This window comes from Meinhardsimonia xiamenensis (assembly GCF_900102905.1).
Classification (GTDB): domain Bacteria; phylum Pseudomonadota; class Alphaproteobacteria; order Rhodobacterales; family Rhodobacteraceae; genus Meinhardsimonia; species Meinhardsimonia xiamenensis.
In genome coordinates, this window is the sequence record NZ_FNFV01000005.1 from 223,259 (window position 1) to 318,118 (window position 94,860).

Below are 94,860 nucleotides of genomic sequence, written 5' to 3' on the forward strand. Positions count from 1 at the left end.
TGATGTCGGGCGCATGGCCGCCGCCCGCGCCCTCGGTGTGAAAGGCGTGGATGGTGCGCCCCTTGAAGGCGGCGATGGTGTGCTCCACGAAGCCCGACTCGTTGAGCGTGTCGGTGTGGATCATCACCTGCACGTCCATCTCGTCGGCCACCGAGAGGCAACAGTCGATGGCCGCCGGCGTCGTGCCCCAGTCCTCGTGCAGCTTCAGGCAGCAGGCGCCGGACCTGACCTGCTCGACCAGCGCTCCCGGCAGGCTGGCATTGCCCTTGCCCGCAAAGCCGAAATTCATCGGCAGCCCGTCCACGGCCTGCAGCATCCGCCCGATGTGCCATGGGCCGGGCGTGCAGGTGGTGGCCAGCGTGCCATGCGCCGGGCCGGTGCCGCCGCCGAGCATGGTGGTCAGCCCCGAATGCAGCGCGTCTTCCACCTGCTGCGGGCAGATGAAGTGGATATGGCTGTCAAATCCGCCGGCGGTGAGTATCCGTCCCTCCCCGGCGATGATCTCGGTGCCCGGACCAATGATGATGTCGACACCGGGCTGCGTGTCGGGGTTGCCCGCCTTGCCGATCCGCGCGATGCGCCCGTCGCGAATGGCGACATCGGCCTTGTAGATGCCGGTGTAGTCGACGATCAGCGCATTGGTGATGACGGTGTCGGCCGCCCCGTCGGCGCGGGTCGCCTGCGACTGGCCCATGCCGTCACGGATGACCTTGCCACCGCCAAACTTCACTTCCTCACCGTAGACCGTCAGGTCGCGCTCCACCTCGATGAAAAGGTCGGTATCGGCAAGGCGCACGCGGTCGCCGGTGGTGGGGCCGTACATGTCGCCATAGGCCGCGCGCGAGATTCGCGTCGCCATCACAGCTCCCCCATCACCTGAGCGTTGAAGCCGAATACGCGCCGCCCGCCGGCAAGCGGGATCAGCCGCACCCTGCGCCGCTGGCCGGGCTCGAACCGCACTGCGGTGCCGGCAGGAATGTCGAGCCGCATCCCGCGCGCCAGAGCCCGGTCGAAATCGAGCGCCGGGTTGGTCTCGGCGAAATGGTAGTGCGAGCCCACCTGGATCGGCCGGTCGCCGGTGTTGGCGACCTCCAGCGTGATCGCCTCACGCCCCGCATTCAGCTCTATCTCCCCCTCGAGGGGGAGCACTTCGCCCGGAATCATGCCTCAGTCCTCATCATCCTGGTTCAAATACCCCCGCCGGAGGCGGCTCAACGGATCGGCCGGTGCACCGTCACGAGCTTGGTGCCGTCGGGAAAGGTCGCCTCGACCTGCACCTCGTCGATCATCTCCGGCACGCCCTCCATGCAGTCCTCGCGCCGGATCACATGCGCCGCGGCCTCCATCAGCTCGGCCACCCGCCGCCCGTCGCGCGCGCCCTCGACGACGAAGTCGGTGATCAGCGCCACAGCCTCGGGGTGGTTGAGCTTGACCCCCCGTGCCTTGCGCGCCCGTGCCACCATCGCCGCGAGGCTGACCATCAGCTTGTCTCTTTCCCTCGGTGTGAGTTTCATCCTGTCTCCTCAGATCTGCCAGACCGGCGGAAGCTGCGCGCCGAGGACGCCGACGAGCCGGGCGGCAAGCGCCTTCAGGGGGCCAAGGTCCGGCGCGAGCATGCGCACCACGAGCCGACCCTCCCAGCCTGACGCCGCCGCGCGCAGATCCTCTCGCGCCAGCACCCGCCGGACCTGCGGCAGGCGCGCCTCGATCCCCGGTGCAAGACAGCTCATCACGCCGAGCGCGCGGGCCCCGTCGAGCAGCGCTGGCGCGCGCGCCAGCGACGTCACGTCGCCCTCGAGCCGCAGCGCCTCGGCCTGAACCAGCCGCCCGCCCCGGCGGATGCGCCAGTGGTCTGCGAGATGGGCGGCCGTGACCGTCTCACCCATGGCGCGGCGGCCCAGAACCAGCATCTCGAGGCCGAGGAAACGCGCATCCTCCGCCATGTCGACCTCGAGCCGGCGGCGAAGCGCGCCGCGCTCGAAAAGGATCGTCTCCTGCGGCAGCCACCACAGCGTGCAGCCGCGCCCGATGGTCAGCCTGTTCTCCACCGTCGCCGCCCCGCCGATCGAGCGGTAGATGCGTTCGGCCGCCTGTGTGCTCAGCGAAAGCCGCGCGCCCTCGCTCAGGACCGCCTCGACCGAAAAGCGGTCCCCGCTGGTAAGACCGCCGGCGGTGTTGAGGACCACCGCAAGCGGCGGGCCGCCGCGCGTCCTGGGCATCATCAGCCGCCCGCAGCCGGACTGGGCGAGCTGCCCCAGCCGCGCGCCAGCAAGGCTGACGGCCACCCGTCCCCGGGCGCGCTGAAGCCCGGTGCCGCCGTCAGACGGTGAGCAGGCGTCGAACATCGGCCTCAACCATTTCCTCCCGCCGCCCCGACACGACCACCTCGCCGCGGTCCAGCACCACGAAGCTGTCCGCAAGGTCACGGGCGAATTCGAAATACTGCTCGACCAGCACGATCGCCATCTGGCCCTGATCGCGCAGCCATGAGATGGCGCGGCCGATGTCCTTGATGATCGAGGGCTGGATGCCCTCGGTGGGCTCGTCCAGCACCAGAAGTCGCGGGCGGGTGACCATGGCCCGGGCGATGGCAAGCTGCTGCTGCTGCCCGCCGGACAGGTCGCCGCCGCGCCGGCCCAGCATCTCGGCCAGCACCGGGAAAAGCTCGAAGATCGCCTCGGGGAGCCGGCGCTCGCCGCGCGGCAGGCAGGCAAAGCCCGTCTCGAGATTTTCCCGCACAGTAAGCAGGGGAAAGATCTCGCGCCCCTGCGGCACGCTGCCAAAGCCCAGCCGCGCGCGCCGGTGGGCGGGCAGGGCGGTGACGTCCTGCCCGTTCCAGAGGATGGCGCCGCGGGCGATGCGCTGGCGGCCCGTGATGGCGCGGATGAGCGATGTCTTGCCCACCCCGTTGCGCCCCATCACCGCCGTCACCTGGCCCGCCTGGGCCGTCAGCGACACCGACCTGAGCGCGCGGCTGGCGCCGTAGAAGAGGTCGATGTTCTTCACCTCAAGCATCATTCAGCGCCCCAGATAAACTTCGATGACCTCGGGATTGGCGGAGACATGCTCGAGCGAGCCCTCGGCGAGCACCCGCCCCTGGTGCAGCACCGTCACCTTGCAGCCGAGCGCGCGGACGAACTCCATGTCGTGCTCGACGACGACGACGGCGTGCCTGCCGGCGATCTCGCGCAGAAGCTCGGCGGTGCGCATCGTCTCGGCGTCGGTCATGCCGGCAGCAGGCTCGTCGACGAGCAGAAGCTCGGGATCCTGCGCCAGCAGCATGCCGATCTCGAGCCACTGCTTCTGCCCATGCGACAAGCTGCCGGCAGGCGCATCGCGCGCCTCCTCGAGCCGCACCAGCGCCAGAAGCCGCGCGATCTCGCGCGCCTCGGTCTCCCCGCGCCGGCCGAAAAGCCTTGCCGCCACGCCCCGCGGTCCCTTCAGCGCCAGTTCGAGGTTCTCGGCCACGGTGAGGCTCTCGATCACCGAGGGTTTCTGAAACTTCCGCCCGATGCCGAGCCGCGCCGTCTCCACCTCGTCGGCGCGGGTGAGATCCACGCTTTCCTTCCAGAACACCTCGCCCTCGTCGGGGCGGGTCTTGCCGGTGATGATGTCCATCATCGTGGTCTTGCCGGCACCATTTGGCCCGATCACGGCGCGCAGTTCGCCCGGAAAGACGACCAGCGAGAGATTGTCGATGGCACGGAAGCCGTCGAAGCTCTTGCCGACGCCGGAGAGATAGAGGAGCGAGCCGCTCATGCCCGCACCTCCTCGCGCGCGCCGGTGCGTGCGGGACGCAGTTGCGCAAGCCCGTCCTCGAGCGCGCCGAGCACGCCGCGCGGCAGCCACAGCGTGACCAGCACAAAGAGCCCGCCCAGCGCGAACAGCCACAGTTCGGGCAGCCAGCCGGTCAGCAGCGTCTTGGCCAGCGCGACCAGCATCGCGCCGAGCGCGGCGCCCACCAGCGTCCCGCGTCCGCCGAGCGCGACCCAGATCACGATCTCGATCGAATTGGCGGGAGAGAACTCGCCGGGGTTGATGATGCCGACCTGCGGCACATAGAGCGCGCCGGCCACGCCCGCCATCACCGCCGAGACGGTGAAGACGAAAAGCTTGTAGTGCTCGACGCGGTAGCCGAGGAAACGCGCGCGCTCCTCGGCGTCGCGGATGGCGACGAGCACCCGGCCAAGCCGTGATGCGGTGATCCAGCGCGCGACCAGAAGCCCCGCCGCCAGCGCCACCGCCGAGGCCACGAAGAGGCCCGTCCGGGTCGAGGCGGCGGTCAGGTCAAGGCCGAGGATGTCCTTGAAGTCGGTCAGCCCGTTGTTGCCGCCAAAGCCCATCTCGTTGCGAAAGAAGGCGAGCATCAGCGCATAGGTCATCGCCTGGGTGATGATCGACAGGTAGACCCCGCTCACGCGGCTGCGGAAGGCGAACCAGCCGAAGACGAAGGCCAGAAGCCCCGGCACCGCCATCACCATCAGGGCCGCAAACCAGAACCGGTCGAAGCCGAGCCAGAACCAGGGCAGCTCCTGCCAGTTCAGGAACACCATGAAATCGGGCAGCACCGGGTCGCCATAGACGCCGCGCGGGCCGATCTGGCGCATCAGATACATCCCCATCGCATAGCCGCCGAGCGCGAAGAAGGCGCCGTGGCCGAGGCTGAGGATGCCGCAAAAGCCCCAGCCGAGATCCAGCGCGACGGCAAGCAGCGCGTAGCACAGGTACTTGCCGACCAGCGAGACGAGATAGGCCGGCACCAGCTCCCCCGCGGCGGCCGAGCTGGCCACGGGCAGGGCGACGGTCAGGACGAACAGGGCGGCGAGGAAGACGCCCATGCGGCGGTCGACGAGGCGGGCCATGCTCATGCCTCCACCGCGCGCCCGCGCAGGGCGAAAAGGCCCCGGGGTCGTTTCTGGATGAAGAGGATGATGAAGACGAGCACCAGGATCTTGCCCAGCACCGCGCCCGTCCAGGGCTCGAGAAACTTGTTCACGATGCCAAGCCCGAAGGCCCCGGCGAAGGCGCCCCACAGGTTCCCCGCGCCGCCAAAGACGACGACCATGAAGCTGTCGACGATGTAGCTCTGGCCGAGATTGGGGCTGACGTTGTCGATCTGGCTCAGCGCCACGCCGGCGAGCCCGGCGATGCCCGCGCCAAGCCCGAAGGTGAGCGCGTCGATGCGGCCGGTATCGATGCCCATTTCGGCCGCCATCGGGCGGTTCTGCGTCACCGCGCGCATCTGCAGCCCGAAGAAGCTGCGCCGCAGCACGAGCAGCAGGGCGGCAAAGACGCAGAGCGCGAAGATGAGGATCCACAGCCGGCTCCAGGTCACCGTCATCTGCCCGATCTCGAGGGACCCGGACATCCACGAGGGGTTGCCGACCTCGCGGTTGTTCGGCCCGAAGATCGTCCGCACCGCCTGCTGCAGAATGAGGCTCACGCCCCATGTGGCCAGAAGCGTCTCGAGCGGGCGGCCATAGAGGTGGCGCACGATCCCGCGCTCTATGGCGATGCCCACGCCCCCGGCGACCAGCACGGCGAGCGGTGCGGCGATCAGAAGCGACCAGTCAAAGAGCCAGGGTGCCGCGCCCCGGATCGCCTCCTGCACGGCGAAGGTGGTGTAGGCGCCGAGCATCACCAGCTCGCCATGGGCCATGTTGATCACCCCCATCACCCCGAAGGTGATGGCAAGCCCGATCGCGGCGAGCATCAGCACCGAGCCCAGCGACAGCCCGTACCAGACATTCTGCGCCACGCCCCACATCTGCCGGACGCGCTCGATCTCGGCGAGCGCGGCCGTGACCTCGTTGCCGATCGCGGGGTCGGAGGCGTGGGGCGCAAGCGCCGCCTGTGCCGCGGCATCGCCGCGCGCGCGCAGGATGGCGACAGCGGCGCGCTTCTCCTCTACGGGGGCGTCGGTGTTCAAAATCGCCACCGCGCGGGCCTCGGCCAACGCGGTGGCGACCTCCCTGTCGGACTCGGCCGACAGCGCGGCGTCCAGGGCTTCGATGTTGGCCGGATCGCCGCTCGCGAACACCGACTGCGCGGCCATCAGCCGCGTCTCGCGATCGGGACTCATCAGCGACAGTGCCCCGATCGCGCTGCGCAGCATGCCGCGCAGCCGGTTGTTGACCTTGATCTTCTCCGTGGATCGGCCCGCCACTGCGCCGAGCGCCTCGCCGGTAAGGGCATCGAAGGCCACTGTTCCCGCGTCGGTCTTTTCGATGATCACCACGCGGCCGTCGGCCTTGCGGACATGGAGACTGCCTTCAAGCAGGGCGCCCAGCACCTCGGCGGCGCGCGGGTCGCCGGTTCGGGCGATGGCCTCGATCACCTCGGCACGGTCCGAATAGCTGCCCTCGGGCAGACGCGCCACAAGCTCTTCGAAACCGGCGGCGCGGCCTGCGGAGGGCAGCATCAGCGCAGGCAGCATCAGCACAAGGGCCGTCAACAAGGCCGCAGGAAACGGGCGAAGGGGCAGGGCGAGCACGATTTTCATCTTTCCCGTTGAGCGTTCACCTCAGGAGCAGGAGGGGCGGTGCGGCGGGGCATGGGCGGCGGGAAGGGGGCGGGGACTGGCCCCCCGCCTCTCGCCCGGCCGCCGCGCCCGGCGTCAGGCACCGCCGCCGCAGCGCCCAAGCTCGACGTTGAAGTTTCCGCACGACATCGGGGCGCGCCAGTCCGCGATCAGCTTGGCGCTGTCGGGCAGGTAGTCCGACCACGCATCGCCAACGACGAGGCCGGGCGTCTCCCACACCACGTCGAACTGCCCGTCCTCCTGGATCTCGCCCACCAGCACCGGCTTGGTGATGTGGTGGTTGGGCATCATCGTGGAGCAGCCGCCGGTCAGGTTCGGAACCGACACGCCGATGATCGCGTCGATCACCGCATCCGGGTCGGTGGTGCCGGCCTTCTCCACCGCCTTCACCCACATGTTGAAGCCGATGTAATGGGCCTCCATCGGGTCGTTGGTCACGCGGCTCTCGTCACCGATGAAGGCGTGCCACTTGGCGATGAAGTCGGCGTTCTCGGGGGTGTCCACCGACATGAAGTAGTTCCACGCCGCGAGATGGCCGACGAGCGGGCTGGTGTCGAGCCCGGCAAGCTCCTCCTCCCCGACCGAGAAGGCGACAACGGGAATATCCTCGGCCGAGATGCCCTGATTGGCGAGCTCCTTGTAGAAGGGCACGTTGGCATCGCCATTGATGGTGGAGACCACCGCCGTCTTCTTGCCCGCCGAGCCGAAGGCCTTGATGTCGGAGACGATCGTCTGCCAGTCGGAGTGGCCGAAGGGAGTGTAGTTGATCATGATGTCCTCGGCCGCCACGCCCTTGGACTTCAGATAGGCCTCGAGGATCTTGTTGGTGGTGCGCGGATAGACGTAATCGGTGCCGGCCAGCACCCAGCGCTCGACGCTGCCGCCGTCCTCGCTCATGAGATAATCGACCGCCGGAATGGCCTGCTGGTTGGGCGCGGCGCCGGTGTAGAAGACGTTGCGCTCGCTTTCCTCGCCCTCGTACTGTACCGGGTAGAACAGCAGGTTGTTGAGCTCCTTGAAAACCGGCAGCACCGACTTGCGGCTGACCGACGTCCAGCAGCCGAAGACCGCGGCCACCTGATCCTTCTCGATCAGCTCGCGCGCCTTTTCGGCAAACAGCGGCCAGTCGGAGGCAGGGTCCACCACCACCGGCTGCAACTCGCGCCCCAGAAGCCCGCCGTTGCGGTTCTGCTCCTCGATGAGCATGAGCATGACGTCCTTCAGCGTCGTCTCCGAAATCGCCATCGTCCCCGACAGCGAGTGCAGCACGCCAACCTTGATCGGCCCAGCGCCCTGGGCGCGGACCAGCGCCGGGGCGGCAAGCATCGCCGAGGCGGCGGCCCCGGTTTTCAGAAAGCTTCGACGGTCCATCCTGTTCATCTTCCTCCGCATCGCGGTTCTTTACGCGGAGAACGGCTCCCGCTGCGCCGCGCGCCATTGTCCGGCGCGAGCGGCTGTGGCAGCCTTGCCCCCGCAACTTCGGTTGCACCCGTGCGGCGGCGAGAGTCTTGCACAGCGATCGCCGTCGCACACCCGGCCGGGGGTGGTGCCGTCAGCAAGCGGCGAAACCCGACCCGGTGGTTCGACGGTTCCCGCCACGCCTTGCGGGGTCAACATGGCCGAGGGCGTCATGCCGCGCTGCGGCAAGAGCTGCCTTGATTTTGGGCGGATGTCGCGAGCCCTGACCGGAAATTGCGCAGGGCGCGCATCAGGCGGGTGTTCCGCTGCGGTCAGGCAAGCGCTCAGGCAAACCGGCGCGGACGGCGCGGCGACAGCCTCGGCGGGAAATTGCGGAGTGGCGGCCGGTCAGTGCCGGCATGAAGGCGGCGAAAGCGGCGCCCGCGGCGGGCCGACCGCCACGGGGGTGCGGCCGGCCCCCCTGACGGGAGACCGGCCGGGGCCGATCAGGCGCGGCCCTTGTAGATGTCGATGAGCTTGGCCAGCATCTCGAGCGCCTCCTCGCGCGGGCGCTGGAAGGAGTTGCGGCCGATGATCGAGCCGTTGCCGCCGCCGTCGCGGATGGCGCGGGCGTCGTCATAGACCGAGTCCGCCCCCTTCTTCGCGCCGCCGGAGAAGACGATGAGCCGCCGGCCGTTCATCGCCGAGCGCACCGCCTCGCGCACCCGTGCGGCCTGGGTGGAGATGTCGATGCCGCCCTCCTCGAAGGCCTTCTTCGCCTCCGGCTGCTCGAGATGCTCGGTCGAAAGCTTCACCTTGATGATGTGCGCGCCCAGAAGCGCGGCGATATGGGCGGCGTAGCAGGTCACGTCCACCGCCGTCTCGCCTTCCTTGGAGATGCCCTCGCCGCGGGGGTAGGACCAGATCACCGTCGCCAGCCCCTTCGATGCCGCCTCGCGCCGCATCTCCGCGACCTCCTCGAACATCTCGAGCGCCTTGTCGGAGCCGGGGTAGATCGTGAAGCCGATCGCCGCGCAGCCGAGCCTGAGCGCGTCATCGACGCTGGCGGTGATGGCCTGATCCTTGCCCGCCGTCGGCGACATCAGCGAATTGGCGGAGTTGACCTTGAGGATGGTCGGGATCTGCCCGGCGAAGGTGTCGGCCCCCGCCTCGAGCGGCCCGAGCGGCGCGGCATAGGCGTTGAGGCCCGCATCGATGGCGAGCTGGTAGTGGTAATGCGGGTCATAGGCCGGCGGGTTGGGCGCGAAGCTGCGCGCGGGCCCGTGCTCGAAACCCTGATCCACCGGCAGGATGATCATCTTGCCGGTGCCGCCGAGCTTGCCGTGCATGAGGATCTGGCACAGCTTGGCCTTCACTCCCGGCGTTTCGCCCTCGTAGTTGGCAAGGATCTTCTGCACCGTCCGCGTCGCTCTCATCGGCTCTTCCTTTCGGTTGTGGTTGTCCGTTTCGGCATGCCGGGCGCGAGGTGAATCGCGCCGCCCGCCTCTCCTCTAGGACGGGCGGGCGCGAAGGCCAATGCCGTTCGCGCTAACGATGCGAGGAAGCGCGCGCGGACGAGACAGAGGCCTCTCAGCATTCGAGCGCGGCCACGCCGGGCAGCACCTTGCCTTCCATCCATTCCAGAAAGGCGCCGCCGGCGGTGGAGACATAGGTGAAATCCGCGGCCACGCCCGCCTTGTTGAGCGCGGCCACCGTATCACCGCCACCGGCCACCGACACGAGGCGCCCCGCGCGGGTGAGCTCGGCGGCCTTGCGCGCGGCGGCGTTGGTTGCGGCGTCGAAGGGCTCGATCTCGAAGGCGCCGAGCGGGCCGTTCCAGATCAGCGTCTTCGCGCGCTCGAAGGTCTCGGAGATGCGCGCCACCGTCTCGGGGCCGGCGTCGAGGATCATCATGTCGGGCGGGCAGGCGTCGGCCGGCACCACCTTGTGCGGGGCGTTGGCGGCAAACTCGGTGGCAACGACAACATCGACCGGCAGGATGACTTCGCACCCCGCCTCGGCGGCCTTTTGCAGGATTTGCCGTGCGGTGTCGGCCATGTCGTGTTCGCAGAGGGACTTGCCCACATCCAGGCCCTGCGCGGCAAGGAAGGTGTTGGCCATGCCCCCGCCGATGACGAGGTGGTCAACCTTGCCCACCAGGTTGCCCAGAAGGTCGAGCTTGGTGGAGACCTTCGCACCACCCACCACCGCGACAACGGGCCGCTCGGGGTTGCCAAGCGCGCGTTCGAGCGCCTCAAGCTCGGCCTGCATCAGCCGCCCCGCACAGGCGGGCAGCTTGTGCGCAAGCCCTTCGGTCGAGGCATGGGCGCGGTGCGAGGCCGAGAAGGCGTCATTGCAGTAGACATCGCCGAGCCGGGCGAGCGCATCGACGAAGGCGGGGTCGTTCGCTTCCTCGCCGGGGTGGAAGCGGGTGTTTTCGAGGAGGAGCACTTCTCCTTCCTTCAGATCGGCCACGGCGCGCTCGGCCACCTCGCCCACACAGTCCTCGGCGAAACGCACCGGCACGCCGAGCGCGGCCTCGAGCGCGGGCACCACGACCTTCAGCGACAACTCCGGCACGCGCTTGCCCTTGGGCCGGCCAAAATGCGCCAGAAGGATCGGCTTTCCGCCCTTGGCGAGGATGTCGCGGATGGTGGGCACGATGCGCTCGATGCGGGTGGCGTCGGTCACGCGGCCGTTCTCGACCGGCACGTTGATGTCGACGCGCACCAGGACGCGCTTGCCTGCAAGATCCATGTCGTCGAGGGTTTTCCAGCCCATGGCACCTTCTCCTTGATCCGTCGACGCGCCTTATGCCGCATGGCACCGCGAATGTAGAGCCCCCGCCTGGCGGCCGGGCCGGGCGGGGGAAGGCGGAACCGCGGCTCAGGCTCAGGAAGTGAAGTCGTAGGCGCGCTCGCCGGTCTCGGCGAGATCGAGGCCGTTCGTCTCCGTCTCCACATCGACGCGGAAGCCGGCGAGAAGGGCGGAGAGCTTCACCAGAGCCGCGGTGGCGATCACGGTGAAGACGCCGACCAACGCGAGCCCGCCGAGCTGGGCGGTCCAGGTTCCGGCGCCGAAGGCCGCGATCATGATGGTGCCGAACATGCCCCCCACGCCATGCACGGCAAAGACATCCAGCGTGTCGTCAATGCCGAGGCGCAGGCGGATGAGGTTCACCGCCTCCTGGCAGAGCACGCCCGCGACCGCGCCGATGACCAGCGCCTCGATGGGGCCGACGAAACCCGAGGCCGGCGTGATCGAGGCAAGCCCCGCGATGGTGCCGGTGACAAGGCCCACCAGCGAGGCGCGGCCGTGCTTGACGCGCTCCCACAGCGCCCAGGTGAGCGAGGCCGTGGCCGCCGAGATGTGTGTGACCGTGATCGCCATCGCGGCACCGCCATCGGCGGCGAGCTGCGAGCCGCCGTTGAAGCCGAACCAGCCGACCCAGAGCATTGCCGCGCCGATCATGACGAGCCCGGGATTGTGCGGCGGCGTGGTGCGGTTGCGCCGCGGGCCGAGCATCAGGGCAATCACCAGCGCGGCGAGGCCCGCCGTCTCGTGCACCACGATGCCGCCGGCGAAGTCGCGCACCCCGGTCTCGCCGAAGATGCCGCCGTCGGCCAGAAGGCCGCCGCCCCAGATCCAGTGGACCACGGGCGCATAAACCAGAAGCATCCAGAGGCCCGAAAACACCAGCACCCACGACAGACGGATGCGCTCGACATAGGCGCCGACGATCAGCGCGGGGGTGATGATGGCAAAGGTCATCTGGAAGGCGAAGAACAGGATCTCGGGCAGCGTGCCCGAGAGGCTGTCGGCCGTGACCCCGGCCAGGAACGCCTTGCCGAGCCCGCCCCAGAGGGCCGAGCCATCGGGCCCGAAGGCGATGGAATAGCCCACCGCCAGCCACAGCACGCTCATCAGGCAGGCAATCGCATAGGTGTGCATGAAGACGCTGAGCACGTTGCGCGCGCGGACGAGCCCGCCATAGAAAAGGGCCAGGCCCGGCAGCGTCATGAACAGGACCAGCGCCGTCGCGACGATGATCCAGGCGGTATCGGCTCCCACCATGTTTTCTTCCTTCCCAAGGGATGCGTTGTGGTGAGGAGGCTTGAACCGCCTTCACCGCGCCGCGAAAAGCGGCAGCATGCGCGAGGACTGCCCTTTTCCTGCGCATTTTCGAAACCGCCTGCTGGATGGGCGCTGTCGGGGCATGTCTGCCCGAAAATTGGGCACCGTCAGGAAAGCGCCGCGAGCAGGAGCGCAAGCGCGTGGTCGCGTGCCGCGGCGCGCACGCTGGCGCGACCCAGCGCGCCGAATTCGACGGTCTGGGTCACGGGCGCCGCCTCGCGCCACATCAGGCCGAAACAGACGCGACCCTCGGGCTTGTGTTCCGAGCCCCCCGGCCCGGCGATTCCGGTGATCGAGACCGCAAGCGCCGCGCGCGAGCGCGTCAGCGCCCCCGCCACCATCTCGGCGGCGACTTCTTCGGACACGGCGCCGTGGGCGGCAAGCGTGTCGGCCCGCACGCCCAGAAGCTCGATCTTTGCGTCGTTCGAGTAGGTGACGAAGCCGCGCTCGAAGACATCGGAGGATCCGGGAAGTTCGGTGAGCGCCACCGCCACCATGCCGCCGGTGCAGCTTTCGGCCGTGGCGATCATCGCGCTTCTGGCGCGGGCGAGTTCGAGGATGGCCGCGATCCGTGGAGCGTTCATGCGCCGAGAAGCCCGTGCGCGACGAAGGCCGCCGCCGCCACGACGAGGGCGGCGAAGAGTCCCGCGAGCACATCGTCGAGCATCACCCCGAGCGCGTCGCCCCTGCGATCGGCGCGGGCGACGAGCCAGGGCTTCCAGATGTCGAACAGGCGGAACATCACGAAACCGCCGATCCAGCCCGGCCAGGGGAAGAGCCAGGGATCCATTCCCGCGTGCCAGAGCCCCGCCGAGAGCGGCCACAGCGTGATCCACATGCCCACGACCTCGTCGATGACGATTTCCTGCGGATCCTTGTCGAAATGCCCGCGCATCTGGCGCACCGTTGCCCAGAGCCCGGCGGTGAACGCGATCAGCGTTGCCGCCGCGAGCGCGGGAAACCCGCCGAGCGCGTGAATCACCCAGGCCACGGGGATCGCCGCGGCCGAGCCCCAGGTTCCGGGCGCAAGCGGCATGAGACCGACGCCGAGGAATGTGGCGATGAGCCGGCTCATGGCGCCACCACCGTCGCGGTGGCGAGGGCCGCGATACCCTCGCCGCGCCCGGCGAAGCCGAGCCGTTCGGTGGTGGTGGCCTTCACCGAGACGCGGCTCTCGTCCACGCCGGCGATGGCCGCGATTCGCGCCCGCATCGCCGCGACATGCGGCCCGATGCGGGGCAGCTCGCAGATGATCGTCACGTCAAGGGCGGTCACGGCATAGCCCCGCTCGGTTGCCAGCTCCACCGCGCGTGCGAGGAAGAGGCTGCTGTCCGCTCCCTTCCACCGCGGGTCGCTGGGCGGAAAGTGGCTGCCGATGTCGCCAAGCGCCAGCGCGCCCAGAACCGCGTCGGTAAGCGCGTGAAGTGCCACATCGGCGTCGGAATGGCCGATCAGTCCCCGGTCGTGCGGCACGCTGACGCCGCACAGCCGAACGTGATCGCCGGGGCCGAATCGGTGCACGTCAAAGCCGTTTCCGGTGCGAACGTCCATTTCCGCTCCCATCAATGCCTCGGCCCGGGCGAAGTCCTCGGGCCGCGTGATCTTCAGGTTTCGCTCATCGCCCGGCACCGCCGCAACCGCAAGCCCCGCCGCGCGCGCCACCGCCACATCGTCGGCCATCCCGGCAGCCTCGGTAGGCGAGAGGGCGCGATGGGCAGCGAGGATGGCATCGAAGTGAAAGCCCTGCGGTGTCTGCGCGCGCCAAACCCCGCGGCGGTCCACCGTGCCGGTCACGAAGCCCTCCTCCACGCGCCAGAGCGCATCGGTCACCGGCAAGCCGGGGGCGGCGGCGCGGTGCTCGGCGAGGGCGGCCAGAACGGCGAGGATCACCTCCTGCGTCACCAGGGGGCGCGCGGCGTCGTGGATGAGCACGTGCCGGGGCGGATCGCCGGCCAGCGCCTCGAGCCCCGCGCGCACGCTCTCCGCCCGGCTTGAGCCGCCCGCAACGGCGGTGACATCGGGCCAGGCGCGGGCGCGGTCGAGCTCGCTTGGGTGCAGGACCGCGACGATGCGGCCGATCTCGGGAAGCGCGCGGAAGGCGTCGAGCGTCCAGTCGATCACCGGCCGTCCGGCAAGCTCCTGCCATTGCTTGGGCAGGGGGCCGCCCGCGCGGGTGCCGCGGCCGGCGGCGACGATGATGGCGGCGGCGGTCATGGGTGTGGCCGCGAGGCGCAGGAGACAAGGGCAGCGCCCGGCCCGGCGGGGTGGGCGCGGAGCGCCCGCCCCGTGGGGGGGCGGGTCGGGCGCTGCCCGGCCTGACGGCCGGGCGCAAGGTCAGTGGCTTCCCGTGGCGCCATCGCCAGACCTCAGCCGAAATCGCCGCCCGCGCCCTCCTGCCAGGGCTTGACGAGATTGCCGAAGCGGGTGAAGCGGCCCTCGAAACTCAGCTCCACCGTGCCGATCGGCCCGTGGCGCTGCTTGCCGATGATCACCTCGGCGCGGCCGTGCAGCTTTTCCATCCGCTCCTGCCAGGCGGCCATCTTCTCGAGCTCGTGGTCGGCCGGCTTCTCGCGCTCGGCGTAGTATTCCTCGCGGAAGACGAACATCACCACATCGGCATCCTGCTCGATCGAGCCCGATTCGCGCAGGTCGGAAAGCTGCGGGCGCTTGTCCTCGCGCGCCTCGACCTGCCGCGAAAGCTGCGAGAGCGCGACCACGGGAATGTCGAGCTCCTTGGCGATGGCCTTCAGCCCCTGGGTGATCTCCGAGACCTCGTTGACGCGGCTGTCGCGTGCCGTCGAGGGGCGGACGAGCTGCAGGTAGTCCACGAAGAGCACGTCAAGCCCGTGCGTTCGCTTGAGCCTGCGCGCCCGCGCCGCCAACTGCGAGATCGGCAGTGCCGGGGTGTCGTCGATGAAGAGCGGGCAGGCCTCGAGCTCCTTCGCGGCATCGACGAAGCGGCGGAACTCCTCCTCGGTCATGTCGCCCCGGCGGATCTGCTCGGAAGGGATCTCGGCCACCTCCGAGAGGATGCGCGCAGCGAGCTGCTCGGCCGACATCTCGAGCGAGAAGAAACCGACAACGCCGCCGTTCACCGCGCCTTCGGTGCCGTCGGGCAGCTTGCCGCGGCGGTAGGCGCGGGCGATGTTGAAGGCGATGTTGGTGGCAAGCGAGGTCTTGCCCATCGAGGGGCGCCCGGCGAGGATCAGCAGGTCGGAGCGGTGCAGCCCGCCGAGCTTGCGGTCGAGATCGACAAGCCCGGTGGAGAGCCCCGCAAGCCCCCCGTCGCGCTGATAGGCGGCGGCGGCGACCTCCACCGCGTCGGTCACCGCGCGCAGGAAGGACTGAAAGCCGGTCTCCGCCCGCCCCTGCTCGCCAAGCCGGTAGAGCGCCTGCTCGGCCTCGACGATCTGCTCCTTGGGGTCCGAGGAGACATCGACGCGCGCGGCCTTCTCGGCGATGTCATGGCCGAGCCGGATCAGCTCGCGGCGGATGGCAAGATCGTGGATGAGCTGCGCATAGTCGCGCGCCGCGAAGGTGGAAATCGCCGCGCCCGCGAGCCGCGCCAGATAGGCCGGCCCGCCGAGCTCCTTCAGCCCTTCATCTTCCTCGAGAAAGGGTTTGAGCGTGACCGGCGAGGCAAGCGCGTTCTTCTGGATGCGCGCGGCCGCGACCTCGAAGATGCGCGCATGCACCGGGTCGAAGAAATGCTCGGCCGAGACGATCGAGGCGATCCGGTCATAGACGTCGTTGTTGGTCAGGATCGCGCCCAGAAGCTGCTGCTCGGCCTCGATATTGTGCGGCAGCGGATCGGTCTCGGCCTCCTGTGCGGCAGCCGGAACGCCGGGTGAAAGTGGTGCGATCTCGTTCATGTCCTGCCCGTATGCTTGGGAAGAGGCTCATAACATGCCCCCCCGCGGGGCCTGCAAATGGTATGTTTCTGTGGACGGATTGTGGGCGATCTCCCTGCCAGTCTTCACCGCATGTTGCGGCAGGGGCAGGGCGCGCGTCAACATCTTGGAGAAATCCGCAGGCGCTGCGGCGGGCATGCGCCGATGGGCGCCAGGCCGCGCCCGCGCCGGCGCGCGGCCTTGGACGAATCGGGCGCCCGGCCCTCAGCCGCTCTTCATGCGCGCCTCCTGCCACGCGCGCGGGTCGGCGAGAAAGGCAGCGACTTCCTCCAGCGTGGCCGGATCGAAGGCCGCGCGCGCCCGCGCCTCGGCCAGCACGTCATGCCAGGTGCACAAGGCATGCAGGCTGATGCCGTGGGCGGCCAGCGTCACCTCGGTCTCGGGGAAGATCCCGTAGTAGAAGATCACCGCCGTGTGGGCGCATTCCGCGCCCGTCTCGCGGATCGCCTCGACAAAGCCGATCTTCGAGCCGCCGTCGGTGGTGAGATCCTCCACCAGCAGCACCCGGTCGCCTTCGCCCATCACCCCCTCGATGCGGGCGTTGCGCCCGTAGCCCTTGGGCTTCTTGCGCACGTAGGTCATCGGCAGCGCCAGCCGCTCGGCGACCATGGCGGCGAAGGGAATGCCCGCCGTCTCGCCGCCGGCGACGTTGGTGAAGGCCTCGAAGCCGGCCTCGCGCATCACGGTCGCGGCAAGAAAATCCATCAGCGTTGCTCGGATGCGCGGGTAGGAGATGAGCTTGCGGCAGTCGATGTAGGTGGGGCTGGGCTTGCCCGAGGCCAGCGTGAAGGGTTCGGCGGCGTTGAAGTGCACCGCGCCGATTTCCAGAAGCATGCCCGCTGTCAGCCGGGCGATCTCTTCCTTGGCGGGAAAGCTCGAGGGGATCATTCGCGAACTCCTTGAAAGGCGCCTCAGGCTTCCACCCGCCAGTGCAGCGGAAAGCCCGGGTCGAAGACGGTGACGGGGCCTGCGCCCGTCTCGATGCGCGCAGGGTAGGGCACCGGCGCGCCCTTCGTAAGCGTGATGCGCGCCTCGTTCGGGGGCAGGCGGTAGAAGGCGGGGCCATTGAGCGAGGTGAAGGCCTCGAGCCGGTCGAGCGCGCCGGCCGCCTCGAACACCTCGGCCACGACCGAAAGCGCATTGGGCGCGGTGAAGCAGCCCGCGCAGCCGCAGGGCGCGAGCTTGGCCTGATCGGGGTGGGGGGCGCTGTCGGTGCCCAGAAAGAAGGGGGATTCGCCCGACGTCGCCGCCTCGACGAGCGCGAGCCGGTGCGTCTCGCGCTTGGCCACGGGCAGGCAGTAGTAGTGCGGGCGGATGCCGCCGGCGAGGATGTGGTTGCGGTTGATCACGAGGTGATGGGCGGTGATGGTGGCGGCAATGTCGGCCCCGCCCGCGCGCACATAGGCCACGCCCTCGGCGGTGGTGACATGCTCGAGCACCACGCGCAGGCCGGGCGTCGCGCGGCGGATCGGCTCAAGGACGCGCTCGATGAACACCGCCTCGCGGTCGAAGATGTCCACCTCCGCGTCGGTAACCTCGCCGTGCACGCACAGCGGCAGGCCGATTTCGGCCATGCGCTCGAGCACGCCCCGCACCCGGTCGAAGTCGCGCACGCCCGAGGCGGAGTTGGTGGTGGCACCCGCCGGGTAGAGCTTGACCGCGGTGACAAGCCCCGAGGCGGCGGCGCGTGCGACATCCTCCGGGTCGGTCTCCTCGGTCAGATAGAGCGTCATCAGCGGCGTGAAGCCGCTGCCCGGGGGCAGGGCGGCGAGAATGCGCGCGCGGTAGGCTTCGGCGTCGGCGGCGGTGACGACGGGCGGCACGAGATTGGGCATGATGATGGCGCGGGCGAAATGGCGCGCGCTCTCGGGCGCCACGGCGGCCATCATGGCGCCATCGCGCAGATGCAGGTGCCAGTCGTCGGGGCGGCGGATGGTCAGGCGGTCGATGGTCTCGGTCATGGCCCGTGCCCTAGACGAAAGCGCCGCCCGATGGAACCTCCCGCACGCATTCATGGGCGCAAGCCCGCAAACGCTCGACAGCTCCGGCGACGTGGCGCTAGCATGCGCGCCACGAGGGCGGAAAAGACCCTCGGCCATTCAACGACAGGGAGATTGATCGGATGTGCGACATGTGCGTGATGAATGCGGTCAAGGAGCGGATGCTGAGCCGGCGCGACTTCTTCCGCGCAGGCGCTGCGGCAACGGCGGCGGCGGCCGTCTCCACGGTGGCCTCGGCACCGGCGGCAATGGCGGGGGGGCACGGCGCGGTGGTGGACCTCACCCATGTCTATGACCCCGCGTTTCCGACCTATTTCGGCCAGCCCGGCATCGCCATGGAGCAGAAGTTCAACTTCGCCGAGCACGGCTTCAACCTCTTCGAGATGACGCTCAACGAGCACACCGGTACCCATATCGACGCCCCGCTGCACTTTTCGGCCGACGGCGCCAGCGTTGACGAGATCGCGGTGGAAAACCTCGTGGTGCCGCTGTGCGTGATCCACATCCACGAGCGCGCGGCCGGGAATCCCGACGCGCAGGTCACCCCCGATGACATCAAGGCCTGGATCGCGCGCAACGGCCCGATCCCCGAGCGCGCCTGCGTGGCGATGCACTCGGGCTGGGAGGCGCGCGCCGGCGGCGCCGGCTTCCGCAATGCCGACGACAAGGGGGTGATGCATTTCCCGGGCTTCCACATCGAGGCCACGCAGATGCTTCTGGAGGAAACCTCCGCCTCCGCGATCGGGGTGGACACGCTCTCGCTCGACTACGGCCCGAGCCAGGATTTCGTCACCCATTATGCCTGGCTCCCGGCCGGGCGCTACGGCATCGAGAACCTCAAGAACCTCGGCCGCGTGCCCGAGGCGGGGGCGACGCTGGTCGTCGGCGCGCCCACCCATCGCGGCGGCTCCGGGGGGCCCGCGCGCATCCTCGCGCTGGTGTGAGCCGGATGGCGACGGTTCACCTTCTGAGCGACGAGGAGGCCAGCGCCGAGGCGCTGGCCGTCTTCGCCGACATCCGGGCAACGCGCGGCACCGAACACGTCAACAACTTCTGGCGTGCGCTCGCCCATGACCCCGCGCTGTTGCGCGCGACATGGGAGCGGCTGAAGGCGGTGATGCGGCCGGGCGCGCTCGACCCGCTCACCAAGGAGATGGTCTATCTCGCCGTCTCCGTCGCCAACGGCTGCGAATACTGCATCCACTCCCACACCGCCGCCGCCCGCGCCAAGGGCATGAGCGAGACCCAGCTCGGCGAGCTATTGGCGGTGATCGCGATGGCCAGCCAGACCAATGCGCTGGCAACGGCGCTGCAGGTGCCGGTGGACGAGGCGTTCGCGGCTGAGAAGAGCGGCTGAGGGTGCCGGCTCAGGCGCGCGCCTCCTCGCGTGGTTTTGCATCCTGCTCGAAGCTAAGCGAGACACCCTCGGCTTCGAGCTCCTTGACCAGCGCGTCGCGGCGGGCGCGAAAGCGGGGCAGATCGAGCCGCTCGGCGGCATTGTGGCAGACGATGGCGGCAAGCCGCTTGCGGTCGCGGCTCACGAGCCGCTCCACAAGGCGCACCAGATAGGCGCGGTTCTGCCGCCGCTTGCGCAGCACCCGCGCGATTTCGAGCCGATCCAGCCGGCCTTCGTCATAGAGCGCGAAGAGGCGCGTGAGGCTGTCGGTCGTCTCGAGAAGCTGGGCGGGGTTCTCGCCGAAATGCCACAGCCGGTGGCGGCGGATGTGGCGGCGGTTGAACTGGGCGGCGTGGGCGGCATCCTCGTCGATGCTCGGGTCGAAGAAGATGTGCGCCTCGGCCGCGGCATCGAGCATGTCGGGCGCGTAGCCGTAGCGGGAGGTGAAATCGAGCCGGCGCCACTCCTCGAAGCGGTGGTCGAAGGCGGCGAATTCGGGGTTGAGGCTGGCCTGCGGGGCGAAGGCCATCACCGTGGCGCCCGGCGCGGCCACCGAATAGGCGCAGGCGGCATGGGCCGCGAGCCCGGCGCCAAAGAACAGCACCCGGTCGAAGGCGTCGAAGAACTCGTCGTCGATCAGCTGGTCGAAGAAATCCCACACCGCCTCGGAGCGGAACCATGTCTGCCCGAGCGCGAGCAGCGTCAGATAGGACCAGCCGAAGCTGTCACCGAGCCGGAAGCCAAGGGGCATCGGCTCGCTCTCGCCGTCGCCCACCACCGCCTCCACCTGTTCGAAGGTGACAACGAGCGTCCGGGTGCAGCAGCGCGCGTGCAGGGCCGAGTGTCGCGCGTCGAGGCGGCGGAAGAAATGCCTCTCCGCCTCGATTGCTGCGAGCCGGTCGAAAAGCGCCTCCTCCGCCGGCGATGAACCGCCCGACGGGCCGTGGCCGCTTCCGCCTCGCGCCTCGTGCATGTTTCACCCCCTTGCATGCGCGCGGGCAGCGCAGCCCGCAGCGTTCCGGCCGGGCGCTGCGCCGCACTCCATTCTGCCAGCATGATGAGGGCGATCATCCCCTGATTGCCATGCCTCTGGCAAGCTGAAGCCCGTCCGAAGGAGGGTTGTTCACGCTGTTTTTCCTGACGGTAAACAATCATCACCCCCGGAGCACCAGGCTGCGGCAGGCCGGGAATGGGCGGTTCCGCATGCGCGCGCGATCGACTAGACTGAGCAGGACACGGGCAAACGAGGCGCCACGCCGTCATGCGGGCGTGGCGGGAGCGGTGCGTTGGAAATTCTGAAACGGCGGCTTACCCCGCGCGAGACCCCGGCCGGCCGGCTGGTTGACCTGCTGCGACCCGAAGCGGGCGCGCCGCGGCTTCTGGCCGTCTTCGCCACGGGGGCCGACCCGGCCCTTCTGACCGGCGGCGGAGCGTTCCGCCCCGAGGTGATCCGGCAGATCGGCGGCGGGCTGGTTGTGGAGGGCAGCGGGCAGGAGGTGGCGGGCGCGATCGCGCCGCCGGTTGCCGGCTGGGCCGGGGAGGTCGCCATCACCGAGGCCGAGCCGACGCTGTTCGCGGGGCTCAACGTGATGGTCGCGATGGTCAACGGCCAGCACCCGGAGACGGTGCGCGCATGGCTTGCCTATCACGCCCGCGAGCATGCGCTGCAAGGGGCGCTCCTTGTCGACCGTGCACCGCCCGAGGCGCCGTCGGGCCTGACGGAGGCGCTTGGTGCCGCCGACATTCCCGGGCTGGAGCGGGTGGTGATCGTCGAGCCCGGCTTTCCCATCGGTGTGGCAGGGGAGGGCGCGGAAGCGCACCGCTTCAACGCCCCCGACGCGCCGGGGCGCGACCGGATGGAGCCACCCGCCCCCGACCCGTGGCGGGCGCGCCTTGGCGAGGTTGTGCTCTACGAATACTTGCGATGGCGCTTTCTGAGCCAGGCGAGGGCGGTGGCCAATCTCGATGTCACCGATCTTCTGGCACCTGTCGAGGGCGAGGGCGTCTTCGATCGCGCCGTGGCGGCCGGGGATGGCGTTGTCGCGCTCATCGGCACCCGGATCTTTCCCTGGAGCCTGCGCAAGGGGCGGGAAGCGGGGTTTGGCGACCATATCTGCCGGCGCTTCGATGGCGGCGAGGGCAATCCGCGCTGGTGCGTCGCACCCGCGCGGCTTCCGGCGGGGGCGGTGCTGCGGCTCGTGCGCGTGGGCGGCGCACGGCCCGATGCTGGGCAGCCCGTGCGCTACTATCGCGCCATGGCGCTCAGGCATCCGGGCGAGGCGGTGGCCGCGATCGTGCCCAAGACGAGCCTTGTGGAAGACCCCGAGCTCCTGCGGCTTGCCACCGACCATTTCGGAGCCAAGCCCCTGCGCCCGCCCGTGGAAAAGCCGCGCCGCGCCGGCCGCAAGGGGCGCCGCACCACTGTCACCGGCATCGTCACCACGATGAAGAACGAGGGCCCCTTCATCCTCGAGTGGCTGGCCTACCACCGCTCGATCGGGGTGGAGAAGTTCCTCGTCTACACCAACGACTGCACCGACGGCACCGACACGCTGCTCGAGCTTCTGCAGGCGAAGGGGCTCGTGGAGCACCGCGAGAACCCCTTTCGAGAAACCGGGCTCAAGCCCCAGCACGCAGCGTTGCAGGCCGCCGAGTCCGAGGAGATGGTCAAGGCGCTCGACTGGGTGGTGTGCATGGATGTCGACGAGTTCATCAACATCCATGTGGGCGAGGGGCGGCTTGATGACCTCTACGCCGCCGTTCCCGAGGCCAATCTCATCTCCATGACCTGGCGGCTCTTCGGTAATTCCGACATCCACGAATTCCGCGACGGCTTCATCACCGAGGCCTTCACCCGCTGCGCCCCGCACTACTGCCGCAAGCCGCATCAGGCCTGGGGCTTCAAGACGCTCTACCGCAACATCGGGCTGTTCAAGAAGCTGGGCGTGCACCGCCCCAAGGGGCTCAAGCCGCAGCTGGTGGACGAAATCTTCTGGGTCAACGGCTCGGGCAGGCGTATGCCCCCCTCGACCTATCGCAACGCCTGGCGCTCGACGCCGGGCACCTACGGCTACGATCTCGTGACCCTCAACCACTACGCGGTGCGCTCGGCCGAAAGCTTCCTCGTCAAGCGCGACCGGGGCCGCGTGAACCATGTCGACCGCGACCAGGGAACCGCCTACTGGTTTCGCATGAACAACAACGCCGAGGAGGACCGCTCGATCCACCGCCATCTGCCGCGCGCCCGCGCCGAGTTCGACCGGCTGATGGCCGACCCCGAGATCGCCGTGCAGCACGCCGCCTGCGTGGCCGCCCATCGCGCGCGCATCGACGAGCTCAAGGCGCGCCCCGATTACGCCGCCCTCTATGCCGAGCTTACCAGCCCGCGCTTCGAGAAGCTTTCGCGCCTGCACGGCCATTTCGGCTCGGGCGTCTTTCTTGCCGGCCCCGATGCCGTGCCCGACGAGGTGGTGGCGCGTGACCCGGACGGCGATTGGTTCTTCACCGTCGACAAAGCCGAGCAGGTTCACTGATTTGCAAGTTTCTCGCCACATTCTCGGCCCATGGGCATGCGAGAAAGGGGAGGACTGGACATGAAACGAAGCGGGTGAGGCGCCGTGGCCAAACTGCCAAAGATTGCGACACTCTGGATCGGCGGGCGGCTGAGCTGGCTCGAGCAGCTGTGCCTCGTCTCCTTCGCCCATGCCGGCCATGAGGTGACGCTTTACAGCTACGCGCCGATCGAGAATGTGCCCGAGGGGGTGAGGAATCTCCCTGCCGACGAGATCTTCCCGGCCGAGCCGATGTATCGCCACCGCCGCACCGGCAGCCCCGCCATTCATGCCGACCTGTTCCGGCTGCACATGCTCAGGAAGACGGACAATGTCTGGGTCGACGCCGACATGTTCTGCTGGCGGCCCTTCGACTATGACGACCCGCACATCTTCGGCTGGGAAAAGCCGGGACTTGTCTGCAACGCGGTGCTGGGTCTGCCGCGGGACTCCGAGGCGCTTGCGGCGATGCTCGACTTCTTCACCGACGAATACGCGATCGCGCCCTGGCTCAAACCCTGGCAACAGGAGGAATTGCGCGCCGAGGCCGCCGCCGGGCGGCCGGTCCACATCACCGAGCAGAACTGGGGTTTCACCGGCCCCGCGGCGGTGACATGGTTTCTCGAGCAGTCGGGCGAGATCGCCCATGCCCAGCCGCAGAGCGCGTTTTACGCGATCCCGTTCAAGGAGCGGAACCACCTCATTCTCAGCCGTCACCGCCCCGAGGAGCGTTTCGACGCGCATACGCGCGGCATCCATTTCTGGGCGCGGCGCATGAAGCCGCGGCTCGAGGAAAAGGAGGGCGGCGTGCCGCGGCGGGGCTCGCTGATGCACCGGCTGATCCGTGAACACGGCATCCGTCCCGAAGAGGCGCCCATTCCCCCGCGCGTCAAGCCGCGTCACGGCCGCGCCGACGATCCGGGTTTCCGCGAAATGATCGGGCGCGCGGCGCTGGAAGGCGAGATGAGCATCGACGCGATCTCCCGCCGCTATCTCGTGGACAAGGCCTTCATCAAGGCGTGCCGCGCGGAGGTTGCGGCCGGGGAAGACACCGCTGCGGAGGGTTGAGACGATGAGCGGCGAGCCCCTTTCCCATGCCCCCGAGGCACCTATATCCGAAGGCGAACCGGGCAGGGACACCGCGCGCGTCATGCGAATCGCCTATCACGTCGGCCTCCACTGCACCGACGAGGATCAGCTGATCCGCTCGCTGGAGCAGAACACGCGCTGGATGCGCCGCCGGCGCGGCGTGGTGCTGGCGCGCGGTAATGGCTACCGCCGCGCCATTCGCGACGCCATCATCGAACTCAAGGGCGCCGAAGCGCCGCCCGAAGTGGAAGCGATGCTGCTGGACGAGGCGCTGGGCGAGCATGAGGGCGACCGGCTGCTGCTGTCCTTCGACAATTTCCTGTGCGGGCCGGCCAAGATCCTTGGCGAGGGCCGCCTCTACCCGGAGGGACACGAGCGAGTCGCCTGGCTGCGCCGGCTGTTCCCGAGTGCGGAATGCGAATTCTATTTTGCCATCCGGGATCTCGCGAGCTTCCTGCCCGCCGCCTGGAAGCTGCAGAAACCCCCCGTGAGCTTTGCCGAGTTTCTTGGCGGCGCCGATCCGCTGGCCCTGCGCTGGTCGGAGATGATCGCGCGCATCCGCGAGGCCAACCCCGACGTGCCGCTGACCGTCTGGTGCAACGAGGACACGCCGCTGATCTGGCCGACCGTGCTGCGCGAATATGCCGATGTCTCGCCGCTTGACCACATGAAGGGCGAGTTCGACGTGATCGAGAAGATCATGCGCCCCGAAGGCTTTGCCAAGATGTGCGACTATCTCGAGAAGCACCCGCCGGTGAGCGAGGTGCAGCGCCGCCGCATCATGGCCGCCTTCCTCGACAAGTTCGCCATCGACGAGGAGCTCGAGGAGGAAATCGACATCCCCGGCTGGACGCCCGAACTCGTCGAAACCCTCTCCGAGCTCTACGAGGAGGACGTCTACGCCATCGAGCGCATCCCCGGCGTCACCCTTATCGGCCCCTGAGCCTGAGTTGGCTCCCTGAGCCGCGCCCGCGCGAGCCTCAGAAGAAGGCCTGCAACCCGGTCTGCGCCCGTCCCAGGATCAGCGCATGCACGTCATGCGTGCCCTCATAGGTGTTCACCGTCTCGAGGTTGCACATGTGGCGCATCACCTGGAACGCCTCCGAGATGCCGTTGCCCCCGTGCATGTCGCGCGCCATGCGCGCGATCTCCAGCGCCTTGCCACAGTTGTTGCGCTTGATGAGCGAGATCATCTCGGGCGCGGCCCGCCCCTCGTCCATCAGCCGCCCCACCCGCAGCGCCGCCTGCAGCCCCAGCGCGATCTCGGTCTGCATGTCGGCAAGCTTGCGCTGGTAGAGCTGCGTCTGCGCGAGCGGCTTGCCGAACTGCCTGCGGTCAAGCCCGTACTGCCGCGCCGCCTGCCAGCAGAACTCCGCCGCCCCCATCACCCCCCAGGCAATGCCGTAGCGCGCCCGGTTGAGGCAGCCGAAAGGCCCCTTGAGTCCCTCCACACCCGGCAGCAGCGCCTCCTCGCCGACCTCGACGCCCTCCATGACGATCTCGCCCGTGACCGAGGAGCGCAACGAAAGCTTGCCCTCGATCTTCGGCGCCGAAAGCCCCCTGAGCCCCTTCTCCAGCACGAAGCCGCGGATCTTGCCGCCATGCGCCTCGGACTTCGCCCAGACCACGAAGACATCGGCAATGGGCGCGTTCGAGATCCACATCTTGGTGCCGGTGAGCCGATAGCCGCCGTCAATCTTCTCCGCCCTGGTCTTCATCGAGCCCGGATCCGAGCCCGCGTCAGGCTCGGTGAGCCCGAAACAGCCGATCCACTCGCCGCGCGCAAGCTTGGGCAGGTAGCGCGCCCGCTGCTCGTCCGAGCCATAGGCCCAGATCGGATACATCACCAGGCTCGACTGCACGCTCATCATCGACCGGTAGCCCGAATCGACCCGCTCGATCTCCCGCGCCACCAGCCCATAGGTCACATAGCCCGCCCCGAGCCCGCCGAACTCTTCCGGGATCGTTGTGCCGAGAATCCCCGCCTCGCCCATCTCGGCGAAGATCTCCGGCTCCACCCGCTCCTCGCGCCACGCGGCGATGATCCGCGGGGCCAGCCTGTCTTGCGCGAAGGCACGCGCGGCGTCGCGCAGCATGCGCTCATCCTCGCTCAGCTGATCCTCGAGGCGAAAGGGATCCTCCCAGTCGAAGCGCGCAAGCTCGGGCGCATCCTTCGGCGACAGCCGGGCGGTGACATTCATGGCGGGACTCCTCGACAGAAGCGTTGCACACATTCCCCCTTAGCCGGGTGCGCGCAATCGTGGCAAGTGCAACAATCCAATTCATCATCCTGGCCCAAATACCCCCCGCCGGAGGCACGCCGCGCAAGCGGCGTCCGGGGCGCGCGCCTCCGCGCGCCCCGCTTGCCCTTGCCTCTTCGCTCGCCTAAGCGGCGGCAATGCGCGCACGCTTCCGCCCCTTCGCCCGGCACTTCGGGCCCATCCTCGCCCTTGGTCTGCCGCTCATCGGCAGCCATGTGGCGCAGTTTGCCATCAACCTCACCGATACGGTGATGCTTGGTTGGTATGACGTGCAGGCGCTGGCCGCGCAGGTTCTCGCCGGCTCGGCCTTCTTCGTCATCTTCATCGTGGGCGCGGGCTTTGCCTGGGCGGTGATGCCGCTGGTGGCCACGGCCGAGGCCTCTGGCGACGCGCAGGCGGTGCGGCGCACCACGCGCATGGGGCTTTGGCTCTCCGCCCTCTACGGAATCCTCGCCCTGCCGCTCTTCGCCTTCTCCGCGCCGATCTTCCGGGCGCTCGGGCAGGAGCCGGAGATCGCCGAGGCCGCCGCGCTCTATCTGTGGATCGCCGGGCCGGGCATCCTGCCCGCGCTGGGGGTGATGGTGCTCAAGAGCTATCTCTCGGCACTCGAGCGCGCGCGCATCGTGCTTCTGGCCACGCTTGCCGCGGTGGCGGCCAATGCGCTCGGCAACTGGATTCTCATCTTCGGCCGGCTCGGTCTGCCCGAACTCGGGCTTGCCGGCGCGGCGTGGTCCTCGGTCATCACCCAGCTGGTCGCCATGGGCTTCCTCGTCGTCTATGCCGCGCGGGTGATGCCCGAGCATGCGCTCTTCCGCCGGCTCTGGCGCATCGACACCGAAGCCTTCGCCACCGTCTTCCGCCTTGGCTGGCCGATCGGGCTGACCAACCTCGCCGAAACCGGACTCTTCTCGGCCTCGGCGCTGATGATGGGCTGGCTCGGTGCCCTTCCGCTGGCCGCCCATGGCATTGCGCTCAACATCACCGCCACCGTCTTCATGGTGCACGTGGGGCTGTCGAACGTGGCCACGATCCGCGCCGGTCAGGCGATGGGGCGGGGCGATCATGCCGGGCTCAGGGAAGGCGCGCTGGCGGTGATCGCCGTCTCCGCCCTCGTCGCGGCGGCGACGGTGGTGATGTTTCTGACCGTCCCCGAGCAGCTCGTCGGGCTGTTCGTGGCGCCGGGCGACCCGGATCGGCCGGCGATCCTCGCCATCGGGGCCACGCTCCTCGCCGCCGCGGCGCTCTTCCAGTTCGCCGATGCCGCGCAGGTGGTGGCGCTGGGGCTCTTGCGCGGCGTGCAGGACACGCGGGTGCCGATGCTCTGGGCCACCTTCAGCTACTGGGGGGTGGGGGTGCCGGCAAGCTACCTGCTCGCCTTTCACACGGCCCTCGGGGGTGTGGGTATCTGGCTTGGGCTGGCGCTCGGGCTCGGCCTGGCCGGCGCGGGGATGATGGCGCGCTTCTGGCTGGGGCTGGCCCGCCGCGGCTCATGAGCCCTTCTTCATGAGCCGGTCGCCCTTCTTGCGCACCAGCACGCTCCTGAGGTCGTGCATGGCGAGGAGAAGCGCATCGGTCACCGCCTCGAGCTCCTCGTCGCTGGCCTGCGCGTTGGCCCAGTGCGTGACGTGGTTGAGGTGATCGATCGTGCGGAAGATGTCGTCGATGGCGCGGCGGGCCAGCACCGCGCGCCGCTCCTCCATCCACGTCCTGATCGCGGCCATCTCCTCCTCGCTCAGCTCATGCTCGCCGTGCGGGCGGATCTGGCCGTTGCGGATGTTGACCGCGGCGATCGGGATGAGTTCGATGCGCCGCTGGCGGTTGGCGGTGGAGACGCGAAACACCGCCGCGCCGTTCTCGCGGGTGCGGAAGTAGAACTCGGGCAGATCGGCGGTCATGGGGAGGGCTACCTCAGGCCGGCGCAGAAATCGGCGATGCGCGCACAGGCCTCGGCCAGAAGCGCGCTCGAGGTGGCATAGCTGATGCGGAAGAAGGGCGAGAGCCCGAAGGCCGCACCATGCACCACGGCAACGCCCGTCTCCTCCAGAAGCGCGCGGGCGAAGGTCTCGTCGTCGGTGATCTCGGTGCCGCCGCGGCTGCGCTTCCCGATGAGCCCGGCGATGGAGGGAAAGACATAGAAGGCGCCCTCGGGGCGGGGGCAGTCGATGCCCTCGATCCTGCCGAGCTCGGCCAGCACGAGATCGCGGCGGTTGCGGAACGCCTTGTTGCGCGTGGCGATGAAGTCCTGCGGGCCATTGAGCGCCTCCACCGCCGCCCATTGCGCGATCGAGCAGGGGTTGGTGGTGGACTGCGACTGCAGCTTGCGCATGGCGTCGACAAGCGGCTTCGGCGCGCCGCAATAGCCGATCCGCCAGCCGGTCATCGCATAGGCCTTGGAGACGCCGTTCAGCGTCAGCGTGCGCTCCTTCAGCGCCGGCGCCACCTCTGCGGGCGTGGCGAACTCGAAGCCGTCGTAGCGGATGTGCTCGTAGATGTCGTCCGACAGCACCCAGACATGGGTGTGACGCTCGAGCACCTCGGCGAGGGCGGCGATCTGCGCGCGGCTGTATCCGGCGCCGGTCGGATTCGAGGGGGAGTTGAAGATCAGCCATTTCGTGGCCGGGGTGATCGCCGCCTCGAGCGCCTCCGGGCGCAGGCGGAAGCCGTCCTCAAGCCGGGTCTCGACGATCACCGGCGTGGCGCCAGCGAGCCGCACGATGTCGGGGTAGCTCACCCAGTAGGGAGCGGGGATGATCACCTCGTCGCCGGCCTCGAGCGTGGCCATCAGCGCGTTGTAGATCACCTGCTTGCCGCCGGTGGCAACGCTGATCTCCTCGGGCGCATAGTCGAGCCCGTTGTCGCGGCGGAACTTCGCCGCGACCGCCGCCTTGAGCTCGGGGATGCCGTCAACGGGCGTGTAGCGGGTGTGGCCCGCGTCGATCGCCGCCTTGGCCGCCTCTCGGATGTGCGCGGGCGTGTCGAAGTCCGGCTCGCCCGCCGCGAGCCCGATCACGTCGCGCCCCTGCGCCTTGAGATCGCGGGCAAGCTGGGTGATTGCCACCGTGGGCGAGGGGCGGATGCGCTCCAGTGTCGCGGAAAGAAAGGCCATTGTCGCCCCCGGTTGGAACATCGGCAGCCCTTCTTCTAGGATGGCCCCCGAATGCGATCAAGGCGAAGGAGCAGGGGCGACATGATGGGTGACAACGAGAGCGGCCACGGCGACTGGTATTCGAACGACATCGCCACCTTCGGCGACCGTCTGGCGGCGGCACGGGAGGCGGCGGGCCTGACCCAGGCGGAGCTTGCGCGCCGCCTCGGCGTGAAGCTCAAGACCCTCCAGCGCTGGGAGAACGACCTTGCCGAGCCGCGCGCCAACAAGCTCCAGATGCTGGCCGGGCTGCTCAATGTCTCGATCATCTGGCTGCTGACGGGCGAGGGGGAGGGCGTCACGCCGCCGGGCGACGACAGCGCGGCGATGCCGGAGGATCTGCCCGATCTTCTTGCCGAGATCCGCTCGCTCAGGGCCGAACTCTCGCGCACGGCAGAGCGGCTCGGGAGGGCGGAGAAACGGCTGCGGGCGGCATTGCAGGTGCGCAACTGAGATGGGCGAGGCTGGCATTGGGGAGACGAGGAAGGTGCAGGCCATGACGGAGGGCGCAGAGACGCGCGAGATCCGCCTCAAGCGGTTGAGGTTGCGTTCCTGGCGGCGCGGCACCAAGGAGATGGATCTGATCCTCGGCCATTTCGCGGATCGGGCGCTCGAGGCGATGAGCACGGACGAGCTTGATCTCTACGAGGCGCTGCTTGACGAGGCCGATCAGGATCTCGCCGGCTGGGCGATGGGCCGCGAAGCGCCGCCGGCGCGCTTTGCCGGGCTGATGGCGCAAATCATGGCTCATTCCGGCCCGCGCCGCTGAGCAGAGCGGCGTTTAACGCTATCTTTGACATTTCCGCCCAGAGTTCCCGTCAAGGACGGGTTTCAGGCGGAGTGATCGATGAGCGCCCTGAGGCAGATCGGCGAGAAGACCGACAGCGGCTTTCTGAGCCATTACCTGGAATCGCTGGCGCTGGTGGAGCGTCTGCACCGGCTGCTTCTCGACGTGATCAAGGACGAGTTCGAACGGCTCGGCATTCTCGAGATCAACGCGGTGCAGGCGCTGCTTCTGTTCAACATCGGCGAGAACGAGGTGACGGCGGGCGAGCTGAGAACGCGCGGCTACTACCAGGGCTCGAATGTTTCCTACAACCTCAAGAAGCTGGTGGAGCTCGGCTTCATGCACCACAAGCGCTGCGAGATCGACCGCCGCTCGGTGCGCGTGCGCCTGACGGAGAAGGGCCATGCTATGCGCGAGGTGGTGGCCGCGCTTTTCCGCCGGCATGCCGGCCGGCTCACCGATACCGCGCTGCTCGAGGAGCCGGGGATCGAGCGGGTGAACAGTGCCCTTCGGCGCCTCGAACGCTTCTGGAGCGAACAGATCCGATACATCTATTGAGGCAGGCGCCGTCTGCCGGGGCGGGCGCGGGCTACCGAGGCGGCAGCGGGCGCGGCGGCCTGTCAGGCCTGTCTTCGGTCGGGGCGGGCGGCGGCTGGGGCTGCGGCACTCGTGACCGAGCGCCCGCCGCGGGGCGGCGGTGCGGATCAGCGAGGCCGGTGTCGTTGAGCGCGGCGGCGCGTAAGGCGGGCGGCATTCCGCCGCCGAGCGCCGGTGCGCGAAGTTCGCGCTCGAGCTTGCGGCGCATGGCCCGCTCGTAGTCGGCGTATCCGGCCGCCTCCTCGACGAAGGCGCCGGGGCCGTGGATCAGCTCGGCACGGTAGTAGGCGGCGATGTCCTCGGGACCGCCGGCGATGGCCAGGCCGTTGACCGTGACGCCCTCGAAGGGGAAGTGCCTGTAGGCCAGCGCCGGCGGAAAGCCCTCGTTGTTGCGCCCGTCGCCGGAGACATCGAGGGTGCGGAAGAGGCAGTCGGGCGCCTCGCGCAGAAATCCCGCGCCGAAACCCAGCGCATAGCCGAGCGCGGTGGGAAAGCGGCTGTGGGCGCGCCGGCTGGCCGCGATGGTGGCGGCGGCGGCGCGGAGCGCGGCCGGGCTGTCGATGGGCGTCCAGGGCAGGATCACCGTCTGCTGGTAGCGGCCCGACCACTCGTAGGCGCCGAGCGCCACGCTCTCTCCCGGCACCGAAAAGAAGGCCGCCTGCACCCGTGGAGCCAGGAGCGCGCGGGCAAGCCCGCCACGCTGCAGCGCATCCTCCTCGGCATCGACCGAGGAGGAGACATCGAGCGCCAGCGCCAGCGCCAGCCGGCAGGCGGCATGCGCAGGCGCGCCCGGCGCCAGCATCAAGGCCGCGGCCAGCGTCAGCGCCGCCCGCCTCACGCAACCGCTCCCGCTCACCAATGCCCGACGTTGGGCATCGACACCCAGGGCTCGGCCGGCTCGAGCGCCTCGCCCATCTGCAGAAGCTCGATGGAGATGTTGTCGGGCGAGCGCACGAAGGCCATCCGCCCGTCGCGCGGGGGACGGTTGATGGTCACGCCGTTGTCCATGAGGTGCTGGCACATCTCGTAGATGTTCTCCACCGCATAGGCCAGATGCCCGAAGTTGCGGCAGTCGGCGGGCAGGCCCGGGTCGCCGTCCCAGTTGTAGGTGAGCTCTATGGGGCATTCCTCCTGGCCCTCGGGCGCCATGAACACCAGGGTATAGCGGCCCTGCTCGTTGTCGATGCGGCGGATCTCCTTCAGCCCGAGAAGCTCGTAGAAGGCCTTGGACTTTTCCAGGTCGAGCACCCGGACCATGGTGTGCAGATAGCGGATCTTCATCCCGCACTCTCCTCTTGGCAATGCAACCGGGCGCCAAGACTATGGGAGGCGGACGCGATGTGCGAGTCCCCGTGCGGGCCCGGGCGCCGCGCCGGCCCGGCGCTGGCAGCTTGCGGGCGCGGGCCGGGGCGCTACTGTGGCGCGGCGATCCGAGTCGCGAGATACGGGAAGGAGGACGAAGATGGCCCTGACGCCTGAGCAGGAGGCGGAGATCGAGGCGCTGCGCGCCAGCCCGCGCCCCACCCTGCGCGCCGTCTCCGAGGGCATGGAGGCGCACATGTATCGCGCCCATCCGGTGCTCGATCATGGCTTTGTCCGGGTGATCGACTACATGGGCGACGACGCCGCCATCTGCCAGGCCGCGCGGGTGAGCTATGGCAAGGGGACCAAGAGCGTCTCGAACGACGAGGGGCTGATCCGCTACCTGATGCGCCACTGGCACTCGACCCCCTTCGAGATGTGCGAGGTGAAGTTTCACGTCAAGCTGCCGATCTTCGTCGCCCGGCAGTGGATCCGCCACCGCACCGCGAATGTGAACGAGTATTCGGCCCGCTACTCGATCCTCGACCGCGAGTTCTACATCCCCCGCCCCGAGCATCTGGCCGCGCAGTCCACCGCCAATGCCCAGGGCCGCGGCGAGGTGCTGGAAGGCGAGGAGGCCGAGCGCGTGCTCGAGATCCTCAAGTCGGATGCCGCCCGCGCCTATGAGCACTACGAGGAGATGCTGAGCCAGGAGGGCGGCAGGAAGGGGCTTGCGCGGGAGCTTGCCCGCATGAACCTGCCGGCAAACATCTACACCCAGTGGTACTGGAAGATCGACCTGCACAATCTCCTCCATTTCCTGCGGCTGCGGGCCGACTCCCATGCCCAGTACGAAATCCGCGCCTATGCGGAGGTGATCTGCGGCATCGTCAGGGACTGGGTGCCGCTCGCGTGGGCCGCCTTCGAGGATTACCGCCTTGGCGGTGCCACGCTGTCGGCGCGGGCACTCGACTGCCTGCGGCGCATGCTCGCAGGCGAGACCGTCACCGAAGAGTCCTCGGGCATGTCGAAGGGGGAGTGGCGGGAGTTTCGCGCGCTCTTCCCCGGGCAGGGCTGAGCCGCGGCGCGGGTCACCGGCGGCAGTCGGCGGCAGTCGGCGGCGGGCGGCGGCAGGCGGCGAGGGGCGGCGCCCGCCCGCTCGCCTTCATGCGTTTTTGTTGAAATGCGCGGTCATCCGTGCTTTCGTCCGGTCTGCAAGAACAACAAAACACGACAGACTGGGAGGAAACCGTGACACTCAGGATCGGATTGATGTCATTCACCGCGGCTGCGGCACTTGCGCTTGCCGGCGCGGCCGCGGCCGAGGAATGTGGCACCATCACGCTGGGAGCGGCAATTTCGCTGACCGGCAAATACGCCACCAACGGCTATCACACGCAGAACGGCTATGAGTTCGCGATCAGGAAGATCGCCGAGGCCGGGGGCGTGAAGGTCGGCGACAAGTGCTACAACTTCAAGGTCATCTACTACGATGACGAGTCCAAGGGCGACCGCGGCGCGACGCTCGCGGAGCGGCTCATCAACCAGGACGGCGTGCAATACATGCTTGGCCCCTACAGCTCGGGCCTGACCGCCGCCATCGCGCCGGTGACCGAGAAGTACAAGATCCCCATGGTCGAGGCCGAGGGCGCGAGCCGCTCGCTCTTCAACAAGGGCTACCGCTATCTCTTCGCGGTGCTCTCCACCTCGGAGCAGTATCTCGCCTCCGCGGTCGATCTCGCCGCGCTGATGGCCGAGAAGTCGGGCAAGAGCCCATCTGACGTCAAGGTTGCCGTCGCCGTCGAGAACGACCCGTTCTCGCTCGACGTGCGGGCAGGCGTGATCGAGGATGCCGAGGGTTACGGCATGCAGATCGTGGTCGACGAGAAGCTGCCGCGCGATCTGTCGGACATGACGGCGATCCTGACCAAGGTGAAGCTCGTCAGGCCCGATCTTCTGGTCGTCTCGGGCCACTCCAAGGGCGCGGCGACAGCGGTGCGCCAGATCGCCGAGCAGGGCGTGTCGGTGCCGATGATCGCCATGACCCACTGCGAGGCGGCCGATATCGTTGGCAACTTCGGCGAGGCCGCGGAGGGCATCCTGTGCTCCACGCAGTGGGCCGAGACCCTGAAATACGAGGACCCGATCTTCGGTTCGGCGGCGAACTACAACGAGGAATTCAAGGCCGCCTTCCCCGAATATGCCGACCGCGCCGTGCCCTATCAGGCGGCGCAGGCCTCGGCCGCGGTGCTCGTCTACAAGGACGCCTTCGAACGGGCCGGCACCGTGGACGATCGCGAGGCGGTCCGCGATGCCATCGCCGCGACCGACATGATGACCTTCTACGGGCCGATCAAGTTTGACGAGACCGGCAAGAACATCGCCAAGCCGATGGTGCTGCGCCAGATCCAGAACGGCCAGTACAACGTGGTCGCACCGCCCGAATTTGCCAGCCATGAGCTGATCTGGCCGCGGCCGTGAGGCACCGCGGCTGAGAGTGCGCGCCGGGCGTTCGAAAGGCGCCCGGCGTTCCTTTCCGCACGGCCGGACGGGGCGCATGCCGCCGCCCGGGACCCGCGGTGCACAGGCGGCTGGAGCAGGGGAGGGCCGTTCCGCATGGACAACATCTGGTTCAACATCGGGCTGCTGCTGGAATACCCGATCGTCAATCTCAAGATCATCATCGACGGGGTGATGATCGGCGCGCTCTTTGCGCTCGCGGCCTACGGGCTGGCGCTTGTGTGGGGGGTGATGAACGTCAAGAACCTCGCCCAGGGCGACTTCGTCATCGCCGGCGGCTACGTGAGCTGGACGCTGGCACAGATGGGCGTCTATCCGCTTCTGGGCGTGCCGCTCGCCTTCGTCATCATGTGGGGGCTTGGCTGGGTGATCTACAAGACGGTGATCACGCGCGTGATCGAGCGCGACCTCTTCACCTCGCTTCTGGCCACCTTCGGGCTGGCCATCATGATGGCGCAGATCATGAACCTGATCTTCGGCTCCGACACCCAGTCGGTGGACATGCACTGGCCCACCTGGCGGCTGGGCGAGCTCGGCATCATCGAGCTTCCCGCGGCCAAGGTGGTGGGCGTGGTCATGGCCGCGATCCTTGCCATCGGCGTGGTGCTGTTCATGAAGAAGAGCCGCATGGGCCAGGCGATCCGCGCCACCGCGCAGGACAGCCGCGCGGCGCGGGTGCTCGGCATCGACACCGAAAAGGTCTATGCGTTCACCTTCGCGCTCAATGCCGCGATCTGTGGGGCGGCCGGGGCCATCATCGTGATGATCTGGGTGATCCAGCCCTTCTACGGCATCACCTATTCGGTGCGCGCCTTCGTCATCGTCACCGCCGCGGGGCTAGGCAACCTGCCGGGCGTGATCGCCGCGGGCCTCGGCATCGGCGCGGCCGAGCAGTATGGCGCGCACATCTTCGGCATCGGCTATCAGCAGGCGATCGCGGTGGTGCTGCTGCTCGTGGTGCTCTTCTACCGGCTGATGCGGCAGCGGCGGCTGCGGCAGGTTCTGCAATAGGGAGGAGGGGCCAATGTCGATGCGGAAACTTGCGCTCTATGGCGCCCTTCTTCTCCTCACGGTGGCGGCGCCGTTCCTGTTTCCGGCCTATCAGACCCAGCTTGCCACGCTGTGGCTGATGATCATCGTGGCGCTCACCTGGGACATGACCGGCGGGCAGATGGGCTACAACTCGCTCGGCAACATCTTCTTCTACGGCACGGGGATGTATGTGGGAGCCGTCATCACCATAACGCTCTACTTCCCGCTCGCCGAGTACACCGATGCGAGCCGGTCGGAGACCTTCACCTTCACCCCGGAGATGTATTTCACCGGGATGGTGCTGGGCACGCTCGGGGCGGGGCTCTTCTGTGCGCTCTCGGCCTATGCGATCGGGCCGCTCTTCTTCGGGCTGCGCGGGCCCTACTTCGCCATCGGCACGCTGGGGCTCGCCATCGCCGCGGGCGAGATCGTCTCCAACATCGACATCCTGGGCGGCGGGCAGGGCATCTCGATGCCGGTCTATGGGGGCGACTTCGAGGTGTTCAAGAAGATCATCTATTACGTCTTCGCCGCCATGGGCGTGGTGCTGATCGTGTTTCTGAGCTGGTTCTACCAGACCCGCTTCGGCAAGGCGATCAACGCCATCCGCGACGACGAGGAAAAGGCCGAGGCGATGGGCATCCACACCCTGCGCTACAAGCTCGTCACCTGGGCGATCAGCGCCTTCTTCGTGGGCATGGCGGGCTCCATCTCCGCCTTTCAGCTCATCCATTTCGAACCCCTGGAGACCGCCTATCAGACCATCAACCTCGGCATCTTCATGGTCGTCTGCGTGCTTCTGGGCGGCAAGGGCACGCTCTGGGGGCCGGTGATTGGGGCGATCCTGTTCCATGTCTTCAAGGAGGTGACCTGGAACTATCTGCTCGGCTGGCAATGGGTGGCGCTCGGTGCGCTCATCGTCGTGATCGTGGTGTTCTTCCAGGACGGGCTCATGGGCTGGCTCAGGCACCGCAAGCCGGAGTGGTTCGGCATCCGCGTGGAGAGCCGTGAAGCGAGGGCGTCGGCATGAGTGCGATCATCGAGGTTTCCCATGTCTCCAAGAGCTTCGGCGGCGTGAAGGCCAACGAGGACATCTCGCTGACGGTGGAGAAGGGCTCGATCACCGGGCTCATCGGCCCCAATGGCTCGGGCAAGACGACGCTGTTCAACTCCATCGTCGGCTATCACCCGATCGACTCGGGCTCGATCAGGTTCGAGGGCCGCGAGATCAGCAAGCTTCTGGTGCCCGAGATCGCCCGGCTCGGGCTTCTGCGCACCTTCCAGCAGACGCGCATCTACGGCAAGATGAACTGCGTGGAGAACATGCTGATCTCCATCCCGCACCGGAAGATGACGCTTCTCGAGGCGTTCCGGCGCAACACGCCCGAGGAAAGGGAGCGCGCCGAGCATCTCTTGCATTTCGTCGGGCTCTACGAGAAGCGCTGGCTGCAGGCGGGCTCGCTCAGCTTCGGCCAGCAGAAGCTTCTGGAGTTCGCCATGGCGCTGATGAACGAGCCCACCGTGCTTCTGCTCGACGAGCCGACGGCGGGCATCAACCCGACGCTCATCAACGGGCTCATCGACCGGCTCAAGCATGCCAACCGCGAGTTCGGCATCACCCTCTTCATCATCGAGCACAACATGCGCGTCATCATGAACATGGCCGACAGGATCTACTGTCTGGCCCATGGCAGGCTTCTGGCCGAGGGCACGCCCGAGGAGATCCAGAACGACCAGCGCGTGATCGACGCCTATCTGGGAGCGCACTGATGGCGGAAGAACGCAAACGCTCCACCGGCTATCACCTCGGCTCGGTCGAGACGGTGATCTCGGTTGACGAGGTGGTCGAACAGGCCCGCGCCATCGCGCAGGCCGTGGACCAGGCCGATCTTCTGGCGCTGGCCCACAACGACCCCTTCGTGCTGGTCGAGGATCTGCGCGCGGGCTACGGGCAGATGGAGATCCTGCACGGCATCAACCTTGCCGTGGCCCGCGGCCAGTCGCTGTGTCTGATCGGCCCGAATGGGGCGGGCAAGTCCACCGTGCTGCATGCCATCTTCGGCTTCAACAACATCTATTCGGGGCGCATCCTCGTGGGCGCGGGCGAGAAAAAGCGCGACATCACCCGCCTCTCGCCCCAGTCGAAGCTGAGGGAGGCCGGCATCGCCTACATCCTGCAGGACAAGTCCGTCTTCCCCGGCATGACGGTGGAGGAGAACCTGTGGATGGGGGGCTATCTGAAGGACAGCCCGCGCGAGGCCAAGGAGGCTGCCGAGCGCATCTTCGAGAAGTATCCCCGCCTTGCGGCGCGGCGCAAGCACCCTGCGCGGGTGCTCTCGGGCGGCGAGCGGCGGCTTCTGGAGATCTCGCGCGCCTTGGTGATGGACCCCGAGATCCTGCTCGTCGACGAGCCCTCCATCGGGCTCGAGCCGCGCTTCATCGACATGGTCTTCGACATCCTTGACGAGCTGCAGCACAAGGACGGCAAGACCATCATCATGGTGGAGCAGAACGCCAAGAAGGGGCTCGAATTCGCCGACATCGGCTATGTGATGGTCTCGGGCGAGCTGGCGATCGCCGGAAAGGGCAGCGAGCTTCTGGAGAACCCCGATGTCGGCCGGCTGTTCCTCGGCGGCTGAGGCGGGAGGGCGCGCGTCATGCCCGCACCGCTGAACCCGCTCAAGGAGCGGCTTGCCGCCGGGGAGACGACCTTCGGCTGCTGGCTGGCGCTCTCGAGCCTTGCCGCGGCGGAGATTGCCGCGGGCGCCGGTTTCGACTGGTGCGTGATCGACGCCGAACACGGGCCGAACGGGCTTGCCGAGGTGCTCGCGCATCTGCGGGCGATGCATGGGCGGCCGGCCGAGCCGGTGGTGCGCGTGCCGGCGGGGGAGGAGTGGCTCCTCAAGCAGGTGCTCGATGCGGGCGCGCGCTCGCTCGTCGTGCCCATGGTCCATGATGCCGCCGAGGCCGCCGCGATCGCCCGCGCCGTGCGCTACCCGCCCGAGGGGACGCGCGGCATCGGCGCGCCCATCGTCCGTGCCTCGGGCTATGACGCGATCCCCGATTATCTCGCCACCGCCAATGGGTGCATCCTCCTCGTCGTCCAGATCGAAAGCCGCGAGGCGGTCGCCAATGTCGATGCCATCGCCGCCACCCCCGGCGTGGATGCGCTCTTCGTCGGCCCGGCGGATCTGGCCGCCGACATGGGCCATCCCGGCAACCCGGCCGCGGCCGAGGTGCAGGGCGCGATCGACCACGTGATCGCCCGCGCCGCCGCCCACGGCAAGGCCTCGGGCATGCTGGCCTTCGATCTCGAGGCGGCGGCACGCCATGCGCGCATGGGGGTGGGGATGGTCGCCGTCACCTCCGATGTCACCGCGCTCGCCCAGTCCCTGCGCGCCACCGCGCGCGCCGCGCGCGAGCGCTTCGCGAAATAGCCCGGCGGCCGTCCCGGTTCTGTCATCGCGCGCGGAAAGCGCGCCGCGCGGGCGAATGCGCTTGCCTTTCCTGATATTTCGAATATTCGGGAAATATGGAAAAAGAGATCGCGACTCGGCTTGCCACCCTTGGCCACCCGCAGCGGCTGGCGATCTTCCGCCTTCTGGTGCGCCGCCATCCGGGGCGCGTGCCGGCCGGCGAGATCGCCCGCGCCCTCGGCCTGCCGGCAAGTACGCTGTCCTCGCATCTTGCCGCGCTTCTCGCCACCGGGCTCGCGGCGCGCGAGCGGCAGGGAACCTCGCTGCTCTACGGGGTGGCGATGGAGGCGGTGCGCGAGACGCTCGATTTTCTCTTTCTCGATTGCTGCCGCGGCCGGCCCGAGGCCTGCGCGCCGCTCCTTCTTCCGCAACTCATCGGGGAGGCAAGAGCCATGACCGACCGCAAGTTCAACGTCCTTTTCCTCTGCACCGGCAATTCGGCGCGCTCGATCATGGCCGAGGCGATATTGCGCGCCGAGGCGGGCGACCGTTTCAACGCCTTCTCGGCAGGAACCCGCCCCGCGGGCGCGGTGCACCCCCTGGCGCTCGATCTGTTGCAGAGCCTCGGCCATGACACCGGGTCACTCCGCTCGAAGGATCTCGACGAGTTCACCGGCGAGCGCGCGCCGCAGCTCGATTTCGTCTTCACCGTCTGCGACCGGGCGGCGAACGAGGAGTGCCCCATCTTCCCCGGCGTGCCGGTCACGGCGCATTGGGGCGTGCCCGACCCCGCAGCGGTTGAGGGTGACGAAATCACCCGCCGCGCAGCCTTTCGCGACGCCTATGCGCGGCTGCAGAACCGCATCCGCCTCTTCGCCGCGCTGCCGCTCGAATCGCTCGACCGGCTTGCACGCCAGCGCGAGGCCGACGCCATCGCGCGCGCCTGTGACAAAGAAGAGCGGCATGGCGAGCCGACAACGTCACGCGCCTGAGACAGGACAGGGAACGGAACCATGGGCATCTTCGAGCGGTATCTGACCGTCTGGGTCTTTCTCGCCATCGTCGCAGGCGTGGTGCTGGGCAACCTCGCGCCGGGGATTTTCGAGGCCATCGCCGCGGCGGAGGTGGCGCAGGTCAATCTCGTGGTGGCGGTGCTGATCTGGGCGATGGTCTATCCGATGATGGTCGGCATCGACCCGGCGAGCCTGCATCAGGTGGCGCGCGCGCCGAAGGGGCTTTTCATCACCCTCACCGTCAACTGGCTCATCAAGCCCTTCACCATGGCCGCGCTCGGGGTGCTGTTCTTCGAGCATGTCTTCGCGCCCTGGATCGCGCCGCGGGACGCCCAGCAATACATCGCCGGGCTGATCCTGCTCGGTGCGGCGCCCTGCACGGCGATGGTGTTCGTGTGGTCGCACCTGACGCGGGGTGATGCGAACTACACGCTGGTGCAGGTGACGGTGAACGATCTTGTCATGGTGGTGGCCTTCGCCCCCATCGTCGCCTTCCTGATGGGGGTGACCGACATCGAGGTGCCGTGGGAGACGCTGATCCTTTCGGTCATCCTGTTCATCGTGCTGCCGCTCGCCGCGGGGCTCTACACGCGCTACCGGCTCGGCAATGTCGCCGCCATCGATCATTTCCAGGCGCAGGTAAAGCCATTCTCGGTGCTCGGCCTCATCGTCACCGTGCTCATTCTCTTCGGCCTGCAGGGGCCGCGCATTGCCGCCGAGCCCTTCGTGATCGCGCTCGTCGCGGTGCCGATCCTGATCCAGTCCTACGGCATCTTCGCGCTGGGCTACGCCGCGGCCTGGGCGCTGCGCGTGCCGCACCGCATCGCGGCACCCTGCGCGCTCATCGGCACGTCGAACTTCTTCGAGCTTGCGGTGGCGGTGGCGATCAGCCTCTTCGGCCTCAACTCCGGCGCGGCGCTCGCCACGGTCGTCGGCGTGCTTGTCGAGGTGCCGGTGATGCTCTCGCTCGTGGGGCTTGCCAACCGCACCCGCGAGCGGTTCGAGGCCCGCGCGGGCGGGTCGCGATCGGCGCCGGCGCGGGGCTGAGGCGCCCGCCTCTGGCACCCCGCCGCGGCCCGTGGCATGAGATGCGCGAGGCATTTCAGAGGAACGTGATGAGCGCGACCGACAACAACGAATACACCCCGCCCAGGGTCTGGACATGGGAAGAGCCCTCCGGCGGCCAGTTCGCCTCCATCAACCGGCCCGTGGCGGGGCCGACGCATGAGGCCGAACTCCCCGTGGGCCAGCATCCCATCCAGCTCTATTCCCTCGCCACGCCGAACGGCATCAAGGTCTCGATCATGCTCGAGGAGTTGCTGGCGCTCGGGCATGAAGATGCCGAATACGATGCCTGGCCGATCGACATCGGCAAGGGCGAGCAATTCTCCACGGGTTTTGTCGCCATCAACCCCAATTCCAAGATCCCCGCCATGGTGGACCGCTCGGAGACACCGCCGCTGCGCGTCTTCGAGTCGGGCTCGATTCTGCTGTATCTCGCCGAGAAGTTCGGCGCGTTCATTCCTTCAAGCCGGGCGGGGCGCACGGAGACGCTCAACTGGCTGTTCTGGCAGATGGGTGCCGCGCCCTATCTCGGCGGCGGCTTCGGGCATTTCTACCGCTACGCGCCGAAGAAGTGGAAATATCCCATCGACCGCTATGCGATGGAAACCAAGCGCCAGCTCGACGTGCTGAACCGCGAACTGGCGCACCGCCCCTACATCGCGGGTGACGACTACACCGTCGCCGACATCGCCATCTGGAGCTGGTATGGCCAGCTTGCGCTCGGGCGCCTCTATGACGCGGCCGAGTTTCTTGCCGTGCACGAATACGAGCATCTCCAGCGCTGGGCGAAGGAAATCGACGCGCGCCCGGCGGTGAAGCGCGGCCGTCTGGTCTGCCGCACCTGGGGCGAGCCGCACGAGATGGTGCCCGAGCGCCACTCGGCGGCCGACATCGACCAGGTGATGGCGAAGGCGCCCGCGAAGGGCGGCTGAGCGCGGGCGGCGCAAGGCGCGGGGATGCCTTGCCCGCCGGGCAAGGCTGTTTCCCGTTTCTCCGCCCGTTTCTGCGGTTGACATTGCCCCGCGCGCCCATAACTGAGCGGCGCATGTCCGACACATCCCAGCGCATCACCGTAGGCGGCGCCCCCGAGGGTTTCGACGCGCGGCTCATCGCCCGCGAGGCGGAGCGCGCGGGCGGCGCCGTGCTGTTCATCGCCCGCGACGACAAGCGCCTTGCCGCCACCGCTGCCGCGCTTGCCTTCTTCGCGCCCGAGCTGCCGGTGCTGCGCTTTCCCGGCTGGGACTGCCTGCCCTACGACCGCGTCTCGCCCAACCCCGAGATCTCGGCCGCGCGCATGGCCACGCTCGCCGCGCTCGCCCGCGGGATCGAGGGCCGCTTCGTGGTGCTGACCACGCTCAACGCCGCCACCCAGCGCCTGCCCGCGCGTGCCACCGTGGCCGGGGCGAGCTTTTCCGCCGAGGTCGGGCGGCGCATCGACGAGGCGGCCTTGCGCGCGTTTCTCGTGCGCATGGGCTTCTCGCAGGCCCCCACCGTGACCGAGCCCGGCGACTACGCCATCCGCGGCGGCATCATCGACATCTTCCCGCCGGGGCAGGAATTTCCCGTCCGGCTCGATCTCTTCGGCGATGTGCTCGATGCCGCCCGCCGCTTCGACCCGGCAACCCAGCGCTCCACCGAGAAGCTCGACCGGGTGGAGCTTGCGCCGGCCTCGGAGGTGATCCTCGACGAGGCCGCGATCACCCGCTTCCGTCAGAACTACCGCGTGCATTTCGGCGCGGGCGGGGCGGAGGATCCGCTCTACGAGGCGGTGAGCGCGGGGCGCAAGACCGCCGGCATGGAGCACTGGCTGCCCTTCTTCCACGACCGGCTGGAGACGCTCTTCGACTATCTGCCCGGCGCCACCATCGCGCTTGACGCGCAGCTGGATGCCGCACGCGCGGCGCGCTGGGAGACGGTGGAGGATCTCTACGGCGCGCGGATGCATGCGCTCGAGCAGGGTAAGGGCAGGGTAGGGGGCGCCAGCGTCTACAAGCCCTGTCCGCCGGGCGAGCTCTACCTCGACGAGGCGGCCTGGGAGGCGGCGACGGCGGGCCGGCGCATTCTGGCCTTCCACCCCCTCCCGCAGGCCTCCGGGCCCGGGGTGATCGACGCGGGCGGGCGCATCGGGCGCAATTTCGCGCCCGAGCGCCAACAGGAGAATGTGAGCCTCTTCGGCGCGCTCGCCGATCACATCCGCACCCGTCAGGCCGAGGGGCCCGTCGTGCTCGCCACCTATTCGGAAGGGGCGGCCGAGCGGCTCGGGGGGCTTCTCGAGGATCAGGGCCTCGCGCCCCCGCGCCTCATCACCCACGCGCGCGAGATCGCCCCCGGCGCACCCGGCGGGCTCTACACCACGGTCTGGCCGCTCGAGGCGGGTTTTACCGGCGATGGCCTCACCGTCATCGCCGAACAGGACATTCTGGGCGACCGGCTGATCCGCCCGCCGCGCAAGCGCCGCCGGGCCGAGAACTACCTGACCGAGGCGCAGAGCCTCTCGCCGGGCGATCTCGTCGTGCATGTCGATCACGGGGTGGGGCGTTACCTCGGGCTCGAGGTGGTCACGGCGATGGGCGCGGCGCATGAATGCCTCGCGCTCGAATATGCCGGCGGCGACCGGCTCTACCTGCCCGTGGAGAACATCGAGCTCCTGTCGCGCTACGGGCACGAGGAGGGGCTTCTCGACCGCTTGGGCGGCGGCGCCTGGCAGGCGCGCAAGGCGCGGATGAAGGAGCGCATCCGCGAGATCGCAGACAGGCTCATCCGCGTTGCCGCCGAGCGCATGCTGCGCCGCGCCCCGGTGATGGAGCCGCCGCATCCGATGTGGGAGGCCTTCTGCGCCCGCTTTCCCTATGAAGAGACCGAGGATCAGGAGCGCGCCATCAGGGACGTGCTCGAGGATCTCGCCGCCGGCCGGCCGATGGACCGGCTGATCTGCGGCGACGTGGGCTTCGGCAAGACGGAGGTGGCCATGCGCGCGGCCTTCGTCGCCGCCATGTCCGGCCATCAGGTGGCGGTGATCGCGCCCACGACGCTGCTCGCCCGGCAGCACCTGCAGAGCTTCCGCGAACGCTTCCGCGGCTTTCCTGTGGAGGTGCGGGGGCTCTCGCGCTTCACCACCCCCCGCGACGCCGCCGCCACGAAGGCCGGGCTTGCCGATGGAACGGTTGACATCGTCATCGGCACGCACGCGCTTCTGGCCAAGGGCATCCGCTTTGCCAATCTCGGGCTTCTGATCGTCGACGAGGAGCAGCGCTTTGGCGTGGCGCACAAGGAGCGGCTCAAGCAGATGCGCTCGGAAGTGCATGTGCTCACGCTGACTGCCACGCCCATTCCGCGAACGCTGCAGATGTCGCTTTCAGGCGTGCGCGACCTCTCGCTCATCGGCACGCCGCCCGTCGATCGGCTGTCGATCCGCACCTATGTCTCGGAGTTCGACCCGGTCACCATCCGCGAGGCGCTGTTGCGCGAGCACTACCGCGGCGGGCAGTCCTACTATGTGGTCCCGCGCATCTCCGACATCGCCGAGATCGAGGAATTCCTGCGCGAGCAGGTGCCCGAGGTCAGCTTCGTCACCGCCCACGGCCAGCTTCCCGCGCGCGAGCTCGACGAGCGCATGAGCGCCTTCTACGACGGCAAGTATGACGTGCTGCTTGCCACCACCATCGTCGAGTCGGGCCTCGACATCCCCACCGCCAACACCATGATCGTGCACCGAGCCGACATGTTCGGCCTCGCCCAGCTCTACCAGATCCGCGGCCGGGTGGGCCGCTCGAAGACCCGCGCCTATGCCTATCTGACGACAAAGCCCCGCGCGCCGCTGACGCCAGCGGCGGAGAAGCGGCTGAAGGTTCTGGGCGCGCTCGACGCGCTCGGCGCGGGCTTCACCCTCGCCTCCCAGGATCTCGACATGCGCGGCGCCGGCAACCTCGTGGGCGAGGAGCAGTCGGGCCAGATCCGCGAGGTGGGCTTCGAGCTCTACCAGTCGATGCTCGAGGAGGCGATCGCGAAGATCCGCGCCGGCGAGCTCGAGGGCCTCACCGACGACGACGGTCAGTGGGCGCCGCAGATCAACCTTGGCGTGCCGGTGCTGATCCCCGAGGATTACGTGCCCGACCTCGACGTGCGGCTGGGGCTCTACCGCCGCCTCTCGACGTTGCACTCGAAGGTCGAGCTCGAGGGCTTCGCCGCCGAGCTCATCGACCGTTTCGGCAAGCTGCCGCGCGAGGTGAACACGCTTCTGGCGGTGGTGCGCATCAAGGAGGCCTGCAAGCGCGCCCATATCGCCAAGCTCGATGCCGGCCCGCGCGGCGCCACCATCCAGTTCCACAACGACAAGTACCCCAACCCCGCGGGGCTGGTGGAATTCGTCCAGGCCCAGAAAGGGCTCGCCAAGGTGCGCGACAACAAGATCGTCATCCGCCGCGACTGGAAGAGCGAGAAGGACCGCCTGCGCGGCGCCTTCGCCATCGCCCGCGATCTGGCCGAGAAGGCGACGCCGGCGAAGAAGCCCGCCGCCGCGCGCGCCTGACCTCGAAATCCCGGGCGCGCCCCGAGGCCCCATCACCCTGGTGCAAATACCCAGTGTCCTGCCGCCCCCTCCGGGCGCTGCGCGCGGGTTTCAGTCGCCGATCGCCCGCACCAGCATGAGCGCGCCCAGCGCACAGGCCGCCACGCCCAGCATCAAGGGCACCGGCGTGCCGTCGAAGGTGAGCCCGAGCGGCACGGCGATGGCCACGGAACCCACCGTTGCGAGCGCGCCCACGATCGAGGCCGCCATGCCCGCGATGTGGCCCAGAGGCTCCATTGCCAGCGCGTTGAGATTGCCAAGCGTGAGGCCTGCCGAGAAGAAGATCGCGGTGTTCCAGAAGAGATAGACGGCAAAGCCCAAGTCGCCCGAAAGCCCGGCCCAGAGCGCAAGCGCGGCGGCAAGCGAGATGGCGGACAGCACCGCAAGCGTCACCGCCGCCACGCGCCGCATCCCCAGCCGCTCCACGATCTGGGCGTTGAGAAAGCTGCCCGTCCCGGCAATGAGCGCGATGCCGGCAAACCACCACGGAAAGCTCGCGGCCCGCCCGAAGGTGATGTCGAAGACCTGCTGGTTCGACGCAAGATTGGTGAACAGCATGGCGAATGCCAGCGTCTGCGCAAGGATCGCCAGCACCACGCGCCGGCGCCGGATGACCTCGGCGATCCCTTCGACGAGGACCGCGGCCCGGAACGGCCGGCGCGCCTCGGGGGGAAGTGTCTCGGGCTGGCGCAGGGCAAGCCAGAGCGTTGAGACGAGCGAGAAGGCAACAAACGCCGCGAAGATGCCGCGCCAGCCCGCCAGCGCGATGATGCCTGCCCCCATCAGCGGCGCCACGGCGGGGACCAGCGTGAAGACCATCATCGCAAATGACATCACCCGCGCCATGCGCCGCCCCGCGTGGAGATCGCGCACGATGGCCAGCGTCACCACCCGCGGCGCCGCCGCCCCGAGCCCCTGCACCACGCGCGCGGCCAGAAGCGATTCGAGCGAGCCGGCCACACCGGCCCAGAGCGCGGCAAGGCAGTAGAGCGCCGCGCCCGCCACGATCACCGGCTTGCGGCCGAAGGCATCCGAGAGAGGCCCGGTGAAAAGCGTGCCCAGCCCCATGCCGAAGATGAAGGCGGTGACGACGAGCTGGGCGCGGTTCGGCGCCTCCGGTGTCAGCGCGGCCGCGATCTCGGGAAAGGCGGGCAGCATCGCGTCGATGGAAAAGGCCACCGTGGCAAAGAGCATGGCCACGAGCGCGATGAATTCCACCGTCCCCGGCCCGTGTGCCGCCGCCTGCGCGCGCGGCGCGGGTTCGGCGCTCATGCGCCCTCCCGCCCGGTGATCTCGTCAATCACCTTCAGCCACAGCTCGGGCGGCTGCGCGCCCGGCACCGCATGCCGCCCACCGACGACGAAGGTCGGCACCGCCCGCACCCCATGCTCGCGCGCCCAGGCGTCGCGGGCGCGGATTTCCTCGACATCCGCATCGCTGGCCAGAAGCCGCAGGATCATCGCCGCATCGAGCCCGGCGCTGTCGGCGACATCGGCCAGAACCTCGTGGTCGGAGATGTCGCGCCCTTCGTTGAAGTATGCCCGGAACAGCCCCGCGACCACCGGCGTCTGCCGCCCCTCGATCCCGGCCCAGTGGATGAGCCGCTGCGCGTCAAGCGTCGAGGGCGTGCGCCGGATCGCGTCGAAATCGATGTCGAGCCCTGCTGCGCGCGCGGCCTCCCTGATGCGTCCGTAAACCTCGGCCGCACCTTCAGGGCCGCCGAACTTGGCCTCGAGGTATTCGCGCCGGTCCATGCCCTCGGGCGGCATGTCGGGGTTCAGCATGAACGGGTGCCAGACCACCTCGAAGGGGTGATCGGGCCGCGCCTCGAGCGCGCGGTCGAGATGGGCCTTGCCGATATAGCACCAGGGGCAGATCGGATCGGAGAAAATGTCAAGCCGCACCATGATTTGCCTCCCAGTCCTCACGCAGTTTCCGCCGCAGGATCTTGCCGTTTGCCCCGCGTGGAAGCTGCGGCACCCGGACCCAGAGGCGCGGGCATTTGTAGCGTGCGAGCCGGGCGGCGGCAAACGCGTCGAGTTCGGCCTCGTCGGGCTCGCCCGCGGTGACGATGAAGGCCGCGATCACGGTGACATCGGGCTTGACTTCGACCTCGGCCGCCGCGACCTCCTCGATCAGGGGATGCTCGGCGAGGGCGCGCTCCACCTCGAGCGGCGAGACGCGCACGCCGCCCGCATTCATCATGTCATCGCCCCGGCCAAGATAGCTGATGGCGGCATCCGCACCCATCGAGACGATGTCGCCGGTGACGAACCACTCGCCCGAAAAGCGCGCCGCAGTTTCCTCCTCGGCGCCGAGATAGCCCAGCATCAACCCCGGATCGCGGCGCGAGACGGCGAGCACGCCGGGCTGGCCGCGGGCAACGGGCCGCCCGTCCTCGCCCAGCACGGCCACGCGCCGGCCGCGCTGGGGGTAGCCGAGTGTGCCCGGAGGAGCGGGGCGCGCGGGCGCGCCGGAGACGAAGGTGGAGCATTCGCTCATTCCGTAGGCCTCGTGAATGGCGGTGCCGGTGGCCTTCTCCCACGCCGCGCGGGTGGCCTCGGGCAGCTTCTCGCCGGCCGAAAGCCCATGCCTGAGCTTCGGGCAGCGCGGCATCTCGAACCTCAGCATCTGCCGGTAAACCCCTGGCGCGGCAGCAAAGATCGTCGCATCAAAGCGGCGGATCAGAAGCGGCAGGCGATCGGGCCTGACGCCGGCGCGCGGGATCAGCGCCGTGGCGCCAACCGTCCATGGGTCGAGAAGTCCGGTGCCGAGCGTATAGGTCCAGTTGAAGGCGCCGGCGTGCAGGAGCCTGTCATCGGGGGTGAGGTCATACCAGTCCCGCCACATCATCCGCCGCGCCCAGATGGCGCGGTGCGCGTGGACGACGGCGCGCGGGCTGCCCGAGGTGCCGGAGGTGTAGATGATGTAGCCGGGCCGGTCGGCCGGCCCCATGGCATAGTCGGCCGGCGCCGCCTCGCGCATCGCCCGCAATTCTGCCTCGCCGATGACGGGGCAGCGGGGATCGGCGGGCAGGCTCACGCCTTCGCCGGCGACGATGAGCCGCGGCGCGATTTCCTCGGCAATGCGGCTGACCTCTGGCACGGTCAGCAGCGCCGAGGTCGGCACCGGCACCAGATCGACGGCCAGCGCGGCGAGAAAGACCACCGGAAAATCAACCGTATTGCCAAGCCGCATGAGCACCCGATCGCCCGGCTCGAGGCCCAGCGCGAGAAGCCCGGTTGCCGTGCCGCGCACCGCCGCCTCGAGCCGAGCGTAACTCCAGCGCTCCGCCCCGGTGGGGTGGATCACCACAAGCGCGTTGCGCTCGGCCCGCTCGGCCGCGCGGCCAAGAACATGGGCGGCAAGGTTGAAGGGTTCGGGGCAGGGCGGCGGCGGGCCCTCGTCGAAGATCGCGTCCATGTCTGCCGATTAAGGCGAAGGGCCGGCGCCCGCAAGCGGCGCACCGGCCCTTCCTGGGGTTTCCCGCCGGCGGTGGACTTGCCTCCGCCGGTCGCGGCTTGCGTGTCTGCCGGCCTCGTGTCAGCCGTCGAAGTTGACCTCTTCCATGATCTTCAGCGCCGTCGCACGCTGGGCGGCCACCTCCTCGAGCGGAATGGTGTCGGGCGTGAAGCTGCCCCAGCTCGCGACCAGTTCCGAAACCGGGGTGCCGGGCCGGACGGGGTATTCATAATTGATCTCGGCGTAGATCTCCTGCGCCTTCTCGGAGACGAGGAATTCCATCAGCCGGATGGCCGCCTCGCGGTTCGGCGCCGCCTCGGTCAGGGCCACGCCCGAGACGTTGACGTGCGTGCCGCCGTTCTCGAATTCGGGAAAGACGATGCGCACCGACTCGGCCCACTGGCGCTGTTCGGGATCTTCCAGCATCTTGCCCATGTAATAGGTGTTGCCGAGCGAGATGTCGCATTCGCCGGCCCAGATCGCCTTGACCTGCGCCCGGTCATTGCCCTGCGGCTTGCGGGCGAGATTGGCCTTCAGGCCGCGCGCCCATTCGCGGGCGTAATCCTCGCCGTGATGCACGATCATCGCCGACAGAAGCGCGAGGTTGTAGTTATGGGTGCCCGGTCGCGTGCAGATGCGGCCGCGCCATTTCTCGCTCGCCAGATCCTCGTAGGTGGTCACTTCGCCGTCGGCGACACGCTCCTTGGAGGCGTAGACGACGCGCGCGCGCACGGTGAGCGCGTACCACGAGCCGTCGGCGGCGCGCAGATGCTCCGGCACCGCTTCGGTCAGCGCGTCGGTCACGACCCGCTGGATCACGCCGGCATCCACGATCTGCTTGAGATTGGCGATGTCGACGGTCATCACCAGATCGGCCGGCGAGCGCTGGCCTTCGGCGCGCAGACGCTCGACGAGGCCGCTGTCGATGTAGGCGACATTCACCTTGATCCCCGTCTCGGCGGTGAAGGCCTCGAGGACAGGCGTGACAAGCTCGGGCTGGCGGGTGGTGTAGATGTTGACCTCGTCGGCAGCAGCCGGAAGGGCGCCTGCCGCAAGCGCGGCCGCGAGGGCGAAGGGGCGAAGCATGGTCATGGTCGAGTTGTCTCCCTTTGGAGTGACGCTGATTCCGCCGCCCCTTAAACCCGAGCAAATCTGTCGGGTCAATACCTGATAAAAACTATCGGACTACGATCCGCCTCCCGACCGGCCACCCTTCTCCGCCTTTTCCGCCGCCTTCGCCGCGTTCCACAACGCGTCGAGCTGCGCGAGGTCGAGTTCCTCAGGCCGCTTGCCCTGCCTGGCAAGTTCGTCTTCCATCATATTGAAACGGCGAATGAATTTTGCGTTTGCACCGCGCAGGGCGGCCTCGGGATCGACGCCAAGGTGGCGGGCGAGATTGGCCATGGCGAAAAGCATGTCGCCAAACTCCTCGGCGATCTCGTCCTGCGCCAGGGTGCTTCGTGCCGCGGCGAGTTCGCGCGCCTCCTCGCAGATCTTCTCGGCCACCTCGCCGGGGTGCGGCCAATCGAAGCCGACCCGCGCGGCGCGCTTCTGCAGCTTCACCGCCCGGGTGAGCGCCGGAAGCCCGGCGGCCACCCCGTCGAGCACGCGTTCGGCGCCACGCTGCGCGCGCTCGGCCGCCTTCATCGCCTCCCAGTCGCGGGCCTGTTCCTCGGCGGTCTTGTCCCGGCTTTCGGTGCCGAAGACATGGGGATGGCGGGCGATCATCTTGGCGCAGGTCGCCTCCACCACGTCCTCGAAGGAAAAGAGGCCGCGCTCTTCGGCCATCTGCGCATGATAGACGACCTGCAGCAACAGATCTCCGAGCTCGGCCTTCAGCTCCTCCCAGTCGCGCCGGGCGATGGCATCGGCAACCTCATGGGCCTCCTCGATGGTGTACGGTGCGATCGAGTCGAAATCCTGCACGATGTCCCAGGGGCAGCCCGTCTGCGGGTCGCGCAGCCGGCGCATGATCTCGCGCAGCCGCCCGATGCCCGATCCCGCGCCGGCTTCTCGCGCCGCCGCTCCGGCGGCCTCGGAGGGAGACGAATTCGCCATTGCCAGCCCCGCCTGTCTCGCTCACCATGCACCCGCTTATCGCCGGGCGCGCGCGGCCTGTCCAGCCAAGGCGCGTCGCGACCGGCGCAGACGCTTGAGGAACGATCTGCAAGGTACTGGAAAAAATGGCACTTGAAGACGCCCGGACCCAGGTCGACACCGCGCTTTCCCGCGATGGCTTCCGTGGCCACTCCTTCGAGAACACCTTCGCCGGGGTCCCGAGTTTCCTGCGCCGGAAGCTGACCAAGGATCTCTCCGGGGTCGACATCGCCGTGACCGGTCTTCCCTTCGATCAGGCGGTGACGAACCGGCCCGGCGCGCGCTTCGGTCCCCGCGCCATCCGCGAGGCCTCCGCCCTCCAGTCGCCCGATCCGCCGTATGGCTGGGCGGTCGATCCGATGTGCGACCTCGACGTTGCCGATTACGGCGACATGGCCTTCGACTACGCGCGCCCGGACACATTTGCCGCCGCGGCCGAGGCGCATGTGGCCGGCATTCTCGAGGCCGGGGCGGCCCCGCTGTGTCTTGGCGGGGATCACTCCGTTTCCCTGCCCGCGATCCGCGCGGTGGCTGCCCGTCACGGGCCCCTCGCCCTCATCCAGTTCGACGCCCATACCGACACCTGGGCCGATGAGGACAGCGCCCGCACCGATCACGGCACGATGTTCTACAAGGCGGTCAGGGAGGGGCTCATCGACCCCGCCCGTTCGGTGCAGATCGGCATCCGCACGGTCACCCCGGACCCGCTCGGCATCAGGATCATCGACGCACCCGAGGTGCACGCGCGCGGGCCCGGATGGGTGGCGCAGGCGGTGCGCGAGACGGTGGGGGCGGGCCCGGCCTACCTCAGCTTCGACATCGATGCGCTCGATCCCGCCTTCGCGCCCGGCACCGGCACGCCGGTGTGGGGCGGGCTGGCGAGCTGGCAGGCGGCGGCCATCCTGCGCGCGCTCGCCGGCCTTGCGGTGGTCGCTGGCGACGTGGTCGAGGTTTCCCCGCCTTTCGACACCTCCGGCGCCACGGCCATTGCCGGGGCGCATGCCGCAACCGAGATCCTCTGCCTCATCGCCACGTGGCGCCTCGGGCGCGATCGCTGACATGAAACTCGCGCTCGTCATCCTGCTCGTCGCCGCCGTGGCGCTGATGGCCTATGTCAGGCTGGCCCCAAGCCCGCCCGGGCGCTGGCACGTTGATCCTCTCACCGCCCCTCTTCCCGGCGCCGGCGGGGTGGCGCTGAGGCCCGGCTCGCCCGACGGCCAGACACCGGTCTGGCCCGTGCCGCCCGCGGCGCTGCTTGCCGCCTTCGCCGCCCATGTCGAGGCCACCACGCCGCGGATCACCCGTCTGGCCGGCAGCCCCGAGGAGGGGCGGATCACCTGGATCGTGCGCTCGCGCGTCTTCGGCTTTCCCGATTACGTGACGGTCTCGGCATTTCCGGCCGATGGCGGCGCGGCGCTGGCCATCCTCTCGCGCCTGCGCTTCGGCCGCTCCGATCTCGGCGTGAACCGCGCCCGCGTGAAGCGCTGGCTCGAGGGGTTCAACCCGCCGCCGACCTGAACCGGCGCGTTTCCATCATCCTGGTGCAAATACCCCGGGGGTCGCCATTGATGGCGCCATCGGTTCAATCCCAATGGTGACGGGGCAGCGCCCCCGTGTGGCCTCAGTCGATGCGCCGCCGCCCGGCGGAGATCTCGGCATGCAAGAGCACCATGGCCCGCAACAGCCGCGAGGCAGGTGCCTCGCCGCGCTCCAGTGCGGCCTGCAAACGCCGTTCAAGCCCGAACATGGCGTCGAGGGCGCGGTCGAGCAGGTGGAACGGTGCCAGCTGCTTGGTCTGAAGCCCCACTTCAAGGCGCGGATGGCGGGCGTAGAACATGGCGCCGTTGCCGCCGCGCTGGAGCTCGCGCCGCACGCGGGCGGCAAAGCTCGTGGCCGCGCCTTGCGGCTTGAAATGCCAGATCGGCGCGCGCCGCTCGAAGCGGCGGCTGAGCCGGCCGGCCTGCCGCAGCCGGGCGTACAGTTCGGGGTCTTCCCAGCCGTAGTGGCGGAAGGCCTCGTCAAAGCCGCCCACCGCCTCGACCCGCGCCCGCGCGATCGAGGCGTTGCCGCCAGGAAACGGGTTGAGATGCAGCGCCCAGGGCGCCGGACGGGGCGGCGCGGTCATGTCGGGCGGTTCGGTGACATCGATGATCGGCCCCGTCACCACCCGGTCATCGCGCCCCTCGTGGTGCCGCAGATGGCGGCGCAGGAAATCGGGAGCGACAAGCGAGTCGTCGTCGACGAAGACAAGGATGCGCCCACGCGCCATGGCAATGGCGCGGTTGCGCGCCGCGCCGGGGCCGCGGTTCTCCTCGAGGGCGGCAAAGCGCAGCCCGGGCGCGGCCAGCCGATCGATCACCGTCTGCGCCGCCGGGTCGGGGCCGTCGGAGACCACGATCACCTCGAAGGCATCGCGCGGGTAGTCCTGGCCCAGAAACAGCGGCACCGACAGCGACAGCACCTCGGCGCGCCCGTGGGTGGGAACGATGAAACTGGCCTCGAGCCCGCGCCCCATCACCCCGTCACCGGCTCATCGCGCGGTGAAGAAGCCGCGTACGGCATCGATCACCTGGGAGATTTCCGCGTCCGTCAGGTAGGGATGCGAGGGCAGGCACAGAAGCGTCTCGCCCCATTCCTCGGTGGCGGGAAGCCCGCCCGGAGCGCGGGGCGCCTCGGCAAAGGCGGGGTGCAGGTGCGTCGGGCGGCGGTAGTAGGCCACCGACGGCACCCCGGCCTCGGCCAGATGGCTCATCAGCGCGTCGCGCCGCGGGGTGCGGATCACGTAATAGGCCCAGCAGGGATCGACACCCTCGGGCACGGCAGGGGTCTGCACGAGCCCGTCAAGGGCCTCGCCATAGGCGTGGGCGATGCGCCGGCGCGCGGCGAGTTCCTCGTCGAAGATGCCGAGCTTCTCGAGCAGGATCGCCGCCTGCAGGGTGTCGAGGCGCGAGTTGGTGCCGACAAGCGCATGCGCGCCGTCCTCGACGCCGTGATTGGCGATGGCGCGGATGCGCGCGGCGAGCGCGCCATCGGCGGTCATGACCGCCCCGGCATCGCCGAATGCGCCGAGCGACTTGGAGGGGTAGAAGCTCGTTGCCGCGGCGGTGCCGTAGCTTCCCGACCGGCCCCAGGGGGTTTCGGTGCCGAAGCTCTGGGCGGCGTCATAGCACAGGAACAGATCCTCGGCCGCGCAGAGCTGCGACAGGCGGGCATGGTCGGCCGGTATCGAGAAGAGATCCACCGCCAGCACCGCCCGAGGCGTGAGGCGGCGCCCGTCGCGCACCTTGGCAACCGTCGCGGCGAGGCTGTCGGGGTCCATCGTGCCGCTTTCGCGCCCGACATCGACGAACACCGGCGTGGCGCCGGCAAGCGCAACCGCCTCGGCGGTGGCGACGAAGGTCAGGGACGGGACGAACACCGCATCGCCGGCGCCGATGCCGAGCGCGCGCAGCATGATCTGAAGCGCATCGGTGCCGTTGGCGCAGGCCACCGCATGGGCGACGCCCGCGTACTCCGAGAGTGCCGCCTCGAGCGCACGCACCTCGGGGCCGTTGATGAAGGCGGTGTGCTCGAGCACCCTCTCGATGGCCTTGCCGAGCCCCGGCTCGAGCCGCGCGCGCTGCCGCGCGATGTCCAGCATCCTGATGGTCACGGATTCGCCCCGCTGTGTCCTTCTGGCGGCTCTCTACCGCCTTCGCCGGGCCGGCGCCAGTGGCCCGGCGTGCGCGGCCGGTCTTGTCCCCGCGGCGCGCCGCCGCGCCTGCGCAGGGTGCCCACGCGGCCCTGCGGCGCGGCCTATCGCGCCGCCGCGAACACCTGCACGAGCCGCGCCGGCGCCATCCGCGCAAGGCGCAGCGCCGGCCACAGCGCGGCCAGCGCGGCGGCGAGCAGCGCGAGCGCCACGAGGCGCAGCCAGTCGAGCGGGAACAGCTGCATCGGCAATCGCCAGCCGAAAGCCTCCACATTGACGATGGCAAGCAGGACCCACGCCAGTGCAAGCCCCAGCGGCAGCGCCAGCGCCGCGGTGAGTGCCGCGAGCGCAAGCGCGCGCAGAAGTTCGAGCCGCGCCAGGCGCCGCCGTTCCACGCCCACGGCCCAGACCGGGGCGAGCTGCACGAGCCGCTGGCCCGAGAGTGCGGCGAGGCTGGTCACGATGGCCACCCCGGCCACACCGAGGGTGAGCACGTTGAGCGCCGCGGTGATCGCGAAGGTCCGCTCGAAGATGGACAGCGACCAGCGCTTGAGCGCGGCCTGATCAACGACATTCTCCGCCGGCAGGCCGAATTCCTCGATCAGGGCGCGGGCGAGCGCGGGCGCGTCCTCGGGTGCGACGCGAACGGCGTGGCTTAGCCGTGGTGCGTCGGGGAAGTGCGCGAGGAAAGGCGCGAGCGCAACCATCACCTGGCCGGTGGGATTGCCGTAATCGGAGTAGATGCCGGCAACTTCCAACCGCCAGCCGGGCAGGATCTCGATGGTGTCGCCCGGCGAAAGCCCCGCGCGCCGGGCGAGCTGTTCGTTGATGAGCGCCGCCTCGCCCGCGGCAAGCCGGTCCCAGACCCCCGGCAGCGCGTCGAGAAGCGGCCAGTTCTCGCGATAGGTGGGATGGTCCTCCACGCCGTAGACGAAGCTCGGTACGCCCGCCACCGTCGCCTCGACACGCCAAAGCGGCAGGACGGCCTCGCTGCGCCCGGCCAGAAAGGCGCGCAGCCGCTCGGCCTCGGCGTCGTCGCGGGCGCGCACGTAGAGTTCGGCGGCGAGGCGCTGGTCGAGCCATCCGGTGAAGGCGCGGCGAAAGCTCTCCACCATGGTGCCGACGCCGATGTTCGCCGCCAGCGCCAGGAGCAGCGCCATCATCGCCAGCGACAGGCCCGGCAATCCCTGCCGCGCGTCGGCCCAGAACCACTGCGACAGCGGGCCGCGCGCGGCGCGGCCGGCAAGGCGAAGGCAGAGGTCCAGAAGCGGCGGCAGGATCAGGGCCGCGCCGAGAAGGAGCGCGGCCATCAGGGCGAAGCCGGCCATCAGGCCGCTGCCGAAGCGGGCGAGCGCCGCTGCCGCGACAAGCAGCGCGAGGCCGCCGGTCGCCTCGAGCGCGCGGCGATGCGCGGAGGCCCGCGCCCAGGCCCGTGGCATGGCCGGGGCAAGCACCGGCAGCCGGGCCAGCTGCCAGAGCGCGCCCGCCCCGGCCAGCCCGGCGCCCGCCAGCGCCGCCGCCATGCCGGCGACCCATGTCTGCGCGCGCAGCGTCAGCGTGCCCGGCACCTCGGCTCCGTAGAGCCCCTTCAGGCTGGCGGCCACATCAGGCAGGAGCGCGCCGGCAATCAGCAGCCCGGCCACCATTCCCGCGGCGCCCGCGACCAGCGCCATCAGCGCAAGTTCCAGTGCGATGAGCAACATCAGATGCCACAGCGGCAGCCCCAGCGCCCTGAGCGTGCGGAACATGCCCCGCCGCGCCTCGAACGCGAGGCCAACCGCGCCATGGGCGATGAACAGGCCGACGGCAAAGGCCAGGAGCCCGAAGGCCGACAGGTTGAGGTGAAAGCTTGCGGTCAGCCGGGCGAGGTCGGCCCGGGGCGCGGCGGGCTGCAGGACTAGGCCGGGCGCGATCGTCTCGAGGGGCGGCGGCGCGAGAGCGCGGGGCGCGTCGGTGACGATCAGCCGGTCGAGCAGGCCCTCCGCTCCACCGAGACGCTGGACGAATCCCACATCGGCGACTGCCGTGCCGGGGGCGAGATCGTCCGCGGCGCGCACCTCCGCCCCGGTGGCCTCGGCCAGCGCCGCCGCCACGTCCGGCGCCGCGAAGACGAGATGCGGGGGCAGCAGGAAGCGGCGCAGCGTTTCGGCGCTGTCCGTGCCGGAAAATGCCCGGGGGATCAGGTCGGACGGGGTGGTGATCGGATCGATGCCGATGAGGCGCACGGTCGCGCCGCCTGCCGTCAGGTGCGCTTCGACGACCGGGCTCACGGGCCAGCCGGCGCGGCGCAGCGCCACGTACTGCGCCTCGTCGAGCCGCTCGCCGGCGCGCGGGACGATGCGCGCGCGGGCGCCGGCATCGACGCGCCCCGCGGCCTGTGCGTAGGCCGCGCGCGCCTCGGCATTGATCGCCTGCACGCCCGACCACAGGGCGGTGGCAAGCATCAGCCCGGCGAGCAGCATCACCAGCTGGCCGGGGTGACGCCACCAGTGGGAAAGCAGCGCCTGCAGCCCGGCGCGCGTCATGCGAAAATCCTGCCCCGGCTCAGCTGCAGTTGCCTGTCGAGCCTTGCGGCGAGGCGCACGGAATGGGTGACCATCAGAAGCGCCGCGCCCGCCTCGGCGACAAGCTCCAGCATCAGGGCCAGAACCTCGTCGGCGGTGGCCTCGTCGAGGTTGCCCGTGGGCTCGTCGGCGAGGATCAGCGCGGGCCGTGCGGCGAGCGCGCGCCCGATCGCCACGCGCTGCTGCTGCCCGCCCGAAAGCTCCTCGGGATACTTGTGCAGATGGCCCGCGAGGCCGAGCCGCCCGGCAAGCCGGGTCACATGGTCGGGGTCGTGGCGGCCGGCAAGCCGGGCCTGAAAGGCGATGTTGGCGCCGGCATCGAGCGAGGGGATGAGGTTGAACTGCTGGAAGACGATGCCGATCGTCTCGCGCCTCAGGCGTGCCCGCCCCGCCTCGGACAAGCGGTTGAGCGGAGTGCCCTCGATCTCGACTTCGCCCGCGTCAGGCAGCTCGAGCCCGGCGAGGATGTGCACAAGCGTGCTCTTGCCCGAGCCCGACTCGCCCGTCAGCGCAAGGCTCTCGCCGTGGCGCAGGCTCAGATCGACGCCGCGAAGCACCTCAAGGCGCGCGCCTGCCGAGGTGAACGCGCGCCGGATGTTGCGGGCGGATAGGAGCGCGGGCTTGTTCTCCATGCCGCTGACACCTAGCGTGACCGCGCGGCATTTGCAGCCCCGAAGACGCAAGGCGAGGGATGGAGGCGAGGCATGGCGGAAGCGGCGATGCGCGCGCGGGCGCTCGAGATCTTTCGTGCCGGTGTGGCGGCGGCCGATCCCGCGCGCGCGGTGCGGCGCGCGCTTGATGCGCGCCCGCTGCCCGCGCCCGGCGCGCGCGGGCGGCGCGTTGTGATCGCCGCGGGCAAGGCGGCGCGCGCGATGATGGCCGCCGCGCTCGAGGTCACGGGGCCCTCTGCGGGCGCGCTGGTCGTCACCAACCACGAGAACGCCCGGCCGCTTGCCGGGGCGGAGGTTCTGGGCGCCGGACACCCGGTGCCCGACGCGGCCGGGGCGCGCGCGGCCGAGCGTGTCTTGGCGGCGGTCTCGGGGCTCGGCGCGGACGATCGCGTGCTGGTGCTGCTCTCGGGCGGGGCCTCGGCGCTGCTGCCCGCGCCGGTGGAAGGCGTGAGCCTCGCCGACAAGGCCGAGGTCAATCGCCTGCTCCTCGCCTCGGGGGCCGACATCACCGAGATGAACCTCGTGCGCCAGGCGCTTTCGCGCATCAAGGGCGGGGGGCTCGTGCGCGCGGCCCATCCCGCGCCGGTCACTGCGCTCATTCTGTCGGACGTGATCGGCGATGATCTGCGCGTGGTGGCCTCGGGACCGACCTGCCCGCCCATCGGCACGCGCGCCGATGCGGTGGCGGCGCTCAGGGCACGCGGGCTCTGGGAACGTGTGCCGCAAAGCGTGCGCCGGGCGCTGACCGAGCTTCCCGACCCGCCGCCGCCGCCGCCGCCTGCCGACAACCGCCTTGTGGGCTCGAACGCCATGAGCCTCGCGGCGATGGGGCAGGCGGCGGGCGTGGCGCCCGAGCCCGCGCCGCTCGTCGGCGACGTTGCCGAGGCCGCGGCGCGGGTTGTGGCAAGCCTCGACGGCCCCGGCATCCGGCTCTTCGGCGGCGAGACAACCGTGGTCGTCCGCGGCGAGGGGCTGGGCGGGCGCAACCAGGAACTCGCGCTCAGGGTGGCGCTCCTGGCCGAGGCCGCGGGCTGGGCCGGCCCTTGGGTGTTCCTCTCCGGCGGCACCGACGGGCGCGACGGGCCGACCGACGCCGCGGGCGGGCTTGTCGATGACGGCACGCTCGCGCGCATCCGCGCCGCTGGCCGCGATCCGGCCGCCGATCTCGCCCGCAATGACAGCTACCCCGCGCTGAAGGCGGCGGGCGATCTGCTGGTCACCGGCCCCACCGGTACCAATGTGGCCGATCTGCAGGTGCTGATCCGGGGCTGAAGGCGCAGGCGTCGCGCCCTGTCGGGATTGACGGGCGGCAGGCGCGGCTGTAGGAATTGAACAAGCGTTCAGATAATCGGAGCCACCCCATGTTCACCTCCTCGATGCGTTTCGATCTCGGCGAGGATGTCAACGCGCTGCGCGAGATGGTTCACCGCTGGGCGCAGGAGCGGCTCAAGCCGATGGCCGCGAAGATCGACCGCGAGAACCGCTTTCCGAACGAGCTCTGGCCCGAGATGGGTGCGCTCGGCCTTCTCGGCATCACCGTGGAGGAGGAATACGGCGGCGCCGGCATGGGCTATCTTGCCCATGTGGTGGCGGTGGAGGAGATCGCGCGCGCCTCGGCCAGCGTTTCGCTGAGCTACGGCGCGCACTCGAACCTCTGCGTCAACCAGATCCGGCTGAACGGCACCGAGGAGCAGAAGCGCCGCTATCTGCCCAAGCTCATCTCGGGTGAGCATGTCGGCGCGCTGGCGATGTCGGAGGCGGGCGCGGGCTCGGATGTGGTGTCGATGAAGCTCAGGGCGGAGAAGAAGAACGACCGCTTCGTGCTCAACGGCTCCAAATACTGGATCACCAACGGTCCCGACGCCGACACGCTCGTCGTCTATGCGAAGACCGACCCCGAGGCGGGTGCGAAGGGCATCACCGCCTTCATCGTCGAGAAGACCATGAAGGGCTTCTCCACCAGCCCCCATTTCGACAAGCTCGGCATGCGCGGCTCCAACACCGCCGAGCTCATCTTCGAGGATGTCGAGGTGCCCTTCGAGAATGTGCTGGGCGAGGAGAACCGGGGCGTTGCGGTGCTGATGAGCGGGCTTGATTACGAGCGCGTGGTGCTCTCCGGCATCGGGCTTGGGATCATGGCCGCGATCCTCGATCACATCATGCCCTATGTGGCCGAGCGCCGCCAGTTCGGCCAGCCGATCGGGAACTTCCAGCTCATGCAGGGCAAGATCGCCGACATCTACACGCTGATGAACGCCGCCCGCGCCTATGTCTACGAGGTTGCCCGGGCCTGCGATCGCGGCGAGGTGACGCGGCAGGATGCCGCGGCCTGCGTGCTCTTCGCCTCGGAAAAGGCGATGGAATGCGCGGTGCAGGGCGTGCAGGCGATGGGCGGGGCGGGCTATCTCAACGACGCGCCGGTCAGCCGCATCATGCGTGACGCGAAATTGATGGAAATCGGGGCCGGGACTTCGGAGATTCGGCGTATGTTGATCGGGCGCGAGTTGATGAGGCTGATGACGTGACCCGATACTTCATTTCTGCCGCCGCGGCGCTGGTGCTGGCCACGGGCGCCGCGGCCGAAGAGCGAGACGGTTTCGAGTTGCCCTCGGTGACGGCCGATCCGGGCGTGCTGCACCGCTGCCTGCAGTCGGGCAAGGCGGTGAGTGTCTGCCTTGACGCCATGACGCTCGACTGCATGGCCGAGAACGACATCGGCAACGACAACCTCGAGGAGCGGCTGTGCGTCATCGAGGAGCTCAACGCCTGGCGGCGGCTTCTGGCGCGTGCCGAGCGTGCGGTGGCCGATCTCGCCGTGGCCAACACTGCCGCGCCGCATCCCGACCTGCCGGCCTCGGGCGCGCTTGCCGAGGATGCCCGCCGACTCTGGGCCGGCTGGTCACTGGCGCAATGCGCGCTCGAGCGGCGCGCGGCGCAGGGCGAGGCCAGGCGCGCGATCGTCGAGGACCGCTGCCTGCGCGACCTCACCGCCGCTCAGTTCGAGCGCATGAGCCGCATCGGCGAGCGGCTGGCGGCGCGCTAGTGCAAGAGTTGGCGAGGAGCATGGCAATGAACGACTTTTCCGGTCTCAAGGCGCTTTATGTGAACACCAGCCTCAAGCGTGAGGCGAATGAGAGCCATACCCGTCTTCTGATGGAGGCCAGCGCAAGGATCATGCGCTCGCAAGGGGTTGCGGTGGAGCATGTGCACCTGCTCGAGCATGTGGTGCCGCCCGGCGTCTACCCGGACATGACCGAGCACGGCTGGGAGCGCGACGACTGGCCAAAGCTGTGGAAGAAGGTGCTTGAGGCCGACATCCTCGTCATCGGCACCCCGATCTGGCTCGGCGAGGAAAGCTCGGTCTGCCGGGTTCTGATCGAGCGGCTCTACGGGATGTCGGGAGAGCTCAATGAACGCGGCCAGTCGATCTTCTACGGCAAGACCGGCGGCTGCGTGGTTACCGGCAACGAGGACGGCATCAAGCACGTCGCCATGACGGTGCTCTATGCGCTGTCGCACCTGGGCTACACCATTCCACCGCAAGCCGATTGCGGCTGGATCGGCGAGGCGGGGCCGGGGCCGTCCTACGGCGACGAGATCGAGGGCGGCCGGCGCGCCGGTTTCGACAACGACTTCACGCAGCGCAACACGACGATCATGACCTGGAACCTGATGCACATCGCGCGCATGCTTCGCGGCGGCATCCCCGCCGAAGGCAATGACCGGCGGGCGTGGCAGGCCGGCGCGCGCTTCGGTTTCGAGAACCCGGAATACCGGTCCTGAGACGGCCGGCGCTCGGGGCGGAAACGGTAACGGCTCCACCGCGTCAAGAAGGGAAACAACGCATGGGCGAGAGCGACGACGGGCGCGGGGAAAAGGCAGCGCGGCAGACCAAGGGGCCATGGTCGCGGCCCGAGCCGGCCGATCTGCCGGCGGCCATCGCGCAGGCGGTGGAGCGGCAGCGGGAATTCGAGGCCGCGCGCGCCACGCGGCTCGGGCAGGGGGCGGAGCGGCTCACCCGCCCCTTCGGGGCGGCGCTCGCCCGGCTCATCCCGCCCGATCTCGCCCGCAAGGCGCTTGAACAGGCCGATGCGGCGGCCGCGCTGACGCTCCCGCGCGAGCTCACCGGACACGACGTGGACGACATCGAGGCCTGCGAGGCGGTGGCGCTGCGCGTGCAGGCCTGGGCGCAGGGGACCAATGCCGCGACCGGCGGGGCGGCGGGCTGGTTCGGCGCCGCAGGGCTTGCGGTGGATGTGCCCGCGACCATCACCCTTGCCGCGCGCACGGTGCGGGCCACGGCGGCGGCCTACGGCTTTGCCGGCGACGACGAGGGCGAGCGGGCCTTCCGGCTGATGGTGCTCGAGGTCGCCACCACCATGGCCCAGGACGAGCGGCAGGCGCGCATCGAGGAGCTCAACGCCATGGCGCGCACGCTGGCCTCGGCGGAGGCGCGCATGGCCACCGAGTGGCTGATCGAGAAGGTGGTGGAGCGGGTGGCGCGCCAGCTCGGCCTTTCCTTCGCCGCGCGCAAGATGGGCCAAGTGGTGCCGATCGTGGGCGGGGTCGTGGCCGCCGCGGTCAACGCCAGCTTTCAGGCCGATGTGGCGCGGGCGGCGCGCTACGCGTACCGCCAGCGCTGGCTGATCGCCCGCAAGGTGCTGCCGGCCGCCGCGAGCGGGGCGGACGCATGAAGCTGCAGAGCCGTTTCCGCCCCGGAACCGAGGAGGCGCGGGCCAATCGCGCCGCCCATGAGGCCGCGCTTGCCGAAGTGGCCGCGGCGGCGTCGCTGGCGGCGGCCGGCGGCGGCGAGAAGGCGCGCGCGCGCCATCTTGCCCGCGGCAAGCTTTTGCCGCGCGACCGGGTGGCGGGGCTTCTCGACCCCGGGGCGCCGTTTCTGGAGATCGGCGCCACCGCCGCCCATGGCATGTATGACGGCGCCGCCCCCGGCGCGGGGCTGATTGCCGGGGTGGGGCGGGTGCATGGCCGGCAGGTGATGGTGGTGTGCAACGACGCCACGGTGAAGGGTGGCACCTACTACCCGATGACGGTCAAGAAGCATCTCCGCGCCCAGGAGATCGCCGCCGAGAACCGGCTGCCCTGCATCTACCTCGTCGACTCCGGTGGGGCGAACCTGCCCAATCAGGACGAGGTCTTTCCCGACCGCGACCATTTCGGGCGCATCTTCTACAACCAGGCGCGCATGTCGGCCGCGGGCATTCCGCAGATCGCGGTGGTGATGGGCTCCTGCACCGCGGGCGGCGCCTATGTGCCGGCGATGTCGGACGTCACGATCATCGTGCGTGAACAGGGCACGATCTTTCTGGCCGGCCCCCCCTTGGTGAAGGCGGCGACGGGCGAGGTGGTCTCGGCCGAGGAGCTTGGCGGGGGCGATGTGCACACGCGCCTCTCGGGCGTGGCCGACTACCTGGCCGAGGACGACGCGCACGCGCTGGCGCTTGCGCGCCGGGCGGTCGCCTCGCTCGGGGAGGGCGGGCTTGCCCGCCTGCCGGGCGGCGAGGCGCCGGCCTATGACCCCGAGGAGATCCTCGACATCGTGCCGGCCTCGCTGTCGGTGCCCTATGACATCCGCGAGGTGATCGCGCGGATCGTCGACGGCTCGCGCTTTGACGAGTTCAAGGTCCGTTTCGGCGAGACGCTGGTGACGGGCTTTGCCGAGATCGAGGGCCAGCTCGTCGGGCTCATCGCCAACAACGGGGTTCTGTTCTCGGAATCGGCGCAGAAGGGGGCGCATTTCGTCGAGCTCTGCTCGCAGCGGAAGATCCCGCTCGTCTTTCTTCAGAACATCACCGGTTTCATGGTCGGGAAGAAATACGAGAACGAAGGCATCGCCCGGCACGGCGCGAAGATGGTCACGGCGGTGGCCTGCACCGAGGTGCCGAAGATCACCATGATCGTGGGGGGCAGTTTCGGGGCGGGCAACTACGGCATGGCGGGCCGGGCCTATTCGCCCCGCTTCCTCTGGACATGGCCCAACAGCCGCATCTCGGTGATGGGGGGAGCGCAGGCCGCGGGCGTGCTCGCCACGGTCAGGCGCGAGGCGATCGAGCGGGCGGGCGGCACATGGACGGCCGAGGAGGAGGAGGAATTCAAGCGCCCGACGCTGGAGATGTTCGAGCGCCAGTCGCACCCTCTCTATGCCTCGGCGCGGCTCTGGGATGACGGGATCATCGACCCGCGCCGCGCGCGCGAGGTGCTGGCGCTCTCGCTCGAGGCCGCGCTCTGCGCCCCGATCGGGGAGACACGGTTTGGCGTGTTCCGGATGTGATCGCTTTGGCGCGGCGCTGGCCGGACCGGCGCCTGCGGCGCCGGTTGATGGGTATTTGAACCAGGGTGATGGGGGCAGGGCGGTGCCAGGGGTTCCGAGGCGGGGGCGCGATGTTTGAGAAGATCCTGATTGCCAATCGCGGCGAGATCGCCTGCCGGGTGATCCGCACGGCGCGGGCCATGGGCATCGGCACCGTGGCGGTGCACTCCGAGGCTGACGCGGGCGCGCTGCATGTGGAACTGGCCGACGAGGCGGTGGAGATCGGGCCCGCGCCGCCGGCGGAGAGCTACCTGCGTGGCGAGCGCATCATCGAGGCGGCGCTGGCGACGGGAGCGCAGGCCATTCACCCCGGCTACGGGTTTCTCAGCGAGAACGCCGATTTCGTCGAGGCGGTGGAGGCGGCGGGGCTCGTCTTCATCGGCCCCTCGGCCGAGGCGATCCGGGCGATGGGGCTGAAGGATGCCGCCAAGGCGACCATGGCCGCGGCCGGCGTGCCGGTCGTCCCCGGCTATCACGGGGCGGACCAGTCGCCCGAGCGGCTTCTGGCCGAGGCCGAGGCGATCGGCTGGCCGGTGCTCATCAAGGCGGTGGCAGGCGGCGGCGGCAAGGGGATGCGGCTGGTGCGGGGGCCGGGCGAGTTTGCCGCCGCCCTTGCCTCGGCGAAGGCGGAGGCGCGCGGCGCTTTCGGCAATGACGCGGTCCTGATCGAGAAGTTCATCGCCTGCCCGCGGCATGTGGAGGTGCAGATCTTCGGCGACGGGCGGCGGGCGGTGCATCTCTACGAGCGGGACTGTTCGCTGCAGCGGCGCCATCAGAAGGTGATCGAGGAGGCGCCGGCGCCCGGCATGAACGAGGAGACGCGCGCGGCCATGGGGGCGGCGGCGGTGCGCGCGGCCGAGGCGATCGGCTATGCGGGGGCGGGCACGGTCGAGTTCATCGCCGACGGCGCGCGCGGGCTCAGGCCGGACGGCTTTTGGTTCATGGAGATGAACACCCGGCTGCAGGTGGAGCACCCCGTCACCGAGGCGGTCACGGGCATCGATCTCGTGGAATGGCAGATCCGCGTCGCGGCGGGCGAGCCCCTGCCGCTGGAGCAGCACGAGATCGGGCTTGAGGGCCATGCCTTCGAGGCGCGGCTTTATGCGGAGGATCCGGGCAGGGGCTTTCTGCCGGTGACGGGGCGGCTTGAGCACCTGCGCTTTCCTCAGGGCGCGCGGGTTGACACGGGCGTGCGCGCGGGCGACGCGATCAGCCCCCATTACGACCCGATGATCGCCAAGATCATCACCCATGGGCCCACGCGCGAGGTGGCGCTTGCGCGGCTGCGCGCCGCGCTTTCGGAAACCGAGCTTGCGGGAATGCGCACCAATCTGGACTTTCTTGCCCGGCTTGCGGCGCATGAGGACTTCGCCGAGGGGCGGGTCGACACCGGGCTCATCGAGCGCGCGGGCGGGAACCTTCTTGCCGAGCTGCCGCCCACGAGCGAGGCGGTGGCGCTGGCCGCGCTGGCGGCGATGGGGCTTGATGGGCGCGGGCATCCTCAGGAGGGCTTTGCGCTCTGGCAGCCGCTGACGCATGGTGTCGAGCTCATTGCCGAGACGGAGGAGCCGGAGGCCTTCGATGCCAGGGTGACGGTGCATGCGCCGGGGCGGTTTTCCGTCGCCGTGGGGGACGAGCGCCACGAGATCACGCGCGATCCCGTCTGGCGCATCGACGGCGTGCGGCGGCGCGTGCGGCTCTGGCGGCAGGGCGGGCGCATCGTCGTCTTCGGCAAGGGCGGGGGCAGCTTCCGGCTCAACGATCCGCTCGAGTGGGCGGCGGGGGCGGAGGTTTCGGCTGATGTCGTCGTTGCGCCGATGCCGGGGCTTCTGCGCGAGCTTGACGTGGCGCCCGGCGAGCGGGTGAGGAAGGGCGAGCGCGTGGCGGTGCTCGAGGCGATGAAGATGGAGCATGGCCTGGCCGCCCCCCGCGACGGTATCGTGGCCGAGATTCTGGCCGAGGCGGGCGCCCAGGTGGAGGCGGGCGCGCCGCTCATCCGGCTCGCAGAGGAGGATAAGGCATGATCCGGCTGCATCACGTGCCCTTTTCGCGGTCCTTCCGCGTCTTGTGGTTTCTCGAGGAGCTGGGGCTTGAGGTGGAGATCGTGCGCTACTCGATCCGCGACGGCTCGATGCGGGCGCCCGAGCTTCTGGCGATCTCGCCGGCAGGCCGCGTGCCGGGCATCGAGATCGATGACCTCAGCATGTTCGAGTCGGGCGCCATTCTCGAGTATCTGGCCGAGACGCACACCGAGGCCGGCTTCGACTGCCCGCCGGGCCACCCCGAGCGGCACCGCTATCTCGAGCTTCTGCATTTTGCCGAGACGATGGGCGCGCTCATCGAGAACCTCAACATGCAGCACCTCTTCCTCTACAACCCCAAGGATGCCTCGCCGGTGGTGATCAAGATCCTCACCGCGCGGCTGCGCGGCACGCTCAAGGCGCTCGAGGGCATGCTGCGGGAGGAGGGGTATCTGCTCGAGAAGGGGTTCACCGCGGCCGATGCGATGATGGGCTTCAACCTCTTCGCCGCGCCCTATTACGTGAAGCTCGACCCGTTTCCGAAGCTTCGGGCCTACCGCGCGCGCCTCGAGGCGCGGCCCGCCTATCAGCGCGCGCGGGAAAAGGACGGTGAACAGGACTTCTACGAGAAGGACTTCTACCCCGTGCCGGAGGGGGCGTGATGGCCGAGCGGGCCGAGATCTTCGAGGTCGGCCCCCGCGACGGGCTGCAGAACGAGCCGCGCCCGATCCCCACGGCCGAGAAGATCGCGCTGATCGACACGCTGAGCGAGGCCGGGTTCCGCCGCATCGAGGTGGCGAGCTTCGTGAGCCCCCGATGGGTGCCGCAGATGGCCGACGGGGCGGAGGTGCTCGCCGGCATCCGCCGCGTGGCTGGCGTGCGCTACGCGGCGCTGACGCCGAACCTCAAGGGCTTTCAGCGCGCCCTTGCCGCGCGCGCTGACGAGGTGGCGATCTTCGGCTCGGCCTCGGAGGGGTTCTCGCGCGCCAACATCAACTGCTCGATCGAGGAGAGCCTGACGCGTTTCCAGGAGGTCACCGAGGCCGCGCGCGAGGCGAGTGTGCCGGTGCGCGGCTATGTCTCCTGCGTCGTGGAATGCCCCTATGACGGGCCGGTGGCGCCGGCGGATGTGGCGCGGGTGGCGGTGCGGCTCTTCGAGATGGGCTGTTACGAGATCTCGCTCGGCGAGACGCTGGGCCGGGCCAGCCCCGAGGCGGTGGCGGCGATGCTGGAAGCGGTGACCGCCGAGGTGCCGGCCGACCGGCTCGCCGGGCATTTCCACGACACCGCGGGCCGGGCGCTCGAGAACATCGAGGTGGCGCTCGGCTTTGGCCTCCGGGTCTTCGATGCCGCGGTGGGCGGGCTTGGCGGCTGCCCCTACGCGCCGGGCGCGGCCGGCAATGTCGACACGATCAGGGTGGCGCGGCGGCTGGCCGGGCTCGGCTTCGAGACCGGGCTCGACATGGAAGTGCTGGAGCGCGCGGGCGCTATGGCGCACAGGATGCGGGGGGCGCATGGCTGAGACGATCACCATGGAAACCGATGCGCGCGGGGTGGCGACGCTCACGCTCAACCGGCCCGAGAAGCACAACGCCCTGAACGCGGCGATGATCGCCGAGCTGACCGAAGCAGCCCATGCGCTCGGCGCTGACCGGGACGTGCGCGTTGTGGTGCTCACGGGGGCGGGGGCGAGCTTCTGCGCGGGCGGTGATCTTGGCTGGATGCGCGAACAGATGGCTGCCAATGCCACCCGCAGGGCGGAGGAGGCGCGGGCGCTCGCGCGCATGCTTGGGGCGCTCGATGCGCTCCCGAAGCCGCTCATCGGCCGGGTGCAGGGGCAGGCCTTTGGCGGCGGCGTGGGGCTGGCCTGCGTGTGCGATGTCACCGTGGGCGTCGAAGGGGCGCGCTTCGGGCTCACCGAGACGCGGCTGGGGCTGATCCCGGCCACGATCGGGCCTTACGTGATCGCGCGGATGGGCGCGGCGAGGGCGCGGCGGGTGTTCTTCTCGGCCCGCCTCTTCGGGGCGCAGGAGGCGGCGGAGCTCGGCATCCTGTCGCGGGTGGTGCCTGCCGATGAGCTCGACGCGGCGGTGGAGGCGGAGGTCGCGCCCTATCTCTCCTGCGCCCCCGGCGCGGTGGCCGAAGCCAAGGCGCTGGCGCGCGCGCTCGGCCCCCGCATCGACGAGGAGGTGATCGAGATGAGCGTGGCCGCGCTTATCCGCCGCTGGGAGAGCGCCGAGGCGGCCGAAGGCATCGCCGCCTTCTTCGAGAAGCGCAAGCCCGGCTGGGCGCAGGGTTGACCGGGGGGCGGGGGCCGCTAGGCTGAGCCCACCCCCTGCATCCCGAGGCGCCCGACATGAGCGGCAAATTGCGCGACCCCGACCTGCCCCCCGGCGCGGTGGTAAGGATCGACGCGGAAACGGGCGAGGGCATCCGCAACGACGGCAAGCGGCTGAAGCCGGCGGCCAAGAACCCCTGGTATGTTCTGGCGACTATCGCGGGGGAGCAGCCATCTGGCCGGGACCAGTCGTTCGGCCGGCTGCTCGGGCTGTTTACCGCCTACGAAAACGATCTCCACACTAGAAACCGGCGCTTCTGGAATGGTTGGGCCTGCTCGAGGATGTCCCAGGAAGAGCGAGCGGAATTGGCCGAACGGATGGGACTTCCGGTCGAGGAACTAGCCCCTTGGAGCAAGGAAGAGCGCGCGAAAGTCGAGGCGGAATTCGCTGACCGGCTTGGGCCGGGCATCCCGATTCCCGAGCCAGCCACGGAGCGGATTGACTTTCTGGATACGTGTTTTCGCCTCCCTTTCGCCTTTCAGAAATGCGTCATTCCCGGGCCGTCCCGGTTTGCCGGCGCCCACTTCAGTGCTGCGTCGATCTTCGACGCGGCCGTCTTCCTCCGATGCTCTGGATTCGAGTCCGCGACCTTCCACGGCGTTGCCAAGTTCGACTGCGCGGCATTCACAAACGGTGTTTCGTTTGATAAGGCGACGTTTTCCGGCGATGCGAGTTTCTCGGGAGCAGCTTTTTTCCTGAATTGCGGGTTCGATGCGGCGGTGTTCAGCGGGCGTGCTGTTTTCTGGGACGCGACCTTCGAGGGACAAGCGCAATTCCGAGGCACAAACTTCGGTGGAGATGCCGAATTCTGGAGCTCGGTCTTCAATGGTGGTGCCTGGTTTGTTGGCGCCGCACTTGACGCGACTGGCCGGTTCTCCGGCGCGATCTTTCGGGGGCCTGCGCTGTTCGATCAGGTGACCTTCCGCGGCGATGCCGAATTTTCGGATGGCGCCTTCGAAGGGCCCACAAAATTCACCGGGGCGCGGTTCTCGGGTGCCGTCCCCACCTTCTACAACCGCCGCTTCCACCAGGACACCGACATCACCACCGACAAGGCATTCTGGCCACCCGTCACGGAAGAGAACGCGCGCGACTCCAAGCGCGCCTATACCCGCCTGCGCCAGATCATGGCCGAGCTGCACAAGCCCGATGCCGAGGCGTTCTTCGGCCGGCAGGAGCTGCGCTGCGACGAGGTGCTGGACAAGGGCCTGTCGAAATGGGTCAGCCGCGCCTATGGGATGCTCAGCGACTACGGGTTCAGCTTCACCCGTCCCGCGCTGGCGCTTGCCGGGATGATCGGGTTTCTCTGGCCCCTCTATGGCTCATGGCTCAAGCATGGCGCGGGGCAGGAGGGAGCGATCCTATCGGGCCTCGGCCTCTCCTTCGCCAACACCTTCCCCTATCTCGGCTTCCAGCGGCTCTATTTCGATGTGGACGTGATCCGCGCCTTCCCCTGGTGGCTGAAGCTTCTGGGCGGCTTCCAGACCGTGGCGGGCGGCGTCCTGCTGTTTCTTCTGCTTCTGGGCCTCAGAAACCGCTTCCGCCTGCGCTGAGCCGGCGTGGCGGTCGGGCATTCGTCCGATGCCGTTCAGGCCGGCGCCTCCCTGATGTCGCCCGGATCGCGCAGCGGCCCGCGTGGAAGGATGATGCGCGTGCCGCGCACCGTCGTCTCCGCCGGGTCGATCACCCGCCCCTCGGCGCCGATCCGCCCGTCGGGGTGCATGACCACTTCTCCGTAGTCTGGGTCGTCGATGACGATCGTGCCGTCGGCCTCCCCGCGCGGGGCCAGCGCGGCGAAGCGGGTGGCGAAGGCCGCGGCCTCGCCATGCAGCGCGCCGCTGCCCAGCCGGACGAGCCACCAGCCCTCGCGCCCGGCGAGGCGCAGCTCCTGCCCGGCGGTCGGGCCGCGGCCGACAAGCGTGAGCCGCCCCGAGGCGCGCAGCATCAGATGCGCCGCGTCCGCCGTGGCCCAGGCGGTGCGCTCCTCGAGGCGGGTGGCGTCGAAATGCGGGATGGGGAACCACGCATGGGTGAAGTCGGGCTGCGGTTCGACCCCCTGGAAGCGCACCAGCGCCAGGTCGCGGTACTGCTGCACGCGCGGAATGCTGGCCGACCCGCCCCAGTAGGAGGGGCGGCCGAAGCCGCAATGCACCACCTCGCCGGGGTGGTTGATCCAGATCTGCGCGGCCGGATCGCGGCCGAGCCGGGCGTGGATCAGCGTCTCCTGATAGCCCCAGTCGCCCCATCGATAGGCCATGGCCGAGCCCATCGCGTGATCGGCGCTCTTGTGGTGATAGAGCCGCGCGAAGCGTCCCTCGCCTTGCGCAAAGCGCCACTCCTGCGCGGTCTCGCCCGTCCACACGGCGCGCGCGCGCAGGTCGGGCAGGGCAAGGCCGTGGTCGCGCAGGCACAGCGCAAGCTGCGGCGTGGCATGGAAGCGCGCGCCGAAGCTGCCGGTGCCCCACAGAAGCCGCCCGATCGCGGACAGCTCCAGAGTGGCCGTGCCGCGCAGCGTGTGCTCGTAGCTGCGGCCCTGGGCGGCGGTGAGCACGCCACGATGGGCGGAGTTGGCGACAAGCTCGATGAGGCGGGCGATGCCGCTGCGGGCACGCGCCCGCAGCCCCGCATCGGGGGAGAGCGCGAAGATCGCCGTCAGGCCCTTCAGGTCGATCGGGAAATAGGGCGCCGAGTTGAACTCGGCCATTTCCCATGCCTCGAAATGGTCGAACCACTTGCGCAGCCGTTCGGCGCCGATGCGTGCCTGTTCGCGCCCGGTGCGGCCCGAGCGGCGGAAGGTGGCGTCGGGCAGGAGCGTGCCGGCGAGATGGGCGGCGGTGTGGAACAGCAGCGCGTGGTTCTCGGAGAAGTACCACTGCACGTCGTTGCCGGGCTCGTCCATCCAGTAGCGGTAGCCGAGGATCGTCCGGTCGATGCGGGCGACGAGGTCGTCACCGAGCCGTTCCGGCCAGCGCATCCGTGACCACAGCAGCGGCACCAGCGCGAAATCGGCGCAGTCCCAGCAGGCGTCGATCTGCTCGAGCGCCGCTTCGATCATGGCGCGCGTGCGCGGGCCTCCGTCGCCCAGCGCAAGGCGCGCGAGCGCGGTGACGGTGTCGGCCTCGCCGCCCTCGGCCACCGCCTCGAGCGCCTCGGTAAGGCGTTCTTGCCGATCGGCGGGGGCGGGCCCCTGCCGGCGGGCGTGGGCGATCTCGGTTCCGAAGACGCGGCGGGCGGCGAAGCCGGGCACGCTCAAAGTCAGTTCCACATGGCGGAAGTCGGCGGGAAGCGCGTCGGCGTGACCGAGTTCCAGCCGGGTGGAGCCGGGGTGCAGGCGGCGCTGGATCGGGGGCAGGGCATCGTGCGACATGAAGTCGCCGGCGATCCGCGCATGCGCCTCCGCCTCGATGCCGAACGGCGCCGGCAGATGCAGCGCCACGGTCTCTCCGTCGTGGGTGGCGCGGGTGAAATGCAGCGTCTCGAGCGCGGTCTCGATGGCCGCCGCCTGCTCCGGCGTGCAATCGATGGCGATTGCCTGACGGGCAGCGGGGCCGGCGAGATAATCGAGCTGGACGAGAAAGCGCGTGTCGCGCTCGGCGAGATCGTCGAAGAAGATCTCGATGCGGTTCTCGCCCGCCGCAAGCGCGACATCCGTTTCGGTCGCGGTCTCGAGATTGCGCAGGTAGGGCGCCATCCAGACGACCTCTTTGCCGTTCACCCGCAGGATCGCCCCGCCGCAGGTGGTCAGGCGCAGCCGCGCCGGGCCGGGCTCTTCGGCGCAGATCAGCACCTCGGCGCGCGCGGCAATGCGGGTGGGGCGGAACCAGAAGCCCGAAAGATCGAGGCGCGGCGCGCCAAAGCCGAGCCAGACCCTGTCGGCCGGGCCGGTGTCGCGCTCCTCGGGGCGCCGGTCGCGGAAGCGGGCGGCGAACTCGGTTCGGCAGGGGTATTCGTGGGGGATGAAGTTCTTCTCCCTCGTCAGAAAGAAGAACGGGTCCATCTCGCCCTGCATCGGGCTGTCCTCGATATCGAAGGGCTCGCCCGCCACCGCCGAGTGCCGCCACAGCGTGACCGGCTCGCCCGCGGCGAGCGCGCGCACATGACGGGTCATTTCAGGCGATCCACCGGCACCGGATCCACGTCCTGGTAGACCTGGTTTTCTCCGGTCATGCCCCAGACGAAGGCATAGGGGCCGGTGCCCGCGCCCATGTGGATCGACCATGCCGGCGAGAGCACCGCATCGCCCGAGCCCACCACCAGATGGCGGGTGTTGTCCGGGCGTCCCATGAGGTGAATCACCCTGTCCTGCGGGGCCATGTCGAAATAGAGATAGGCCTCCATGCGCCGCTCATGCAGGTGCGGGGGCATGGTGTTCCACACGCTGCCCGGCTCAAGGTCGGTGATGCCCATGAGCAGCAAGCAGGAGGGGGCCACCTCGGGGTGGATGTACATGCGCAGCGTGCGCAGGTTGGCGCGCCCCGCCTCGCCGAAGCGCACCGCCTTGGCCTCGGCGCGGGTGATCAGACGGTGGGGATGGCTCACGCCCGCGGGCACCGAGTTGAGATAGAAGAGCGCGGGATTGCCGGGGTCGGCCGAGGCGAGCTCGACCTGCCGGGCGCCGCGGCCGACATAGAGGATGTCGCGCGGGGCGAGCTCATGGCGCTGCCCGTCCACCGTGACGCTGCCCCGCCCGGTGCCGAGATTGGCGATGCCGCCCTCGCGCGCGTCGAACAGATGCGCGGTGCCGACCGGGCCGCCGTCGCCGATGGCGATGGGTTGTTCCGTCGGCACGATGCCGCCCAGCACCATGCGGTCGAGGTGGGTGTAGGTCATGCGCGCCTCGCCGGGGGCGAAGATCCCTTCCACCAGGTATTCGGACCGCAGGTCGGCCGCGGTCATCCGGTCGATCATGGCGGGTGAACCGCCGTAGCGTGTTGTCCAAGTGATCATTCGCTCAGTCCTTCAGTGAGGCAAAGGATTGCCAGCGCCTGGCCATAGCCGGTGGGCTGGATGGGGATGTCGCGGTAGAATTGCAGGTCGTGGCCCATCCGGGTACCGTAGCTGACCCCGCCGACCACCCCGTCGGGGCCGATCTGCGACAGCACATAGGCAAGGCCGCGCCGCCCTGCCGCGGCCGCCGCCGGGCCTGCCCTGCCGGTGCGGGCCGCCTTCATCAGCCCATAGGCGATGCCGGCGGTGGCGGAGGTCTCTTTGTAGCTCCCGGGATCATCGAGAAGCGTGCGCCAGGCGCCATCCTCGCATTGCAGCGGCAGGAGCGCCTCGATCTGTGCGGTGAGCACCCCTTGCAAGAACCGGTTCACCGCCGGATCAAGGCTGCAGAGCTCGGGCAGATCGGCAAGGCCCGCGGTGATCCAGGCATTGCCGCGCGCCCAGCGGGCGCGGGCGAAATTGTCTCGCCGCGGGAAGCTCCAGCCGTGAAACCACAGCCCGCTGACCGGGTCGGCCAGAAAGCGGGCATGCACGAGAAACTGATGCTGGGCCTCGTCGACCAGCGCCCGCTGGCCGCTGGCCTCGCCATAGGCGGCGAGGAAGAGTGCCACCATGAACAGCGTGTCGTCCCAGAGCTCGCCGGTGTTGATCCGGTCCGACACGTCGTGCTGAAAGCCCCCCTCGGGCGTGCGTGGCGCCTCCTCGATGAGCCGCTCCGCCCAATCCTGCAGGAGCGGCTTCCAGCGCGCATCGCGGGTGCGCGCCCACAGCAGGGTGAGCGCCAGCATCGGCGCGGTGGTGTTGACATTCATCGGCGGCAGGCCGCGCGCGCGGTGCGCCTCGTACCACTCCTCAAGCAGCCGCTGCAGGCGCGGCTCGCCGGTCTTCTGCCACAGCCGTGCGATGCCATACAGGCCGACACCCTGCGGCCACTCCCATGAGTGAAAGCTGATGTAGTCGCCGCGGCTTCCGTCGAGGTTGGGCTCGTGGAAGCGCCCTTCGTCGCGCAGCGAGGTCAGGCCGGCAACCAGCCGGTCGAGTGTCGCGCGGAGTTGCTGCTCGTCGATCATGGTCATCCTCCCGCTGCAATCGTTGCAAAGCCTGAAAGACGCTTGCAAGATGTGAAAGATTTTTGCAGCCAAGGCGCTGACAGGAGTGGAGGCCCCGTGCAGAAGAGACGCGTGACGATGGAGGATCTGGCCCGCCAGTGCCGCGTGTCCGTGGCCACCGTCAGCCGGGTGCTCGCCGGGCAGCCAGGGGTGCGGCCGGAGCTGCGCCGGCGGGTGCGCGAGGTGGCCGCGGCGCTTGGCTATGCCCTGCCGGTGGCCATGGCCGGTCGCCTCGCAGTTCTGCTGGCCAGCCGTTCGGCCCTGATCGATGCGACGCGCAGCCAGTTCACCCTGCATGTTCTGAAGGGCATGCGCGAACGGGCCGCGGCGCTCGGCATGACGCTCGAGATACGGCCGATCGACGCGCACTTCGCGGCCAACTTCGGTGCCGGGGAGGCGGCGGCGGGCTATCTGCTGCTCTCGCCCGAGAGCGACGCGCAAATCGATGCGGCTGCAGCCGGGGAGCGGCCGGTGATCCTCGTGAATGCCGACGATCCGCTCATGCGCCTGTCATCGGTGGCGCCGTGCAACCGCAGCGCCGCGGCGCTGGCCACGGAGCGGCTGATCGCGCTCGGTCACCGGCGCATCCTGCTGCTGACCCGGCCGGGCCGGCGCACCATTGCGCAGCGGCGCGAGGGCTGGGCCGAACGCCTCGCGGCGCAGGGGCTCAAGGCCGACCTCGTCGAGGAGGTCGGCGACTGGGATCCCGAGCTTGCCGCCGCCGCGATCCGCGCGCGGCTTGATCGGAACGGCCTTGATTTCACAGCCATCCTTGCCACCGGAGACAGCCTCGCCATCGGCGCGATGCTGGCGCTTTCCGATCGGGGCGTCGCGGTCCCCGGCGAGGTCAGCGTCATGGGGTTCGATGGGCTGCCGCAGGGCGAGCTGCAGTCGCCGCCGCTCAGCACCATCGAGATCCCGATGCGCAGCATCGGCGCGGCCGCGATCGATCTGCTGCGCGACGTGGTGGTGAACCCGCAGGCGCCGCCGCGACGCGTCGAGATCGGCTGCCGGATCCTCGAGCGCGGCTCGACCGGCCCGGCGGCGCCGCGCGGCGCGGCGGGGATCAGTGACGCGGGGGCCAGTGACGCGGGGGCCAGTGAGGCGGGGGCCAGTGAGGCGGGGACCAGTGGCGGTATCCATCCCTGAGGGGCGACCGCGCGCGGGACGCTCTCACCCGGTCGCGGCTGCCTCGGCTTCCGCCCGCAGAGTCGCGGCAACGCCGCGTTCGAGCGCGCGCGCGAGGATGCCGACCACCTCGCCCTGCCAGAGCGGGTGCTCGGTGAGCCTGCGCGGAAAGGCCCGCGAAGCCTCGCAAAGCGCGAGGAAAAGCGCCTTCGGGTCGCCCTCGATCCCTCTGACGGCGGCGCTGATTTGCGCCTCGCGCGGGTCGCGCAGCCCATGGGGCGTACCGTCGTCACGCCGCCCGAGGCAGTAGCGCATCCACCCGGCCACGGCGAAGGCGAAGGGGCGCAGCGGCTGGCGCCGCTCGAGCGCCTCGAGCGCCGGGGCGACGATGCGCTGGGGGAGTTTCTCGCTGCCATCCATGGCGATCTGGTAGAGTTCGTGCCCGATGGCAGGGTTGGCGAAGCGGCGCGCCAGAGCCTCGGCGTACGCGTCCAGCCCGATGCCCGGGAGCGGTGTGAGCGTCGCGGCGGCGGCGGCCATGTGGCGCCGCACCAGCGGCGACAGTGCCCGGTCGCGCATCACGTCGCGCACGTAGCGGTGGCCGGCGAGAAACCCCCAGTAGGCCATCATCGAATGGGTGCCATTGAGCATCCTCAGCTTCATCGCCTCATAGGGCGCGACATCGTCGGTGAAGATCGCGCCGGCCGCTTCCCACGCGGGGCGGCCGGCGGAAAACTCGTCCTCGATGACCCATTGGGAGAACGGCTCGGCCTCCACCGCCGCGAGATCGGTCATCCCCAGAAGCTGCTCGGCCAGCGCGCGCGTCGCCTCGGTGGGAGCGGGGGTGATCCGGTCGACCATGGTCGAGGGGAAGGCCACCGCCTCGTCAATCCAGCGCGCCATGGCCGGATCGATGCGAGCGGCGAAGTCCACAAGGCCCATGCGCAGGAGCGCGCCGTTTTCGGGCAGGTTGTCGCAACACAGCACGGTAAAGGGGGCAAGTCCGCGTTCGCGGCGCAGGCGCAGTCCGGCGAACAGCAGCCCGAGCACACCCGCCGGCCGGTGCGGAGCGGCGAGATCGGCGGCGATGGCGGGGTTCCGCTCATCGACCGTGCCGCGGGCCCTGTCGATGCCATAGGCCTTCTCGGTCACGGTGAGGCTCACGATCCGGGTCTCGGGGGCGGCCAGCGCCTCAAGCGCGTCTTGCGGCGCGCGCGCCGCGGCGATGACGCGGCGCAGGCTGCCGATCACGCGCGCCGCAGCCTCCGCGCCCTCGCGCTCGATCAGCGTGAACAGCCCGTCCTGCGGATTGAGCTCATCGGCGATGCGGGTGCTGCGCAGGCTGATGCCGTCAATACGCCAGTCGCCGCCTTGCGCGGCCAGCGCCGTGTCGGTGTAGACGGCCTGATGGGCGCGGTGAAAGGCGCCCACGCCGACATGAACGATGCCCGCGCCGTGACGGGCGGGATCGAATGCCGGGCGCGCCACCGCCGCCGGCAGTTCGGAAAGGGTTCCGTGAGACAGGCGTCGCGTCATGGATCGGCCTCGCATCGTGGCGGCAACCTCCCGGGCGGCGACGCGCAGCGCATCGCACGCCCCCCGAGTGGTGCCCTGAATGCAAGGCCGCATCAAGCCCGTCGTCGGCGCCTGCCGGCAGGGCGGGTCAGCCGGAGCCCTTCCGCGCGGCAGCCACGCGCGGAAGGGCAGGCGCGTCAGCCGTGACGGGCGTGACCGATCCGGGGGCCGTCAGCGCGTCACGATCTCCGGCCCCATGAGCGCGTTCGGCAGTGCGGTCGAGATCCACGGCACATAGGTCACGAGGATCAGGAACAGGAACAGGATGGCAAGGAAGGGCAGGGCGGCCCGCACCACCGCCATCATCGGCATCCCCGCGACGCCTGAGGTGACGAAGAGGTTGAGCCCCACCGGCGGCGTGATCATGCCGATCTCCATGTTCACCACCATGATGATGCCGAGGTGGATGGGGTCGATCCCGAGCTCGATGGCGATCGGGAAGACCAGCGGCGCCACGATCACCAGAAGCCCCGATGGCTCCATGAACTGGCCCCCGATCAGAAGGATCACGTTGACCACGACGAGGAACATCACCGGCCCGAGCCCCGCGCCGAGCATCGCCTCGGCGATGTGCTGGGGTACCTGTTCGTCGGTCAGCACATGCTTGAGGATCAGCGCGTTGGCGATGATGAACATCAGCGTGATCGTCAGCCGCCCGGCCTCGACGAGCGTGTCACGCGTGTCGGGATGGAAGAAGGCCGTCACCAGCGCCCAGGGCCGCTCGAGCAGCGAATACCGCCGCATCGGCGCGGGCTCGGCAACGGCGGCGGAAAGGCTTTCCGCCGGCGCGCCCTTCAGCGGCCCCATGTCGCGATAGACGAAGAGCGCGATGATGAAGGCATAGACCGAAGCCACCGCCGCCGCCTCCGTGGGCGTGAAGATCGCCCTGGTCACGCCGGGGATCCCGTAGATGCCGACCATGATGATGGCGATGAGCAGGAGCCCCCAGAAGGCATCGGCGAAACTGTCCCAGACCTCGCGCCAGCCTTGCCATTCGCCGGCCGGCATGTTGCGGATGCGCGCCACGACGTAGATCGCCACCATCAGCATGGTGCCGGCGAGAATGCCGGGCAGCACGCCGGCAAGGAACATCCGCCCGACCGACACATCGGTCGCCGAGGCATAGACCACCATGACGATCGACGGCGGGATCAGGATGCCCAGCGTGCCCGCGTTGCAGATCACCCCGGCGGCGAAGTCGCGGCTGTAGCCGGCCTGCCGCATGGCGGCGATGACGATGGTGCCGATCGCCACCACGGTCGCCGGCGAGGATCCCGAGAGCGCCGCGAACATCATGCAGGCGAACACTCCGGCAATCGCCAGCCCGCCGCGCAGGTGCCCCACGCAGGCGATGGAAAAGCGGATGATTCGCGCCGCCACGCCACCGGTTGACATGAAGGAGGAGGCAAGGATGAAGAAGGGGATCGCCAGCAGCGTGTAGTGCCCCGCCATGGCCTGGTACATCGACTGCGCGATGGAGGCCAGCGAGGTGTCGGAAAACATCAGCAGGAAGATCATCGAGGACAGCCCGAGCGCCACCGCGATCGGCACCCCGATGAGCAGCAGCCCGATGATGAGGGCGAACAGGAAGACGACGTCCATCAGGCTTCTCCCTCGCGGCGCGCGGCGACCTCGGCCACCGCGTCTTCGGCTTCGTGACTGACGATCATGCCGTCGCGTTCGCCCCGCACGATCTCGATGGTCGCCTGCACGATGCGCAGGAGCATCAGCGCGGCGGCAAAGGGCAGCATCGCGTAGGGAATGACCCTGGGCAGCTTGTCGTAGCGCTCGCCGTAATTGATCGCGTCCTCGAGCCAGCGGAAGAAGGGCAGCATCGGCACCTGATCGGTGACGTAGAAGGCCCGGTCGCGCACGCCGGTCTCGAAGCCGGTCGGCAGCCAGCGCCCGGAGGTGGGCTGCAGCGCGGCGAAGGGCGCCCAGTAGTCCCACGCGCCCTTGAGAAGCATCACCGCGTAGAGGATGCAGCACCCCGCCGAGACCAGCGCGAGCACGCGCCGCCGGCCTTCCGGCAGCATCAGAACGACGGCGTCCACCCCCAGATGCGCGCCGATCTTGAACGCATAGGCGATGCCGAAAAGCACCAGCCAGGCGAACAGGATGAGCGTGACCTCAAGCCCCCAGATCAACTGGCTGTTGAACCCGTAGCGCAGGACCACGTTGGTGAAGGTCACGAGCACCATCAGGCCGAGAAGAAGCGCGATGATCGTTTCCTCGAGCCTGTGGATGAAGCGGCCGAGGCGGCCGCGCGGCTGATAGCGGCTGGATGACATGGCTCCCCTCCCTGCCGTCCGGAATATCCCCGATCGCTCCGGGCCGGCGTCGGCCCGGGGACGGTCGGAATGCCCGCGGGCAGGGCGCGCCCCGCCCGCGAAGCGAGGTTCACATCGACATGTTGATCTTCTGGGCGGCGTCGATGTTCTCCTGGCCGACGTCGTCCTTGAACTTCTCCCAGACGGGCTTCATCGCATCGACCCAGGCCTGCCGCTGTTCGGGCGTCAGCTGGCGCACGATGCCGCCGGCGGCGATGATCGACTGCTTGGCCGCCTCGTTGACCGCCGTGGACTCCTTGTTGCGCTCCTCCGTCACCTCGGCCAGGATCTGCAGGAACTGCGCGCGCACGTCCCCGGGCAGGCTGTCGAGCCAGTCAACGGAGGCGACGACGAGATAGTCGATGATGCCGTGGTTGGTCTCGGTGATGCCGTCCTGCACCTCGAAGAACTTCTGGCCCCAGATGTTCGACCAGGTGTTCTCCTGGCCGTCGACGACGCCTTGCTGCAGCGCGCCATAGACCTCGGAGAAGGCCATCGGCTGCGCGGTCGCCCCGAGCGCCTCCATCTGCGCGATCAGAACGTCGGAGGGCTGCACGCGGAACTTCAGGCCCTTGGCGTCGGAGGGCCACAGCAGCGGCCGGTTGGCCGACATCTGCTTCATCCCGTTGTGCCAGAAGGCCAGCCCCTGAAGGCCGCGGCGCTGCATCGAGTCGAGCATCTTCTGGCCGGTCTCGGACTTCTGGAATGCGTCCACCGCGTCGATGTTCTTGAACATGAACGGCAGGTCGAAGATGCGGAACACCTTGGTGAAGGTCTCGAACTTCGACAGCGACGGCGCGGCGAGCTGCACGTTGCCCTGCAGCATCGCTTCGAGCACCTGGTCATCGTTGTAGAGCGTGGAGTTGGGGTAGACCTCCATGCACATCTTGCCGTTCATCTCCTCGTTCACGCGCTGGGCGAGGAGGCTGGCGGCAATGCCCTTGGGGTGACGGTCGGTGTTGGTGACGTGGGCGAACTTCACCACGATCTCGCCGTCATCGCACTGGGCGGCGGCCACGGAGGGGACTGCCAGGACGGCCGCGATGCAGGCGGCCTTGATGAGATGGTTCATGTTTTCCTCCCGGAACTTGCTGGGTATCGGCCGATACGTCCGACCGCCGCCGTTCAACGAGCGTGCCAGCCTTTTCGCAACAGCGCCGGCGGGCGTCATGAAATGTCGTTTCATTCCAGACGCATGATGGGCGGCGGTGACTGGCTCGCGCGGCTTTGTGCGGATTTTCGCACAGCCTGCCTTGCGCCCGCAGCGCTCGGCGGAGACCATGCGCGCGCATGATTCGCGCCTGAGCGCGCGGGGTTGGAAAGGCACATTGACACGGATCTCGCGACGCTCGGGCCTGCTGGCGCTGCTCTCGGCCGCTGCGGCCGTCATCGGCCTTGGCGCCATCTTCGCCATCTCGCTGCGCGCCGAGCTTGCCGATCTCGAGGCCCGCGGGCAAGCCGTGCTCGCGCAGGCGGCAGGGAGGGTTCTGGGCCAGATATCGCCCTACCAGCAGCTGCCGCGGCTTCTGTCGCGCGATCCGCGGCTGACCGGCCTTTTCGACGGCTCGGCAGAGCCCGGCGAGGTTGTCGACTTCCTCACCATCACCGCGCTCACGGTCGGCGCGGATGCGATCTACGTGCTGGACGGCTCCGGCCGCGTCCTCGCCGCCTCCGAGACCGGGCGCGGCGCGCCGGCGATCGGCGAGGCCCTCGGTCGGCGGCCCTATGTGCCCCCGGCCCTGACCGGAGCGCTCGGCCGCGCGCTCGAGGTCGAGCCGGCGACCGGCCGGCGTCAGATCATCTTCGCCCACGGGGTGTTCGCGGGGAGCCCGCCGCCGACCGGCGTGGTCGTCGTGCGCGTGAACGCCGATGCGCTGGAATTCGCCTGGGAGGTGGAGCCGGCGGTGCTCACCTTCACCGATCAGCGGGGCCTCGTGTTTCTCTCCAACCGGACCGAGCTTGCGCTGCTGCTCGATGCAGCCGCCGCTCCCGGCACGCCGCCGCCGCCCGAGACGCGTGGCGCCTTCCCCGCGCGGCGTCCGCTGCACTGGCTGCATCCGCGATGGGTTGCGCTCCCCGACGGCGGGGTGCTGCCGCCGCGCGCCCTCGAGCTGTCGCGCCCGATGCCGCAGATCGATCTGGTGGCGCATGTCTTTCTCGACACGCGCGAGGCGGAGGCGACCGCCGGACTCGTCACCCTTGTCGCGGCCGGCGGCATGCTCACCCTCTCGGCCCTGTTGTGGGCGCTCGGCCAGCGCCGGCGGCGCCTCGCCGACCGGCTCGCCGCGGAGGCCGCCGCCAACGCCCGGCTCGAGGCCCGTGTCGCGGAACGCACGCGCCAGCTCGAGGCCGCGCAGGAACAGCTGGTGCAGGCAGGACGGCTGAGCGCGCTGGGGCAGATGTCGGCCGGGATCAGCCACGAACTCAACCAGCCGCTCGCCGCCATCCGCGCCTATGCGGAGAATGCCGTCAAGCTGCTCGACCGGGGCCGGATCGCGGAGACGCGAGGCAATCTCGGCGAGATTGCCGGGCAGGCCGAGCGGATCACCCGCATCATCCGCAACCTGCGCGCCTTTGCCCGCAACGAGCCGGAGCCGCCGGTGCCGGTGGACATCGGCGCGGCGGTGGCCGAGGCGCTGCGCCTTGCCGCGCCGCGCGCGCGGGAGGAGGGGGTCGAGCTCGTGCCAGACCTACCCGGAGGGCGGCTCATCGGGCTTGCCGGCGAGGTTCGGCTGCAGCAGGTCGTCCTCAACATCGTCAACAACGCCATCGATGCGGCGGCGGGCGGCGAGGCGCCCCGCGTCGAGGTCACGGTCGAGGACCTCGGCGAGCGGGTCGCCATCCGCGTGCGCGACAACGGTCCCGGCATCTCCGAGCCGGAGCGCGTCTTCGAGCCGTTCTACACCACCAAGGAAATCGGTGCCTCAAAGGGTCTCGGCCTTGGACTGTCGATCTCCTACGGCATCATCGGCAGCTTCGGGGGCACGCTTTCGTGTCGCAACCTCGCACGCGGCGCCGAATTCGAGATCATCCTGAGAAAGGCGATGCCATGAGCGGTACGGTTCTTCTTGTTGAAGACGACGAGGCATTGCGGGCAAGCCTCGCGCAGGCTCTCGACCTCGAGGGCCTCGACGTCATACAGACGGCCCAGTTCGCGCAGGTCCGCCGGGTTCTGCGGGCCAATTTCAACGGCGTGGTGCTCACCGATATCCGCATGCCCGGCCAGGACGGCTTCGAGGTGTTGCGTCTGGCGCGGTCGATCGACCCGGAAATTCCGGTGGTGATGCTGACCGGCGCGGGCGACGTGCCCATGGCCATTCGGGCGATGAAGGAAGGCGCGCACGACTTCCTCGAGAAGCCATGCTCCACCGACCACCTGGTGGAGGTGCTCAACCGAGCGCTCGAGCACCGCGCGCTCGTGCTACGCAACCGGGCGATGGAGCGACGGCTCCGGCGCTCCGATCTCGCCTCGGTCAATTTTCCGGGGCGCGGCGCGGCCAGCACGCGGCTGCGCGAGCAGCTGCGCGCGGCGGCGGAAAGCGGCGCGCATGTGGTGCTGGTCGGGCCGGCCGGCGCCGGCAAGCGGCTGGCCTCGCACACGCTGTTTCATCTGATGGGGGTGGAGGGGCGTTTCGAGGCCCAGTCGCTGCCACTCGCGGCCACGTTCCGCCCCCAGCCGGAGACCGCCGTGCTCACCCTCAAGGGGCTCGGTCGCGCCGACGCGGCGACATGGGCCGCCGTGCGCGCGGCACTCGAGGAGCGGCCGACGCTGCGGCTGATCGGCATCACGCGCGGGCCGGTCCCCGCGGAAATGGCGGCGCTGGCGCCGGTGGTGGTGGAGGTGCCCGACCTGGCCGCGCGCCACGAGGATCTGCCGGCGATTTTCGAGGAAGTGCTGCGACAGGCGGCGCGCAATGCCGACCGCGACATGCCGCCCGTCAGCCGCGAGGTGATCGACCGGATCATGGCGCGCCCCTGGCCGGGCAATCTGGCCGAGCTGCGCGCCTTCGCCAACGCCTATCTCAACGGCCAGGCCCCGGGCGACGGCAGGCCGATGACGCTCGCCGAGCGGATGGAAGCCTTCGAGCGCTCGGTGCTCGAAGCCACGCTGCGGCGGCATGGCGGAAAGGCATCTGCCGCGGCCGCCGAGCTGGGGCTGCCTCGCAAGACCTTCTATGACCGGCTGGCGCGCTACGCGCTGCGTCCGCGCGATTTTGCCGCCGGCGAGACTGCGCGCGCCAGCGCTCCCGATGCGCCGGCCGAAGAGGCCATGCGCAGGTGAGGGCAGGGGGGCGCGCCCCCGCGTCCCTATCCCGGTTGAGTCAACTGCCCGGCGGCGACCACGGGGCCAGTCGGCTGACCGGTGGGCGAGCCGCCCGGCGGTTCGGTGCTGATGGCAAGCGTCGCCCCGGCAAGGCGCGCGGCCAGATCCGCGGGCAGGCGCGCGCGGGCAGGCGCATCGGGGCCGATCAGGCCCAGCGACACCGGCCGCTCGGCGCCTTGCGGGATCAGCCACAGCTCGAATGCCCGGTCGGGCGGCGGCGCGCCGGTGACGAGCCGCGCGACGATCTCGCCGCCATCCTCGCGCAGTTCCGCCTCGGCGGCGACCACGAGCGCGCGGTCCTCGGCCGCGATCTCGGCGACAAGGCGCGTCTCGCCGGGCCCGGTGAAGAGGCCGAGGAAGGCCAGAGCGGCAATACTGGCCGCAAGGGCCAGGGCCGCGCCCAGGGTCCAACGGCGGCGGAAGGGCACCACGCGCAGTGCAGCCTTGCCCTCGCCGAACAGACGCGCGTCGATCGCGGCCTTCACGCGGGCGGGCGGCGCGACCGGTTCCACCTCGTCGGCCAGCGCGGCGAACCGCGCCTGCCATTCCTCGACCAGCGCCGCAAGCTCCGGTTCGCGGGAGAGCCGCGCCTCGAAGGCCGCGCGCTCATCGCCTTCGAGCAGACCGAGCGCGTATTCGCCGGCCAGCGCGATGTCGTCGCGGTGATGTTCGGCGGCGCTCATCGGTCCATGCACTCCTTCAGCGCGATCAGCCCCCGGCGGAGCCAGCTGCGCATGGTGTTGAGCGGAACGGCGAAGCGCGCAGCCAGTTCGGCATAGCTCGCGCCGTCAAGATAGGCCCCGCGGATCGCCTGCGCGCGGTCGGCGGGCAGCTCGCCCAGGCAGTCGGCCAGCCGCCTGAGCTCATCCCGGCCCTCGGCCACGCGCTCGGGTCCGGGATCGTCGGCCGCGACCGGCATGGCCGTCACGTCATCCGCGCCCGAGGTGGCGGCGCTGCGCTCGGCGCGCAGCCGGTCGATGGCCACGTTGCGGGTCAGCGTCACCAGCCAGGCCATCGGGCTTGCGCCCGTGCGCCGGTAGCTGGCGGCATTGTTCCAGATCCTGACCCAGGCGTCCTGCAAGGCATCCTCCGCGAGCGACTTGTCACGAAGGACACGGATGCAGAGCCCGAAGAGTTGCCCCGAGACGGCGGAATAAAGCGCATCGAAGGCCGCGCGGTCCCCCCGCGCGAGCCGCTCGATTGCCGCCTCGATCTCTTCATCGGTCATCGGCGGCCATCCTGACCGCAGGCGGTCTGCCGGGCAAGCGGCAAAAAAAATTCGGGCCGTCTGCAACTTTTCCGCTGCGGCTTCCGTGACGTCTGTCGAGCTTCGGATGCACAGCGCGCCGGGGCCAAACCGGGAAACCAATGAAGGGAGAGACCCCATGCTGAACACGATCACGTTTCGTCGCACCGTCCTTGGCGGCGTTGCCGCGCTGGCGCTCGCCGTCTCTGCGCCGGTGGCGCAGGCCGATCACATCAAGACCGGGGGCGATTTGCGGGTGGCCGTGAACCTGCTTCTGGCCGAGCACGTCCACCTCGCCGCCGCCGCCACCGGCTGGGCGATGATGAGCATGGACAGGAACTTCAAGGCCGCCGCCGGGGCGCTCGATGCCAACTCGGTCGATCTCGCCAACGCCATCGGGCTCGTCTATGGCGACGGCGCCAGGGACGCCTTCCTGCCGCTGTGGCGCAAGCATATCGGCTTCTTCGTCGATTACACCACGGCAACGATCAAGGGCAGCAAGTCCGGCCGCGAGAAGGCCGTGGCCGACCTGATGGACTATGCCCGCGACTTCGGCGCCTTCCTGAACTCCGCCAACCCCAACCTGCCGGCCGATGCGGTCGAGGCGCTGGTCAAGGAGCACGCCGTCACGCTCGCCGCGGTGGTCGATGCGCAGGCCAACCAGGACTGGCCCAAGGCCTATGAGCTGCAGCGCAAGGCGGCCGCCCACATGCAGATGATCTCCGACGCGCTCGCCGGGGCGATCGTCAAGCAGTTCCCCGACCGCTTTGGCGGGTAACGACCAAGGAATGCCGGGCGGCCCCAGCGGCCGCCCGGCGGCCCCCGCCGACCGGGTGTGACGAGTTCCCCCGGTGGCGCGTAACCGGCCGGCGGGGGGCACCCTCGCCCCACTGGCGGCGCGGGACCCTGCCGATCTGTCCCTGCAACGGTCCTGCGCCGCTCATTTCTGTCAGGAGACTCCCATGACCACGACCAGACGCACCTTCCTTGCCCTTTTCGCGGCAGTGCCGTTCGGCGGACTTGCCGGCCGCGCACGCGCCTGTGCCGGGGTGGTGCATGCCAGCGCGACCGTGCACGAGGTGGACATCAAGACCTTCCAGTTCCAGCCGTCGCCGCTGACCATCGCGCCCGGCGACACCGTGCGCTGGACCAACCGCGACGGGATCGAACATTCCGCTACCGCGGTCGAGACGGGCGCGGGCGGCCAGCCCCTCTTCGACACCGGGCTGTTCGGCAAGGGCGAAAGCCGCGCGGTGACCTTCACCGAAAAGGGAAGCCACGACTACTTCTGCACCCGCCATCCATCGATGAAGGGACGCATCGTTGTCGCCGGCTGACGCGGCGCCGCGCGCCTGTGATGCGGGCGGCCTCTTCGCTGCGCGGGTCAGGCGGCATCGATCACCACAGCGCGCCCCTCGATCCGCGCAACCCTCAGCGGCGTTTCGTAAAGCGAGCTGAGCCGCGCCGATGTCAGCGTCTCGTCCTTCGGCCCGGCCGCCTGCAGCTTCCCGCCCTTGAGTGCGACGCACCAGTCGGCATGGCGCGCCGCGATCGACAGATCGTGCAGGACGATGAGCACGCCGCGTTCGCCGGAAATATCGCGCAGCCGTTCCATGATGTCGCGCGTGTATCTGGGATCGAGCGCGGCCAGCGGCTCATCGAGCAGCATCCACGGCGTCTCCTGGGCATAGGCCATGGCGAGGAAGGCGCGCTGTCTCTGCCCGCCCGACAGCGTTTCGACCTCGCGCCCGGCAAGCGGCCCGAGGTCGAAGCGCGCGATCGCCTCCTCGGTCGCGCGCCGGTCCGCAGCCCTCGGCCGGCCGCGATGGTGTGGCCAGCGACCGAAGGCGACGAGTTCGCGCACCGTCAGCCGCGGCACCGCCGCGTTGCTCTGTGGCAGAAGCGCGATGAGACGCGCGCGCTCGCGCTCGCGGGCTTGGGCGACGTCGAGCCCCGAGACCCGCACGCGCCCGGCCTCGGGCCGGATCAGCCCGGCCATGGCATGCAGCAGGGTGGACTTGCCCGCCCCGTTCGGCCCGATGATCGCGGTCAGCCGGCCCTCGGGGATCCGGCAGCTGATCCCGTCAAGCGCCACGGTGGCGCCGCGGCGCACCGTGAGGTTGTCGAGCTCGATCATCTTGCATCCCTCCATGGCACCAGCAGCAGAAACAGAAGCCCGCCGGCGAATTCCACCACGATGGCGAGAGCGGACTGCAGCCCCAGAACCCGTTCGAAAAGGGCTTGCCCGCCAACCAGCAGCGCCGCCCCGATCATCGCCGCGGCCGGCACGAGCAGGCGGTGCCGGTGGTCCGGCACGGCGGCATGAGCCAGGCTTGCGGCCAGAAGCCCGAGGAAGGTTACGGGCCCGACGAGCGCTGTAGACACCGAGACGAGCACCGCGACGAGGGCAAGCGCCGTGAACACGACGCGGTCATGCGCCAGCCCCAGCGTCCGCGCCCGGTCCCGCCCGAGGGCGGCCACGTCCAGAACCGGCCCCATGTGCCAGAGTGCCGCCAGGGCGAGCGCGAGCGTGACCGCCGCGATGCCGAGAGGACCGCCGTTGACCACATTGAAGCTGGCGACCACCGCCTGCTGGACCACCGCGAACTCTGAGGGCTCGAGCAGCCGTTGCGCAAGCCCCGCCATCCCGCGCAGGAGCACGCCGAGAATGACGCCGGTCAGCAGCATGCGGATCATGTCACCGGCGCCGCGCCTGAGCAGCAGCCCGAACAGCGTCGTCGCCGCGATGGTCAGGCACAGCGCTTCGCCGAGGAACTTGGGCAATGGCGACAGCGTCGCATGACCGGCCGCGCCAAGGGTGAACACCAGCGCGGTCTGAATGAAGACGAAGAGAGAATCGAACCCGACGATGCCGGGCGTGAGCAGGCGGTTGGCCGCGATGGTCTGAAAGACGATGGTCGCAGCCCCGGTGGCGGCGCCGACGGTCACCAGGGCCGCGAGCTTCTCCGCTCGCAGCGTCAGCAGGAAGGCGTAGGGCGCGCGCAGGTTCCACAGAAGGAAGAGCGAGGCGACAAGCGCCAACAGGGTGCAGAGCGCCAGCAGGCGCCGCTCAGCCATGGTCGCGGCTCCCCGGCGCGTTGATCAGCCACAGGAACAGTGCCGCCCCCGCAACGGCGAACACGCTGGCCGCCGGTATCTCGTATGGCCAGCGCAGCAGGCGGCCCGTCAGGTCGGCGGCCAGCACGAGACCGCCGCCCAGCATGGCGATGCGCGGCAGGTTGCGGCGCAGATTGTCGCCCCACCAGCGCGAGGCGAGATTGGGCACCACGAGCCCCACGAAGGGCATGGCGCCGACCGTGGCCACCACGACCGCGACATTCATCGCCACGATGGCCAGCCCGGCAAGAACCGTCTTGCGGTAGTCGAGGCCAAGGGCGCGGGCATGGTCCTCGCCAAGGCCGAGGATGGTGATCCGGTCGGCGATGAGGTAGAGCAGGCCGGCCAGGCCCGCCACCAGCCACAGCAACTCGTACCGGCCGCTGAGCACGCCGCTGAACTCGCCGGTCTGCCAGATGCCCACGAGCTGCACGAGGTCGGTCGTCCAGGCAATCCACATGGCGATCGAGCCGAGTATGCCGGCATAGATCAGCCCTACCAGCGGCAGAAGCATCGGGTCACGGCGTGGCACGCGCCGGGCAAGCAGGAAGAAGCCGCCGGTTCCGGCGAGGGCCAATGCCGCGGCGGCGCTCATCTTCGTCAGCAGTGCCGCGCCGGGGGCGATCAGGGTCACCGCCATGAGGCCGATCATCGCCGCCTCCGGCGTGCCGCTCAGGCCCGGCTCGACAAGCCGGTTGCGCACCGTCTGCTGGATGACCACGCCGGCGAGCGCGAGGCCGGCGCCGGCGAGCAGGGCGGCGCAGGTCCGCGGGATGCGGCTGACGGCAAGCACCATCCGCGCGTCGAGATCTCCGCGCCACGGATCGCCCGCCCCGACGAGGACGCTCGCCCCGGCAAGCAGGGCGAGCGTGCAAACTCCGGCCACATGGCCGCGGCCAGTTTCAATCCGCCGCATGGCCCGCGAAGGCGGAACGGATCTGTTCGAGCAGGATCATCATCGACTGAATGCCGCCACCCGCCAGGTAGATCGCCGCGCTGTCGAGATGCACGATCTGGCCATTCCTGCCCGCCGTCGTCCCGGCCACCAGCGGATTGTCGAGGGTTGCGGCGGCGGCCTCTCCTTCCTGGCCGATCGCCGCGGCCCGGTCGATCACGATCAGCCAGTCGGGGTTCACCTCGGCGATGAACTCAAAGGATACCGACTCGCCGTGCGTCTCGGCGGCGATCTCGGGGTGGGCCTCGGGCAGGCCAAGCGCGGTATGCAGCCAGCCGAAGCGGCTGTCGTCCCCATAGGCGGAGATCTTGCCGCCGTTTGTCAGGATGATCAGCGCATTCCCCTTGCCCTCGACGGCCGCACGGGTCTCGGCGAGCGCTTCGTCAAGGGAGGCAAGCAGCTGGCCGGCGCGCTCCTGCTTGCCGAAAATGGTGGCATAGGCGGTGAGCCGGGCGCGAGCCTGGCCGACGATGTCGTCTCCCCAGATCGTCATGTCGATTGTCGGTGCGATCTCGCGCAACGCCGCGACGCGCGCCTGGGAGCGGCCGCCGGCGACGATGAGATCGGGCGCCATCACCGCGAGCGCCTCCAGATCCGGCTCGAAGAGCGTTCCCACGGTCGGCGTGCCCTCGAAGGCCGGCGCCAGGTAGGCCGGCGGCGTGATGGCCGGCACGCCCGCAAGATCGACGCCCAGCGCATCGAGCGTGTCGATCGCCGCAAGGTCGAGAGCCACGACCACGTCCGGTGCGTAAGGCACCTCGGCCAGGCCGGCGGCCGTTTCGATGGTGACGGTCCGGGCGTCGGCCGCGAGTGGCGGCAGGCACAGCAGAAGGGCGGCAAGAGCGTGTTTCATGGTGGGCTCCTCGGAAGCGTGGGACGCGGGCATCAGGCTTGTCTGGACAAGCATGAGTGTTTCAGTCAGGTATCGGCCGAATCCCTACAAAAGGAGTCGGAAATATGCAACCCCGAGCCCGCGCCACCGGCCGCTTCGAGACCCCTCATGCCTCGCGGTATCTGCAGCAGCTGTGCAAGCATTTCGCGCACAAGCTGGAGGTGCGCTACGACGACACTTCCGGCGAGGTGGCCCTGCCCACCGGACCCTGCCGCCTGACGGCCGGTGACGGGTGCCTGATTGCCGAGGTTGCCGCCGAAGACGAAACGGGGCTCGAGCGTGCCAGGGCGATCATCGACAGCCACCTCGCCCGCTTCGCATTTCGCGAAAGCTTCCGGAACATGAGCTGGTCCTGAGTGTGCACGAAACTCTTCCGGCGCCAGCTTTCCCCGCAACCCGCAGCCGCCCGCCGCCGATGCTCCACGCTGGCACGCAATGTTTGTCAGGTGTCAGGGAAATCATGGCGGAGACGAAGGGATTCGAACCCTCGAGACGGTTTCCCGTCTACTCCCTTAGCAGGGGAGCGCCTTCGACCACTCGGCCACGTCTCCACGGCGGTGTCTAGGGCCTTTGGCGCGCGTTGACAAGCGCAAGCCGCAACGGAGAGCGGGGCAGGGGGCAGCCAGCCGCAAAAGCCGCCCGCGAGGGCTTGCCAAGCGGGAGGGGATCGTCTAACGGGGGCGCACTTCACAGGCGGGGTCCGGGCGTCGCGGGGAGACATCCCGCGCGCGTCCACCGGTTGAGCGCAAGCTTCACATGGCCCCCGCCGAGGAATGAAACCGGAAAGAAGGACTCGCAAGCATGGCATTGCCCGAATTCACCATGCGCCAGCTTCTCGAAGCGGGCGTTCACTTCGGCCACCAGACCTCGCGCTGGAACCCGCGGATGGCACCCTACATCTACGGCGAGCGCAACGGCATCCACATCATCGACCTGACCCAGACGGTGCCGATGCTCCATCGCGCCCTCGAGGCGGTGCGCGATTGCGTGGCCAAGGGCGGGCGCATTCTTTTCGTCGGCACCAAGCGTCAGGCCCAGCGGCCGATCGCCGAGGCCGCCGAACGTTGCGCGCAGTACTACATCAACCACCGCTGGCTCGGCGGCACGTTGACCAACTGGAAGACCGTCAGCCAGTCGATCAACCGCCTCAAGGAGATCGACGAGCGCCTCGCCCAGGGCGCCGAGGGGCTGACCAAGCGCGAGCGCCTTGCGCTCGAGCGCCAGCGCAACAAGCTCGAGGCGTCGCTGGGCGGCATCCGCGAGATGGGCGGCCTGCCTGACATGCTCTTCGTGATCGACGTGAACAAGGAAGCACTCGCCGTGGCCGAGGCCAACAAGCTGGGCATTCCCGTGGTTGCGGTGGTGGATACCAACGCTTCGCCCGAAGGGATCGACTACGTGATTCCCGGCAACGATGACGCCGCCCGGGCGATCGCGCTTTATTGCGACCTTGTCTCCCGCGCCGCGCTTGACGGCATGTCGGCGCAGCTCGGGGCGGCTGGCGTCGACATCGGAGCGCTTGAGGAAGCGCCGGCCGAGGAAGCCCTTGCGGGGCTGTCCACCGACGGCGGCGAGGAGGCGGGCGCCGAAGAAACGGGCGCTGCCGCCCAGGCCTGAAGCCTGCTGCGCATTGCACGACCGGAAGGCAGGGTCCGGCGGGGCAGGGGAGCTGCCGCCGGACCCGATGAATTTTGATCTGAGGAGAGCCGAGCGATGGCAATCACCGCTGCACAAGTGAAGGAACTGCGCGACAAGACCGGCGCGGGCATGATGGATGCCAAGAAGGCGCTGACAGAAACCGGCGGCGACATGGAAGCCGCGATCGACTGGCTGCGCACCAAGGGGCTGGCCAAGGCCGCCAAGAAGTCCGGCCGCACCGCCGCCGAGGGGCTTGTCGCCGTGGCCCATGGCGATGGGCGCGCGGTGGCGGTCGAGGTCAACTCCGAGACCGACTTCGTGGCCAAGAACGAGGAATTCCAGAAGATGGTCGGCGCCATCGCCGAAGCCGCGCTCGGGGCCGCGGACCTCGAAGAGCTGAAGAAGAAGGATCTCGGCGGCAAGACGGTCGAGGAGACCATCACCGAGGCGGTCGCGAAGATCGGCGAGAACATGACGCTGCGGCGGATGGCCGTGCTCGAAGGCGACACGGTGGTCAGCTACGTGCACAACGCGGTGGCGCCCAACATGGGCAAGATCGCGGTGCTGGTGGCCCTGAAAGGCGAGGACAACGGCATCGGCCGCCAGATCGCCATGCACATCGCCGCCGCAAACCCGGCCTCGCTTTCGGCCGAGGATCTCGATCCGGCTCTGCTCGAGCGCGAGCGTGCGGTGCTTACCGAACAGGCGCGTGAGTCGGGCAAGCCGGAACCGGTCATCGAGAAGATGGTCGAGGGGCGGATGAAGAAATTTCTCTCCGAAGTCACGCTTCTGGGTCAGCAGTTCGTGGTCAATCCCGACCAGACCGTTGCCGAAGCCGCGAAGGACGCCGGGGTGGAGATCACCGGCTTCCGCCGCCTCGAGGTCGGTGAAGGCATCGAGAAGCGCGAGGAGGACTTTGCCGCCGAGGTGGCGAAGGCCGTCCAAGGCTGACCGGGATAGCCGAAAAGGGGCCGTACGGGCGAGGAGCCCGTGCGGCTCCTTTTTCTTGCGGCCGTGAGGGAGAGCGTTTTTTGAAGACACTCTTCACAACATGTGGGCGCCGCTGTCCGAAGACGCTCAGGGCGGCATGGGAAAGAAAAAGATGCGAGCCATAAACTGACCCGCATCCCTTTCCGTCTCGCACCCCGGGGACTGGGGATAAGGACGGGTGCAAGACCAACACCAACACCCCCCGGAAAATGCCGAGGAGCGCCGGTACCGGTTTCCCGGACGGTGGTTCGGCGCTTCCCTTAATTGTCGGGTTACACCCACCCACATGTTCCATGGCCCGAAATTGGCCACCACTCACGGAACGGATGCATCATGCCCGCAAAAAGCGAGCATGACCAGTCATGGATTCCTTACCTTAGGGAAATATTCAGCCCGGCAGGGCGCCTTTGGCCTTCGATCACGAAAATCTGGTTTTCGAACGACGCCTTGAGCAAGGCTTGCGCGGTGGTCTGAACACCGAGTTTCTCCCGCGCCAGCCGAAGATGCTTCTCAACCGTCGCCACGCCGATCCCCATGATCTGCGCGATGTCCTGCAACGTCTTTCCTTCGCCGACCCACTCCAGCACTTCCCTCTGACGATGGGAAAGTTTGCGGCGATTGCAGGGGTAGGGCATGTGATAGAGCTTAAGGTACAGGACGTTGTTCAACACCCACAGCCTGCGCCCGTGCCGTCGCCAGATCATGTCGACCTCGGCTTGGGAGACATGGGGCGGGGCGGCGAGCGCCATCACTCCCTTGCAGCGCGACGAAAGGTCAGGAAAGCTCAAGGTGTAGCCGGCCCGCACGCCATGGGCTCGATTGAACGCGAGAACCTCGCGCTCTTCGGGCGTCAGCAGATGGGCGTTCCTTTCCACCCAGGACCAGGAACACGCGCCCACGTTGGACATTGCCCAGCGGGCCATGGGCGCGCGCAGATAGAGACCATCGCCGATGTAGCGGCGGGCATAGGAATCTTCATGGCTGCTGAGAATCAGGAAATCTTCCGGCGCACCCAAACCTTCGGCAGTTCGCGCCTTCGTCATCCCGAAAAACAGACGGTCGAAACCGTATTGCTCCATCAGCTGGCAATGACGCCGCCAGATGCCTTCTATCTCTGTTGCGTGAATGATCCGTTCAAGTTGCTCCAGCATCAATCTTCAATCAATCAAAATCATCACTTTGGCGGGACGGGCCTCGGCCCGACCAATTTGAAACGCTTAGAACCATTCGCGTGAAAGGTCCAGACGACGCCAAAGATTCAGTCGCTGGGCGAACGGGGTCCGGGTGAACGGGGTCTGGACGGAGTGCAACGCGGCTATCCAATTTGTTACATAATTCAGATTAGACGGATTGGAGGTGAGCACCGGCAGATTCACAAACGAAGTGCAACTTCTGTACCAAGACAGCAGGTTACAGAAGGAAGCCCGATGCCCCGTCCCTACACGCACCTGAGCCTTGAAGAGCGCCGCCATTTGGCCAAGTGGCGTGATGCCGGAATGCCGGTGTCGGAGATCGCGGAACGACTTGGCCGCGATCCTTCGACTCTTCACCGCGAGATCAGGCGCAACACCTACCGCGATGAGGAGCTGCCCGAGTTGAACGGTTATCATGCCGTGAACGCTCAGGCGATGTACGAAGGCCGCCGTGCGATCCATCGCAAGCTGGTGCGTCACGCCGAGGTCAGAGACGCGGTGCTGGACCGTCTCAAAGC

Annotated in this window: 89 protein-coding genes and 1 tRNA gene (1 of these 90 running past the window's edge); 42 read left to right on the forward strand and 48 right to left on the reverse strand. The window is 69.1% G+C overall.

From position 1 onward, the window contains the following. The 18 genes from ureC to pyrC all read right to left on the reverse strand — a co-directional run. Nucleotides 1–859 carry the 5' portion of an urease subunit alpha gene (ureC, locus tag BLQ14_RS11985; RefSeq protein WP_092500794.1) on the reverse strand. The gene continues 851 nt to the left of window position 1, outside the view, so only the first 859 of its 1,710 coding nucleotides appear in the window; its start codon is at nucleotides 857–859; its stop codon lies off the left edge, out of view. Then, nucleotides 859–1,164, reverse strand: coding sequence for an urease subunit beta (locus BLQ14_RS11990; RefSeq protein WP_092500795.1), 306 nt, complete (start codon nucleotides 1,162–1,164; stop codon nucleotides 859–861). Before BLQ14_RS11990 ends, ureC begins: the two co-directional genes overlap by 1 nt. Nucleotides 1,165–1,211: 47 nt before the next feature. Then, the gene (locus BLQ14_RS11995; RefSeq protein ID WP_092500796.1) at nucleotides 1,212–1,514 is read right to left on the reverse strand and encodes an urease subunit gamma; all 303 of its coding nucleotides are present in this window, start codon (nucleotides 1,512–1,514) and stop codon (nucleotides 1,212–1,214) included. 9 nt (nucleotides 1,515–1,523) lie between these two features. Then, the gene (locus tag BLQ14_RS12000; RefSeq protein ID WP_092500797.1) at nucleotides 1,524–2,345 is read right to left on the reverse strand and encodes an urease accessory protein UreD; all 822 of its coding nucleotides are present in this window, start codon (nucleotides 2,343–2,345) and stop codon (nucleotides 1,524–1,526) included. Further along, entirely contained in the window at nucleotides 2,320–3,015 is a 696-nt protein-coding gene (gene urtE / locus BLQ14_RS12005; protein ID WP_092500894.1) for an urea ABC transporter ATP-binding subunit UrtE, read from the reverse strand. Before urtE ends, BLQ14_RS12000 begins: the two co-directional genes overlap by 26 nt. Before the next feature lie 3 nt (nucleotides 3,016–3,018). Further along, nucleotides 3,019–3,759, reverse strand: a complete 741-nt coding sequence (urtD, locus tag BLQ14_RS12010) for an urea ABC transporter ATP-binding protein UrtD (RefSeq protein WP_092500798.1) — start codon at nucleotides 3,757–3,759, stop codon at nucleotides 3,019–3,021. Further along, the gene (urtC, locus tag BLQ14_RS12015; RefSeq protein ID WP_211295331.1) at nucleotides 3,756–4,862 is read right to left on the reverse strand and encodes an urea ABC transporter permease subunit UrtC; all 1,107 of its coding nucleotides are present in this window, start codon (nucleotides 4,860–4,862) and stop codon (nucleotides 3,756–3,758) included. The genes urtD and urtC overlap by 4 nt, the downstream gene beginning before the upstream one ends. A 2-nt stretch (nucleotides 4,863–4,864) precedes the next feature. Continuing rightward, entirely contained in the window at nucleotides 4,865–6,436 is a 1,572-nt protein-coding gene (gene urtB, locus BLQ14_RS12020; protein ID WP_092500895.1) for an urea ABC transporter permease subunit UrtB, read from the reverse strand. Nucleotides 6,437–6,616: 180 nt separating this feature from the next. Then, entirely contained in the window at nucleotides 6,617–7,912 is a 1,296-nt protein-coding gene (gene urtA / locus BLQ14_RS12025) for an urea ABC transporter substrate-binding protein (RefSeq protein ID WP_092500800.1), read from the reverse strand. Between the two features lie 533 nt (nucleotides 7,913–8,445). Continuing rightward, complete coding sequence (locus tag BLQ14_RS12030) at nucleotides 8,446–9,375, reverse strand: class I fructose-bisphosphate aldolase (protein ID WP_092500801.1); 930 nt, start codon at nucleotides 9,373–9,375, stop codon at nucleotides 8,446–8,448. A 154-nt stretch (nucleotides 9,376–9,529) separates the two neighbouring features. Then, nucleotides 9,530–10,720, reverse strand: a complete 1,191-nt coding sequence (locus BLQ14_RS12035) for a phosphoglycerate kinase (RefSeq protein ID WP_092500802.1) — start codon at nucleotides 10,718–10,720, stop codon at nucleotides 9,530–9,532. 111 nt (nucleotides 10,721–10,831) lie between these two features. Next, nucleotides 10,832–12,013 (reverse strand): ammonium transporter, encoded by a 1,182-nt coding sequence (locus BLQ14_RS12040; RefSeq protein ID WP_092500803.1) that lies wholly within the window; start codon nucleotides 12,011–12,013, stop codon nucleotides 10,832–10,834. 167 nt (nucleotides 12,014–12,180) lie between these two features. Further along, nucleotides 12,181–12,657 carry a CinA family protein gene (locus BLQ14_RS12045; RefSeq protein WP_092500804.1) on the reverse strand — a complete coding sequence of 159 codons (477 nt, stop codon included), beginning with the start codon at nucleotides 12,655–12,657 and terminating at the stop codon, nucleotides 12,181–12,183. Next, a complete protein-coding gene (locus tag BLQ14_RS12050) occupies nucleotides 12,654–13,148 on the reverse strand; it encodes a phosphatidylglycerophosphatase A family protein (RefSeq protein ID WP_092500805.1) in 495 nt (164 codons plus the stop codon). Before BLQ14_RS12050 ends, BLQ14_RS12045 begins: the two co-directional genes overlap by 4 nt. Then, entirely contained in the window at nucleotides 13,145–14,287 is a 1,143-nt protein-coding gene (locus tag BLQ14_RS12055) for a bifunctional 2-C-methyl-D-erythritol 4-phosphate cytidylyltransferase/2-C-methyl-D-erythritol 2,4-cyclodiphosphate synthase (RefSeq protein WP_092500806.1), read from the reverse strand. Before BLQ14_RS12055 ends, BLQ14_RS12050 begins: the two co-directional genes overlap by 4 nt. 152 nt (nucleotides 14,288–14,439) lie before the next feature. Beyond that, on the reverse strand, nucleotides 14,440–15,945 hold the full coding sequence (locus tag BLQ14_RS12060) for a replicative DNA helicase (RefSeq protein WP_092500807.1): 1,506 nt from the start codon (nucleotides 15,943–15,945) through the stop codon (nucleotides 14,440–14,442). 243 nt (nucleotides 15,946–16,188) lie between these two features. After that, nucleotides 16,189–16,872 (reverse strand): orotate phosphoribosyltransferase, encoded by a 684-nt coding sequence (locus BLQ14_RS12065; protein ID WP_092500808.1) that lies wholly within the window; start codon nucleotides 16,870–16,872, stop codon nucleotides 16,189–16,191. A gap of 23 nt (nucleotides 16,873–16,895) precedes the next feature. Next, nucleotides 16,896–17,945 carry a dihydroorotase gene (gene pyrC, locus BLQ14_RS12070; protein ID WP_092500809.1) on the reverse strand — a complete coding sequence of 350 codons (1,050 nt, stop codon included), beginning with the start codon at nucleotides 17,943–17,945 and terminating at the stop codon, nucleotides 16,896–16,898. A 161-nt stretch (nucleotides 17,946–18,106) separates the two neighbouring features. On the opposite strand from pyrC, the gene BLQ14_RS12075 reads away from it, so the two are divergent. Both BLQ14_RS12075 and BLQ14_RS12080 read left to right on the forward strand, forming a co-directional pair. Continuing rightward, on the forward strand, nucleotides 18,107–18,928 hold the full coding sequence (locus BLQ14_RS12075) for a cyclase family protein (RefSeq protein WP_092500810.1): 822 nt from the start codon (nucleotides 18,107–18,109) through the stop codon (nucleotides 18,926–18,928). Between the two features lie 5 nt (nucleotides 18,929–18,933). After that, nucleotides 18,934–19,341: a carboxymuconolactone decarboxylase family protein gene (locus BLQ14_RS12080; protein ID WP_092500811.1), complete on the forward strand. Its 408-nt coding sequence runs from the start codon at nucleotides 18,934–18,936 to the stop codon at nucleotides 19,339–19,341. A 10-nt stretch (nucleotides 19,342–19,351) separates the two neighbouring features. On the opposite strand, the gene BLQ14_RS12085 is transcribed toward BLQ14_RS12080, so the two are convergent. Then, nucleotides 19,352–20,353 carry a hypothetical protein gene (locus tag BLQ14_RS12085; RefSeq protein ID WP_092500812.1) on the reverse strand — a complete coding sequence of 334 codons (1,002 nt, stop codon included), beginning with the start codon at nucleotides 20,351–20,353 and terminating at the stop codon, nucleotides 19,352–19,354. 313 nt (nucleotides 20,354–20,666) lie between these two features. On the opposite strand from BLQ14_RS12085, the gene BLQ14_RS12090 reads away from it, so the two are divergent. From BLQ14_RS12090 to BLQ14_RS12100, 3 genes are all read left to right on the forward strand, one after another. Continuing rightward, a complete protein-coding gene (locus BLQ14_RS12090; RefSeq protein ID WP_245657094.1) occupies nucleotides 20,667–22,913 on the forward strand; it encodes a glycosyltransferase family 2 protein in 2,247 nt (748 codons plus the stop codon). 84 nt (nucleotides 22,914–22,997) lie between these two features. After that, nucleotides 22,998–23,999 (forward strand): glycosyltransferase family 32 protein, encoded by a 1,002-nt coding sequence (locus BLQ14_RS12095; protein ID WP_092500813.1) that lies wholly within the window; start codon nucleotides 22,998–23,000, stop codon nucleotides 23,997–23,999. Between the two features lie 4 nt (nucleotides 24,000–24,003). Beyond that, entirely contained in the window at nucleotides 24,004–24,963 is a 960-nt protein-coding gene (locus BLQ14_RS12100) for a hypothetical protein (protein WP_106176374.1), read from the forward strand. Between the two features lie 37 nt (nucleotides 24,964–25,000). On the opposite strand, the gene BLQ14_RS12105 is transcribed toward BLQ14_RS12100, so the two are convergent. Continuing rightward, nucleotides 25,001–26,221: an acyl-CoA dehydrogenase gene (locus BLQ14_RS12105; protein ID WP_092500815.1), complete on the reverse strand. Its 1,221-nt coding sequence runs from the start codon at nucleotides 26,219–26,221 to the stop codon at nucleotides 25,001–25,003. 197 nt (nucleotides 26,222–26,418) lie between these two features. Between BLQ14_RS12105 and BLQ14_RS12110 the strand changes: the two genes are divergently transcribed. Then, nucleotides 26,419–27,774, forward strand: a complete 1,356-nt coding sequence (locus tag BLQ14_RS12110) for an MATE family efflux transporter (RefSeq protein WP_092500816.1) — start codon at nucleotides 26,419–26,421, stop codon at nucleotides 27,772–27,774. Here the strand turns inward: BLQ14_RS12110 and BLQ14_RS12115 are convergent. Both BLQ14_RS12115 and BLQ14_RS12120 read right to left on the reverse strand, forming a co-directional pair. Then, the gene (locus BLQ14_RS12115) at nucleotides 27,769–28,176 is read right to left on the reverse strand and encodes a hypothetical protein (RefSeq protein ID WP_092500817.1); all 408 of its coding nucleotides are present in this window, start codon (nucleotides 28,174–28,176) and stop codon (nucleotides 27,769–27,771) included. The two genes, BLQ14_RS12110 and BLQ14_RS12115, sit on opposite strands and share 6 nt — an antisense overlap. A gap of 8 nt (nucleotides 28,177–28,184) precedes the next feature. Beyond that, nucleotides 28,185–29,387, reverse strand: a complete 1,203-nt coding sequence (locus tag BLQ14_RS12120) for a pyridoxal phosphate-dependent aminotransferase (RefSeq protein WP_092500818.1) — start codon at nucleotides 29,385–29,387, stop codon at nucleotides 28,185–28,187. 81 nt (nucleotides 29,388–29,468) lie between these two features. On the opposite strand from BLQ14_RS12120, the gene BLQ14_RS12125 reads away from it, so the two are divergent. From BLQ14_RS12125 to BLQ14_RS12135, 3 genes are all read left to right on the forward strand, one after another. Further along, nucleotides 29,469–29,879 carry a helix-turn-helix domain-containing protein gene (locus tag BLQ14_RS12125; RefSeq protein ID WP_425412109.1) on the forward strand — a complete coding sequence of 137 codons (411 nt, stop codon included), beginning with the start codon at nucleotides 29,469–29,471 and terminating at the stop codon, nucleotides 29,877–29,879. Between the two features lie 43 nt (nucleotides 29,880–29,922). Next, nucleotides 29,923–30,195 carry a succinate dehydrogenase assembly factor 2 gene (locus BLQ14_RS12130; RefSeq protein WP_092500898.1) on the forward strand — a complete coding sequence of 91 codons (273 nt, stop codon included), beginning with the start codon at nucleotides 29,923–29,925 and terminating at the stop codon, nucleotides 30,193–30,195. Between the two features lie 78 nt (nucleotides 30,196–30,273). Then, nucleotides 30,274–30,771: a MarR family winged helix-turn-helix transcriptional regulator gene (locus tag BLQ14_RS12135; RefSeq protein ID WP_092500819.1), complete on the forward strand. Its 498-nt coding sequence runs from the start codon at nucleotides 30,274–30,276 to the stop codon at nucleotides 30,769–30,771. 31 nt (nucleotides 30,772–30,802) lie between these two features. Here the strand turns inward: BLQ14_RS12135 and BLQ14_RS12140 are convergent, their stop codons facing one another. Together BLQ14_RS12140 and BLQ14_RS12145 are read right to left on the reverse strand one after the other, a co-directional pair. After that, nucleotides 30,803–31,648: a DUF1194 domain-containing protein gene (locus BLQ14_RS12140; protein ID WP_092500820.1), complete on the reverse strand. Its 846-nt coding sequence runs from the start codon at nucleotides 31,646–31,648 to the stop codon at nucleotides 30,803–30,805. 14 nt (nucleotides 31,649–31,662) lie between these two features. Next, nucleotides 31,663–32,091: a VOC family protein gene (locus BLQ14_RS12145; protein ID WP_092500821.1), complete on the reverse strand. Its 429-nt coding sequence runs from the start codon at nucleotides 32,089–32,091 to the stop codon at nucleotides 31,663–31,665. A 181-nt stretch (nucleotides 32,092–32,272) separates the two neighbouring features. Here BLQ14_RS12145 and thyX point away from each other — a divergent pair, with 181 nt between their 5' ends. The 11 genes from thyX (at nucleotide 32,273) to mfd (ending at nucleotide 45,686) form a co-directional block, all read left to right on the forward strand. Next, nucleotides 32,273–33,190 (forward strand): FAD-dependent thymidylate synthase, encoded by a 918-nt coding sequence (gene thyX, locus BLQ14_RS12150; protein WP_092500822.1) that lies wholly within the window; start codon nucleotides 32,273–32,275, stop codon nucleotides 33,188–33,190. A gap of 194 nt (nucleotides 33,191–33,384) precedes the next feature. Continuing rightward, entirely contained in the window at nucleotides 33,385–34,593 is a 1,209-nt protein-coding gene (locus BLQ14_RS12155) for an amino acid ABC transporter substrate-binding protein (RefSeq protein ID WP_092500823.1), read from the forward strand. A gap of 135 nt (nucleotides 34,594–34,728) precedes the next feature. Next, nucleotides 34,729–35,643: a branched-chain amino acid ABC transporter permease gene (locus BLQ14_RS12160; protein WP_092500824.1), complete on the forward strand. Its 915-nt coding sequence runs from the start codon at nucleotides 34,729–34,731 to the stop codon at nucleotides 35,641–35,643. Between the two features lie 13 nt (nucleotides 35,644–35,656). Beyond that, on the forward strand, nucleotides 35,657–36,694 hold the full coding sequence (locus tag BLQ14_RS12165) for a branched-chain amino acid ABC transporter permease (protein ID WP_092500825.1): 1,038 nt from the start codon (nucleotides 35,657–35,659) through the stop codon (nucleotides 36,692–36,694). Next, on the forward strand, nucleotides 36,691–37,434 hold the full coding sequence (locus BLQ14_RS12170; protein WP_092500826.1) for an ABC transporter ATP-binding protein: 744 nt from the start codon (nucleotides 36,691–36,693) through the stop codon (nucleotides 37,432–37,434). The genes BLQ14_RS12165 and BLQ14_RS12170 overlap by 4 nt, the downstream gene beginning before the upstream one ends. Further along, nucleotides 37,434–38,303 carry an ABC transporter ATP-binding protein gene (locus BLQ14_RS12175; protein WP_092500827.1) on the forward strand — a complete coding sequence of 290 codons (870 nt, stop codon included), beginning with the start codon at nucleotides 37,434–37,436 and terminating at the stop codon, nucleotides 38,301–38,303. The genes BLQ14_RS12170 and BLQ14_RS12175 overlap by 1 nt, the downstream gene beginning before the upstream one ends. An 18-nt stretch (nucleotides 38,304–38,321) precedes the next feature. Continuing rightward, nucleotides 38,322–39,101, forward strand: a complete 780-nt coding sequence (locus tag BLQ14_RS12180) for an HpcH/HpaI aldolase family protein (protein ID WP_092500828.1) — start codon at nucleotides 38,322–38,324, stop codon at nucleotides 39,099–39,101. Nucleotides 39,102–39,196: 95 nt separating this feature from the next. Next, nucleotides 39,197–40,072, forward strand: coding sequence for a metalloregulator ArsR/SmtB family transcription factor (locus BLQ14_RS12185; RefSeq protein ID WP_092500829.1), 876 nt, complete (start codon nucleotides 39,197–39,199; stop codon nucleotides 40,070–40,072). 21 nt (nucleotides 40,073–40,093) lie between these two features. Further along, complete coding sequence (gene arsB / locus BLQ14_RS12190) at nucleotides 40,094–41,140, forward strand: ACR3 family arsenite efflux transporter (protein ID WP_092500830.1); 1,047 nt, start codon at nucleotides 40,094–40,096, stop codon at nucleotides 41,138–41,140. Between the two features lie 68 nt (nucleotides 41,141–41,208). Then, on the forward strand, nucleotides 41,209–42,090 hold the full coding sequence (yghU, locus tag BLQ14_RS12195) for a glutathione-dependent disulfide-bond oxidoreductase (protein ID WP_092500831.1): 882 nt from the start codon (nucleotides 41,209–41,211) through the stop codon (nucleotides 42,088–42,090). Nucleotides 42,091–42,203: 113 nt separating this feature from the next. Continuing rightward, a complete protein-coding gene (mfd, locus tag BLQ14_RS12200; RefSeq protein ID WP_092500832.1) occupies nucleotides 42,204–45,686 on the forward strand; it encodes a transcription-repair coupling factor in 3,483 nt (1,160 codons plus the stop codon). A gap of 90 nt (nucleotides 45,687–45,776) precedes the next feature. On the opposite strand, the gene BLQ14_RS12205 is transcribed toward mfd, so the two are convergent. The 5 genes from BLQ14_RS12205 to mazG form a co-directional block, all read right to left on the reverse strand. Beyond that, complete coding sequence (locus BLQ14_RS12205) at nucleotides 45,777–46,997, reverse strand: multidrug effflux MFS transporter (RefSeq protein ID WP_092500833.1); 1,221 nt, start codon at nucleotides 46,995–46,997, stop codon at nucleotides 45,777–45,779. After that, nucleotides 46,994–47,632, reverse strand: a complete 639-nt coding sequence (locus tag BLQ14_RS12210) for a DsbA family oxidoreductase (protein ID WP_092500834.1) — start codon at nucleotides 47,630–47,632, stop codon at nucleotides 46,994–46,996. Before BLQ14_RS12210 ends, BLQ14_RS12205 begins: the two co-directional genes overlap by 4 nt. Further along, nucleotides 47,619–49,148, reverse strand: a complete 1,530-nt coding sequence (locus BLQ14_RS12215; protein ID WP_092500835.1) for a class I adenylate-forming enzyme family protein — start codon at nucleotides 49,146–49,148, stop codon at nucleotides 47,619–47,621. Before BLQ14_RS12215 ends, BLQ14_RS12210 begins: the two co-directional genes overlap by 14 nt. Nucleotides 49,149–49,268: 120 nt before the next feature. After that, complete coding sequence (locus BLQ14_RS12220; protein ID WP_092500836.1) at nucleotides 49,269–50,279, reverse strand: Fe(3+) ABC transporter substrate-binding protein; 1,011 nt, start codon at nucleotides 50,277–50,279, stop codon at nucleotides 49,269–49,271. Between the two features lie 93 nt (nucleotides 50,280–50,372). Beyond that, complete coding sequence (gene mazG, locus BLQ14_RS12225) at nucleotides 50,373–51,245, reverse strand: nucleoside triphosphate pyrophosphohydrolase (protein WP_092500837.1); 873 nt, start codon at nucleotides 51,243–51,245, stop codon at nucleotides 50,373–50,375. Nucleotides 51,246–51,370: 125 nt separating this feature from the next. Between mazG and speB the strand changes: the two genes are divergently transcribed. Both speB and BLQ14_RS12235 read left to right on the forward strand, forming a co-directional pair. Continuing rightward, nucleotides 51,371–52,342 (forward strand): agmatinase, encoded by a 972-nt coding sequence (gene speB / locus BLQ14_RS12230; protein WP_092500838.1) that lies wholly within the window; start codon nucleotides 51,371–51,373, stop codon nucleotides 52,340–52,342. A gap of 1 nt (nucleotide 52,343) precedes the next feature. Beyond that, nucleotides 52,344–52,802 (forward strand): DUF1499 domain-containing protein, encoded by a 459-nt coding sequence (locus tag BLQ14_RS12235; RefSeq protein ID WP_092500839.1) that lies wholly within the window; start codon nucleotides 52,344–52,346, stop codon nucleotides 52,800–52,802. 103 nt (nucleotides 52,803–52,905) lie between these two features. Here BLQ14_RS12235 and BLQ14_RS12240 read toward each other — a convergent pair whose 3' ends face one another. The 4 genes from BLQ14_RS12240 to BLQ14_RS12255 all read right to left on the reverse strand — a co-directional run bounded on the left by BLQ14_RS12240 (nucleotide 52,906) and on the right by BLQ14_RS12255 (nucleotide 58,171). Then, nucleotides 52,906–53,799, reverse strand: a complete 894-nt coding sequence (locus BLQ14_RS12240; RefSeq protein ID WP_092500840.1) for a glycosyltransferase family 2 protein — start codon at nucleotides 53,797–53,799, stop codon at nucleotides 52,906–52,908. A 15-nt stretch (nucleotides 53,800–53,814) separates the two neighbouring features. Beyond that, a complete protein-coding gene (locus BLQ14_RS12245; RefSeq protein WP_211295329.1) occupies nucleotides 53,815–54,936 on the reverse strand; it encodes a DegT/DnrJ/EryC1/StrS family aminotransferase in 1,122 nt (373 codons plus the stop codon). Between the two features lie 143 nt (nucleotides 54,937–55,079). Next, nucleotides 55,080–57,500, reverse strand: coding sequence for an FtsX-like permease family protein (locus tag BLQ14_RS12250; protein WP_092500841.1), 2,421 nt, complete (start codon nucleotides 57,498–57,500; stop codon nucleotides 55,080–55,082). Continuing rightward, nucleotides 57,497–58,171 (reverse strand): ABC transporter ATP-binding protein, encoded by a 675-nt coding sequence (locus tag BLQ14_RS12255; protein ID WP_092500842.1) that lies wholly within the window; start codon nucleotides 58,169–58,171, stop codon nucleotides 57,497–57,499. The genes BLQ14_RS12250 and BLQ14_RS12255 overlap by 4 nt, the downstream gene beginning before the upstream one ends. A 72-nt stretch (nucleotides 58,172–58,243) precedes the next feature. On the opposite strand from BLQ14_RS12255, the gene BLQ14_RS12260 reads away from it, so the two are divergent. The 11 genes from BLQ14_RS12260 to BLQ14_RS12310 all read left to right on the forward strand — a co-directional run bounded on the left by BLQ14_RS12260 (nucleotide 58,244) and on the right by BLQ14_RS12310 (nucleotide 70,451). Further along, the gene (locus BLQ14_RS12260; RefSeq protein WP_092500843.1) at nucleotides 58,244–59,482 is read left to right on the forward strand and encodes a glycerate kinase type-2 family protein; all 1,239 of its coding nucleotides are present in this window, start codon (nucleotides 58,244–58,246) and stop codon (nucleotides 59,480–59,482) included. An 89-nt stretch (nucleotides 59,483–59,571) separates the two neighbouring features. Continuing rightward, a complete protein-coding gene (locus BLQ14_RS12265) occupies nucleotides 59,572–60,735 on the forward strand; it encodes an isovaleryl-CoA dehydrogenase (protein WP_092500844.1) in 1,164 nt (387 codons plus the stop codon). Beyond that, nucleotides 60,732–61,253, forward strand: coding sequence for a lysozyme inhibitor LprI family protein (locus BLQ14_RS12270; RefSeq protein ID WP_092500845.1), 522 nt, complete (start codon nucleotides 60,732–60,734; stop codon nucleotides 61,251–61,253). Before BLQ14_RS12265 ends, BLQ14_RS12270 begins: the two co-directional genes overlap by 4 nt. 26 nt (nucleotides 61,254–61,279) lie before the next feature. Further along, nucleotides 61,280–61,993, forward strand: coding sequence for a flavodoxin family protein (locus BLQ14_RS12275; RefSeq protein WP_092500846.1), 714 nt, complete (start codon nucleotides 61,280–61,282; stop codon nucleotides 61,991–61,993). Between the two features lie 62 nt (nucleotides 61,994–62,055). After that, nucleotides 62,056–62,904, forward strand: coding sequence for an EcsC family protein (locus BLQ14_RS12280; RefSeq protein ID WP_092500847.1), 849 nt, complete (start codon nucleotides 62,056–62,058; stop codon nucleotides 62,902–62,904). Further along, nucleotides 62,901–64,499 (forward strand): carboxyl transferase domain-containing protein, encoded by a 1,599-nt coding sequence (locus tag BLQ14_RS12285; RefSeq protein ID WP_092500848.1) that lies wholly within the window; start codon nucleotides 62,901–62,903, stop codon nucleotides 64,497–64,499. Before BLQ14_RS12280 ends, BLQ14_RS12285 begins: the two co-directional genes overlap by 4 nt. Nucleotides 64,500–64,609: 110 nt before the next feature. Then, the gene (locus tag BLQ14_RS12290) at nucleotides 64,610–66,562 is read left to right on the forward strand and encodes an acetyl-CoA carboxylase biotin carboxylase subunit (RefSeq protein ID WP_092500849.1); all 1,953 of its coding nucleotides are present in this window, start codon (nucleotides 64,610–64,612) and stop codon (nucleotides 66,560–66,562) included. Next, nucleotides 66,559–67,221 (forward strand): glutathione S-transferase family protein, encoded by a 663-nt coding sequence (locus tag BLQ14_RS12295; protein WP_092500850.1) that lies wholly within the window; start codon nucleotides 66,559–66,561, stop codon nucleotides 67,219–67,221. The genes BLQ14_RS12290 and BLQ14_RS12295 overlap by 4 nt, the downstream gene beginning before the upstream one ends. Continuing rightward, the gene (locus tag BLQ14_RS12300) at nucleotides 67,221–68,081 is read left to right on the forward strand and encodes a hydroxymethylglutaryl-CoA lyase (protein WP_092500851.1); all 861 of its coding nucleotides are present in this window, start codon (nucleotides 67,221–67,223) and stop codon (nucleotides 68,079–68,081) included. The genes BLQ14_RS12295 and BLQ14_RS12300 overlap by 1 nt, the downstream gene beginning before the upstream one ends. Then, complete coding sequence (locus tag BLQ14_RS12305; protein ID WP_092500852.1) at nucleotides 68,074–68,859, forward strand: crotonase/enoyl-CoA hydratase family protein; 786 nt, start codon at nucleotides 68,074–68,076, stop codon at nucleotides 68,857–68,859. The genes BLQ14_RS12300 and BLQ14_RS12305 overlap by 8 nt, the downstream gene beginning before the upstream one ends. 56 nt (nucleotides 68,860–68,915) lie before the next feature. Further along, nucleotides 68,916–70,451, forward strand: coding sequence for a pentapeptide repeat-containing protein (locus BLQ14_RS12310; protein WP_092500853.1), 1,536 nt, complete (start codon nucleotides 68,916–68,918; stop codon nucleotides 70,449–70,451). Nucleotides 70,452–70,486: 35 nt separating this feature from the next. Here the strand turns inward: BLQ14_RS12310 and BLQ14_RS12315 are convergent, their stop codons facing one another. Genes BLQ14_RS12315 through bglB form a run of 3 tightly spaced genes read right to left on the reverse strand, consistent with a single transcriptional unit; the run spans nucleotide 70,487 to nucleotide 74,915 of the window. Continuing rightward, on the reverse strand, nucleotides 70,487–73,006 hold the full coding sequence (locus BLQ14_RS12315) for a hypothetical protein (RefSeq protein ID WP_176759549.1): 2,520 nt from the start codon (nucleotides 73,004–73,006) through the stop codon (nucleotides 70,487–70,489). Then, nucleotides 73,003–73,845: a 5-dehydro-4-deoxy-D-glucuronate isomerase gene (gene kduI / locus BLQ14_RS12320; RefSeq protein ID WP_092500854.1), complete on the reverse strand. Its 843-nt coding sequence runs from the start codon at nucleotides 73,843–73,845 to the stop codon at nucleotides 73,003–73,005. The genes BLQ14_RS12315 and kduI overlap by 4 nt, the downstream gene beginning before the upstream one ends. Continuing rightward, a complete protein-coding gene (bglB, locus tag BLQ14_RS12325; RefSeq protein ID WP_092500855.1) occupies nucleotides 73,842–74,915 on the reverse strand; it encodes a beta-galactosidase BglB in 1,074 nt (357 codons plus the stop codon). Before bglB ends, kduI begins: the two co-directional genes overlap by 4 nt. A 96-nt stretch (nucleotides 74,916–75,011) precedes the next feature. Here bglB and BLQ14_RS12330 point away from each other — a divergent pair, with 96 nt between their 5' ends. Continuing rightward, entirely contained in the window at nucleotides 75,012–76,103 is a 1,092-nt protein-coding gene (locus BLQ14_RS12330; RefSeq protein ID WP_211295327.1) for a LacI family DNA-binding transcriptional regulator, read from the forward strand. 24 nt (nucleotides 76,104–76,127) lie between these two features. On the opposite strand, the gene BLQ14_RS12335 is transcribed toward BLQ14_RS12330, so the two are convergent. The 4 genes from BLQ14_RS12335 to BLQ14_RS12350 form a co-directional block, all read right to left on the reverse strand. Next, the gene (locus BLQ14_RS12335) at nucleotides 76,128–77,618 is read right to left on the reverse strand and encodes a mannitol dehydrogenase family protein (RefSeq protein ID WP_092500857.1); all 1,491 of its coding nucleotides are present in this window, start codon (nucleotides 77,616–77,618) and stop codon (nucleotides 76,128–76,130) included. 210 nt (nucleotides 77,619–77,828) lie between these two features. Further along, nucleotides 77,829–79,259, reverse strand: coding sequence for a TRAP transporter large permease (locus BLQ14_RS12340; protein WP_092500858.1), 1,431 nt, complete (start codon nucleotides 79,257–79,259; stop codon nucleotides 77,829–77,831). After that, the gene (locus BLQ14_RS12345; protein ID WP_092500859.1) at nucleotides 79,259–79,948 is read right to left on the reverse strand and encodes a TRAP transporter small permease; all 690 of its coding nucleotides are present in this window, start codon (nucleotides 79,946–79,948) and stop codon (nucleotides 79,259–79,261) included. The genes BLQ14_RS12340 and BLQ14_RS12345 overlap by 1 nt, the downstream gene beginning before the upstream one ends. Before the next feature lie 109 nt (nucleotides 79,949–80,057). Further along, nucleotides 80,058–81,059 (reverse strand): DctP family TRAP transporter solute-binding subunit, encoded by a 1,002-nt coding sequence (locus BLQ14_RS12350; RefSeq protein ID WP_092500860.1) that lies wholly within the window; start codon nucleotides 81,057–81,059, stop codon nucleotides 80,058–80,060. A gap of 256 nt (nucleotides 81,060–81,315) precedes the next feature. Between BLQ14_RS12350 and BLQ14_RS12355 the strand changes: the two genes are divergently transcribed. Then, a complete protein-coding gene (locus BLQ14_RS12355) occupies nucleotides 81,316–83,040 on the forward strand; it encodes a sensor histidine kinase (protein ID WP_170068349.1) in 1,725 nt (574 codons plus the stop codon). Beyond that, on the forward strand, nucleotides 83,037–84,269 hold the full coding sequence (locus BLQ14_RS12360; protein ID WP_092500862.1) for a sigma-54-dependent transcriptional regulator: 1,233 nt from the start codon (nucleotides 83,037–83,039) through the stop codon (nucleotides 84,267–84,269). The genes BLQ14_RS12355 and BLQ14_RS12360 overlap by 4 nt, the downstream gene beginning before the upstream one ends. A gap of 26 nt (nucleotides 84,270–84,295) precedes the next feature. On the opposite strand, the gene BLQ14_RS12365 is transcribed toward BLQ14_RS12360, so the two are convergent. Both BLQ14_RS12365 and BLQ14_RS12370 read right to left on the reverse strand, forming a co-directional pair. After that, entirely contained in the window at nucleotides 84,296–84,994 is a 699-nt protein-coding gene (locus BLQ14_RS12365) for an anti-sigma factor (RefSeq protein WP_092500863.1), read from the reverse strand. Continuing rightward, the gene (locus BLQ14_RS12370) at nucleotides 84,991–85,539 is read right to left on the reverse strand and encodes a sigma-70 family RNA polymerase sigma factor (RefSeq protein ID WP_092500864.1); all 549 of its coding nucleotides are present in this window, start codon (nucleotides 85,537–85,539) and stop codon (nucleotides 84,991–84,993) included. Before BLQ14_RS12370 ends, BLQ14_RS12365 begins: the two co-directional genes overlap by 4 nt. A 157-nt stretch (nucleotides 85,540–85,696) precedes the next feature. Between BLQ14_RS12370 and BLQ14_RS12375 the strand changes: the two genes are divergently transcribed. Both BLQ14_RS12375 and BLQ14_RS12380 read left to right on the forward strand, forming a co-directional pair. Beyond that, complete coding sequence (locus BLQ14_RS12375) at nucleotides 85,697–86,335, forward strand: hypothetical protein (protein WP_092500865.1); 639 nt, start codon at nucleotides 85,697–85,699, stop codon at nucleotides 86,333–86,335. Between the two features lie 184 nt (nucleotides 86,336–86,519). After that, nucleotides 86,520–86,894 (forward strand): cupredoxin domain-containing protein, encoded by a 375-nt coding sequence (locus tag BLQ14_RS12380; protein ID WP_092500866.1) that lies wholly within the window; start codon nucleotides 86,520–86,522, stop codon nucleotides 86,892–86,894. A 47-nt stretch (nucleotides 86,895–86,941) separates the two neighbouring features. On the opposite strand, the gene BLQ14_RS12385 is transcribed toward BLQ14_RS12380, so the two are convergent. The 4 genes from BLQ14_RS12385 to BLQ14_RS12400 are packed head-to-tail and all read right to left on the reverse strand — an operon-like array spanning nucleotide 86,942 to nucleotide 90,482. Further along, nucleotides 86,942–87,694 (reverse strand): ATP-binding cassette domain-containing protein, encoded by a 753-nt coding sequence (locus BLQ14_RS12385; RefSeq protein ID WP_092500867.1) that lies wholly within the window; start codon nucleotides 87,692–87,694, stop codon nucleotides 86,942–86,944. Next, nucleotides 87,691–88,635: an iron chelate uptake ABC transporter family permease subunit gene (locus BLQ14_RS12390; RefSeq protein ID WP_092500868.1), complete on the reverse strand. Its 945-nt coding sequence runs from the start codon at nucleotides 88,633–88,635 to the stop codon at nucleotides 87,691–87,693. Before BLQ14_RS12390 ends, BLQ14_RS12385 begins: the two co-directional genes overlap by 4 nt. Next, nucleotides 88,628–89,590 (reverse strand): iron chelate uptake ABC transporter family permease subunit, encoded by a 963-nt coding sequence (locus BLQ14_RS12395; protein ID WP_092500869.1) that lies wholly within the window; start codon nucleotides 89,588–89,590, stop codon nucleotides 88,628–88,630. The genes BLQ14_RS12390 and BLQ14_RS12395 overlap by 8 nt, the downstream gene beginning before the upstream one ends. Beyond that, on the reverse strand, nucleotides 89,577–90,482 hold the full coding sequence (locus BLQ14_RS12400; protein ID WP_092500900.1) for a siderophore ABC transporter substrate-binding protein: 906 nt from the start codon (nucleotides 90,480–90,482) through the stop codon (nucleotides 89,577–89,579). Before BLQ14_RS12400 ends, BLQ14_RS12395 begins: the two co-directional genes overlap by 14 nt. Before the next feature lie 104 nt (nucleotides 90,483–90,586). Between BLQ14_RS12400 and BLQ14_RS12405 the strand changes: the two genes are divergently transcribed. Continuing rightward, nucleotides 90,587–90,877, forward strand: a complete 291-nt coding sequence (locus BLQ14_RS12405) for a DUF2218 domain-containing protein (RefSeq protein WP_092500870.1) — start codon at nucleotides 90,587–90,589, stop codon at nucleotides 90,875–90,877. A 105-nt stretch (nucleotides 90,878–90,982) separates the two neighbouring features. On the opposite strand, the gene BLQ14_RS12410 is transcribed toward BLQ14_RS12405, so the two are convergent. Further along, nucleotides 90,983–91,072: transfer RNA gene (locus BLQ14_RS12410), tRNA-Ser, on the reverse strand. 250 nt (nucleotides 91,073–91,322) lie between these two features. On the opposite strand from BLQ14_RS12410, the gene rpsB reads away from it, so the two are divergent. Together rpsB and tsf are read left to right on the forward strand one after the other, a co-directional pair. Beyond that, nucleotides 91,323–92,138 (forward strand): 30S ribosomal protein S2, encoded by an 816-nt coding sequence (gene rpsB, locus BLQ14_RS12415; protein ID WP_092500871.1) that lies wholly within the window; start codon nucleotides 91,323–91,325, stop codon nucleotides 92,136–92,138. Nucleotides 92,139–92,234: 96 nt separating this feature from the next. Continuing rightward, nucleotides 92,235–93,110 (forward strand): translation elongation factor Ts, encoded by an 876-nt coding sequence (tsf, locus tag BLQ14_RS12420; RefSeq protein ID WP_092500872.1) that lies wholly within the window; start codon nucleotides 92,235–92,237, stop codon nucleotides 93,108–93,110. A gap of 410 nt (nucleotides 93,111–93,520) precedes the next feature. Here tsf and BLQ14_RS12425 read toward each other — a convergent pair whose 3' ends face one another. Beyond that, nucleotides 93,521–94,300 carry a helix-turn-helix transcriptional regulator gene (locus tag BLQ14_RS12425; RefSeq protein WP_092500873.1) on the reverse strand — a complete coding sequence of 260 codons (780 nt, stop codon included), beginning with the start codon at nucleotides 94,298–94,300 and terminating at the stop codon, nucleotides 93,521–93,523. A gap of 276 nt (nucleotides 94,301–94,576) precedes the next feature. Between BLQ14_RS12425 and BLQ14_RS12430 the strand changes: the two genes are divergently transcribed. Further along, nucleotides 94,577–94,860, forward strand: a 284-nt coding sequence (locus BLQ14_RS12430; protein WP_143004493.1) for a helix-turn-helix domain-containing protein, incomplete at its 3' end; no start/stop codon positions are given.

Excerpts from the sequence above, each read along its gene's own strand:
- BLQ14_RS11990 (WP_092500795.1), bottom strand. The coding sequence starts at position 1,164 with ATGATTCCGGGCGAAGTGCTCCCCCTCGAGGGGGAGATAGAGCTGAAT.
- BLQ14_RS11995 (WP_092500796.1), bottom strand. The coding sequence starts at position 1,514 with ATGAAACTCACACCGAGGGAAAGAGACAAGCTGATGGTCAGCCTCGCG.
- BLQ14_RS12000 (WP_092500797.1), bottom strand. The coding sequence starts at position 2,345 with ATGTTCGACGCCTGCTCACCGTCTGACGGCGGCACCGGGCTTCAGCGC.
- urtE (WP_092500894.1), bottom strand. The coding sequence starts at position 3,015 with ATGCTTGAGGTGAAGAACATCGACCTCTTCTACGGCGCCAGCCGCGCG.
- urtD (WP_092500798.1), bottom strand. The coding sequence starts at position 3,759 with ATGAGCGGCTCGCTCCTCTATCTCTCCGGCGTCGGCAAGAGCTTCGAC.
- urtC (WP_211295331.1), bottom strand. The coding sequence starts at position 4,862 with ATGGCCCGCCTCGTCGACCGCCGCATGGGCGTCTTCCTCGCCGCCCTG.
- urtB (WP_092500895.1), bottom strand. The coding sequence starts at position 6,436 with ATGCTGCCTGCGCTGATGCTGCCCTCCGCAGGCCGCGCCGCCGGTTTC.
- urtA (WP_092500800.1), bottom strand. The coding sequence starts at position 7,912 with ATGGACCGTCGAAGCTTTCTGAAAACCGGGGCCGCCGCCTCGGCGATG.
- BLQ14_RS12030 (WP_092500801.1), bottom strand. The coding sequence starts at position 9,375 with ATGAGAGCGACGCGGACGGTGCAGAAGATCCTTGCCAACTACGAGGGC.
- BLQ14_RS12035 (WP_092500802.1), bottom strand. The coding sequence starts at position 10,720 with ATGGGCTGGAAAACCCTCGACGACATGGATCTTGCAGGCAAGCGCGTC.
- BLQ14_RS12040 (WP_092500803.1), bottom strand. The coding sequence starts at position 12,013 with ATGGTGGGAGCCGATACCGCCTGGATCATCGTCGCGACGGCGCTGGTC.
- BLQ14_RS12045 (WP_092500804.1), bottom strand. The coding sequence starts at position 12,657 with ATGAACGCTCCACGGATCGCGGCCATCCTCGAACTCGCCCGCGCCAGA.
- BLQ14_RS12050 (WP_092500805.1), bottom strand. The coding sequence starts at position 13,148 with ATGAGCCGGCTCATCGCCACATTCCTCGGCGTCGGTCTCATGCCGCTT.
- BLQ14_RS12055 (WP_092500806.1), bottom strand. The coding sequence starts at position 14,287 with ATGACCGCCGCCGCCATCATCGTCGCCGCCGGCCGCGGCACCCGCGCG.
- BLQ14_RS12060 (WP_092500807.1), bottom strand. The coding sequence starts at position 15,945 with ATGAACGAGATCGCACCACTTTCACCCGGCGTTCCGGCTGCCGCACAG.
- BLQ14_RS12065 (WP_092500808.1), bottom strand. The coding sequence starts at position 16,872 with ATGATCCCCTCGAGCTTTCCCGCCAAGGAAGAGATCGCCCGGCTGACA.
- pyrC (WP_092500809.1), bottom strand. The coding sequence starts at position 17,945 with ATGACCGAGACCATCGACCGCCTGACCATCCGCCGCCCCGACGACTGG.
- BLQ14_RS12075 (WP_092500810.1), top strand. The coding sequence starts at position 18,107 with ATGTGCGACATGTGCGTGATGAATGCGGTCAAGGAGCGGATGCTGAGC.
- BLQ14_RS12080 (WP_092500811.1), top strand. The coding sequence starts at position 18,934 with ATGGCGACGGTTCACCTTCTGAGCGACGAGGAGGCCAGCGCCGAGGCG.
- BLQ14_RS12085 (WP_092500812.1), bottom strand. The coding sequence starts at position 20,353 with ATGCACGAGGCGCGAGGCGGAAGCGGCCACGGCCCGTCGGGCGGTTCA.
- BLQ14_RS12100 (WP_106176374.1), top strand. The coding sequence starts at position 24,004 with ATGAGCGGCGAGCCCCTTTCCCATGCCCCCGAGGCACCTATATCCGAA.
- BLQ14_RS12105 (WP_092500815.1), bottom strand. The coding sequence starts at position 26,221 with ATGAATGTCACCGCCCGGCTGTCGCCGAAGGATGCGCCCGAGCTTGCG.
- BLQ14_RS12110 (WP_092500816.1), top strand. The coding sequence starts at position 26,419 with ATGCGCGCACGCTTCCGCCCCTTCGCCCGGCACTTCGGGCCCATCCTC.
- BLQ14_RS12115 (WP_092500817.1), bottom strand. The coding sequence starts at position 28,176 with ATGACCGCCGATCTGCCCGAGTTCTACTTCCGCACCCGCGAGAACGGC.
- BLQ14_RS12120 (WP_092500818.1), bottom strand. The coding sequence starts at position 29,387 with ATGGCCTTTCTTTCCGCGACACTGGAGCGCATCCGCCCCTCGCCCACG.
- BLQ14_RS12125 (WP_425412109.1), top strand. The coding sequence starts at position 29,469 with ATGATGGGTGACAACGAGAGCGGCCACGGCGACTGGTATTCGAACGAC.
- BLQ14_RS12130 (WP_092500898.1), top strand. The coding sequence starts at position 29,923 with ATGACGGAGGGCGCAGAGACGCGCGAGATCCGCCTCAAGCGGTTGAGG.
- BLQ14_RS12135 (WP_092500819.1), top strand. The coding sequence starts at position 30,274 with ATGAGCGCCCTGAGGCAGATCGGCGAGAAGACCGACAGCGGCTTTCTG.
- BLQ14_RS12145 (WP_092500821.1), bottom strand. The coding sequence starts at position 32,091 with ATGAAGATCCGCTATCTGCACACCATGGTCCGGGTGCTCGACCTGGAA.
- thyX (WP_092500822.1), top strand. The coding sequence starts at position 32,273 with ATGGCCCTGACGCCTGAGCAGGAGGCGGAGATCGAGGCGCTGCGCGCC.
- BLQ14_RS12155 (WP_092500823.1), top strand. The coding sequence starts at position 33,385 with ATGTCATTCACCGCGGCTGCGGCACTTGCGCTTGCCGGCGCGGCCGCG.
- BLQ14_RS12160 (WP_092500824.1), top strand. The coding sequence starts at position 34,729 with ATGGACAACATCTGGTTCAACATCGGGCTGCTGCTGGAATACCCGATC.
- BLQ14_RS12165 (WP_092500825.1), top strand. The coding sequence starts at position 35,657 with ATGTCGATGCGGAAACTTGCGCTCTATGGCGCCCTTCTTCTCCTCACG.
- BLQ14_RS12170 (WP_092500826.1), top strand. The coding sequence starts at position 36,691 with ATGAGTGCGATCATCGAGGTTTCCCATGTCTCCAAGAGCTTCGGCGGC.
- BLQ14_RS12175 (WP_092500827.1), top strand. The coding sequence starts at position 37,434 with ATGGCGGAAGAACGCAAACGCTCCACCGGCTATCACCTCGGCTCGGTC.
- BLQ14_RS12180 (WP_092500828.1), top strand. The coding sequence starts at position 38,322 with ATGCCCGCACCGCTGAACCCGCTCAAGGAGCGGCTTGCCGCCGGGGAG.
- BLQ14_RS12185 (WP_092500829.1), top strand. The coding sequence starts at position 39,197 with ATGGAAAAAGAGATCGCGACTCGGCTTGCCACCCTTGGCCACCCGCAG.
- arsB (WP_092500830.1), top strand. The coding sequence starts at position 40,094 with ATGGGCATCTTCGAGCGGTATCTGACCGTCTGGGTCTTTCTCGCCATC.
- yghU (WP_092500831.1), top strand. The coding sequence starts at position 41,209 with ATGAGCGCGACCGACAACAACGAATACACCCCGCCCAGGGTCTGGACA.
- mfd (WP_092500832.1), top strand. The coding sequence starts at position 42,204 with ATGTCCGACACATCCCAGCGCATCACCGTAGGCGGCGCCCCCGAGGGT.
- BLQ14_RS12205 (WP_092500833.1), bottom strand. The coding sequence starts at position 46,997 with ATGAGCGCCGAACCCGCGCCGCGCGCGCAGGCGGCGGCACACGGGCCG.
- BLQ14_RS12210 (WP_092500834.1), bottom strand. The coding sequence starts at position 47,632 with ATGGTGCGGCTTGACATTTTCTCCGATCCGATCTGCCCCTGGTGCTAT.
- BLQ14_RS12215 (WP_092500835.1), bottom strand. The coding sequence starts at position 49,148 with ATGGACGCGATCTTCGACGAGGGCCCGCCGCCGCCCTGCCCCGAACCC.
- BLQ14_RS12220 (WP_092500836.1), bottom strand. The coding sequence starts at position 50,279 with ATGACCATGCTTCGCCCCTTCGCCCTCGCGGCCGCGCTTGCGGCAGGC.
- mazG (WP_092500837.1), bottom strand. The coding sequence starts at position 51,245 with ATGGCGAATTCGTCTCCCTCCGAGGCCGCCGGAGCGGCGGCGCGAGAA.
- speB (WP_092500838.1), top strand. The coding sequence starts at position 51,371 with ATGGCACTTGAAGACGCCCGGACCCAGGTCGACACCGCGCTTTCCCGC.
- BLQ14_RS12235 (WP_092500839.1), top strand. The coding sequence starts at position 52,344 with ATGAAACTCGCGCTCGTCATCCTGCTCGTCGCCGCCGTGGCGCTGATG.
- BLQ14_RS12240 (WP_092500840.1), bottom strand. The coding sequence starts at position 53,799 with ATGGGGCGCGGGCTCGAGGCCAGTTTCATCGTTCCCACCCACGGGCGC.
- BLQ14_RS12250 (WP_092500841.1), bottom strand. The coding sequence starts at position 57,500 with ATGACGCGCGCCGGGCTGCAGGCGCTGCTTTCCCACTGGTGGCGTCAC.
- BLQ14_RS12255 (WP_092500842.1), bottom strand. The coding sequence starts at position 58,171 with ATGGAGAACAAGCCCGCGCTCCTATCCGCCCGCAACATCCGGCGCGCG.
- BLQ14_RS12260 (WP_092500843.1), top strand. The coding sequence starts at position 58,244 with ATGGCGGAAGCGGCGATGCGCGCGCGGGCGCTCGAGATCTTTCGTGCC.
- BLQ14_RS12265 (WP_092500844.1), top strand. The coding sequence starts at position 59,572 with ATGTTCACCTCCTCGATGCGTTTCGATCTCGGCGAGGATGTCAACGCG.
- BLQ14_RS12275 (WP_092500846.1), top strand. The coding sequence starts at position 61,280 with ATGAACGACTTTTCCGGTCTCAAGGCGCTTTATGTGAACACCAGCCTC.
- BLQ14_RS12280 (WP_092500847.1), top strand. The coding sequence starts at position 62,056 with ATGGGCGAGAGCGACGACGGGCGCGGGGAAAAGGCAGCGCGGCAGACC.
- BLQ14_RS12285 (WP_092500848.1), top strand. The coding sequence starts at position 62,901 with ATGAAGCTGCAGAGCCGTTTCCGCCCCGGAACCGAGGAGGCGCGGGCC.
- BLQ14_RS12290 (WP_092500849.1), top strand. The coding sequence starts at position 64,610 with ATGTTTGAGAAGATCCTGATTGCCAATCGCGGCGAGATCGCCTGCCGG.
- BLQ14_RS12295 (WP_092500850.1), top strand. The coding sequence starts at position 66,559 with ATGATCCGGCTGCATCACGTGCCCTTTTCGCGGTCCTTCCGCGTCTTG.
- BLQ14_RS12300 (WP_092500851.1), top strand. The coding sequence starts at position 67,221 with ATGGCCGAGCGGGCCGAGATCTTCGAGGTCGGCCCCCGCGACGGGCTG.
- BLQ14_RS12305 (WP_092500852.1), top strand. The coding sequence starts at position 68,074 with ATGGCTGAGACGATCACCATGGAAACCGATGCGCGCGGGGTGGCGACG.
- BLQ14_RS12310 (WP_092500853.1), top strand. The coding sequence starts at position 68,916 with ATGAGCGGCAAATTGCGCGACCCCGACCTGCCCCCCGGCGCGGTGGTA.
- BLQ14_RS12315 (WP_176759549.1), bottom strand. The coding sequence starts at position 73,006 with ATGACCCGTCATGTGCGCGCGCTCGCCGCGGGCGAGCCGGTCACGCTG.
- kduI (WP_092500854.1), bottom strand. The coding sequence starts at position 73,845 with ATGATCACTTGGACAACACGCTACGGCGGTTCACCCGCCATGATCGAC.
- bglB (WP_092500855.1), bottom strand. The coding sequence starts at position 74,915 with ATGATCGACGAGCAGCAACTCCGCGCGACACTCGACCGGCTGGTTGCC.
- BLQ14_RS12335 (WP_092500857.1), bottom strand. The coding sequence starts at position 77,618 with ATGACGCGACGCCTGTCTCACGGAACCCTTTCCGAACTGCCGGCGGCG.
- BLQ14_RS12340 (WP_092500858.1), bottom strand. The coding sequence starts at position 79,259 with ATGGACGTCGTCTTCCTGTTCGCCCTCATCATCGGGCTGCTGCTCATC.
- BLQ14_RS12345 (WP_092500859.1), bottom strand. The coding sequence starts at position 79,948 with ATGTCATCCAGCCGCTATCAGCCGCGCGGCCGCCTCGGCCGCTTCATC.
- BLQ14_RS12350 (WP_092500860.1), bottom strand. The coding sequence starts at position 81,059 with ATGAACCATCTCATCAAGGCCGCCTGCATCGCGGCCGTCCTGGCAGTC.
- BLQ14_RS12360 (WP_092500862.1), top strand. The coding sequence starts at position 83,037 with ATGAGCGGTACGGTTCTTCTTGTTGAAGACGACGAGGCATTGCGGGCA.
- BLQ14_RS12365 (WP_092500863.1), bottom strand. The coding sequence starts at position 84,994 with ATGAGCGCCGCCGAACATCACCGCGACGACATCGCGCTGGCCGGCGAA.
- BLQ14_RS12370 (WP_092500864.1), bottom strand. The coding sequence starts at position 85,539 with ATGACCGATGAAGAGATCGAGGCGGCAATCGAGCGGCTCGCGCGGGGG.
- BLQ14_RS12375 (WP_092500865.1), top strand. The coding sequence starts at position 85,697 with ATGCTGAACACGATCACGTTTCGTCGCACCGTCCTTGGCGGCGTTGCC.
- BLQ14_RS12380 (WP_092500866.1), top strand. The coding sequence starts at position 86,520 with ATGACCACGACCAGACGCACCTTCCTTGCCCTTTTCGCGGCAGTGCCG.
- BLQ14_RS12385 (WP_092500867.1), bottom strand. The coding sequence starts at position 87,694 with ATGATCGAGCTCGACAACCTCACGGTGCGCCGCGGCGCCACCGTGGCG.
- BLQ14_RS12390 (WP_092500868.1), bottom strand. The coding sequence starts at position 88,635 with ATGGCTGAGCGGCGCCTGCTGGCGCTCTGCACCCTGTTGGCGCTTGTC.
- BLQ14_RS12395 (WP_092500869.1), bottom strand. The coding sequence starts at position 89,590 with ATGCGGCGGATTGAAACTGGCCGCGGCCATGTGGCCGGAGTTTGCACG.
- BLQ14_RS12400 (WP_092500900.1), bottom strand. The coding sequence starts at position 90,482 with ATGAAACACGCTCTTGCCGCCCTTCTGCTGTGCCTGCCGCCACTCGCG.
- BLQ14_RS12405 (WP_092500870.1), top strand. The coding sequence starts at position 90,587 with ATGCAACCCCGAGCCCGCGCCACCGGCCGCTTCGAGACCCCTCATGCC.
- rpsB (WP_092500871.1), top strand. The coding sequence starts at position 91,323 with ATGGCATTGCCCGAATTCACCATGCGCCAGCTTCTCGAAGCGGGCGTT.
- tsf (WP_092500872.1), top strand. The coding sequence starts at position 92,235 with ATGGCAATCACCGCTGCACAAGTGAAGGAACTGCGCGACAAGACCGGC.
- BLQ14_RS12425 (WP_092500873.1), bottom strand. The coding sequence starts at position 94,300 with ATGCTGGAGCAACTTGAACGGATCATTCACGCAACAGAGATAGAAGGC.